At 61.3% G+C, this 88,990-nt stretch carries 92 protein-coding genes; 50 read left to right on the forward strand and 42 right to left on the reverse strand.

The annotated features are described in order from the left end of the window. Positions 1-234 precede the first annotated feature (234 nt). From AC1DYF_RS29250 to AC1DYF_RS29265, 4 genes are all read right to left on the reverse strand, one after another. On the reverse strand, positions 235-666 hold the full coding sequence (locus AC1DYF_RS29250) for an organic hydroperoxide resistance protein (RefSeq protein WP_477880967.1): 432 nt from the start codon (positions 664-666) through the stop codon (positions 235-237). Positions 667-827: 161 nt separating this feature from the next. Then, positions 828-2,150: an ATP-binding protein gene (locus AC1DYF_RS29255; RefSeq protein ID WP_477880968.1), complete on the reverse strand. Its 1,323-nt coding sequence runs from the start codon at positions 2,148-2,150 to the stop codon at positions 828-830. Next, positions 2,147-2,887, reverse strand: a complete 741-nt coding sequence (locus AC1DYF_RS29260; RefSeq protein WP_477880970.1) for a response regulator — start codon at positions 2,885-2,887, stop codon at positions 2,147-2,149. The genes AC1DYF_RS29255 and AC1DYF_RS29260 overlap by 4 nt, the downstream gene beginning before the upstream one ends. 115 nt (positions 2,888-3,002) lie before the next feature. After that, positions 3,003-4,055: an alpha/beta fold hydrolase gene (locus AC1DYF_RS29265; protein WP_477880971.1), complete on the reverse strand. Its 1,053-nt coding sequence runs from the start codon at positions 4,053-4,055 to the stop codon at positions 3,003-3,005. Positions 4,056-4,298: 243 nt separating this feature from the next. Between AC1DYF_RS29265 and AC1DYF_RS29270 the strand changes: the two genes are divergently transcribed. Continuing rightward, positions 4,299-6,065 carry a cytochrome c biogenesis protein DipZ gene (locus AC1DYF_RS29270; RefSeq protein ID WP_477880973.1) on the forward strand — a complete coding sequence of 589 codons (1,767 nt, stop codon included), beginning with the start codon at positions 4,299-4,301 and terminating at the stop codon, positions 6,063-6,065. Positions 6,066-6,121: 56 nt separating this feature from the next. Further along, the gene (locus tag AC1DYF_RS29275; protein WP_477880974.1) at positions 6,122-6,877 is read left to right on the forward strand and encodes an alpha/beta hydrolase; all 756 of its coding nucleotides are present in this window, start codon (positions 6,122-6,124) and stop codon (positions 6,875-6,877) included. An 89-nt stretch (positions 6,878-6,966) separates the two neighbouring features. Here AC1DYF_RS29275 and AC1DYF_RS29280 read toward each other — a convergent pair whose 3' ends face one another. The 3 genes from AC1DYF_RS29280 to AC1DYF_RS29290 are packed head-to-tail and all read right to left on the reverse strand — an operon-like array spanning position 6,967 to position 8,350. Then, positions 6,967-7,521 (reverse strand): DUF4865 family protein, encoded by a 555-nt coding sequence (locus AC1DYF_RS29280; RefSeq protein ID WP_477880975.1) that lies wholly within the window; start codon positions 7,519-7,521, stop codon positions 6,967-6,969. After that, a complete protein-coding gene (locus AC1DYF_RS29285; protein WP_477880977.1) occupies positions 7,518-7,952 on the reverse strand; it encodes a cupin domain-containing protein in 435 nt (144 codons plus the stop codon). Before AC1DYF_RS29285 ends, AC1DYF_RS29280 begins: the two co-directional genes overlap by 4 nt. Continuing rightward, positions 7,949-8,350: a tautomerase family protein gene (locus tag AC1DYF_RS29290; RefSeq protein WP_477880978.1), complete on the reverse strand. Its 402-nt coding sequence runs from the start codon at positions 8,348-8,350 to the stop codon at positions 7,949-7,951. The genes AC1DYF_RS29285 and AC1DYF_RS29290 overlap by 4 nt, the downstream gene beginning before the upstream one ends. Before the next feature lie 107 nt (positions 8,351-8,457). Here AC1DYF_RS29290 and AC1DYF_RS29295 point away from each other — a divergent pair, with 107 nt between their 5' ends. After that, a complete protein-coding gene (locus AC1DYF_RS29295) occupies positions 8,458-9,360 on the forward strand; it encodes a LysR substrate-binding domain-containing protein (protein WP_477880980.1) in 903 nt (300 codons plus the stop codon). A 72-nt stretch (positions 9,361-9,432) separates the two neighbouring features. Here the strand turns inward: AC1DYF_RS29295 and AC1DYF_RS29300 are convergent, their stop codons facing one another. Continuing rightward, the gene (locus AC1DYF_RS29300; RefSeq protein WP_477880982.1) at positions 9,433-10,017 is read right to left on the reverse strand and encodes a deoxynucleoside kinase; all 585 of its coding nucleotides are present in this window, start codon (positions 10,015-10,017) and stop codon (positions 9,433-9,435) included. A 340-nt stretch (positions 10,018-10,357) separates the two neighbouring features. Here AC1DYF_RS29300 and AC1DYF_RS29305 point away from each other — a divergent pair, with 340 nt between their 5' ends. From AC1DYF_RS29305 to AC1DYF_RS29335, 7 genes are all read left to right on the forward strand, one after another. Then, the gene (locus AC1DYF_RS29305) at positions 10,358-11,704 is read left to right on the forward strand and encodes an LLM class flavin-dependent oxidoreductase (protein ID WP_477880984.1); all 1,347 of its coding nucleotides are present in this window, start codon (positions 10,358-10,360) and stop codon (positions 11,702-11,704) included. Between the two features lie 27 nt (positions 11,705-11,731). Beyond that, positions 11,732-12,577 (forward strand): ABC transporter permease, encoded by an 846-nt coding sequence (locus tag AC1DYF_RS29310; protein ID WP_477880985.1) that lies wholly within the window; start codon positions 11,732-11,734, stop codon positions 12,575-12,577. Positions 12,578-12,630: 53 nt separating this feature from the next. Further along, positions 12,631-13,638, forward strand: coding sequence for an ABC transporter substrate-binding protein (locus AC1DYF_RS29315; RefSeq protein WP_477880987.1), 1,008 nt, complete (start codon positions 12,631-12,633; stop codon positions 13,636-13,638). An 11-nt stretch (positions 13,639-13,649) separates the two neighbouring features. After that, positions 13,650-14,420 carry an ABC transporter ATP-binding protein gene (locus AC1DYF_RS29320; protein ID WP_477880989.1) on the forward strand — a complete coding sequence of 257 codons (771 nt, stop codon included), beginning with the start codon at positions 13,650-13,652 and terminating at the stop codon, positions 14,418-14,420. Positions 14,421-14,451: 31 nt separating this feature from the next. Continuing rightward, positions 14,452-15,804 (forward strand): LLM class flavin-dependent oxidoreductase, encoded by a 1,353-nt coding sequence (locus AC1DYF_RS29325; protein ID WP_477880990.1) that lies wholly within the window; start codon positions 14,452-14,454, stop codon positions 15,802-15,804. Positions 15,805-15,871: 67 nt separating this feature from the next. After that, positions 15,872-16,690 carry a helix-turn-helix transcriptional regulator gene (locus AC1DYF_RS29330; protein ID WP_477880992.1) on the forward strand — a complete coding sequence of 273 codons (819 nt, stop codon included), beginning with the start codon at positions 15,872-15,874 and terminating at the stop codon, positions 16,688-16,690. Between the two features lie 13 nt (positions 16,691-16,703). Next, entirely contained in the window at positions 16,704-17,687 is a 984-nt protein-coding gene (locus AC1DYF_RS29335; RefSeq protein WP_477880994.1) for an NmrA family NAD(P)-binding protein, read from the forward strand. 221 nt (positions 17,688-17,908) lie between these two features. Here AC1DYF_RS29335 and AC1DYF_RS29340 read toward each other — a convergent pair whose 3' ends face one another. Then, complete coding sequence (locus tag AC1DYF_RS29340; protein ID WP_477880996.1) at positions 17,909-18,319, reverse strand: DoxX family protein; 411 nt, start codon at positions 18,317-18,319, stop codon at positions 17,909-17,911. Positions 18,320-18,932: 613 nt separating this feature from the next. On the opposite strand from AC1DYF_RS29340, the gene repA (AC1DYF_RS29345) reads away from it, so the two are divergent. From repA (AC1DYF_RS29345) to repC, 3 genes are all read left to right on the forward strand, one after another. Continuing rightward, a complete protein-coding gene (gene repA, locus AC1DYF_RS29345; RefSeq protein WP_477880998.1) occupies positions 18,933-20,177 on the forward strand; it encodes a plasmid partitioning protein RepA in 1,245 nt (414 codons plus the stop codon). Further along, the gene (gene repB / locus AC1DYF_RS29350) at positions 20,174-21,235 is read left to right on the forward strand and encodes a plasmid partitioning protein RepB (protein WP_477880999.1); all 1,062 of its coding nucleotides are present in this window, start codon (positions 20,174-20,176) and stop codon (positions 21,233-21,235) included. Before repA (AC1DYF_RS29345) ends, repB begins: the two co-directional genes overlap by 4 nt. A gap of 249 nt (positions 21,236-21,484) precedes the next feature. Continuing rightward, a complete protein-coding gene (repC, locus tag AC1DYF_RS29355) occupies positions 21,485-22,771 on the forward strand; it encodes a plasmid replication protein RepC (RefSeq protein WP_477881001.1) in 1,287 nt (428 codons plus the stop codon). 10 nt (positions 22,772-22,781) lie between these two features. Here the strand turns inward: repC and AC1DYF_RS29360 are convergent, their stop codons facing one another. The 7 genes from AC1DYF_RS29360 to pepT all read right to left on the reverse strand — a co-directional run bounded on the left by AC1DYF_RS29360 (position 22,782) and on the right by pepT (position 28,663). Beyond that, on the reverse strand, positions 22,782-23,186 hold the full coding sequence (locus AC1DYF_RS29360; RefSeq protein ID WP_477881003.1) for a type II toxin-antitoxin system VapC family toxin: 405 nt from the start codon (positions 23,184-23,186) through the stop codon (positions 22,782-22,784). After that, complete coding sequence (locus AC1DYF_RS29365) at positions 23,183-23,440, reverse strand: type II toxin-antitoxin system VapB family antitoxin (protein WP_477881005.1); 258 nt, start codon at positions 23,438-23,440, stop codon at positions 23,183-23,185. Before AC1DYF_RS29365 ends, AC1DYF_RS29360 begins: the two co-directional genes overlap by 4 nt. A 259-nt stretch (positions 23,441-23,699) precedes the next feature. Next, positions 23,700-24,299: a GNAT family N-acetyltransferase gene (locus AC1DYF_RS29370; protein WP_477881007.1), complete on the reverse strand. Its 600-nt coding sequence runs from the start codon at positions 24,297-24,299 to the stop codon at positions 23,700-23,702. Between the two features lie 131 nt (positions 24,300-24,430). Further along, positions 24,431-25,132 carry an SDR family NAD(P)-dependent oxidoreductase gene (locus AC1DYF_RS29375; RefSeq protein ID WP_477881009.1) on the reverse strand — a complete coding sequence of 234 codons (702 nt, stop codon included), beginning with the start codon at positions 25,130-25,132 and terminating at the stop codon, positions 24,431-24,433. Beyond that, the gene (locus AC1DYF_RS29380; protein ID WP_477881011.1) at positions 25,129-25,551 is read right to left on the reverse strand and encodes a DOPA 4,5-dioxygenase family protein; all 423 of its coding nucleotides are present in this window, start codon (positions 25,549-25,551) and stop codon (positions 25,129-25,131) included. The genes AC1DYF_RS29375 and AC1DYF_RS29380 overlap by 4 nt, the downstream gene beginning before the upstream one ends. A 115-nt stretch (positions 25,552-25,666) precedes the next feature. Beyond that, on the reverse strand, positions 25,667-27,352 hold the full coding sequence (locus AC1DYF_RS29385) for a hypothetical protein (protein ID WP_477881013.1): 1,686 nt from the start codon (positions 27,350-27,352) through the stop codon (positions 25,667-25,669). Between the two features lie 78 nt (positions 27,353-27,430). After that, positions 27,431-28,663 carry a peptidase T gene (gene pepT, locus AC1DYF_RS29390; protein WP_477881015.1) on the reverse strand — a complete coding sequence of 411 codons (1,233 nt, stop codon included), beginning with the start codon at positions 28,661-28,663 and terminating at the stop codon, positions 27,431-27,433. A gap of 218 nt (positions 28,664-28,881) precedes the next feature. On the opposite strand from pepT, the gene AC1DYF_RS29395 reads away from it, so the two are divergent. Further along, positions 28,882-29,061, forward strand: a complete 180-nt coding sequence (locus tag AC1DYF_RS29395) for an AbrB/MazE/SpoVT family DNA-binding domain-containing protein (protein WP_477881120.1) — start codon at positions 28,882-28,884, stop codon at positions 29,059-29,061. 69 nt (positions 29,062-29,130) lie between these two features. Here AC1DYF_RS29395 and AC1DYF_RS29400 read toward each other — a convergent pair whose 3' ends face one another. The 5 genes from AC1DYF_RS29400 to AC1DYF_RS29420 all read right to left on the reverse strand — a co-directional run bounded on the left by AC1DYF_RS29400 (position 29,131) and on the right by AC1DYF_RS29420 (position 33,076). Then, positions 29,131-29,772 (reverse strand): helix-turn-helix domain-containing protein, encoded by a 642-nt coding sequence (locus AC1DYF_RS29400; RefSeq protein ID WP_477881016.1) that lies wholly within the window; start codon positions 29,770-29,772, stop codon positions 29,131-29,133. 81 nt (positions 29,773-29,853) lie between these two features. After that, positions 29,854-30,285: a hypothetical protein gene (locus AC1DYF_RS29405; RefSeq protein ID WP_477881018.1), complete on the reverse strand. Its 432-nt coding sequence runs from the start codon at positions 30,283-30,285 to the stop codon at positions 29,854-29,856. Further along, complete coding sequence (fixJ, locus tag AC1DYF_RS29410; RefSeq protein WP_477881122.1) at positions 30,282-30,911, reverse strand: response regulator FixJ; 630 nt, start codon at positions 30,909-30,911, stop codon at positions 30,282-30,284. Before fixJ ends, AC1DYF_RS29405 begins: the two co-directional genes overlap by 4 nt. After that, positions 30,904-32,415 carry a PAS domain S-box protein gene (locus AC1DYF_RS29415; protein ID WP_477881020.1) on the reverse strand — a complete coding sequence of 504 codons (1,512 nt, stop codon included), beginning with the start codon at positions 32,413-32,415 and terminating at the stop codon, positions 30,904-30,906. The genes fixJ and AC1DYF_RS29415 overlap by 8 nt, the downstream gene beginning before the upstream one ends. Positions 32,416-32,629: 214 nt before the next feature. Next, positions 32,630-33,076, reverse strand: a complete 447-nt coding sequence (locus AC1DYF_RS29420) for a pseudoazurin (RefSeq protein WP_477881022.1) — start codon at positions 33,074-33,076, stop codon at positions 32,630-32,632. Between the two features lie 413 nt (positions 33,077-33,489). On the opposite strand from AC1DYF_RS29420, the gene AC1DYF_RS29425 reads away from it, so the two are divergent. The 4 genes from AC1DYF_RS29425 to AC1DYF_RS29440 all read left to right on the forward strand — a co-directional run bounded on the left by AC1DYF_RS29425 (position 33,490) and on the right by AC1DYF_RS29440 (position 36,581). Beyond that, positions 33,490-34,014 carry a YcnI family protein gene (locus AC1DYF_RS29425; RefSeq protein WP_477881023.1) on the forward strand — a complete coding sequence of 175 codons (525 nt, stop codon included), beginning with the start codon at positions 33,490-33,492 and terminating at the stop codon, positions 34,012-34,014. A gap of 21 nt (positions 34,015-34,035) precedes the next feature. Next, entirely contained in the window at positions 34,036-35,643 is a 1,608-nt protein-coding gene (locus AC1DYF_RS29430) for a copper resistance CopC/CopD family protein (protein WP_477881025.1), read from the forward strand. Positions 35,644-35,745: 102 nt separating this feature from the next. Further along, positions 35,746-36,291, forward strand: coding sequence for a cytochrome c oxidase subunit 3 (locus tag AC1DYF_RS29435; RefSeq protein ID WP_477881027.1), 546 nt, complete (start codon positions 35,746-35,748; stop codon positions 36,289-36,291). Between the two features lie 5 nt (positions 36,292-36,296). Then, positions 36,297-36,581 carry a cytochrome C oxidase subunit IV family protein gene (locus tag AC1DYF_RS29440; protein WP_477881029.1) on the forward strand — a complete coding sequence of 95 codons (285 nt, stop codon included), beginning with the start codon at positions 36,297-36,299 and terminating at the stop codon, positions 36,579-36,581. 58 nt (positions 36,582-36,639) lie between these two features. Here AC1DYF_RS29440 and AC1DYF_RS29445 read toward each other — a convergent pair whose 3' ends face one another. Next, complete coding sequence (locus tag AC1DYF_RS29445; protein ID WP_477881030.1) at positions 36,640-37,518, reverse strand: ferritin-like domain-containing protein; 879 nt, start codon at positions 37,516-37,518, stop codon at positions 36,640-36,642. A gap of 192 nt (positions 37,519-37,710) precedes the next feature. On the opposite strand from AC1DYF_RS29445, the gene AC1DYF_RS29450 reads away from it, so the two are divergent. The 7 genes from AC1DYF_RS29450 to AC1DYF_RS29480 are packed head-to-tail and all read left to right on the forward strand — an operon-like array spanning position 37,711 to position 46,548. Then, positions 37,711-39,918: a 4Fe-4S binding protein gene (locus AC1DYF_RS29450; protein ID WP_477881032.1), complete on the forward strand. Its 2,208-nt coding sequence runs from the start codon at positions 37,711-37,713 to the stop codon at positions 39,916-39,918. A gap of 45 nt (positions 39,919-39,963) precedes the next feature. Continuing rightward, complete coding sequence (nosZ, locus tag AC1DYF_RS29455) at positions 39,964-41,886, forward strand: TAT-dependent nitrous-oxide reductase (protein ID WP_477881034.1); 1,923 nt, start codon at positions 39,964-39,966, stop codon at positions 41,884-41,886. After that, entirely contained in the window at positions 41,886-43,256 is a 1,371-nt protein-coding gene (locus AC1DYF_RS29460) for a nitrous oxide reductase family maturation protein NosD (RefSeq protein ID WP_477881035.1), read from the forward strand. Before nosZ ends, AC1DYF_RS29460 begins: the two co-directional genes overlap by 1 nt. Further along, positions 43,253-44,173: an ABC transporter ATP-binding protein gene (locus AC1DYF_RS29465; protein WP_477881037.1), complete on the forward strand. Its 921-nt coding sequence runs from the start codon at positions 43,253-43,255 to the stop codon at positions 44,171-44,173. Before AC1DYF_RS29460 ends, AC1DYF_RS29465 begins: the two co-directional genes overlap by 4 nt. Beyond that, on the forward strand, positions 44,170-44,997 hold the full coding sequence (locus AC1DYF_RS29470; RefSeq protein WP_477881039.1) for an ABC transporter permease: 828 nt from the start codon (positions 44,170-44,172) through the stop codon (positions 44,995-44,997). Before AC1DYF_RS29465 ends, AC1DYF_RS29470 begins: the two co-directional genes overlap by 4 nt. Next, positions 44,994-45,557 carry a nitrous oxide reductase accessory protein NosL gene (locus tag AC1DYF_RS29475; RefSeq protein ID WP_477881041.1) on the forward strand — a complete coding sequence of 188 codons (564 nt, stop codon included), beginning with the start codon at positions 44,994-44,996 and terminating at the stop codon, positions 45,555-45,557. The genes AC1DYF_RS29470 and AC1DYF_RS29475 overlap by 4 nt, the downstream gene beginning before the upstream one ends. Next, complete coding sequence (locus AC1DYF_RS29480) at positions 45,550-46,548, forward strand: FAD:protein FMN transferase (RefSeq protein WP_477881043.1); 999 nt, start codon at positions 45,550-45,552, stop codon at positions 46,546-46,548. The genes AC1DYF_RS29475 and AC1DYF_RS29480 overlap by 8 nt, the downstream gene beginning before the upstream one ends. A gap of 27 nt (positions 46,549-46,575) precedes the next feature. On the opposite strand, the gene AC1DYF_RS29485 is transcribed toward AC1DYF_RS29480, so the two are convergent. After that, positions 46,576-46,965, reverse strand: a complete 390-nt coding sequence (locus tag AC1DYF_RS29485; protein ID WP_477881044.1) for a DoxX family protein — start codon at positions 46,963-46,965, stop codon at positions 46,576-46,578. Positions 46,966-47,079: 114 nt separating this feature from the next. Beyond that, positions 47,080-47,688, reverse strand: a complete 609-nt coding sequence (locus tag AC1DYF_RS29490) for an NAD(P)-dependent oxidoreductase (RefSeq protein ID WP_477881046.1) — start codon at positions 47,686-47,688, stop codon at positions 47,080-47,082. Between the two features lie 182 nt (positions 47,689-47,870). Here AC1DYF_RS29490 and AC1DYF_RS29495 point away from each other — a divergent pair, with 182 nt between their 5' ends. Then, entirely contained in the window at positions 47,871-48,467 is a 597-nt protein-coding gene (locus tag AC1DYF_RS29495) for a cupin domain-containing protein (protein ID WP_477881048.1), read from the forward strand. Continuing rightward, the gene (locus AC1DYF_RS29500; RefSeq protein ID WP_477881050.1) at positions 48,467-49,249 is read left to right on the forward strand and encodes an SDR family NAD(P)-dependent oxidoreductase; all 783 of its coding nucleotides are present in this window, start codon (positions 48,467-48,469) and stop codon (positions 49,247-49,249) included. The genes AC1DYF_RS29495 and AC1DYF_RS29500 overlap by 1 nt, the downstream gene beginning before the upstream one ends. On the opposite strand, the gene AC1DYF_RS29505 is transcribed toward AC1DYF_RS29500, so the two are convergent. Both AC1DYF_RS29505 and AC1DYF_RS29510 read right to left on the reverse strand, forming a co-directional pair. After that, positions 49,244-49,462 carry a hypothetical protein gene (locus AC1DYF_RS29505; RefSeq protein ID WP_477881051.1) on the reverse strand — a complete coding sequence of 73 codons (219 nt, stop codon included), beginning with the start codon at positions 49,460-49,462 and terminating at the stop codon, positions 49,244-49,246. The genes AC1DYF_RS29500 and AC1DYF_RS29505 overlap by 6 nt on opposite strands. A gap of 39 nt (positions 49,463-49,501) precedes the next feature. After that, on the reverse strand, positions 49,502-51,055 hold the full coding sequence (locus AC1DYF_RS29510) for a phytoene desaturase family protein (protein WP_477881053.1): 1,554 nt from the start codon (positions 51,053-51,055) through the stop codon (positions 49,502-49,504). 205 nt (positions 51,056-51,260) lie between these two features. On the opposite strand from AC1DYF_RS29510, the gene AC1DYF_RS29515 reads away from it, so the two are divergent. Beyond that, a complete protein-coding gene (locus AC1DYF_RS29515) occupies positions 51,261-52,271 on the forward strand; it encodes an SMP-30/gluconolactonase/LRE family protein (protein WP_477881055.1) in 1,011 nt (336 codons plus the stop codon). Between the two features lie 6 nt (positions 52,272-52,277). On the opposite strand, the gene AC1DYF_RS29520 is transcribed toward AC1DYF_RS29515, so the two are convergent. From AC1DYF_RS29520 to hisD, 5 genes are all read right to left on the reverse strand, one after another. Then, a complete protein-coding gene (locus tag AC1DYF_RS29520) occupies positions 52,278-52,775 on the reverse strand; it encodes an RES family NAD+ phosphorylase (RefSeq protein WP_477881056.1) in 498 nt (165 codons plus the stop codon). After that, a complete protein-coding gene (locus tag AC1DYF_RS29525) occupies positions 52,776-53,126 on the reverse strand; it encodes an antitoxin Xre/MbcA/ParS toxin-binding domain-containing protein (RefSeq protein WP_477881057.1) in 351 nt (116 codons plus the stop codon). Between the two features lie 74 nt (positions 53,127-53,200). After that, positions 53,201-54,361, reverse strand: coding sequence for an alpha/beta hydrolase family protein (locus tag AC1DYF_RS29530; RefSeq protein ID WP_477881059.1), 1,161 nt, complete (start codon positions 54,359-54,361; stop codon positions 53,201-53,203). A gap of 155 nt (positions 54,362-54,516) precedes the next feature. Beyond that, positions 54,517-55,287 (reverse strand): SDR family NAD(P)-dependent oxidoreductase, encoded by a 771-nt coding sequence (locus AC1DYF_RS29535; protein ID WP_477881061.1) that lies wholly within the window; start codon positions 55,285-55,287, stop codon positions 54,517-54,519. Then, entirely contained in the window at positions 55,284-56,603 is a 1,320-nt protein-coding gene (hisD, locus tag AC1DYF_RS29540; protein WP_477881063.1) for a histidinol dehydrogenase, read from the reverse strand. The genes AC1DYF_RS29535 and hisD overlap by 4 nt, the downstream gene beginning before the upstream one ends. A gap of 173 nt (positions 56,604-56,776) precedes the next feature. On the opposite strand from hisD, the gene AC1DYF_RS29545 reads away from it, so the two are divergent. After that, positions 56,777-57,700, forward strand: a complete 924-nt coding sequence (locus AC1DYF_RS29545; protein WP_477881065.1) for an NAD-dependent epimerase/dehydratase family protein — start codon at positions 56,777-56,779, stop codon at positions 57,698-57,700. A 22-nt stretch (positions 57,701-57,722) separates the two neighbouring features. Next, positions 57,723-58,694 (forward strand): fumarylacetoacetate hydrolase family protein, encoded by a 972-nt coding sequence (locus tag AC1DYF_RS29550; RefSeq protein ID WP_477881066.1) that lies wholly within the window; start codon positions 57,723-57,725, stop codon positions 58,692-58,694. Between the two features lie 389 nt (positions 58,695-59,083). Here AC1DYF_RS29550 and AC1DYF_RS29555 read toward each other — a convergent pair whose 3' ends face one another. The 7 genes from AC1DYF_RS29555 to AC1DYF_RS29585 all read right to left on the reverse strand — a co-directional run bounded on the left by AC1DYF_RS29555 (position 59,084) and on the right by AC1DYF_RS29585 (position 66,520). Further along, positions 59,084-59,965 (reverse strand): hypothetical protein, encoded by an 882-nt coding sequence (locus tag AC1DYF_RS29555; protein WP_477881068.1) that lies wholly within the window; start codon positions 59,963-59,965, stop codon positions 59,084-59,086. A 411-nt stretch (positions 59,966-60,376) separates the two neighbouring features. Next, positions 60,377-61,513 carry an FAD-dependent oxidoreductase gene (locus tag AC1DYF_RS29560; RefSeq protein ID WP_477881069.1) on the reverse strand — a complete coding sequence of 379 codons (1,137 nt, stop codon included), beginning with the start codon at positions 61,511-61,513 and terminating at the stop codon, positions 60,377-60,379. A gap of 72 nt (positions 61,514-61,585) precedes the next feature. Beyond that, the gene (locus AC1DYF_RS29565; protein WP_477881070.1) at positions 61,586-62,584 is read right to left on the reverse strand and encodes a hypothetical protein; all 999 of its coding nucleotides are present in this window, start codon (positions 62,582-62,584) and stop codon (positions 61,586-61,588) included. Between the two features lie 155 nt (positions 62,585-62,739). Continuing rightward, positions 62,740-63,534, reverse strand: coding sequence for an SDR family NAD(P)-dependent oxidoreductase (locus AC1DYF_RS29570; protein WP_477881071.1), 795 nt, complete (start codon positions 63,532-63,534; stop codon positions 62,740-62,742). Positions 63,535-63,548: 14 nt separating this feature from the next. Next, a complete protein-coding gene (locus AC1DYF_RS29575; protein ID WP_477881073.1) occupies positions 63,549-64,469 on the reverse strand; it encodes a fumarylacetoacetate hydrolase family protein in 921 nt (306 codons plus the stop codon). A gap of 73 nt (positions 64,470-64,542) precedes the next feature. Next, the gene (locus AC1DYF_RS29580; protein WP_477881075.1) at positions 64,543-65,493 is read right to left on the reverse strand and encodes a LysR family transcriptional regulator; all 951 of its coding nucleotides are present in this window, start codon (positions 65,491-65,493) and stop codon (positions 64,543-64,545) included. A gap of 364 nt (positions 65,494-65,857) precedes the next feature. Next, positions 65,858-66,520: a FadR/GntR family transcriptional regulator gene (locus tag AC1DYF_RS29585; protein WP_477881077.1), complete on the reverse strand. Its 663-nt coding sequence runs from the start codon at positions 66,518-66,520 to the stop codon at positions 65,858-65,860. Between the two features lie 140 nt (positions 66,521-66,660). Here AC1DYF_RS29585 and AC1DYF_RS29590 point away from each other — a divergent pair, with 140 nt between their 5' ends. From AC1DYF_RS29590 to AC1DYF_RS29600, 3 genes are read left to right on the forward strand one after another with little or no spacing between them, the layout of a single operon-like run. After that, positions 66,661-67,671 (forward strand): ornithine cyclodeaminase family protein, encoded by a 1,011-nt coding sequence (locus AC1DYF_RS29590; protein WP_477881079.1) that lies wholly within the window; start codon positions 66,661-66,663, stop codon positions 67,669-67,671. 2 nt (positions 67,672-67,673) lie between these two features. After that, positions 67,674-69,161 carry an NAD-dependent succinate-semialdehyde dehydrogenase gene (locus AC1DYF_RS29595; protein ID WP_477881080.1) on the forward strand — a complete coding sequence of 496 codons (1,488 nt, stop codon included), beginning with the start codon at positions 67,674-67,676 and terminating at the stop codon, positions 69,159-69,161. Positions 69,162-69,173: 12 nt separating this feature from the next. Further along, on the forward strand, positions 69,174-70,193 hold the full coding sequence (locus AC1DYF_RS29600; RefSeq protein WP_477881082.1) for a dihydrodipicolinate synthase family protein: 1,020 nt from the start codon (positions 69,174-69,176) through the stop codon (positions 70,191-70,193). A 12-nt stretch (positions 70,194-70,205) separates the two neighbouring features. Here AC1DYF_RS29600 and AC1DYF_RS29605 read toward each other — a convergent pair whose 3' ends face one another. Then, the gene (locus AC1DYF_RS29605) at positions 70,206-71,156 is read right to left on the reverse strand and encodes a LysR family transcriptional regulator (protein WP_477881084.1); all 951 of its coding nucleotides are present in this window, start codon (positions 71,154-71,156) and stop codon (positions 70,206-70,208) included. A gap of 154 nt (positions 71,157-71,310) precedes the next feature. Here AC1DYF_RS29605 and AC1DYF_RS29610 point away from each other — a divergent pair, with 154 nt between their 5' ends. Both AC1DYF_RS29610 and AC1DYF_RS29615 read left to right on the forward strand, forming a co-directional pair. Next, positions 71,311-71,790 (forward strand): VOC family protein, encoded by a 480-nt coding sequence (locus AC1DYF_RS29610; protein WP_477881086.1) that lies wholly within the window; start codon positions 71,311-71,313, stop codon positions 71,788-71,790. 132 nt (positions 71,791-71,922) lie between these two features. Further along, the gene (locus AC1DYF_RS29615; RefSeq protein ID WP_477881088.1) at positions 71,923-72,384 is read left to right on the forward strand and encodes a winged helix-turn-helix transcriptional regulator; all 462 of its coding nucleotides are present in this window, start codon (positions 71,923-71,925) and stop codon (positions 72,382-72,384) included. 6 nt (positions 72,385-72,390) lie between these two features. Here the strand turns inward: AC1DYF_RS29615 and AC1DYF_RS29620 are convergent, their stop codons facing one another. Further along, entirely contained in the window at positions 72,391-72,843 is a 453-nt protein-coding gene (locus AC1DYF_RS29620; protein ID WP_477881090.1) for a hypothetical protein, read from the reverse strand. A 331-nt stretch (positions 72,844-73,174) separates the two neighbouring features. Between AC1DYF_RS29620 and AC1DYF_RS29625 the strand changes: the two genes are divergently transcribed. The 7 genes from AC1DYF_RS29625 to AC1DYF_RS29655 all read left to right on the forward strand — a co-directional run bounded on the left by AC1DYF_RS29625 (position 73,175) and on the right by AC1DYF_RS29655 (position 79,133). Next, positions 73,175-74,491: an ABC transporter substrate-binding protein gene (locus AC1DYF_RS29625; protein WP_477881091.1), complete on the forward strand. Its 1,317-nt coding sequence runs from the start codon at positions 73,175-73,177 to the stop codon at positions 74,489-74,491. Between the two features lie 110 nt (positions 74,492-74,601). Beyond that, on the forward strand, positions 74,602-75,330 hold the full coding sequence (locus AC1DYF_RS29630; protein ID WP_477881093.1) for an ABC transporter ATP-binding protein: 729 nt from the start codon (positions 74,602-74,604) through the stop codon (positions 75,328-75,330). After that, positions 75,317-76,015 (forward strand): ABC transporter ATP-binding protein, encoded by a 699-nt coding sequence (locus AC1DYF_RS29635; protein WP_477881095.1) that lies wholly within the window; start codon positions 75,317-75,319, stop codon positions 76,013-76,015. Before AC1DYF_RS29630 ends, AC1DYF_RS29635 begins: the two co-directional genes overlap by 14 nt. Before the next feature lie 4 nt (positions 76,016-76,019). Further along, complete coding sequence (locus AC1DYF_RS29640; protein ID WP_477881097.1) at positions 76,020-76,886, forward strand: branched-chain amino acid ABC transporter permease; 867 nt, start codon at positions 76,020-76,022, stop codon at positions 76,884-76,886. Next, positions 76,883-77,848, forward strand: a complete 966-nt coding sequence (locus tag AC1DYF_RS29645) for a branched-chain amino acid ABC transporter permease (protein ID WP_477881098.1) — start codon at positions 76,883-76,885, stop codon at positions 77,846-77,848. Before AC1DYF_RS29640 ends, AC1DYF_RS29645 begins: the two co-directional genes overlap by 4 nt. A gap of 39 nt (positions 77,849-77,887) precedes the next feature. Then, the gene (locus AC1DYF_RS29650) at positions 77,888-78,688 is read left to right on the forward strand and encodes an SDR family NAD(P)-dependent oxidoreductase (RefSeq protein WP_477881100.1); all 801 of its coding nucleotides are present in this window, start codon (positions 77,888-77,890) and stop codon (positions 78,686-78,688) included. Positions 78,689-78,710: 22 nt separating this feature from the next. Continuing rightward, positions 78,711-79,133, forward strand: coding sequence for a nuclear transport factor 2 family protein (locus tag AC1DYF_RS29655; RefSeq protein ID WP_477881102.1), 423 nt, complete (start codon positions 78,711-78,713; stop codon positions 79,131-79,133). 95 nt (positions 79,134-79,228) lie between these two features. On the opposite strand, the gene hemN is transcribed toward AC1DYF_RS29655, so the two are convergent. Beyond that, positions 79,229-80,578 (reverse strand): oxygen-independent coproporphyrinogen III oxidase, encoded by a 1,350-nt coding sequence (gene hemN, locus AC1DYF_RS29660; protein WP_477881104.1) that lies wholly within the window; start codon positions 80,576-80,578, stop codon positions 79,229-79,231. 185 nt (positions 80,579-80,763) lie between these two features. Between hemN and AC1DYF_RS29665 the strand changes: the two genes are divergently transcribed. Genes AC1DYF_RS29665 through AC1DYF_RS29680 form a run of 4 tightly spaced genes read left to right on the forward strand, consistent with a single transcriptional unit; the run spans position 80,764 to position 83,209 of the window. After that, complete coding sequence (locus AC1DYF_RS29665; RefSeq protein WP_477881105.1) at positions 80,764-81,036, forward strand: DUF2249 domain-containing protein; 273 nt, start codon at positions 80,764-80,766, stop codon at positions 81,034-81,036. 11 nt (positions 81,037-81,047) lie between these two features. Beyond that, positions 81,048-82,403 (forward strand): hypothetical protein, encoded by a 1,356-nt coding sequence (locus AC1DYF_RS29670; RefSeq protein ID WP_477881106.1) that lies wholly within the window; start codon positions 81,048-81,050, stop codon positions 82,401-82,403. Between the two features lie 3 nt (positions 82,404-82,406). Next, positions 82,407-82,916 carry a DUF2249 domain-containing protein gene (locus tag AC1DYF_RS29675; RefSeq protein WP_477881108.1) on the forward strand — a complete coding sequence of 170 codons (510 nt, stop codon included), beginning with the start codon at positions 82,407-82,409 and terminating at the stop codon, positions 82,914-82,916. Then, a complete protein-coding gene (locus tag AC1DYF_RS29680) occupies positions 82,916-83,209 on the forward strand; it encodes a metal-sulfur cluster assembly factor (protein ID WP_477881110.1) in 294 nt (97 codons plus the stop codon). Before AC1DYF_RS29675 ends, AC1DYF_RS29680 begins: the two co-directional genes overlap by 1 nt. A gap of 77 nt (positions 83,210-83,286) precedes the next feature. On the opposite strand, the gene AC1DYF_RS29685 is transcribed toward AC1DYF_RS29680, so the two are convergent. Beyond that, positions 83,287-84,507, reverse strand: a complete 1,221-nt coding sequence (locus AC1DYF_RS29685; protein WP_477881112.1) for an NnrS family protein — start codon at positions 84,505-84,507, stop codon at positions 83,287-83,289. Between the two features lie 186 nt (positions 84,508-84,693). On the opposite strand from AC1DYF_RS29685, the gene nirK reads away from it, so the two are divergent. From nirK to repA (AC1DYF_RS29705), 4 genes are all read left to right on the forward strand, one after another. Continuing rightward, positions 84,694-85,830, forward strand: a complete 1,137-nt coding sequence (nirK, locus tag AC1DYF_RS29690) for a copper-containing nitrite reductase (protein ID WP_477881114.1) — start codon at positions 84,694-84,696, stop codon at positions 85,828-85,830. Between the two features lie 69 nt (positions 85,831-85,899). Next, positions 85,900-86,799, forward strand: coding sequence for an SUMF1/EgtB/PvdO family nonheme iron enzyme (locus tag AC1DYF_RS29695; RefSeq protein WP_477881115.1), 900 nt, complete (start codon positions 85,900-85,902; stop codon positions 86,797-86,799). A 72-nt stretch (positions 86,800-86,871) separates the two neighbouring features. Further along, positions 86,872-87,567, forward strand: coding sequence for a Crp/Fnr family transcriptional regulator (locus AC1DYF_RS29700; RefSeq protein ID WP_477881117.1), 696 nt, complete (start codon positions 86,872-86,874; stop codon positions 87,565-87,567). Positions 87,568-87,714: 147 nt separating this feature from the next. After that, the gene (gene repA / locus AC1DYF_RS29705) at positions 87,715-88,902 is read left to right on the forward strand and encodes a plasmid partitioning protein RepA (RefSeq protein WP_477881119.1); all 1,188 of its coding nucleotides are present in this window, start codon (positions 87,715-87,717) and stop codon (positions 88,900-88,902) included. Positions 88,903-88,990 lie beyond the last annotated feature (88 nt).

Genomic DNA, 88,990 nt, shown 5'->3' on the forward strand with positions numbered 1-88,990 from the left:
GGTTCTTGTCCATCGGCCCGCAGGTTCGATCCACGCTTCCTCCCCACGGTCAGTCGCCCTTCCGCAGTTGCGCTTCTCTTCGCTCGCCATGACCAGCTTACGGTGGGACTTCCACCCACAAGAATGCGCCCATGCTGGGCGCACAACGAAAGCGGCCTTGCGAACATTTTTCGCAAGGCCGCATCGTCATTAGCTTGGGAGCGGCGAGCCGACCCGAGGGGCAAACTCAGGTGTTCAGGCAGCGGCCAATTCGACAACGTTCAATTCGACATTGATATTGCCGCGCGTCGCCTTGGAATAGGGGCAGGTCTGGTGGGCTTCTTCGACCAGGGTCCGTGCCAGCTCGGATTCAATGCCGGGCATGCTGACATTGAGGCGCGCCTGGAGGAAATAGGCGCCGTCGGTCATGCCGAGATCCACTTCGGCATCGACGGCGAGATCGGCGGGCAGCTTGACCTTGCGCTTGGCGGCGGCCAGGCCGATGGCACCGATGAAGCAGGCCGACCAGCCGGCGGCGAACAGCTGTTCCGGATTGGTGCCGGCATGGGCGCTGCCGGGAGGCGAGAGCCTGACGTCGAGCTGGCCGTCGCTGCTCTGCGAGGCGCCGTCGCGACCGCCGGTGGTGTGGGTGTGAGCGGTGTAGAGAACCTTGTCGATCTTGGTCATGATAGTCACTCCGTTGTTTGTCGCAGTCGCGACGTGTTTGACGAGGTGGGTTTTGACGGATCGACGTATCCGGGATGTGTGCAAAAGCGGGAGAATTGTATCAGAGCGTAGCAGCGGCCGGATGCGACACGCGGCAATACAATTTGCCGCGTTTTATGAGCTCACGGGATGACGACTTCCGCCGCAAGGCCGCCACCCTCGCGATTGTACAGCCGCACAGAACCGCCGATGGCAGCGGCCAATTGCTGCGCGATCGCCAGGCCGAGGCCGCTGCCGCCGGTCTCGCGGTTGCGGGATTGTTCGACCCTGTAGAAGGGCTGCATGGCGGCCTCCAGCTGGTCGTCCGGAATGCCCGGCCCGCGATCCATCACCGTGATGACGACAGCGGTTTCGCCGCGGCGCTCCATGCTGATCTCGGCTGCGCCGGCAAATTTCAGCGCATTGTCGATGAAGTTCGTCAGGATGCGCCGCAAGGCATGCGGCTTAGTCTGCACCTTGCTCTCGACCGTGCCGATGACGCTGACGGCTTTGCCCATGTCCTGGTAGTCATAGGCCATGCTTTCGACGAAGGAGGCGATATCGATGCGCGACACCTTTTCGGCATTGCCATGGGCGCTACGGGCATAGGCGATGCCGTCCTGCACCAGCCGCTCGATCTCGCCGAGATCGTGGACGAGCTTGTCCTTTTCTGGCGAGTCGTCGGCCATGTCGGCGCGCAGCCGCATGCGGGTGATTGGCGTCTGCAGGTCATGCGAGATCGCGGCAAGGATCTGCACCCGCTCTTCGAGATAATGCGTGATCCGGTCGCGCATGGCGTTGAAGGCGCGGGCGGCATGCGCGACCTCGCTCGGCCCCTTTTCGCTCAGCGGCACCGTCTTCTTGTTGGGATCAAGCGCATCGGCGGCGGCGGCAAGATCGGCCAAGGGCCGGATCGCCTGGCGGACCGCGAACCAGGTGCAGAGCACCAGAAGCAGCATCTGGATCGCCAGCACGTAAGGCAGCCAGTCGGCGATCGGCATGACGCCGCGCGGCGTGACGTCGATGGTCAGCGGCGTGCCGTCGCTCAATTTCAGATGTGCCTGCATGCGCTTGCCGTCGCCGGGGATGGATTCGATCGTCAGCGGGAATTGATGTCCCGCCGCTTCCTCGATCTTGGCGGCAATCTCCCTGCCATGTGGCGAAAGGTCTGGGACGCCGGGCAGACCACTGCTGAGTTCCAGGTGATAATTGCCGCGGCTCAGCCGATCCAGCAGATCGGCGCGCTCAGTGGTCGGCAGCCGGTCCAGCACGGCAATCGAGGTGGCGACATCGGTCTCCAGCGTGTTGAGCATCACTTCCTTGGCCGACATGTAGCGTTCGGCAAGCAGCACGGTGAAGGACAGGCCGTAGGCGATCGCCAGCCCGACCAGCAGGATGATAAAAAGCCGAGCCCTGATTGTGCTCGGCCAAAGCGGCATGGGCGTGGGAAGAGTGGCGGCCGTCATTGCCTCGGCTCCGAGATTTCGACCGGCACGGCAAAGACATAGCCTTCGCTGCGCACCGTCTTGATATAGGCGGACTCGCGCGCGTCGTCGCCAAGCCGCTGCCGCAGCCGGCTGACCAGCAGGTCGATCGAGCGGTCGAAGATTTCGGCGTCGCGGCCCTGGGTCAGGTTGAGCAACTGATCGCGGTTGAGCACCCGCTGCGGATGATCGATGAAGACGCGCAGCAGCCGGTATTCGGCGCCGCTCAGGGCGACCTCGGTGCCCTCTTTGTCGAGCAGGTGGCGGCCAACCGTATCTAGGCGCCAATCGCCGAATGTCAGGATCTGGCCGGCTTCGGTGATCTGCAGGTTGGGCGGCAGCATGCGGGTGCGGCGAAGCACCGCCTTGATGCGCGCCAGCAGTTCGCGCGCGGCAAATGGTTTCGGCAGGTAATCGTCGGCGCCCATTTCGAGCCCGATGATCCGGTCCATCTCGTCGCTGCGGGCGGTCAGCATCAAGATCGGCGTCGTCTTGTGCTTGCCGGCGCGAAGTTCGCGGCAGAGCACCAGGCCGTCATCGCCCGGCATCATCACGTCGAGCACGATCAGGTCGACGCTGTTGGCTTCCAAAAATTTGCGCATCTGGCGGCCGTCAGCAGCGACGGTTGTCTTGAGCCCGTTCTTGGTCAGGTAAGTGGAGACCAGTTCGCGGATTTCGCGATCGTCGTCGACGATCAGGACATGGTCGACATGTTCCATTTTTCTGCTTTCGGTTCTGCTCTGTCTGACATGGGCGGGCGACCCGCATAGAGGTAATGCCGACGGCCGCGAAGCGCAAATCCGCTTCGCGGGGTCGCGCCGTTCGAGCTCTATCTTACATCCGATCAACGTCGATGATCGCCTGGGCAAAGGCCTCCGGCGCTTCCTGCGGCAGGTTGTGGCCGATGCCACCGGTGATGGTGCGGTGCTGGTACTTGCCGGAGAACTTGCCGGCATAGGCCTTGGGGTCCGGATGCGGGGCGCCGTTCTGGTCGCCTTCCATCGTGATCGTCGGGATCGAAATCAGCGGGCCCTTGGCGAGCTTTTCCTCGAACGCATCGAAGCGGGCTTCGCCTTCCACCAGACCGAGCCGCCAGCGATAGTTATGGATGGTGATGGCGACATGATCGGGATTGTCGAAGGCCGTGGCCGAACGCTGGAAGGTCGCGTCGTCGAAATGCCAGGTCGGCGAGGCCGTCTCCCAGATCAGGCGGGCGAAGTCGTGAGTATGTTCCTGGTAGCCCAGCCGGCCGCGCTCGGTGGCGAAATAGAACTGGTACCACCAGGCTTGTTCGGCCTTGGGCTGCAGCGGCTTCTTGTTGATCTCCTGGCTGCCGATCAGATAGCCGCTGACGGAAACCAGCGCCTTGCAGCGTTCCGGCCAGAGGGCCGCCATGATGTCGGCAGTACGCGCGCCCCAGTCATAACCGCCGATGACGGCCTTCTGGATGCCGAGCGCATCCATCAGCGCGATCATGTCGGCAGCGAGTGCCGATTGCTGGCCGTTGCGCGGTGTGCTGGCTGAGAGGAAGCTGGTGGTGCCGTAGCCGCGCAGATAGGGAACGATGACGCGATAGCCGGCAGAAGCAAGAATTGGGGCGACATCGACATAGCTATGGATGTCGTAGGGCCAGCCGTGCAGCAGCAGGACCACCGGCTTGTTGCCCGCGCCGGCCTCGGCATAGCCGATTTCGAGATCGCCGGCCTTGATGCTCTTCATCGATTCGAAGGAGGTGTGCCTGACGGCCTTTTTGGTCGGCGTGGCGTTTGCCGCGAGCTTCTGCGTTGCTGCGCGAACCGGGTCGGCAAAGCCGAACTCCACGGCGACGGCGGTCATTGCGGCCATGCCGAACAGGCGGCGGCGTCCGAGGTTGATTTCATCAGGCATTGGTCTCTCTCCAAATGGTGTTGATCATGGTGAGGAGAAAACAGCCGGCATGTATCGGCGATATTTCAGATGCGGGCTGAATTGTATCAGACTGTAGCCTCAGCCTCAGCCTGCTACATTCCCTTACATTTCCCCCTGTTGCCGGACACATCCGGGATACGCGGCGGCCGCCAAATGCATCTCGTTGATGGCGGTGATCGATCGCCGTCCAGAACCCGATCAACGGTTTCAGAGGAAACGATGATGACGCTCATTGTCATTGCCTATCTAGGCGGCGCGCTGACGATTTTCAGCCCTTGCATTCTTCCCATCCTTCCCTTCGTGTTTGCCCGGGCGGGGCAGCACTTTGCGAAAAGCACTCTGCCGATGCTGGTCGGCATGGCAATCACCTTTGCCGGGGTCGCCACCCTTGCTGCGGTCGGCGGCAGCTGGGCGTTGCATGCCAATGAATATGGCCGTTTCGCCGCACTTCTGCTGCTGGCGCTGTTCGGCCTCAGCCTGCTGTCGCCTCAGGTTTCGAGCTGGCTGTCGCGGCCGGTCGTCGAATTCGGCAACCGGCTGACCCGCGCCGCCGGCACTGCGGCAGCGCCCACTGTCGCGAGCTCGTTCATCCTTGGCGTGGCGACTGGCCTGCTCTGGGCGCCCTGCGCCGGCCCGATCCTCGGTCTGGTGCTGACGGGTGCTGCGCTGCAAGGCGCCAATCTGGGTACGACCTTGCTGCTGCTTGCCTATGCTGCCGGCGCGGCGAGTTCGCTCGCCATCGCCCTTCTCGTCGGCGGCAAGGTGTTTTCCGCTATGAAGCGCTCGCTCAATGTCAGTGAACGCATTCGCCAGGGCCTCGGTGTTGCGGTGCTGGCCGGCGTGGCGGTGGTCGCGACCGGTCTCGACACCGGCCTGCTCGCCCGGCTCTCCTACACCAGCACGTCGTCCTTCGAACAGGCGGTGCTCGACCGGTTCAATACCAGCCGCCCGCATGCTTCCGACGTTGCCAGCAATGACCGGATGATCGGCTCAACCGACCCGAAGGCTCCCTTCGTCAGTGAGCTGCCGGTGGAAGGCATCGCTCCTTCGCTCAATGGTGCCGTGACCTGGCTAAATTCCAAGCCCCTGACGCAGGCTCAATTGAAGGGCAAGGTCGTGCTCGTCGATTTCTGGACCTATTCCTGCATCAACTGCATCCGTACCATTCCCTATGTCAAAGCCTGGGCGGAAAAGTATGCGGATCAAGGCCTCGTCGTGATCGGCGTCCATGCCCCGGAATTCGCCTTCGAGAAGAATGTCGACAATGTTCGCAAGGCGATTGCCGATTTCAAAATCGGCTATCCGGTGGCCATCGACAACGATTACCGCATCTGGCGCGCCTTCGATAACAACTACTGGCCGGCGCATTATCTGATCGATGCCAAGGGTCGCATCCGCTACCACAATTTCGGCGAAGGCAATTATGCTGAGACAGAACAGGCGATCCAGGACCTGTTGCATGAATCCGGCGGCAAGATGCAGGTTAACGCCCCCGTCGACCCGAATGCCGGGGGCTTCGAAGCCGCGCCCGATTTCGCCGATGTCCGCTCCGGCGAGACCTATATCGGCTATGGCAAGGCGACGGGCTTTGCCTCGCCGGAAAACGTCCAGGCGGATGCAGCGCGCGATTATTCGATCGCCGAGCCGGGCTTGAACGAATGGGGCCTCTCCGGCACCTGGACGATCGGGGCGGAAAAAGCGGATCTCGACAAGGCCAATGGCGCGATCCGTTACCGCTTCAGCGCCCGCGACCTGCATCTGGTCCTCGGTCCGGGCTCGAACGGCAAGCCGATCCGCTTCCGGGTGACCATGGACGGCAAGGCGCCCGGCGAAAATCATGGCGCTGATACGGACGCCCAGGGTTTTGGCACGGTGACCGCGACACGGCTCTATCAGCTCGTCCGCCAAGCCGGTGACGTCCAGGCCCGCAATTTCGAAATCCAGTTCCTCGACCCCGGTGTCGAAGCCTACGCCTTCACCTTCGGCTGACAGATCGGTCAATACCGGCAGCAATCCAACTTAAATCCAAGCAAAGGAGCACGTCCATGTCCAAGATCCTCTCGACCTTCGCACTCGCCTTTTTCACCAGCGCCATCGCCTTTGCAGCCCAGGCGGCGGAGATCAAGAACATAGTCATCGTCCATGGTGCGCTGGCCGACGGTTCCGGCTGGCGCAAGGCGACCGAGATTCTCGAAAAGCGCGGCTATAACGTCACTGTCGTCCAGGAGCCGATCACGTCGCTGGCCGATGACGTTGCCGCGACCAAGCGCGTGCTCGACCTGCAGGATGGCCCGGCGCTGCTTGTCGGCCATAGCTATGGCGGCATGGTGATCACCGAGGCGGGCAAGGACCCCAAAGTAGCTGGCCTTGTCTATGTCGCGGCCTTCGAACCGGAGAAGGGTGAGAGCCTGGCCGCGCTTGCCGGCACCAAGCCGGCGGCCGGCAAGAGCATCAAGCAAACCAAGGACGGCAAATATCTCTATCTCGACCCCGCCGCCTTCGCCCAGGATTTTGCCGCCGACCTGCCCAAGGACGAGGCTGCCTTCCTGGCGAATTCACAGGTCTTCGCTTCGGTCGATGCCTTCTCGGCCAAGGTCGGCGATCCTGCCTGGCGGACGAAGAAGAGCTGGGCGATCGTGGCGACCGAGGACCGCTCGATCAATCCGGACCTCGAACGCACAATGGCCAAGCGCGCCGGCAGCAAAGTGACGGAGATCAAGGCTAGCCATGCCGTCTTCACGTCACAGCCGCAGAAGGTGGCGGATGTCATTGTTGAAGCAGCGAAGACCGCTGAAAAGTAAGCCGGCTACCCGCCGCTGTTCATGCACTGCCCCGGCGCCTCAATATTTGGGCCGCCGGGGCCGCTTCCATATTATTCAGTCGGCGCGGGTCAGGGCAGCGCGACATATCCCACGCAATAGCTTTGTGCGCTGCCCTCTGTCTTCGGCAGGGTCTGCCAAAGACGAAACTGCACCATTGTCCAAGCGGTAGGATCGAAGGCGGCGACCGCTGCTACGGCGCCCCGATCGGCAGCCTCCCGGGCTTCTCCCTCTGCTTGCTGTCGAAGTGCGGCCAGATCGGCATGTGGTTTTATCGGAATCTCCCGGCGGGTTGCGAATTTCGCCGCTCGCAAATCCGCGCCGAGTTCTGCACGCCAGACCGACCAGGTCCGCACGACCGGCCATCCGAAATCCCCCGACAGGACCGCAAAACCCGGCCCGCAAAGGAAATCGTTCATGCCTTCCGGCTGGTCCCAGAGATAGAACGGCGCATAAAGATTTTCAGAGCTGGCAAGAGCGCCGTCCCGCTTCCGGGCAGTGAGATAGGCCTTGAAGCGGAGATGCGGGAAACCATCGAGCGCCGGTCCCTTGTCACGGATGCGGCGGTCGATGATGGTCATGTCATAATCCGCGGGCAAGGCGATGCTGTATTGCATGGCAATCATGATTGTCCTCCGATCTCTTCGACGGGTTCCAGCCAATGGACCGCTGTCCCATCCTTTACGGGTTGGATGCTGACATAGCTGAACGGGCTTTTTGGGCTCGCGCCGTGCCAATGACGCTCTTCTGGCGCGAACCAGATGCTATCGCCGGCGTGCACCTCCGTCACCTCGCCGCCATCGCGCTGGACCAGGCCGATCCCGTCGAGCACGAACAGCAGCTGACCCCGCGGATGCGTGTGCCAATGGGTGATCGTACCCGGTTCGACAAAGGCGCGCATCGCCGTCATCTCCCCTTCCCTTCTGCTCGATAGCAGCATCTGGACGAGAAACGGTGCCGTTGCCACGCCATCCGGTGCGCGGACGATGTCACTGCCGGCGCGCTTGATTGTCATGGCCGGCGGGCAGGCATCCGCCATCTCGAACGGATTGCTCATGCGCCCCTCCCCTCCCCCGGTTGAGCAGCCGAGACGCCCGAGGCGAAGGACCAATCCTCGAAAGTCGAGTTGGCGATTATGACCATGACATCCTCCAGCCGAATGCCGGGCGCCGCGGCCAGAAGATCGACAAGCCGGCGATAAAAGCGGCGCTTGGTCTCGTCGGTCCGCGCTTTGCCGGTGGTGATGTGGAAAAGGATGAAATTGTCGGAACGGGGACCGCCGCGATAGTTGCGGTCGAAGATCAATTCCTCCGGCTGATGCTGGTGGATCGCAACAAAATGATCGTGCTCCGGCACGTCGAAGCATTCGACGAGCGCGCGATCAAGACTGTCGGTCACCGACTTGAGATAATCCCGGCTCTTGCCGGCCAGGAGCGAGATGCGGGCAAAGGGCATGGTTTTTCTCCCTTGAGCATGATTGACAGGCCCATTTTGACGCGACATGATCATTCTGAAAATCGGATAATTCAGGACTGTAAATCCTGATTTTCGGGATGAATATCATGCGCCTGACAAATCTCGATATGGATGCGCTGCGCAGCTTCGTGACCGGCATGGACACGGGTTCGTTCGCGCGGGCGGCGGATCGTCTCGGCCGGTCGACATCGGCTGTGAGTGCGCAACTCAAGAAACTGGAGATGCAGGCGGCTGTGTCGCTGGTTCGTAAATCCGGCCGCGGACTGGCGCTGACGGATGGCGGCGAGGTGCTGCTCGCCTATGCAAGGCGCATGCTCGACCTCAACGACCAGGCGATCAACGCCGTGCGCGGCGTCGAGCTGGAGGGCTGGATAAGGCTCGGCCTGCAGGAGGATTTCGGTGAAACCGTGCTGCCGCGCGTCCTCGGCCGTTTCGCCCGCGCCCACCCGAAGGTGAAGATCGAAGGCCGGATCGCCCGCAATGCCGAATTGATCGAGAAGATCGCATCCGGCCAGCTCGACCTCGCGCTGGCATGGGACGACGGAAGCCTATCGTCGACGGCGCAGCCCCTCGCGGCACTGCCGCTCGCTTGGCTGGGATCGGCCGACAACGACGTGGCGTGGAGCTGCGCAAGTGGGGAGCTATTGCCGCTCGTGGCATTGGAAGCGCCCTGCATGTTGCGCACCATTGCCTGCAACGTGCTCGACCGGGCGGGCATCCCCTGGCGCATCGCCTTCGTCAGTCCCAGTCTCGGCGGCCTATGGGCGGCGACCGCTGCGGGATTGGGCATCGCGCTCCGCACATCCGTCGGCAAGCCATCATCGGTGCGATTGCTCGAACCCGCTCTTCACGGCCTGCCGAAATTATCGTCGCTTGGATTGGTGCTTCACCGACCGAGCAAAGAGGTCAGCCCGATTGCCGAACATCTTGCTTCCATCATCCGCCAGTCGCTCAACGAGACGCTGCCGCAGGAATGGCTTCGGCACTGATTCCGAAGTGAGTGCCATTGCAAGTGTGGTGCCTGACGCAAAGTTGCATATCAAGGCCGCGTCAATGGATGTTCAGCGGAGAGGCTGTATCCGCGAGACGAGCTTGTCGACGCTTGCCTCTATGCCATCGGCGTTTTCAAACCGAACCACGCGGACTTTGCTGTCACGTTCCACGGATACGGCGATCTTTTCGAACCGTGAAGCCATCTCGTCGATCTGGTGTGGCGTGATTTCCTGCTCGTAGCTACGGCCCCGCCGCTTGATCCGTTCGAGAACGATGCCGTCGGGAGCCTCGACGATGATCAGCATGTCTGGCCGAGGTGTTTCGGCCCCTGCCAGGTGGGCGAATTCCCTCAGGATCTTGAAGTCGGACGCATTGAGATTGGCGCGGCCGAAATATTCTATCTTGTGCAAATCCCAGTCGGCGACGATGAGCTGGTTTGACTGTTCCAGCGCCCGTTTCATATCGCCAAGCTGGCGCAGGCGATGAAACAGGAATTCCATCTCTGTGGCCAGGGCATCCTTGCTCGCGACCGTCAGGAAGCGGCTGACCTTCTCGATCGGGTCGGCGAAAAAACGCGCACCGAGCCGATTCGAGAGCCCCTCCGCCAGGGTTGTCTTTCCTACGCCGATAGGACCTTCGAATGCGATGAACATGCCCGCCTAACATCGCCAGCAAAATGAATTGCATGAGGGGTTATCATTCCGGCCGATGCCCGGCAAGAGATGGGAGAGCCTGTCGATGTCCAGCGAGACCCTTGGAACCCCGCCTTGATGTGTAGGGGAAGGCCGCTTCCTCGTTTCGATTATGTCATTCGGTTTAGCCGCCCATGCCTCAATTCCGTAAATGATTAGAAAAACCTCCTGCAATTTTAAAAATCACTTAAAAAATAAAATCTATAAAATTAGTGTTTTATATGACAGTCTTCCTGTGTAGATTGCGAATGCCTGCTTCGATCGAGGCGGACGTCCAGTGGTCAGCATATGGAGGTCGTTGATGAAGAGACAGATCAAGCTCGGCGCATTCCTTCCCGGCGGCGGCCAGCATATTGCATCCTGGCGCCATCCCGACCAACCGGTCGATGGGGCGACGAATTTCAAATTCCATGTCGAACTGGCGCAGGCGGCAGAACGCGGTCTCTTCGACGCCTATTTCCTGGCCGATGGGCTGGCGGTCGCCTTCGGCGGCGGCATCGAGGGCGGCAATGCGCGGGTGGTGGGCTTCGAACCGGTCACGCTGTTTTCAGCGCTGGCGCCGTTCACCAAAAATCTCGGTTTCATCGCGACCTCGTCGACCACCTACGAGGAGCCCTATTCCGTCGCGCGCAAATTCGCCTCGCTCGACCTGATCTCCGGCGGTCGTGCCGGCTGGAATGTCGTCACCACGGCGACGGACTCTGCGGCGCGGAACTTCAATCGCGAACAGCAATTGCCGCATGCAGCCCGATACAGGCGGGCCGCCGAACATGTCGACGTCGTCAAGAAGCTCTGGGAAAGTTTCGAGGACGATGCATTCCTCCGCGATCGCGACAGCGGCGTCTATTTCGACGTGGACAAGGTGCATCGTACAGACCATCGCGGCGAGCATTTTTTCGTGGAAGGCCCGCTGAATGTGCCGCGTTCGCCGCAGGGCCATCCTGTCATCGTCCAAGCGGGACAATCGGACGATGGGCGCGGCCTCGCCGCGGCAACCGCCGAAGTGATCTTCACGGCGCATCAGAAGCTCGACACCGCGCGGGAATTCTATCGCGACATCAAGGCGCGTGCGCGCGGCCTCGGCCGCGATCCGTCGCATGTTCTGGTCATGCCTGGCGTCTCGCCATTCGTCGGGCGCACAACGGCGGAAGCGCGCGAGAAATATGAGCGCCTGACGAGCCTCATCATTGAGGAGGACGGACTGGCGCTGATCAATGGATTGAGCGGCGGTGAGCTCGATCTTGCCGGCGCCGATCTCGATGGCCCGTTGCCGCCCGCACCGCCGACGGAAGGTATGAAGAGCCGTCAGGAGCTGATCCGCCGCATCGCCGACGAAAACAATTTCTCCATCCGGCAGCTCTATCAGTGGATCGCCTCGGCGCGCGGCCATTTCACCATTGTCGGTTCTGCTGTGGAGATTGCCGACATGCTGCAGGAATGGTTCGAGAACGAGGGCGCCGACGGATTCAATATCCTGCCGCCCTGGCTCCCCACCGGTCTCAACGACTTCGTCGATCTGGTCATTCCCGAACTGCAGCGCCGCGGCCTGTTCCGCACCGCCTATGAGGGCACGACACTCAGGCAAAATCTTGGCCTGCCCTTTCCCGAGACCCGCTGGCGCACCGCCTATACTGAAGCTGCCGAGTAATCGACACCCTCAAACGGAGGAAAGTGCATGGCAATCGAGACCGAACAGCAAGTCATCCTGCCAGGCTATGGCGCAACGCCGTTCTGGTTCAGTGGCCTAGTCAGGAATGCGCTGGCGATCCTCGGCAATTTTTTGTCCCGCTATGGATTGCTCATCGCCTTTGCGCTGCTCTGGGAGGTGGCGCCTCTGCTTCGCTGGGTGAATCCGGCGGTGTTTTCGCCACTGCACGCCATCCTGATCGCACTTTGGAACGGCGTCACAACCGGCACCTTCGCCAGCGACATTGCGATCAGCTTGCAGCGGGCGGGGATCGCATATGGCGCTGCTATCGGGTTCGGCATCCCGCTCGGCCTGTTCATGGGGCAGATGCGGGTCATCGAGCGCAGCCTCGATCCGATCCTGCAACTTTTCCGCCAGACCTCGGCACTCGCGCTCTATCCGGTGTTCATCCTGTTCCTCGGCCTCGGCGAGACCTCGAAAATCTTCGTGATCTTCTGGGCGACGCTGTTTCCGATCCTTCTCTCCACCATTGGCGGGGTCAAGCAGGTCGATCCGAAGCTCATTGAAATGGCGCGTGTCTATGGTGCCCGGCGGCTCACCGTGTTCCGTCGCGTCGTGCTGCCCGCCGCGCTGCCGCAGATCTTCGTCGGCCTGCGGCTCAGCGCGACGACATCATTGCTCTTGCTGATCGCGGCGGAGATGATCGGTGCGAATTCCGGCGTCGGCTTCCAGGTGATGAACGCCCAATACAATTTCCAGATCCCGCTGATGTATGCGGCAATCCTGCTGCTGGCGCTTCTCGGACTGGCGGCCAATTTCGTCCTGCAGCGGCTCCAGGCCCGGCTCTGCCGCTGGTCGAGCGTCAAGGACTGAACGCCCGGCTCGTACCGAGGCGCAACTCAACCCATCAAACAACGGAGTTCAAGATGACGATTTCCCGCCGTACCTTCGGCCGCGCGGCCGCGCTCGCTGCCGGCCTCTTCCTGGCCGCTCCCGCCAGTCTCGCTTTTGCCGCCGAGCAGGAGCAGGTGACGATCCGCTATCTCGCCAGCCAGGGCGGTCTCTCTGCCCACGAACTCGCCGATGCACTCGGCTATTTCAAGGGCACGGGCATTACACTCAAGGATGTCGGCTATGCCCAGGGCGGCCCGGCATCGCTGTTTGCTCTGGCTTCGGGCGATGTCGAGCTTGGCGGTGCTGCAACGGCGGCCGTGCTGAATTCCATCGCCGGCGGTAATGATTTCGTCGCCGTCTATGCTTCAAACGGCATCAACAAGCAGACAGAGAGCATTTTCTACACGCTCCCGGGCAGCCCGATCAAATCGATCAAGGACATCGCCGGCAAGACGATCGCCGTCAACACGCTCGGCGCCCATCTCGACTATACAGTGCGTGAGGCGCTCCACTCGGTTGGCCTGCCGGAGAACGCCGCCAAGCTCGTCGTCGTGCCGGGTCCGCAGCTCGAACAGGTGTTGCGCTCGAAGCAGGTCGACATTTCCGCGTTCGGCTATTGGCAGAAGACGTTTGAGGGCGCGGCGCTGAAGAACGGGCCGATGCAGAAGATTTTTGGCGATACCGACGTGCTCGGCGAGATTGCCGGCGGTTTCACAGTCATGCGCCGTGACTGGATCAAGGAGCATCCGCAGGCAGCGAGGATCTTTGTCGAGAAGTCGCAGGCAGCGCTCGAATATGCCCGGCTCCATCCCGAAGAGACCAAGAAGGTAATCGCTAAGGTCCTTGCCTCTCGCAACGAGAATGCCGCTATTGCGCAATATTTCACCGGTTACGGCGTGCGTGAAGGCGGCAAGGCCGTGCCGCGCGATCTGCAGTTCTGGATCGACATTCTCGCGCGCGATGGCGTGCTGAAGCCCGGCCAGCTCAAGGCCGAGGATATTCTTTATGACCCGGCGAAATTCTCCACCGCGAGCAACTGAGGACGAGACCGATGGCTGTCGCTGAACTCACCACGCGCGGAGAGGTGACGATCCGCAATCTCTCGAAATCCTTTTCGATCAATGGCCGGCATCTGAGCGTGCTGCAGGCAGTCAGCAACCATATTCGCGCTGGCGAGAGCCTTGCGGTCGTGGGCGCCTCCGGCTCCGGCAAGACGACGCTGCTCAGGGTACTTGCCGGGCTCGAAGAGGCTGATCGGGGCGATGTGTTGATCGACGGCCAGCCTGTCCGCGGCGTGGGCACGGACCGCGCCGTGATTTTCCAGGAGCCGCGGCTGCTGCCGTGGCTCACTGTGCTCGACAATGTCGCCTTTCCGCTGCAGAATCGCGGGCTGGGCAAAGCGGAGGCGCGCAAGCGGGCGGAGCACTATGTCGAACTCGTCGGGCTCTCCGAGTTCACCGAAGCCCTGCCGTCACAGCTTTCGGGCGGCATGGCCCAGCGGGTCGGCATTGCCAGGGCGCTCGCGGTCAAGCCGGAAATCCTGCTTCTCGACGAGCCTTTCGGCGCGCTCGATGCCATGACCAAGATCACCATGCAGGAAGAGCTTTCCCGCATCTGGCGGGAGGAGAAGGTGACGATGATCCTCGTCACCCACGACCTCGAAGAAGCGGTCTTCCTCGCTGACCGGGTGCTGATCCTCTCCAAGGAGAAGGGCGGCCGGACCCGCGAAATCGACATCGACCTGCCGCGTCCGCGCAACCGCAGCGAGGCACGCTTCGTCAGGTTCCGCGAACAATTGTTGAACGAATTCGGGCTGCACTGACATCCAGCTGCAGAATGCAAAGGAGTAGAAAATGGCCAAGCGCGACGAACAGATGAGCCTCGGCGCCTTCCTCTTGTTTACCGGCCATCATGTCGCCGCATGGCGGCATCCCGGCGCCTCCGACAGCACGCGTTTCCAGGATTTCGCCCAGTTTGCCCGGATCGCGGAAGACGCCAAGTTCGACGCGGTGTTCTTGGCCGACGGGGTTAATGTCCGCGGGCAGAATATCGATGCCGCGAGCCGCAAGGCGCATTCGGGATTCTACCCATTCGAGCCGATCACGCTGCTGTCGGCGCTCTCTGCCGTGACCAGCCGCATCGGATTGGTTGCGACGGCATCGACCAGCTTCTCCGATCCCTACAATCTCGCCCGACAGTTCGCTTCGCTCGATCACCTCTCGGGTGGCCGGGCCGGCTGGAATCTCGTGACATCAGCCGATCCCGGTTCGGCATACAATTTCAGCCGTGATGCGATCATCGCCCATGCCGACCGCTATGAGCGTGCGGAAGAATTCGTCGACGTCGTGACCGGTCTCTGGGACACGACCGATGACGACACCTTTCTGCGCGACAGGGAAAGCGGCGTCTATTTCCATCCCGAGAAAGTGCGCCGCCTCGACCATCGCGGCGCCTTCTTCCAGGTGCGGGGACCGTTGAATATTGCTCGTGCGCCACAAGGTCATCCGGTCGTGGTGCAGGCCGGATCGTCCGAGCCGGGCAAGGAGCTTGCCGCGCGCACAGCCGAAGCGATCTTCACCGCTCAGCAGACGCTCGAAAGTTCGGTTGCCTTCTATGGCGACCTCAAGGGCCGGCTGGCAAAACACGGCCGGTCGACGGACGACGTCAAGATCCTGCCGGGTGTATTTCCCGTTGTCGGCCGGACGCGGCAGGAAGCTGACGACAAGTTCGAGTCGCTGCAGGCCTTGCTCGAGCCATCGGTAGGCCTCGACATGCTGGCGGAACTCGCCGGCGTCGAAGAAGTCCGCACGCTTCCTATCGATGCGCTGATTTCGCAGCTGCCCGAGACCGAGGGTGGCAAGAGCCGCCGAGCGCTTTTCCTTGAACTCGCCGCCCGAGAAAATCTGACTCTCCGGCAACTCTACCAGCGTGTCGCCGGAGCACGTGGCCACTGGCAGGTGGTTGGTACCGCGGAGGAGATTTCGGATCAACTCGAAGAGCGCTTCGTCAATTATGGTGCAGATGGCTTCAACATCATGTCGCCGGTTCTGCCTTGGGGACTCACTGACTTTGTCGAACTCGTCCTGSCGGAACTGCGTCGTCGCGGCCTGTTCCGCAGCGAATATCAGGGTTCGACACTGCGCGAGCATCTCGGCCTGAAGCGCCCCGCCCCCAAAATCCCTGCCCATGCCCTGGCGGCAGAATAGCAGCGCGCTTTTAGAACGACGATCTGATAGGCTGGGCGTCCGTAATGCCGGACGAACAGGTAATTTCATGTCGGATGCGTGGCTGGAAACGACAGGTATCAGAGTTCAGCGATGGACGATTGCGCCGGGCGCCCACTTTATTCCGGCGACGCCCTATCACCGCCTCGGCATTCATCTTGGCAGGCCAGTCAATGCCTCGTGCCGCTGCGATGACCAGCGGCATATCCGTGTCCAGTCGCATGGCGATATCGATATCGTGCCGGCAGGGTTGGACGGCGAATGGGAAGATGATGGCGAGTGCACGATCCTGCGGCTATGGCTGACCCCGGCACTCCTGCATCGGGCTGCGGAGGATCTGGATCTCGATCCGGCTCGCGTCAGGCTGAAACCGAAATTTCAGCACAGGAATGCCCGGATCGAGCACATTGCGCTTGCGCTCGAGGCACAGTCCGACCCGGCCGGACGCCACGACAATCTGATTGCGGAAAGCCTGGCCAGGGCCTTGGCGCTGCAGCTGATCGGAAGCGAAGCCATCACGGCGAACATCCCCGGCGGGCAGACGCTCACATCTGGGCAGCGGCGTCGAATGGTCGAGTTCGTCGAAAGCCATCTGGAACAGGATCTGTCGCTGGAGCAACTAGCACGCGTGGCAGGCGTCAGCGTCTCGCATCTCAAGGCGCTTTTCCCCCGGTCGTTCGGCCTTTCCGTGCATCAATATATCATCCGCCAGCGGGTCGAGCGGGCAAAGGCTTTGATCATTGCGGGACGGTTCCCCCTCAGCGAAATCGCGCTGATGGCGGGGTTTTCGCATCAAAGTCACATGGCGCGGATGATGAAGCGCGTTCTCGGCGTGACACCATCAGGGCTTTTGCGAGCGGTATCCTGATACTCACCCATCAATGATTTGGCTGTTTCTGCTATTGCCTGGCGGTTTCTGCGCGAAACCGACGGCGAAGCAGCGTTCATTGCGCGCTCTGGAAATATTGAGGAGAGCGACGATGTTCACCATTCTTGGGGCAACCGGCAAGATCGGCCGAAGCACGATCTACGCGCTGCGGAAAGCGGGAGCGCCTGTGAAGGCGGTTGTTCGAAACCGCGTCACTGCCGAAGATCTTCAGGCGATGGGCTGCGAGGTTGCTGTCGCGGATATCCGGGACAAAGGCGCTCTCACCGAAGCTCTGCGAGATTCCGAGGCGGTTCAAGTCATCTGCCCGGTAGATAGCCGTGCCGAACACGCCGAGGCCGAAATGCAGGCCGCCATCGTGGCTATCGCTGGGGCACTTGGCGCGGCTCGACCACGCTCTGTCCTGGCGGTTTCCGACTATGGTGCACATCTTGGGCAGGATACGGGCATCACAAGGCTGTTTCGCTACTTGGAGGATGATCTGGAAAAGATCGGTCTGCCGCTGACGATCCTGAGATCGGCAGAGCATATGGAAAATTGGGCACGCGTTGCAAAGCGCACCATCGACACTGGAATACTGCCCAGCCTGCACGATCCGGTGACGAAGAAATTTCCGACGATATCGGCATCCGATGTCGGCGTGATTGCTGCAGACCTGCTGCTGTCGGCGGATCGAGATCTGCCGCTTCGCATCGTTCACGCAGAAGGCCCGGCGCGCTACAGCGCCGAGGACGTTGCCAACATTCTGCAGGAGCTCGTCGGGCGTGCGATCACAGCTCGGTCGCTTTCTCCGGCGGAGCGGGTTCCCGCGCTCGTCGCTGGCGGGATCAGCGGCAGCTATGCCGAATTGGTCGCTACTATGTTCAAGGTCCACAATGCAGGTTTGATCGATGTCGAGGCCGGGGTCGGACAGACGCGGTTGGGCACAACGCCGATGAAGGAGGTGCTTACCCGCCTCACGCTTCCGGCCGGTGGGTGAGGGACTTCCAAATCTATATCGGCTTCGATGATGAGGCCGATCAGTACATCGGGAGCACCGGTGGCGAATGGCACTGGCACTCATGACTCTATTGCTCGCATCGAGACGCCGACTTAAGCCCCCTCCCCTTCCAAGGACGCAAGCCAAGTCGGAATTGCCACGGTCCTGCTGCGGCAGCTTTATGCTGATAGCCACCGCAGCTTGGCGTCCATTGACCCCGCTTAGGGGCGCGAACCCGCGCTGATCAGGCGCCAACCCACGGCGTAGCGGCCGGGGCCGCTGGCCGCGGCCAAAAGCAGACCGGCGAAGAAGGTGAAGTGATCGATGAAGAAGCCGAATTCCGTCTGGTTGCCGCTCCAGCGGTTCGGGCCATGAAAGGCGAAGGCCAGGAAGATGACGTAGACCGCAGCGAGCAGTGCCGCCTCGCTGAAGAAGGCGCCACTGAAGAAGGCGAGCACGAGCAAGGTTTCGAAGATGGCGGCGAGCCAGGCGAGCGGCAGCGACAGAGGGAAGCCGGCTGAGGCGATATAGCCTGCCGTCGCGTGTATATCCATGAATTTGAAGCTGACCGCCATGAGGAAGACGCCGCCGAAAATGAGGCGCGAGGCGATGATGGCAATGGTTTTCAGCATGGGATTTTCCTCTATTCGAGAATTGTTGATCGAGTGCCCGGGCGCTCTTGGCCGCGGCTTCCCTAAGAACGCCAGAGCAATTCCGATTCCGACAGGACGTGCGAAATAAATGGATTGAGTTTGTATTCGGCAGAGCCTCGGGAGTGGCGTCGCCCCCTTCCCCTCTTGCGCACGCTGCGTCGGCAGTAACGCGGATGCTATCTATCCGGTGGCGATTGCGCGGCGATTCGATTATTCGTCGGTCGTGCAGGCCCGCACCCCTACCCCGCCGCAAGCTGGTGAACCAGAATTGATTTCGCCATCCCGACACGCAGCGGACTGGTTGACACCTGTCAACGCCCGGAGCTTTCCCCGGCTTTGCTCCGTCTATTCGCGTTAAAGCTTCATTAACCAAAAACTGCTTGACGCGACTCGCAGATTACCGCAGCGTTATTACGGAAAACGGTGAATGCTGAGTGGTTTGCCGTAAGTAAGCGTCTTTCCTGTTAATAGATGGCCACGGCGTATGATGCGCGGTGAGAATCGGAGAGATATTGTTTATCACACGCTGGTGGCGCCGCCGAAGCTCATGATGTGAGTTGGCTAAGTGTCGGTCGGCAGATGGAGTAGAGGGATGGCACGTCCGTCCGGTACGAGGAAACCAGAGAGCCATGAGCTGACCGCCGACCAGGCGATCGCTGCCGATGCGCGGGCGCTGTCGGCGCAATTGCAGGCGATGCGCGAACGGCTGTTTCCGCCCGCCTCACAGAAGACGCTACGCTCCTTTACTTCGGGTGAAGCCGCGCGGCTGATCGGTGTGTCCGACGGTTACCTCCGGCAGCTGTCGCTCGCCGGTGAAGGACCCCAGCCGGCGGTTGGTCCGGGCGGCCGGCGCTACTATTCGCTGGCTAATATTGATGCATTGCGCAATTTCCTTGCCGAACAGGCGCTGGCGAAGGGAAACGATGCCAAAGCTCGCTCCTATGTGCGCTGGCGCGATCCTCGACGCAATGAACACCTGCAAGTGATCTCGGTCACCAATTTCAAAGGCGGTTCGGGCAAGACGACGACTGCGGTCCATCTTGCGCAACATCTAGCCATGACAGGCCATCGCGTGCTGGCGGTCGATCTCGATCCGCAGGCGTCGCTGTCATCGATCTTCGGCTACCAGCCGGAGCTCGATCTCTCCGGCAATGATACGCTCTACGGCGCAATCCGTTATGATGCCGATGCGCGGCCGCTCGTCGACATTATCCGCAAGACCTATTTCCATGGCCTCGATCTGGTGCCCGGCAATCTCGAACTGCAGGAATTCGAGCATGCCACGCCCGGAGCGCTTTCGATGCGGCAGACGGGCGACGACCTGTTCTTCAGCCGCGTGCAAGCCGCGTTGCAAAGCGTTGCCGAAAGCTACGACGTCGTCGTGCTCGATTGCCCGCCGCAACTTGGCTATCTGACGCTATCGGCGCTTTGTGCTTCGACCTCGGTGCTGGTGACGGTGCATCCGCAGATGCTCGACGTCGCCTCGATGAGCCAGTTCCTGTTCATGACCTCGGACCTGCTCAACGTCGTGCGCGAGGCGGGCGGCACGCTCAACTTCGATTTCCTGCGCTATCTGGTCACCCGCTTCGAGCCGCATGACGGGCCGCAGGCGCAGATCGTCGGCTTTCTCCGGTCGCTGTTCGGTGATCGCGTACTGACCGCGCCGATGCTGAAATCCACCGCGGTCTCGGATGCCGGATTGACCAAGCAGACGCTCTATGAGGTCGGGCGCGAAAATTTCAGCCGCGGCACCTATGACCGGGCGGTTGAAGCCCTCGACGCCGTGAATGCCGAAATCGAAAAGCTCATCCATGTCGCATGGGGACGTCCGGCATGAACAGTCGCGATCGCAAGAGCTCATTGAAAGCATTGTTCGGCGAGCCGCTGGTGTCGGACCCGAAGTCGGCGTTGACAGCTGTCAACAAGGACTCGACCGAAGGGGACAATCCGTCTGTCGACGCCSCCCAGCCAATACGGGCGGCGTCCGGTGCAGTCAAGGCTATGGGCTTGTCGCTATCGTCGATCACCCGCGAGGCCGAGGAAGCCAAATTGTTGCGGCAGGCGATCGAGGCGGGGGAACATGTCGTATCGCTCGACACGCGCCTGATCGATGTCTCCTTCATCAGCGACCGGCTGAGTGATGAAGAGCGGGATGATCCGGATTTCCTGGCGCTTGTGGAAAGCATGCGCGAAAGCGGCCAGCAGGCGCCTATCCTCGTCCGCCCGCATCCGTCCGAGGCCAATCGCTATCAGGTCGCCTATGGCCATCGCCGGCTCAAGGCGGCGCGACGGCTCGGCCAATCGGTCAAGGCACTTGTGCGGCCGCTCACCGACGAGGAACTGGTCGTCGCCCAGGGCAAGGAAAATGCCGAGCGGCGCAATCTGAGCTTCATCGAGCGTGCCGTGTTCGCCAATGCGCTGGTGGTGCGCGGCTTTGACCGCAGACTCGTGGGCGACGCACTGGCTGTGCAGAAGAGCGAATTGTCACGGCTTCTGCAGGTGGCCGACGCTGTACCCAATCAGATCGTCCGCGCCATCGGTCCGGCGCCCAAGGCGGGCCGTGAACGCTGGATGGCGCTGGCAGCTCTTTTCGGTAGTGATGCCGCCGCGAGGAAGGCGACCGACGAGATCGGTTCGGTGCGTTTTCGTGAGGCAGCGACCGACGAGCGATTCCGCATCCTGTTCGACCGGTTGATGCGAAAGGCCAAGCCGGAAAAAGCCTCGGCCGAGGATCTGAAAGGACCGGACGGCAAGGTTTTCGCGCGCGTCAGCCAGACAGGGAAGGGTGTCCGGATCGATTTCGCGTCGAGCGCCGATCCAACCTTCGCCGCAATGCTCGCCGAGCGCCTTGAGCACGACTATGCCCGTTTCCTGGCGGAAGCCGGGAACAACTGAGACATAGCTGCCGGAGAGCCATCAAGCCTTCGGCATAATGATTTGAACTAGGAAAGGAAGATCGAGACAAGAAAAAAGGCCCCCAAAATGTCGCCATTCCGGAAGCCCTCTTCAATGTAGCAATTCGAGAGAATCACTTCCAAGGCCTAAAGTCAAGAGTCGGCAGAGCAATTGCTTTGGCGAAAGGAGATATTTTGGCTGAGTGAGCCATCGCGGGGACTGTCTTGCCTCTTCGAAAAGGGGACCCGCATGATGGATCATACTGTGACGACGCCCTTTGGGCGGCGGCCGATGACGCTTGGCATGCTCGCTAGCCAGTTGGAGGTAAGCGAGATTCCACCCGAGGCGTCGGCCGACAAATGGAAATTGTTCCGCGCGCTTTGCGAAGCGCGAATTCGGTTCGGCGTTGGCGATCGGGCGCTCTCGGTGCTCAACGCGCTTCTGAGCTTCCATCCCGAGCCGCAGCTCGCGGAAGGGCAGGGACTTGTTGTCTTCCCCTCCAATGCGCAATTGTCGGTCCGTGCCCATGGCATGGCCCCAGCGACGTTGCGCCGCCACCTTGCCGATCTTGTCCATGCTGGATTGATCATCCGGCGCGACAGCCCGAATGGCAAGCGCTACGCCCGCAAGGGAGCTGAGGGTGGCATCGAGCAAGCCTTCGGTTTCAGCCTGGCGCCGTTGCTTGCCCGCGCCAGCGAGATCGAGACGGCTGCCGGAGAGGTCCGGGCGGCGCAGCAGACCGTGCGGATCACCAGGGAGCGGATTTCACTCTGCCGTCGCGATATTGCCAAGCTGATCGAGACCGGGCTCGAAACGGGGATTGCCGCCGATTGGGAGGGGTTCATGTTCCAGTCAAGATCGCTGGTCGCCGGTCTTGGACGCAAGGCAGGGCAGGAGGAGCTCGACGGGGCACTTGAAGACATGGAGACGTTGCGGGCCGGAATCCTCAACGAATTGGAAAGGCAGATAAAAATAAAGAAAATAAGCGCCAATGAGTCTCAAACTGAGCGACACATACATAATTCAAACCCAAAATCCATCAATGAACTTGAACCTCGCTTCGAAACGAAGCAGGGGGCGCCGTCTGCGATCCATCAGATGCCCTTGGCGGATGGGGAGGGGACTGTAGAAAGCCAGCCGAAAGGATGGCAGAGTGGGGCAGGTGAGCAGGATGGCGCGCCGGCCGAACGAATGCGGCCGTTCCCGCTCGGCATGGTGCTGCAGGCATGCCCGGAAGTCGTGATGTATGGGCCGGGCGGCGAAATTCGCCACTGGCGTGATCTCATGGCTGCCGCCGTCGTCGTCCGTTCGATGCTGAATGTCAGCCCGAGCGCTTATCAGGAAGCCTGCGAGGTGCTGGGACCTGAAAATGCCGCCACCGTGATCGCCTGCATTCTCGAACGCGCCGGCCATATCAATTCGGCCGGCGGTTATCTCAGGAACCTGACCGATCGAGCGCGGCGTGGTGAATTCTCGCTTGGACCGATGCTGATGGCGCGAGCCAAGGTGAACGGGCCGGCGCGGAAAGCGGGGTAGGGCCTCTTGGTCACAAGACTTTTGACGCCGAATGATATTTCACATCGGTTCTCGCGAAGTCGCCGCCCTTGAACAGCAGCGGAACGCCGGCGACACTCGCCACCGCATAGGAGAAGCAATCACCCATGTTCAGGCCCGCCGGATGCCGTCCTTTGCCGTAGCGCTCATAGGCACTCTCGGCAGCGCGAAAATGACTGCCGTCAAAGGCGACGGCAGTGACATTGGATGCTTCAGACAGACGCGAGACGATGTCACCGGCATTCGAAAAGCCTTTGACGGAGAGTACGATCCGTGTCTCGAAAAGTGTAGGCCAACCGATGAGGAGCATTTCCCGGCGCAGGACGTCCTTGAAAATCTCCGCTTCAGCCTCGTCGAGCGCAATCGCGAGAATAGCGGAAGTATCAATTGCGATCACCGTGGCAAACCATTGTCGTCATAGAGGTYGGCGTGATCGGAGACAGCGCCGGTCGGTACCCTGTGTCGTCCTTCGGACGCGATCTCCCAGACCGTATCGATGGAATGGCTATTGTCCCGCTGGCGTAGTTCGTCATCGTAGTGTTCGAGAGCTTGTTCGACGAGCTTGTTCACGGGCATGCCGGTGCGGTCGGCCAGAGCATGTGCGAGCGCCTTGGCCTTCGCGCTGCGTATGGAAAATTGCGGTTCGGACATGGATCGAGGTGCTCCCGATGGCGAGTTGCCCTAGAAGATAGCAATTGCAGATCGAGGCGGCAAGGAACCGGTGCGAGCGGTAATCGGGAGAGCCTCATCGATCCGGCTAGACGCCGGCTAGTCGAAATAGTTGTCGCGGCCATCATGTTGATCAGGCCGATGGTCAGTCCGGCAAACGCAATGTGCAGCGGATTCTCGAGAAAATTTGACAAAACAATAACTTAGAGCACTTCGCGTGAATCCTTGTTCGCCTGGCATGCTAAGACCTCGGCTTATCCAACTGCCATCGCAAGTTGGCTTTAACAGCGGGCCATTCTGAAGCGATGATGGAATAAACTGCCGTGTCCCGAATGGTGCCGTTTGCCATGATCATGTTGGAGCGAAGGATGCCGTCGAGTTTGGCCCCGAGCCGTTCGATTGCCCTCCTGCTTTGGAGGTTCATAAAATGCGTCCTGAATTCCACACAGATGCAATCGAGCTTTTCGAAAGCGTGTTGCAATAACAGCAATTTGCACTCGGTGTTCAGCGATGAACGCTGTGCGGACTGACGGTACCAGGTTGCACCGATTTCGAGCCTTCTGTTTGCAGCATCGATGTTCATATAGGTGGTCATGCCGACCGCTTTGCCGCTTGCTCTTTCGATGACGGCAAATGGCAGCATCGAGCCGACAGTCTGCAGCTCGAGCCGTCTCGCAATCTCCGCTCTGATATTTTCCGGCTCCGGCACTTTCGTGTACCAAAGCCGGTGCAACTCGCCATCGGCGGCCGCTTCTACCAGGTCATCATGATGCTCCATCGCAAGCGGGACGACGGAGACGTGGTCGCCTTCGACAGAAAATCGGCCTGGCCAAACTGACATTCGAATTCTCCGAAATATGGGTCTTGATCCATTCGTTTATCGCCCACTACGGAAGTGACGAGCGTCTCGAATTAGAGCCTTTAGTCTCCACCGCAAATATCTGATTCTACTCGTATTTCTGCGGCTGATTGTCAGAATCTCTCGACCCAGGGCCGGATCTCGATTTCCCAGGACCAGACGCTGCGATGTTGGCGAAGCAGGTCGACATAGCATTGTGCAATCGCATCGGGATCGAGCGTGCTGTCCGGCTTGTCCGCCGGATCAGGGCGGTTCTCCGAGCGCACGCCGCCATCGACGACGACATGGGCAACATGGATGCCCTGTGGCGCCAGTTCTCGCGCGGCGCTTTGCGCCAGGCCGCGCAGCGCAAACTTGCCCATGGCGAAAGGAGCGGAGAGGGCAAAGCCCTTGACGCCAGCGGTGGCGCCGGTCAGCAGGATCGCGCCCTTGCCGGCCGGCAGCATGCGTTTGGCCGCCTGCTGTACGGTGTAGAAGGCGCCGAGTGCCGAGACGGTGACGGCTTTTTGGACCGCCGCCGGGTCGAGCTCGGCTATCGGACCGCGCAGACGGCCGCTTGCGTTGTAAACGACGATTTCCGGAGCGCCGATCCGCGCTTCCGTCTCGCTGAAAAGGCGTTCGACCTCGGCAGGGCTGGCGGCATCGACCGGCAATGCGATGGCACCCGTGTCACTGACCAGTGATGCGAGCTTACCGACATTGCGGGCGGCGACCACGACGGGAATGTCGGCCCCGCGCAGCAGACGGGTGAGAGAGGCGCTGATGCCGGGGCCGGCGCCGATGATCAGCGCGCTGCGATAGGGAATGTCGGTCATGGCTTCACCGTGGGATGTGTGTTGGGGATGATTTCAGGCTCGGGTTCGGTCTCGTACTCGGGCAGGGGCTCGGCATTGATGCCGAGGATTTCGCCCAGCCACATGGCATGGTTCAGGTGATCGCTCCTGGGACGGCCGGTATTGGGATGGAGGAGCACCGCAAGGCCGCGGCGGTTGAGCATCAGCCAGGGCACGAACCGAACAAATTCGCCCGTCTGGAACGCCACCTGGTACATCGAGCGCATATGCGGCCCGACCGGTCGATCGTGCCAGCGGCCGAGAAGGACCGAAAAGCGCTCGCCAATCTCCTGGCGCAGGATTTCCGCCGCGGCGCGCTGCTCCGGCCCGTCGTCAAAGTAGATATGGGCGTGATAGTTCTGGATCGCATCGATTGGCTGCGTCGGATCACCTGCTGGCATAGATATATTCCCCCGATCATCGAAAGGCCGGCGCTGCCTTGTTGGCCGGCCATGGATTAAATCTATGGAAGCCAGTCGTTGTTTCAAGCCTTCTTCGGCCTCGGCGAAGACTATCTTAGTGGCAGCAGTGATGCCCAATTTGCGCGCTTGTCCTGCACAGGCAGGAAGACGTGATCAGCACATCGACCCTGGCCAGCGCCTTGGCAAGCCTCGTCTGCTGAGCCGGCAATTCTTCGACGTCGTTGCGCAGTTTCAGGCATTCCACCAGCCCATGCAGCGCCCAGACATTGTCGGGATGCTGTGCGCAGCGCTGCACGCGGCCGCTCAGGCCCAGATCGTCGCGGTAAACCTGTTCGGCTTCCACGCTATGTCCTTGATCGAGAAGCAGGGCGGCGAGGGCATGGCGCGGCGGATGCATCCAGGCCCAGGGTTCCGTGTAAGACAGATTGTCGTCGAGCTCGACGGCGTGCCGGAGATGACTATAGGCGTCGTCGTGCCGGCCCTGGTGATAGGCGAGCTCGCCGTCGAGAAGGGCTGCGCCGACGGCAAGCGAGGCGCGCGTCGGATTGCTGAGGAAACGCCGTTCGGGCGCAATGCCCTCCATATGCCGGTGGAATCGCGCGCGTTCCTGCTCCGCGGCAGCAAAATTGCCAAGCGTCGCATGCGCGATGCCCTTGGCGTAATGCTGCATCGCCGCCGTCACCACATAGAGCGCCGGCTCCTCGGCCAAGGGCTCGTCGATGATCTCCTGCCAGCGGCCGAAGCGCACCATCACATGCGATTTCATCGCGTGGTAACCTTCTACCGTCTGGGTCAGTTTTGGCCGATCCGGCAGGCTGACGACGTCCCGCGTCACCAGGCTGCGCACCTTGTCGGCTGCCCAGAGTGCCGGCCGGTACTGGCCGAGGAACATGGAGGTATACATCATCAGATGCAGGTCGTGGCAGCAGCCGAGCAGATAATAGGTCGGCTCGGCGGCATAGGCGAGATAGAGATCGTTGGCCCGAACCGCCTTCTCGCTGGCAAGCCGCGCCTTCTCATAGTCGCCGCAGAGCACATAGATATGCCCCGGCATATGGTTCATATGTCCGGCATCGGGGCACATTTCAGCGAGTTGGTCGGCCGAGCGGAGCCCACGCTCTGGCATGGCCGACATTTCAAGCAGGTGGATATGCAGGTGAAGGATGGCCGGGTGCTGCACCATCCCGGCCTCGTCCGCCAGCCGGATCGAGCGCTCGCAGACATCGAGCGCCTCCAGGACATCGGAATTCGGCGCCGGCTGCCCGGTTTTCAGGTTCCATAGGCGGCGCACGGTGCGCATCATCAGCGCCTCGACCAGCAGGGCCATCACATCGTGGTCATCGGGAAAGCTGGCATAGACCTGGCGCATCGCATCGGCGTAGGCGTCATCCCATTGCTCGAATTCCGGCGCCGTCACCCGATGCGGCTTCTGGAAGCGGCAGGCGAGGGCTTCGATCAATCGCTGTTCGACCGGACTGGCATGTGCGGCCCTGGCCCGGGCGAGCGCGACATGCTCGAAGCAGCGTTTGGCCGCGCTTTCTGCTTCGGCTGCGCCCTGTTCCTTCCAGGTCAGATTGTAGAAGGGGCCGGCGGCATAGGCGATACCCCAATGCACGAAGGCGCAGTCCGGATCGGTTTCGAGCGCCTTCTCGAAGCACTTGATGCCTTCCTCATGGTTGAAGCCGTAGCACCAGTTCAGGCCGATATCGAACCAGCGCTGCGTCTCCGCGGAGCGGGTGGAGATGGGGCGTCGATAGCTGCCGAGGTTGAAGCGATCCATTCTGCCTTCGTCTCGCATCATGTTTGCCAGCAAGCGCGTGAGGTCGCGGAACATTCTTGCGAGGAGAACTCGCCAAGATCAGCTTCGCTCTTCCCAGATCTTGACGAGCTCGATCAACGTCTCGACCGTTTTCTCCATGTCCTGCCGGCTGACCCATTCGAGTGGCGAATGGAACGCGTGGCCGCCATCAAAAATATTGGCGCAAGGCAGGCCCATGAACGACAGGCGCGAGCCGTCGGTGCCGCCACGGATACTGCCGCGCCGGGGTGTGAGCCCGCTGCGCCGGGTGGCTTCCATGGCATTTTCGACGATTTCGGGATGGCGGTCGAGCACCGATTTCATGTTGCGATATTGCTGCCGTACCGTGAATGTGTGCCGAGAGCCGGGATAGTCTTTCATCACGTCGCGGACGATCTGCTCCAGCATCGCTTCTTTCTCTGCCAGGCCTTCTTCGATGAAATCGCGGACGATCAGGCCGATATTGGCTTTTTCCATCGAACCCGATAGCGAGACCGGATGGACGAAGCCTTCGCGCCCCGATGTCGTCTCGGGAGCCGTGTCGCGCGGCAGCCGGTCGATAATGGCGCTGGCGATCTTGATGGCGTTTTCCATCCGATCCTTGGCAAAGCCGGGATGGATGGCGACGCCCTGGATGGCGATCTCGACACCGTCGGCCGAAAATGTCTCGTCCTCGATATCTCCAATCGTGCTGCCGTCGACAGTGTAGGCGAAGGCGGCACCCAGCTTGGCAATGTCGACCTTGTCGACGCCGCGGCCAATTTCTTCGTCGGGGGTGAACAGCACCTTGATCGTGCCATGCTTGACGCCGGGATTGCCGACGAGGAATTGCGCGAGCGTCATGATTGCCGCCACGCCCGCCTTGTCGTCGGCGCCGAGCAGGGTGGTGCCATCCGTGGTTATGATGTCGTTGCCGACCTGGTTGCTGAGCGCGGGATGCTCGGCCACGCGGATGACCTGCTGCGGATCACCGGTCAGCCGGATGTCGCCGCCATCGTAATTCCTGACGATCTGCGGCTTGACATTGGTGCCGGTGAAGTCCGGCGCGGTGTCGACATGTGAGCAGAAGCAGATGACCGGAACGGCCTTCGTGTTATTGGCAGGAATGGTCGCATAGACATAGCCGTGCGCGTCGAGATGCGCATCCTTGACGCCGATCCCGAGAAGCTCGTCCACGAGCAGGCGGCTGAGATTCTTCTGCTTTTCGGTGGATGGCTGCGTTGTCGAGGTTGGGTCTGACTGGGTGTCGATGGTGACATAACGGAGGAAACGATCGACTACGGTGTCTGCCATCACAAAATCCTGCCCATGCTGAAACGACTGGCCCGGTATACAGCCGAGCGTGGCGTTTGTACCAGTCATTTCCATCCATTGCTGGAGAGCGGGGGAGGGGGCAGGGCTGCAAAAGCACAATTCGTCTGCCGCCCTGCCGGCTCACTCTAAGCATTTGACATTGATCTGGGGCCACCAAATAATACCTTTCCGCGTGTAGAAACTATAAGGAGGTTGTCCTGGCGACGACCGTCACAGCGAAGGGCCGGGTTGCGATTCCGAAAACAGTTCGGGACTTACGCGGCATCGCGCCCACGGATAAGCAAAGGCCGGCAAGCCGCTTCCAGAAACTGCGCGGTCATGCTGGCGCAGGGCTCGGCACCGATGCGATCATGGCGCTGACGCGCGGCGAGGCGTGACCACCCTGTAGGATGTTGTCAGCGCATCCAGGACTTGGGTGCCTTTCTCAAAGCGGCTATTATGGCGTCTTACTGGCACAGCTTGCGCAGGTGCTCGGGCTTCAAAACCTCGACGCAGCGGCTCGAATGCAGCCGGAGGATGCCGGCGGAACGGAGCTTTGTCAGGTTCCGGGACACCGTCTCGATCGTCATGCCCAGATAATCGCCGATATCGTTGCGGGTCATCGGCAGATCGATCTGATCCAGGTCGCCCTGGCGTTCCATAAGGTCGACCAGGAAGACCGCGAGCTTCTCGACAGCGCTCTGGCGGCCGACGACGAGGAGATGTTCCTGCGCGCGCGCCATTCCGCGCAGCGCCGTCGCCATGAGTTCCGGCGAGCACGCGTCATATTCTCCGGCTTCCATGGTCCGCAGTCCGGTCTCCACTGTGGTTTCCGCGAAAAAGCCGCGGTTGCGGCCGGCCTCGAAGCCAAAGGTTTCGCCCGCCAGATGGAAGGCAACCACCTGCCGCCGGCCATCTGAGAGCAGCCGGAAGATCCGCACGGCGCCGAAGGCGATGTGGTAGAGCGTGCCCGAACGTTCGCCCTGGGCATAGATTTCGCTGTCGGCGGCGAAAAGCGCAATCCGGTGGGTGCGGGTCTGCGGCAGCCTCTCGGCAGTGGCGATGTGGCGTGCGATTGGGTGATAAGCCGTCTGGGCCGCTGCGTACATGGTTCAATCCCCTTCTTGATGGTGAGAGGAGGATGCCCGATGCGGGACCGGCGCGAAATTCGGTCGTTCCACTACGGGTTACTACGTAGCGCTGACCCTGAGGGTGGCGAGCGCCATCACGATATCGGGTCCTGCGAGCGGCTTATGCAGGATGAAGACGTTGTCGCGTTCGGGCGCCGGGGTTCCGTTGTCGGCAAGAAGGATGACCGGCACATCGGCGGCGATGCTTTGCAGGCAGGCTTCGCGATCCTTTTGGGCCAAGCAGCCGTCAAGGACCACACAGAGCGCCATCAACGCCCGCTCACGGGCGCTCCTCCAGGAACTGAACGTCTCGACAGGATGGCCATGTGCTTCGAGCGCGAACGCGAGCGACCGGAGCAGAGCCGGATCGCTGATGATGGCGACAATGGCAGGCTTGGTCGACAATCGGACACCGTGAGCATTGACCGCGAAAGCGCGGCGGAGCGTCCAATCAATCACCCGAAGGGCGGATGCCGCTTTGTCCTGCGTCAAGTCTTTCGATTGTTGGCGGAGTTGATCCCGATCGCCAGCGACATCCGCACCAGTTCAGGAAGGCTGCGCGCCTGCATCTTGGTCATGACATTGGCGCGGTGTACTTCGACGGTGCGAGGGCTGATATCGAGATTGAAGGCGATCGCCTTGTTTGGCTGGCCCGCCACGACGGCTTCGAGCACCTGCCGTTCGCGGTCGCTGAGCGCGGCGATCCGCGCGCGGATGTCGTCGGCGGATTCGGCAGGACTTGCATTTTCGGCCAGACGCTCGGCGGCGCGCCGTATCGCATCCATGATGACGACATCGTCGAACGGCTTCTCGATGAAATCCACGGCACCAGCCTTCATCGCCTCGACGGCGAGCGGCACATCGCCATGTCCTGTGATCACGATCGCCGGAATTTCCTTACCCACCGACGACAGCCTGCCGATCAGATCGATGCCGCTCATGTCAGGCATTCTGAGGTCAGTGACCAGCACGGCCTGCCGCAGGCCGGCGGCGAGAGCGACGAAAGCCGAGGCGGACTCATGCACCCTGACGGCGAAGCCGTTCATCGTCAGCATGAAGGCGAGGGATTTCCTGACCGCCTCTTCGTCATCGACAATATGTACGGTGAAATCATCGATCGGCATCTTCTTCCCCGTCATAAGCGGGCAGCGTGAAACTGAAGCGCGCGCCGCCCAGAACACTGCGGGAGACCGTCATCTGGCCCCCATGCGCCTCGATAATACGCTTCGAAATGGAAAGGCCGACGCCCATGCCCCCCGCCTTGGTCGTGGTGAAGGGTTTGAACAGTTCGGGCGCGATTTCGTCGGCAATGCCGGGACCCGAATCCTCCACGACCACCGCCACGTCACTCCCTTGGGGCTTGATCTGCACCCTGAGCTCCTTGCGCGGCGTGTCCTTCATCGCTTCGACGGCATTGCGCATCAGGTTGATCATGACCTGCTGGATCTGAACGCGATCGACGAGGACAAGATCCGCGCCGGGCGTGAATTCGAAGACGGAGCGGACACCCTTTTCGCGCGATCCGACCAGCGCCAAGGCGCCCGCTTCTTCGATCAGCTGCCTGAGGTTCTGCGGCGTCTTTTCGGTCTCCCCCTTGGTGACGAATTCGCGAAGATGCCTGATGATCTGGCCGGCTCTCAGGCTCTGTTGGCCCGCCTCTTTCAGCGCGTCGCGAAGCCGCTCGGCCTTTTCGCCCTCCCAGTCCTGCAGCAGCCGCGCGCTTCCATGGACGTAATTGGCGATGGCCGACAGGGGTTGATTGAGCTCGTGGGCGAGGGTGGAGGCCATTTCTCCCATTTCGTTGAGGCGCGCCAGCCGAGCCAACTCGGTTTGCACTTCCTGCAGCCGCGCGGCAGACTCTTCACGTTCGGTGAGGTCGCGGATAAAGCCGGTGAAATAGCTGCGGCCAGCGGTGCGCATTTCGCCGACGGCAAGTTTCATCGGAAAGGTCGAGCCGTCCTTTCTCTGGCCGACCACAACGCGGTCAGTGCCGATGATGCGTTTCTCACCCGTGGAGAGATAGCGTTGCAGGTAGCCGTCATGTTCCTGCCGGTATGGCTGAGGCATCAGCATTCGGAGGTTCTGGCCGATAGCCTCTTCCTCCGAGTAGCCGAACTGCCTGACGGCGGCGGCGTTGAAGGAAACGATCGTGCCGTCCTGTTCGCTGACGATCGTGGCGTCCAGCACGGTGTCGAGGATCGACCGGAGATGCGCTTCCCTGGTGTCGAGCGCCTCTTGCGCTTTGGCAATGCCCTTGCGGGTCGCGTGGAGCAGTTCGGCCAGGACCGCAATGGCAATGCCGACGAAAACGAAGACCAATAGTTCGGGGGTCTGAATGCCGCCCGGCGTCAGTGATCGAAGATAGGCCGCGGAAAGAGTGGACAGCGCCGCCGCCAGGCAACCGGGTCCGATGCCGCCGACGATCGAGGCGAGCAGGATAGGCGGCACGAAGAGGATGTAGATCGCGCGGTCGTCGAGCGCGCCCATAAGGAAATATCGGAGAAGAAAAGCAATCAGGACCGCCGTCACCGCGAGCGCGTAACCATAGCTCCGCGGCCAGTTGCTGCGCAGGACGAAGCTCGATAACGCGCGGGCAACACCGCTTTCACCGCTCGACATCATCCTTGGTATCCGCGATCCCCGCTCATGCCTGTCCGCATGCCATCGTCTACTTGATGAATATCATGCAGGGTGCGGGCAGTCTATGCAGGAAGAGGCGGCCCAACGCGGATTCGGAGGGGCGGGGAAGGGGCGATCATCATCTGCAGGCGATCGAACCAAAACAAATGCCCGCGCGGAAAAGGTCGCGCGGGCGCCGGATTGTGCCGGAATGCTGTTACTTCGCGGCGGCAGCGAGATCGGCGTCGAGACGCTTGCGGGCCACCGGCGGCAGCTTCGCGCTCGTGACAGCGTCGATATTGGACTTGGGATCGCCGACCACTATCAGGCCGACCATGCCCATCGGCATGTGCGGCGAGCACTTGACCACATAGGCGCCTTCGACGTCGAACGTGATCTTGAGGGTCTCGTTCATCTTGCCCTTGAAGGGCTTGGCGCCGGCCGGCAGGAGGTCCTTGTAGATCTCGACATTGTGGCCCTTGTCGGTCGGAATGAAGGTGACGGTATCGCCCTTGGCGATCTTTGACAGGCCGGGTTCGAACACCATCATGCCGTCCTTGCCCTTGTTCAGCAGATGGACCTCGAAATCCGCGGCGACGGCATAGGACGCCATCGTTGCCATTGCCATCGTCATTCCGATCACTGCGGTTGCCAGCTTTTTCATTTCAATGCTCCTGTTTGCGAAGATGTTTGACTTCGTGGCAGCCAATTTACCGTCCGCGCCGATGGGCTCTTTGACGTGAGACAAACATTTCAGCGATTGCCCGATGAGCTGCGGTCGATCGCGGGCAAAACATGTGAGGGAACGAGGGAGGGCCGTCCGCCGGTAGCCCACCCTCGTTTGCGCTTCTCCAGAAGTGCGTGCCCAAGATAGGGCGCCCGATCGCTCCTTCTTTGCTTTGGGGCAAGCAAGGCCATGAAAGGTTGAAACGGCAAAATCCAAGTAACTTGATGCGGGACAAAGTCTGGGTGGCCGACCGCGGCCTATCCAATGGATGTCGCGCCAAACAATGGCGTCATGCATCAACCGGACCGAACGCCTTCGAGGCAGAGGTCGTGACCGAAGGACCAGATCGAATGTCCGCTTTCAAGATTTCCCTGGCTGCCGCCATGTTCGGCGCAGTCGCTGCCCTGCCTGCGGCAGCGCATATTTCGCTCGAGATTCCGACAGCGAAGGCCAACGCGAATTACAAGGCAATTCTCCGCGTGCCGCACGGCTGTGACGGCAAGGCGACCGTGGCTATCAGGGTCCGTCTGCCCGAGGGCGTCATCTCCGTCAAGCCGATGCCGAAGCCCGGTTGGAAAATCGACAAGACGCTCGGCGAATACGCCAAGGCCTACGAGCATTATGGCGAGCAGGAAAAGAGCGGGGTGCGCGAATTGACCTGGTCCGGTGGCAATCTGCCTGACGACGAATATGACGAGTTCGTCTTCCGTGCCTATGTCACCGGCGCGTTCAAGCCCGGGCAGGCGATCACATTCCCGGTCGTGCAGGAATGCGAAGGCGGCGCCACCACGCGCTGGATCGAGGTGCCCGCACCGGGCAAGACGGCGGAGGACTATGAGCACCCGGCACCCGCGATAACCGTCATCGACAAGTAAGACAGGGATGGAGCGCAGGCGATGTTGCCGACGCAGCGAGTTTTTCGCGCCGCTTTCATCGCCTTGTTCACGGCGTTGGTGCTTCTCCTGCTGATTCCGCAGCAGGCGAGCGCCCACGCCGTCTTGTTGTGGTCCTCGCCGTCCCAAGGCGAGGTGCTCGCCGCCGCGCCGTCTCTGTTGACGTTGCGGTTCTCCGAACCCGTCAGTCATGTCGCTCTCACGCTGCTCGATCGCGGCGGCGGGTCCATCGATCTGGACGCCACGAGTTCGGGAAGCCAGATGACTGCGCGCGTGAAGCATCCGCTCGCCCCTGGCACCTATGCGCTCAATTGGCGCGCCGTCTCGGAGGACGGCCATCCGGTACGGGCGGCGGTGATTTTCTCCGTGGGCCGGCAAGGTGCCTTCGGAGATATGCGGGACATGCTCTCGGACCATGGCGACGCGATATCAATCCTCACCTGGGCGGCGAAATTCGGCTTTTATGGCTGCTGTCTTTTCGGCGTAGGCGGTGTCTTCTTCGCGTTCTGGATCGGTGGCACGCCGCTTGGCCGTGTCTCGACGGTGCTGCTTGGGGGAGGGGGCGTGTGCGCGGTCATTCTGGTCGGGTTTTTGGGCGTCGAGGAAACGGGATCGTCGCTCGCCGGACTGGCGGTGATGGGAACGTGGGCCGTGGCCCTCGACAGCAGCCTCTTCAGGTCGATGATGTTGGTGGCTGTGTCTTTGCTCCTCTCGTTTGCCGCGATCGGTCGCCCGGGTGCCGGGCGGAGCCTTTCGCTTGCCGCGCTCGTCCTTCTCGGACCTAGTTTCGCGCTGACGGGGCACGCCTCGGACGCCGGGATCAAGTGGCTTTCGTTCGCAGCATTGTCTGTCCATGTCGGCGCCGCCTGCTTCTGGGCTGGCGCCTTGCCCCGCCTGTGGCTTCTCCTCGGGCCGGGGCGTCTCGGCCAGGATGGCGCGTTGCGCCGGTTTTCGGCGGCCATTCCCTATTCCGTCGCCGCGATCGTCCTGGCAGGAACCTATCTCGCATCCGTTCAACTGGGTGCTCTGGAAGCTTTGTGGGGCACTGCCTATGGCAGGGTCCTCATAGGCAAGCTCGTTCTTGTCGTGTCCGCTTTGCTCCTCGGCGGCTTCAACCGCATCTGGCTCACGAATGAGGTTGTCGATGGAAACGCCAGCGCCGCGCGGTCGATGAAGCGGCTCGTGACGGTGGAAATCGCCCTGATCATCCTTGTCCTCGCCGTCACCTCACTCTGGAGGTTCACGCCGCCACCTCGCGCGCTTGCGTTGATGCCACCCATATCGACCTCGCTGCACCTGCATCAGCCTGCGGTTATGGCGACATTGTCGTTCCGGACGACGTCCGATCTGCGTTTCGATGTCGATGTGTCGCTGACGAAGGGGGAATTCTATCCGTTCGATCCGCACGAACTCACATTGAGGATGTCGTCGACCGACGGCGCTGTCGCTCCCTTCACAATCCCGCTGCGGAGAAAATCCAAAGGCCTCTGGGGCACGGAGCATGTCCAGGCGCCATGCGACTGCGAATGGAACCTCCGTCTGGAGGTCCTGATCTCCGACTTCGATATGGTCGACCTGGACGGCAAGATCAGATTGTTGCCGAGGCAGTAGCAACCGCCTGATTCGCGCGACCGATACGAACCTTCCTTGCGCTCGAACAAAGAAGCCTTTCACCGACGGTGATAAATGTCTCGGGAACGGAGATCATGAGACATGGCGGTTGTCGGAGACGTCGGCGAAAGCGCAGAGCCGGGCGGGGACCTGGTGCTCTGGGTTCTGGTGTGGTGCGAACTGGTCGCGTTCGGCGTCCTGCTCGGTGGCTTCATGGTGATGTCTTTCCTGCATCCGGAAAGCTTTGCTTTGGCAAAGCTGCATCTGAACGGCCGGCTGGCAAGCGTCAATACCCTTGTGCTGATCACCAGCGGTTGGCTTGCAGCGGAAGCAGCGCGTGCCAGGACCGAACGGATCATGCGGTTGGGGCTGCTTGGCGCGGCAGCACTGGGCTTCGTCTTCGCCAGCGTCAAGCTGGCCGAATATGGCGGCGAGCTGCGTTTTGTCGGAGACGCCACGTTCAATGCCTTCTTCGAACTCTATTTCATCATCACCGGCTTTCACCTCGCACATGTGGTGTTGCTCGGCCTTGTGATGCTGTTTGTTGTGCTCCGCCCGGAGCGTTCGAATGTCGCCCTGGTCGCCACCGTCTGGCACGTCGTTACCATCGTGTGGCTGGTCATTTTCCCCGTCGTCTATCTCGGATGAGCAAAATGCAGAACAACAACTCGACATGGCTGATGGGCAGCGCCACGGTATTGATGCTCGTCGCCGCGGTCGCCGCCCTGATTGCCGCGCAATGGAACCATGAGGCGCCTCCGTTCGCCGCACTGGGTGCGATCCTCGTCCTCTCGGTCGTGAAATCGCGCCTCGTGGTGATGGATTTCATGGGCCTGCGCGGCGTCCGTCCGACGCTGTCAGCCGCGCTCGTCGCCTGGCCGGCGTTCTTCGCTCTTGTCACCGCCGCAAAGGCCGCTTTCGCCGTCCTCGGCAATTGAAGAATAAGGGCGCTGTGGCGCTCGCTGTCTGTACCGGCGTAGTTGCAGCGGCTGGGTGTCAGCCGCTCATTTCATTCCGTGTCGGCAATCGACCCGCTTCTCTTAAACCGCGAAGCGTCCTCAGACAGGCGACCAATTGAGCGGCGAACAGGCGCCCGCGGCCGGCGTCCTCTTCATTTTTGGCGCGGTCGCCGATGTCGAGATACCAATCGAGCAGGTATTCGCTCAGTGGCAGTGCTTCGATGATCCTTGTGGGATCGATCTTGTAGGGCGGCCTGATGTTGAACGGATGCAGGGCGATGGATTCACCTCTTGCATGCGCCTCCCGCAGATGGTCTCGCAGAATCGTCGCCCCATTGGGCGAAATCGTCGCCACCATCGCCTTGATCTGACGGCGAAGCTCTTGCTCGAGGGCGTTCAGGGTCACCTTGGTGTCAGGACTGCCGGCTCTTTCGGCGTGAAAGGCCTTGCGGCGCTCTTTTCTGAGCGTCGAGACATGCCCCAATTCCTCCCTCGCCATTCGCTCGGCCGCGTCCTTGATCGCATCGGATTGAGCATGGGCCGAGACATAGGTCCAAAAGGCAAAGGCGCGTTCTTCATTGCGGACGGCTGTCGAAAAAGCGCGATAGGCGGACATCAATTCCGGCGCCACCGTTGCCGCACCTTCGTCCTGGAACAGGTCATGTGGAGCGGTGGCCGCGATGTCGATTTCCTCCCGGCCTGACGCGTGCCGCCATTCATCCACCTTGCTCAGATGTCCGGTTTCCTCCAGGACCAATGCATTGAATACCGCGGTGAGATCGGGCCGCCCCATCGCGCTCATGCGCCGGCTGAGCGCCTGATATCCTTCTATCGCCTCCCGCTCCATGGCGCGGGCGATGGCAAGCAATTGGTCGAGTGACGCAAGTTCCCAGGGATCGGGGTTTGTCGGCGACATCGCAATTCTCCCTTTGACATTCTTCGGCAGCGCCGCAGCGAGCGGCATGTCCATAGGTGTCGCAGAAGTTACGGTCGAAATATTTGTCTTGGGACAAAGACCGAATGCGCAAGTCGCCTAATTTCAAGCCCGACAGCGGGTCGAAATCGGGAGAAATGCAGGTCAATGCGGAATTCGGGAAAAACTTGGGCCATGAGGGTCGCGGGCATCCTGCTCGCCGCGGTCTGTGTTTCCCTCTTGATGTTATCATCGGCGTTCGCGGCGGGCCAACTGCCCGCCTATCTCGGCAAGGTTCAGCCGGCAGAACTGTTTCAGGGCGCCGATCGGTTCGGCGATGTCCGCGGCGAACCGCCCATTGCGCCGGTCTATCGCGGCCAGCAACTGGTCGGCTACGCCTATCTCAATTCCGACTTCACCAACTCGATCGGCTATTCTGGCAAGCCCATCCATATCGCCATCGGCATCGATCCAACGGGTGTCGTTCGCGGCTTCAAGCTCATCGATCATCACGAGCCGATCGTGCTGGTCGGCATACCCCAGGCCAAGGTGGTGGCCGCGGTGAACTCGATCGTCGGCAAGAACCTTGCAGGCGTCGCGGCGGGCACCGAGCATCCGCCGCAGGTCGACATCGTCAGCGGCGCCACCGTGACGGTGCTTGTCATGAGCGACAGCATCGTCCGGTCTGCGGTGTCGCTGATCCGGAGCGGCCGGCTGAACGAAAGCGGTGCGGTGACGGCCGTGGCCTCGCCGGATGTGCGGAAACTGGATCTGTCCAAGGACAAGGTGACCGACTGGCAGACTTTGCTGGGCGATGGTTCGATCCGCAGCCTGCATTTGACCGTCGGCGAAGTCTCGAAAGCCTTYCAGGACGCGAAGCACCCCGACGCAGCCACGCGCCCGGAAACGGCAAATCCCAACGACCATTTCATCGACCTCTATGTCGCGCCCGTCAGCGTTCCCGCGATCGGCAAGACGCTTCTCGGCGAAGACGCCTATCGGCGGCTGATGACAAACCTCAAGTCCGGCCAGTCGGCCATCCTCGTCGCCGGCGACGGAGCCTATTCGTTCAAAGGCTCGGCCTATGTCCGCGGCGGAATTTTCGATCGCATCGAGCTCCTGCAGAACGATCAGGGCGTGCGCTTCCGCGATCGCAATCACACGAGACTCGCAGGGCTCGCGCCTGCGGATGCCCCCCAATTGCGGGATGTCGACCTGTTCGTCGTGCCGGCCGAGTTTTCGCTCGACGTCACCGAGCCGTGGGAATTGCAGCTGCTCGTGCAGCGGAGCGTCGGCGCGCGCGACAAGCAATTCATCCCGTTCGACCTCGGATATACGCTTCCGGCAGCCTATTATACGGTGACGAAGGCGCCTGCGCCTGCGGTTCCGGTCGTAAAGCCTGCGGCCACCGATGCCATGCCGGATGAGCAGCCGCTGTGGATGCGCATCTGGAACATGGATCGCGTATCCGTCGCCATCACCGCCATTGCGCTCTTGATCCTCACCGCAATCTTCTTCTTCCAGGACTGGCTGGTCAAGCGGCCGCGGCTGTTCGCCTGGGTGCGCAACGGCTACTTGGTGTTCACCTTGGTCTGGCTTGGCTGGTATGCTGGCGCCCAGCTTTCGGTCGTCAATGTCCTGACATTCACCAACGCGCTGGTCACCAATTTCAGCTGGGAATTCTTTCTCGCTGCTCCTCTGATCTTCATCCTTTGGGCGGCGGTCGCGGCAGGCCTGTTGTTCTGGGGACGTGGGCCTTTCTGCGGCTGGCTTTGCCCGTTCGGCGCGCTGCAGGAGCTTCTCGGCAAGCTGGCCCAGCGCCTGAAAGTGCCTCAGGTCAAGCTGCCCTGGGGCCTGCACGAGCGGCTGTGGCCGATCAAGTACATCATCTTCCTCGGCCTGTTCGGCATGTCGTTCTACTCGATGTCCTATGCCGAGATGCTGTCCGAGGTGGAGCCGTTCAAGACCGCGATCGTGCTGAAATTCGTCCGCGACTGGCCGTTCGTCATATTCGCCGTCGCCCTCCTGATCGCCAGCCTGTTCATCGAGAGATTCTACTGCCGCTATCTCTGCCCTCTCGGCGCCGCACTCGCCATTCCCGGCCGCATCCGCATGTTCGAATGGCTGAAGCGCTATCCCGATTGCGGCTCGCCCTGCCAGCGCTGCTCGAAGGAATGCCCTGTCCAGGCGATCCATCCCGAGGGGCAGATCAATGTCAACGAGTGCATCTACTGCATGCATTGCCAGGAACTCTATCACGACGACCAGCGCTGCCCGCACATGATCCAGGTCCGGCTGAAACGCGAGAAATTCAAGGCGTTGTCGACCCCGGAATCGCGCGGCGAAAAGCCGACGCCACCAACCGTGATCACGCATAACGGCGAACCGATCACCCGCTCTTAAATCGGCGCCGGACATCGGGTCCGGGCCAAAATGAAGGAAGCAGGCATGTCAAACGAAGAGAAAGAACAACCAAAACTGAACAGACGGCAGCTGCTCGGCACGACCGCAGCCGCAGCCGCCGCTGGAGTCGCGACCGCAGGCGGTGCGCTGACGTTTTCGGGCGGCTTCGCGACACCCGTCAAGGCGGCGACCCGCTCCGGGCAGAGCGCCGAAGTCAAGCCGGGCGAACTGGACCAGTATTACACCTTCTTCTCGAGCGGCCAGTCAGGCGAGTTGCGTATCGTCGGTCTCCCGTCCATGCGGGAACTCATGCGCGTTCCGGTCTTCAACCGGTGCAGCGCCACGGGCTGGGGCCTGACCAATGAAAGCCGGAAGGTCCTGACCGAAGGCCTTCTGCCCCGCACGGTCGAACTCCTCAAAGATCGCGGCGGCGTCTATCACAACGGCGACCTTCACCACCCGCATCCGTCGTTCACCGACGGCACCTATGACGGCCGCTATCTGTTCGCCAACGACAAGGCCAATACGCGCGTCGCCCGCATTCGTCTCGACGTGATGAAATGCGACAAGATCATCGAACTGCCCAACCAGCACACCGTGCACGGTCTGCGCGTGCAGAAATATCCGCGGACCGGCTATGTGTTTGCCAACGGCGAAGACGGCGTGCCGCTGCCGAACGACGGCAAGGTGCTGGACGATCCCAAGCAGTACCGGGCGATCTTCAGCGCCATCGACGGCGATACGATGAAGATCGCCTGGCAGGTCATGGTCGACGGAAATCTCGACAATGTCGACGCCGACTACCAGGGCAAATACTGCTACGCCACCTGCTACAATTCCGAGAACGGCGTCAATCTGGCGGAGATGACGGCCAAGGACCAGGACTGGGTCGTGGTCTTCAACATCAAGCGGATCGAGGAAGCGGTCAAGAAGGGCGACTTCAAGGAGATGAACGGCGTGCCCGTCATCGACGGACGTCACGGCTCGCGCTACACCCGCTATATCCCGGTATCGAACGGTCCGCATGGCATGAACACCGCGCCGGATGGCATTCATGCCATGGCGGCGGGCAAGCTGTCGCCGACCGTCACGGTATTCGACCTGCGCAAGTTCGACGACCTGTTCGACGACAAGATCAAGCCGCGCGACACGGTCGTGGCCGAGCCGCAACTGGGTCTCGGACCGCTGCACACCGCTTTCGACGGCCGGGGCAATGCCTATACGACGCTCTTCCTCGATAGCCAGATCTGCAAGTGGAACATCGAGGACGCGATCCGCGCTTTCAACGGCGAAAAGGTCGATCCGATCCGCCAGAAGCTCGACGTCAGCTATCAGCCGGGCCACAATCACAGCTCGATGGGCCAGACCAAGGAAGCCGACGGCAAGTGGCTGCTGTCGCTCAACAAGTTCTCCAAGGACCGCTACCTCAATGTCGGCCCGCTCAAGCCGGAGAACGACCAGCTGATCGACATATCGGGCGATGAGATGGTGCTCGTGCACGACAGCCCGTCCTTCGCCGAGCCGCATGACGCCACGATCGTGCATGCCTCGAAGATCAACCCGATCAGCATCTGGAAGCGCGACGACCCGATGTTCGCCGACGCGGTCGAACAGGCCAAGAAGGACAAGATCGATCTGACGACGGATTCGGACGTCATCCGCGACGGCGACAAGGTCCGCGTCTACATGACGTCGTCGGCTCCCGCGTTTGGCCTCGAGTCCTTCAAGGTCAAGGAAGGCGACGAGGTTACCGTCTACGTCACCAATATCGACGAAGTCGAAGACCTGACTCACGGCTTTGCCATCATCAACTACGGCATCAACATGGAGGTCGCGCCGCAGGCCACGGCTTCGGTGACCTTCAAGGCGAGCAAGCCGGGCGTCTACTGGTACTATTGCAGCTGGTTCTGCCATGCCATGCACATGGAGATGAAGGGCCGGATGCTGGTCGAGCCGCAGTCGGCGTGATGGCGCGCGCGGCAATCATAACGATGGTGGCCCTCTGGGCCGCCGTCACCTCGTCCGCCGGAGCCGCGGACCGGATCGTCACGCCGTCGGATCGGCTGGCGCTGTCGGCCGTTGTCGAACAGGCGGCCGCTGGCGACCGCATCCTGCTCAGGCCGGGCAAGTATTGGGGCCGGATCGTCATCAAAAAGGCTCTGACCATCGAGGGCGACCCCGGCGCTGCAATCGTGGGCGACAATACCGGCACCGTGATCACCATTGACGCAGCCGGCGTCACCCTTCGCGGCCTCGACATCAGCGGTTCGGGCATGGACCTCGAAACTATGGATTCCGGCGTGTTTGCGACGCAGGCTGCGACAGGCGCGGTCATCGAGGACAATACCGTCACCGGCAATCTTTACGGCATTTATATCCACGGGGCGGCGAAGTCGTTTACCCGCCACAACAAGATCGTCGGTTTGAAGACGGCTCGCCTGAGCGAGTCGGGTAACGGCGTGGCCGTATGGAACGCTCCAGGAGCCGAGGTCGTCGACAACGACATCAGCTTCGGCCGCGACGGCGTCGCCACCAATGCCAGTAAGCACAATGTCTTCAGCGGCAACCGGTTCACCAATGTCCGCTTCGCCATTCATTACATGTACACCAACGACAGCGAGATCCGCGGCAACGTGTCGATCGGCAACCTGGTCGGCTACGCGATCATGTTCTCCAACCATCTCAAGATCGTCGGCAATCTGTCGGACGGCGACCGCGATCATGGACTGCTGCTGAATTTCGCCAACAACTCGCTCGTGACCGGCAATAGAATTCGGGGACACCTGCAGCCCGAAAGCCGCTGGGCGATGGCCGGCAACCGCGCCTCGCCGGATATGGTGACCGACAACACCTCGACGCAGAAAGAGGGGGACCAATCGGGTTTCCGCCCCGGCCCGGAAAAATGCGTCTTCATCTACAATGCCAACAAGAACCGCATCGTCGGCAACGAATTCAACGGCTGCGCCATCGGTATCCACTTCACGGCCGGTTCGGAAGGCAATGTCATCAGCGGCAACGCCTTCATCAACAACCGAACCCAGGTCAAATATGCCGGCACGCGCTATGTCGACTGGTCCGACAAGGGCAGGGGTAACTACTGGAGCGACGACCAGACCTTCGATCTGGACGGCGACGGCATCGGCGACAACCCCTATCGCCCGAACGATCTGGTGGACAAGGTGCTGTGGACGTCGCCGCAGGCCAAGGTGCTGACCACCAGTCCCGCGGTCCAGGTCATCCGGTGGGCGCAGGCGCAGTTCCCGGCCATCCTTCCCGGCGGCGTGACCGACAGCCACCCCTTGATGACACCTCCGGAAATCCAGGAGAAACAGCAATGACGAAACCCACGGTCGTCTTGTCCGGCGTGGCGAAGCGCTATGGAAATGTGGACGCGGTGAAGGATGTCTCCTTCACGCTCAACGAGGGCGAAACGGTGGCCCTTGTCGGCCATAACGGCGCGGGCAAGACCACGATCATCAAAATGCTGCTCGGGCTTATCCGTCCGTCCTCCGGCAGCGTCGAGGTGCTCGGAGAAGACCCCGCGAGAGGCGATTTCGCGGTGCGCCAGCGGCTCGGTTATCTGCCCGAAAGCGTGGCCTTCCATATGGCGTTGACCGGGCGCGAGACGCTGGCATTCTACGCTCGGCTCAAGCGGGTCGACATGGCCTACGCGCCGGAACTTCTTGACCGTGTCGGGCTTGCGCCTGAGGCGGCCGACCGCCCCGTGCGGACCTATTCGAAGGGCATGCGACAGCGATTGGGCCTCGCGCAGGCACTGCTCGGCCAACCGCGCATCCTGCTTCTGGACGAGCCGACGAGCGGCCTTGATCCTGCGCTGCGGCACAGGGTCTACGACGTTTTGGCGGAACTCCGCTCGACCGGGGCCACGATCCTGCTCTCCTCGCACGCTTTGTCGGAGCTCGAGGACCGCGCCGACCGTGTTGTGATCATCAACGAGGGCGTCAAGATTGCCGACGGCACATTGGATAGCCTGCGGGGCCTTGCCCGCCTGCCGACCCGCATCAGCCTGACATTGGCAGGCTGCGGTGCCGCCAGGAAACGGGAGTTTGGCGGCGTTGCCTGGACCGCCACGGGCGCCCACTCGATCGAGACCGAGGTGGCGATGGAAGACAAGATCGCGCTTCTGAAAGAGGTCACCGCCAACCCCGCCGATATCGCCGCCCTTCACGTGATGGAGCCGACATTGGACGACCTCTACGCGCATTTTCTGAACGCAAGGAAGGCCGCCCAATGATCAACATCCTCATCGTTGCCCGCAAGGAGATTCGCGAGGGTCTGCGCAATCGCTGGGTCGTCTCGACAACGCTGCTTCTCGCGGCGCTCGCGCTGACGCTCACCTTTCTCGGAAGCGCGCCGACGGGAAATGTCGGCGCCGACCCGCTCGACGTCGTCATTGTCAGCCTGTCGAGCCTGACGATCTTCCTCGTGCCGCTGATCGCGCTGCTCCTGTCGCATGACGCGATCGTCGGCGAGATGGAGCGGGGCACCATGCTGCTGCTCCTGAGTTATCCGGTCGGCAGGAACCAGGTCATCTTTGGAAAATTCCTCGGCCATGTCGCTATCCTGGGGTTTGCGACGCTTTTCGGTTACGGCGCTGCCGCAATTGCGCTGGTCGCGATGGGTGCGGATATCGATACCGGCAGTTGGACATCGTTCCTGTCCATGCTTGGCTCGTCCGTGCTGCTGGGTGCGGTCTTCCTGGCGGTTGGCTACCTCGTCAGCACGCTCGTCCGTGAACGCAGCACGGCGGGCGGCATTGCCATCGGCATATGGCTGGTCTTCGTCCTGATCTACGACATGGCGCTCCTGGGCGCGCTGGTTGCTGCGGGAGGTCATGCGCTTCCGGCAGGGCTTCTCGACGCGCTTCTGCTTCTCAATCCCGCCGATGCCTATCGCTTGCTGAACCTCGGGTCCGGCGGGGCGAGTGCGCTTTCGGGCATGGGCGGCATCGCCGAACATACCGGGCTTACAGCCACGGTTCTCATCGCTGCGCTCTGCCTGTGGACGGTTCTTCCGCTCGCGCTCGCCGCCGCGACCTTCTCAAGGAGAGAGCTATGAAATATTTCTGGATGCTGGCGCCGTTCCTGTCGGCGCTGCTGGTTGCCGGTTGCGACAATGAAGGGAAAGCCACGCCCCCGCCGCCCTTCGCCCTGACGGCCGATGCCGTCGGCCGATATTGCGGGATGAACGTGCTCGAACATGCCGGACCGAAGGGGCAGGTCATCCTCGATGCGAAAGTCGGGGAACCCATCTGGTTTTCGTCGGCGCGGGACACTTTGGCGTTCACCATGCTGCCGGAGGAACCGAAGGATTACGTCGCCATCTATGTCTCGGACATGGCCAAAGCGCCGAGCTGGGAAAAGCCGGGCACGACAAACTGGGTGGATGCGAGAAAGGCGTTCTACGTCATCGGCAGCACGATGCGCGGCAGCATGGGCAACGAAGAGACGGTGCCGTTCTCGATCCGCGATGCCGCGGCCAAGTTCGCGCTCAAGAATGGCGGGCGGGTCGTCACCTTCGACCAGGTGCCGCATGACTATGTCCTCGGCTCCGGCGCGGATACTCCCAAGGAAGATAACCCGGCCGCACCAGAGGTGAAGGGACAGAACAATGGCTAGAAACTTTAGCCGCCGCCGGGCGATCATGATCTTCGCGGCAATGGCCGGCTTGCCCTTGTTGTCCCGCGCACGGGCGGCGACGGCTCCGGCACCGGTCACATGGGCCGGGCAGGCGCTTGGCGCGCCGGCGACGTTGGTCTTGAACCACGTCGACAGAGTAGCGGGCAACCGGCTGATCGAGCGTGTCACCGCCGAAGTATCACGCCTGGAGGCGATCTTCAGCCTCTATCGAGAAGATTCGGCCATTTCCATCCTCAACAAGGCCGGTGTTCTGGTCGCCCCTACGCCGGAAATGGTCTCGCTGCTTCGTTCTTGCCGCCGCTTCTGGAACGAAAGCGCCGGCGCGTTCGACCCGACCGTCCAACCGCTCTGGACCCTTTACCGGGATCATTTCACCGCCCCGAACCCTGATCCTTCCGGACCGCTCGCATCGGAAATAGGCCGAGTGCTGACGCGCGTCGGTTTCGACGCCGTGGCGTTCGACAATGACCGTGTCGTCCTCCCTAAGGGAGCGGCGTTGACGCTTAACGGCGTCGCCCAAGGCTTCATAACCGACCGGATCGTCGATCTCTTGCGCGACGCCGGGGTGACGAGCAGCCTTGTGGATATGGGCGAGGACCGCGCCATCGGCGCCAAGGCGGATGGCAGCCCGTGGAGGGTCGGCCTCGCGGAACATGAAGACGATGCTCACCCCGACCAGATTCTCGACATTGTTGACCGGGCAGTCGCCACGTCCAGCGCCGAGGGTTTTCATTTTGACGACGCGGGGCGGTTCGGTCACATCCTCGATCCGCGTGACGGCAGCGCACCGACGCTCTACAGGCGGATGAGCGTCGTGGCCGACGATGCGACGACAGCCGACGCGATGTCGACTGCGTTCACCTTGATGGACGAAGATGCGATCGCGTCCGTGGTCGATGCCTCTCCCGCTCTCACGGCCGACTTCGTCAATGCCAGCGGTGTTCACAGGCGCTTGACGGCACGTGCCTGACGCCCGCCATGTCGCCCATAACTGTCGTCAGCTCTTCCTATTGTCGATGGCCAAGGCGCCGGGGCCGGCGATGAAAAGAAAAAGGAAGGTGAAGCAGAACAGGATAGCGGCATCGCCGCCGTTGTTGGCGGGGAAGAAGTTCTGCGGATTATGAACCATGAAATAGGCGACTGCCATATTGCCCGACAGGAGGAAGGCGGCGGGGCGGGTGAGAAGCCCAAGTGCGATCAAGAGACCGCCAACGGCTTCGAGTACACCCTGGACAAGAAACAAGGTTGGAAGCGGTCCGCCCTGGCCACCCACCGGAAAGCCGAACAGCTTTTGGGTGCCATGCTCGAGGTAAAGAAGTCCGGTCATGAGGCGGAGGGCTGTCAGGGCGTAGGGCCAATATACGCTGAGCCGGTCGAAAAGAAGCATGGAGGTCTCCTGGTTGGTATTCCGGGCGATGTTTCGGTCGCCCGGGGGGTTGACAAAGTCGATGCTCAAAATCCGCTATTGATCTCTGTGGGCTGACGTTGCTCGCCGAGCGTTTCAGTATCCCACCGTAATGCGTTCACGCAGATGCTGCCCGTGTTCGAGCTCATCCACGATGGCGACAGCCATGTCTTCGAAAGACAGACTGGTTGGCGCTCCGGCCACCATCAGCATGTGGTCCTTGCCTTGGCGGAACGTTCCGGTCCGCTCGCCGGCGGTGAAAAAGCGCGGCGGCGAGATGAAGGTCCAGTCGAGGTTGTCGGTCTTTCTCAAGCCTTCGAGCAGGTCTTTTCCCTTCAGCGAATTCGGCCGGGCAGCTTCTGGGAAGCCAGGCTGGTCGGTTTCCTCGATACCGTCTGGGTGGATGAGGCTGCCGGCCCCGCCAACGACGAGGTAGCGTCTGACGCCGGAATCGAGGATCGCCGGCAACAGGATATCCGGCGGCAGATCGAGAAATCGGACCGAACTGATGACGGCATCATGGCCACGGACGGCATCGGCAATCTGTTCCCGGCTGCCGTCGATGCCCTTGGCGGTGACGCCAGCCGATTGTGGAACGCGACCGGCGTTGCGCACGACCGCGGTGACCGTGTGGCCGCATGCGACCAATTCGGTCAGAACACGCGAGCCGGCTTTGCCGGTGGCGCCGATCAGGGCGACTTTCATGCAAACCTCCTCCTCATCGGTAGATCGCAAGCGGCATTATTGCTTGGTTGACCAACCAATAAACCAGAACGGCGGGAAATGCGAATTCGTAAAAGCGATACCGCCGATCCGAAAAATCGATTTCTGCACCTTCGCTTGGGCGCCTAGCTTGTGGCGGATCCATCTTTCACTGACGAGGCGCTATGCAAGTCGATTCAGAGCCGGCACTCCCCGACATCCGCCGGATCGTCACCGGTCATCGCCCGGACGGCGCTTCCTGCATTGCCTCGAATGGTCCGCTGTCCCTGGTGCAAAGGCTGGAGGCGATTCCGGGCACGGTCTTTCACGAAATATGGTCGACGGAAGGCATGCCGGCGCCGGTCGGCAATGGCGATGATCCGACGCTCGCCGGGCTCATGTTGCCGCCGCCACGGCATGGCACCCGTATCCGCATCGTCGATATTCCGCCAGACACCGAGGATTTTTTGAAAAACGGCGCCGCCCGAATGCAGGCGGCCTTTGCCTCTATCGGCGAGGCGAGTGCTTCGACGGTCAGGGCCGGATCGCCGCATCCGCTCATGCACCGCACGCAATCGATCGACTACGGCATCGTTCTGTCGGGCGAACTGGTTTTGGTTCTGGATGCGGAGGAGGTGACGCTCGGCATCGGCTCGGTCGTCGTCCAACGCGGAACCAATCATGCGTGGGCCAATCGATCGGACAGGGTCTGCCGGATGCTGTTCGTGCTGATCGACGGGGCCTATGCGCCCGAAATTGCTGCCAGCCTGGAGGGGCGCTGATGCCGGATCCAAACGAACTTTTCGGCCTTCACGGAAAGACGGCCCTGATCACCGGCGCCGGTGGAGGGCTCGGACAGGCGATCGCCGACCTCTTCGCCGGTGCCGGCGCTGAGCTGATCCTGACCGACCAGACGTTTGCGCATGCCGAGGCCGCGGCGTCATCGATCCGAGTCCGGGGTACCGCCATCAGGACTTTTGGACTGGATCTCGGCGATATTCCAGCACTGCGCTCTGCGGCGCTCGATATGGTCAATGAGGGCGATGTGCCCGATGTGCTGGTCCTGAATGCCGGCATGCAGGGACCGGCCGGCCCGATCAGCGACGTGACCGAGGCCGAATGGCATCGCGTGATGACCGTCAATCTCGCCAGTGCCCATGCGCTGACATCGGCTTTCGCCCCGGCCATGGCACGCCGCGGCGGCGGCAGCATCATCTTGATGGCCAGCATTGCGGCACTGCGCGGCAATAAGGCGATCGGCCTCTACGGGCTGTCGAAGGCAGCGCTGGCGCAGCTGGCGCGCAATCTCGCGGTCGAATGGGGACCGCTCAATATCCGTGCCAATGCCATCGCCCCAGGTCTGATCCGCACGCCGCTGGCGCGCGAACTGATGGCCAATTCGAGTTTCATGGTACGGCGGCTGTCGATGACGCCGCTCCGGCGTGTCGGCGAGCCGCATGAAATCGCCGGCGTTGCGCTCATGCTGGCCAGTGACGCCGGCGCCTTCATCACCGGCGAGACGCTGGTCGTGGATGGCGGAACCCTGATCTCCGACGGATCATGATTTCTTCGGCGAGCGGCGGAAGATGAAGGGGATGAGCTGAAAGAACATTTTCGGTCCAAGAAGCTTGAGGCCGGCGCGTGCCTCCTCCGGCGTCAGCTTCGCCACCATCGGCATGGCGCCAAAAATCTTGCCGCGGATCACCAGTTCGCCGTCCTCGATCGACACTTTGCGGACGGCCATCAGTTCCTTGTTCTGCGCGTCGAGAAACTTCATAGGCGTGCCCCCATGACCTTGTCGTAGTCGATATTCATATCATCCATCATCCATCATCCGGATGGCGGTGCCGCGGCCGGCGCCGAACACGCCGCCGCCTGGATGCATGAACGGGCCGACAAGGTAGAGACCTTCGACCCCCGGCACGGCATATTGGCCGTAATCCGGCGTCGGCCGGTGGCCGACTGTCTGGTACATATAGGGCGCGCAGCCATGGATATCGCCGCGCAGGAAGGAATTGGGGCTGTCGCGCTCCATGTCGAGCGGGCTCTTGACCACGCGCGCCAGGATATTGTCGCTGTCCATGCCATCGAAGAATTTGCGGTAATAAGCGAGACTCTTGTCGGCGACCTCTTCCTTGCGCTCGTCCCAGAGCGCTGGGTTGCCCTCGAGATCATAGGGCGCGAAAGTGACGCCGTAGAATGTGCCGGAGCCGGCCGGCGCGCGGCTGGGATCGCCGACCGCGATATCCGAGCCGGCGCAAAGCGGCACGGCCGGGATCTTGCCCTGCTTGAGCTGGTCGAAGGAGGTGCGCATATCGTTCATGCGGTCCGAGGTCAGGAGTTCGGTCATGACAGCCTGGTCGAGATCGCCGCCAGCTTTCAGCGTCGCCTGCTTCTTCAGCGCATAGTGGCTGAGCATGATGGAGAAATGCGACTGGGTGATGCGTTGGGCGCGCTCGTCCACGCGCGGCGGAATGCCATCGACGAATTTGCCCAGCACCTTTGGGTGGATGCCGGCGATTACCGCGTCCTTGGCTTCGAAGCGCTCGCCGGTGGTCAATTCGACGCCGGTAATGCGGCCCGATGATGTGAGGATGCGCCGCACTTCGGAATTGCAGCGCACTTCGCCGCCGAAATGCTCGATCGATTTGATCATCGCCTTGGTGAGTTCACCGGAGCCACCGACCGGACGGGCGACGCCGAATTTGTGGATGATGCCGGGCATCAGGAACACGCCCATGCCGGTGCCGAGATCGTCGGGCGCCTGCAGGTTTTCCGTCACCAGCCGCACGAGATGCACTTTCAGGCGTTCGCTCTCGAAGAACTGGTCGGCAAGATCGACGGAAGACCGGCTCATGAAGTCGAGGATTTCGCGGCCCTCATCCGTCTGGTCCATCATCGCCATGAAGGGGCCCATGGGGAAAGGTGGCGAATAGAGCCCTGACATGAACATCGGCAGGAAGGCCATGCTCTTCTGGGCAAAGCGGCGATAGGCCTCGGCGTCGCGCGGCGAGAATTCGGCGATGCCCTCGCAGGTTTTGTCCAGGTCCTTGTAGAGCTTCACCGCGGTGCCGTCGTCGAAGACGGTCGCCGAGGGCAAGGGCGAATAGTGGTATTTCAATCCGAATTTCGAGAACAGGCCAAGCTCGTCGTCGGTGATCATCGGATTGCCCTGCAGCATGATATGCACATTGGAGTGCTCGTCATGCCAGAAGCCTGGCAGGGTCAGTTCGCGGGTAGAGACGCCGCCGCCGGGATGGCCCTTGCGTTCGAGAACCAGCACCTTCTTGCCGGCCTTGGCCATATAGGCGGCAGCCGTCAGGCCGTTGTGCCCGCCGCCGACGGAAATGATGTCATATCGATTGGCCACKCGATCCTCCCCAAAGCGCCGATGCGGTCGTTTCGGGGCACGCTAGTCGAGCTCAATACGGCTGAGAAGAAGGAACATTTTTGTTCCCAGTCCGATCGCATCGTCGTCCACGTGCGGAAATTTGAACGAATTCAAGCAGCAAGCATTGACAATCGTTGTCGAAAATTATTTGGTTGGTCGAACAACTAAATAAGGAGATAGGCCGATGACCAATCCGCTTGTGGGATTTCAGGTGCGGCGTGAGGATATCCGTTTCATCGGTTCAGGCCTGGAGCGGCCGGAATGCATCCTGGCCGAACGCGACGGGACGCTCTGGTCGGCTGACGCGCGCGGCGGCGTGATGCGCATCGATCCGGATGGGAAACAGGAACTCATCCTGCAAAAGGGGCTGGAGAACCACGCGGCAGCCTCGTTCGAGGATCGCTATGTCAACACGATGGGCAGCCTGCCAAATGGCCTGGCCTTTGACGCCAATGGCGATTTCCTGATTGCCAATTTCGGCACCGACCGGCTGGAATTCATGCGGCGCAGCGGCGAGAGCCGGGTGCTGATCGACAACATCGATGGCAAGCCGGTCGGCAAGGCGAATTTCGTCACCCGCGACAGCAAGGGCAGGCTTTGGCTGACGGTCACGACCCAGATGGTGCCGTGGACCGATCACGTGAAGACTATGAGCCGCGACGGCTATATCGCGCTGATCGATGACAAGGGCGTGCGCATCGTCGCCGATAATCTCTGCGGTACCAACGAATTGCGGTTCGACGCCAAGGAAGAATGGCTCTACGTAGCGGAAACCACGTCGCGCAACATCACCCGCTTCCGCGTCCAGGCCGACGGCGCACTGACCAATCGCGAGATCTACGGCCCGTCCAATGTTGGCGGTTTCTGCGACGGTATTGCCTTCGACGCTTACGGCAATCTCTGGACGACGCTGATCATGGCCGACCGGCTGGTGGCAATCACGCCCGAGGGCGATCTGTTGACCATGCTCGACGACGGCAACCCGGAAAAGACCGCCGAACTCGACAAAGCCTGGGAAGAGGGCAGGGTGACGCCGGACCTGATGGCGGCTGCGACCGGAACGCTCTGCCCTTGGATGGCCTCGCTGACCTTCGGCGGCCCGGACCTGAAGACGGTCTATCTTGGTTCGCTCAGAGGCAATCGTATTCCGTATTTTCGGAGCCCGGTTGCAGGCCTGCCGTTGATTTACTGGTGACCTCGCTCAACGCGAAAGGCGGCCTTCGTCATCGATCAGCACGAAACGGGACGGGGCAGCATTGCTCCATGTCCAAAGGACGAGATTGAGATCATCCGGACCTGTGCCGGGGGCGAAACTTCTGACCAGCAGACCGTGAAAGCCCCTAGCGAAGAGGGTCCGGGCAAAGGTCTGCGTCCGCGCTTCGCCGTTCTTCTTCATCTGATCGCGCCATGTCGTGTCCGCGAGGCCAGCGGGGTCCATGCCCTCTGCCTTGAGGGCGGCCATATCCCGGCTGTCGAAAACCTGCTCGATATCCGCTTCATAAGAGACGAGCGTCGTCGGCTGCAGGTTGCCGACCTGGTTGGCCTCCCGAAGGGCGACGAGAACGGAGAGCGAGGTATAGAGCGCCAGCATGCCCTTGGGATTGAACCGGCCGCCATAGAGTTCCGCGCCGCGACCGGAGAGCGGCTCGCGCGCATAGACCGGGTTCAATGCCCGAAAAAGCTTTCCCCGGTGGCGCATTTACGCGTGAATGCCGGCATCGACCGCGTCGATATAGTCGAGCACTTCGGCGGCGCGCCCGCTTTGCACCAGTTGCATCGCCGTCTGGCCGGAAAATCCCGCCAGCGGTTCCGAACGGTACCAGGCATAGGCGATCAGCGCCGAGCCGAAACGCGGCTCGACCTTGTTGACGATCTCGATCATCTCCCGCAATCGCCGCTGCGTCTTGTCCGAAAGGACACGCTCTTTCCGCTGAATGGCGTCCCGGCCAAGACCGGCCGTGCGGGCGACTTCCTCGCTGGTGGTTCGGAATGCATCGGCAATCTTGCGCGGTGCGAAAAATCCATTATCCGCATATTGGGCGAGTGCCATAGGCTTGAACTCCATGCCATGAATTATGACGCAATATAGCGTCACAATTGCCGTTGTTCAAGCCTGATGGTTGCTCAGGCCATTTCGGCAAACGTCTCACCGACCCAGTCGGCGATATAGTCGCGCAGGATCGTGCCATTGTCGGCGCCACAATGCTCGACTTCGAAATCGTCGCCGGTGGTGATGAAGAGCGTGCGCTTGGGACTGTTGACGACCTGATCATAGCTCTGGTGGGCATATTCGACTGGGATCTGCCGGTCGCCGCCGCCATGGGTGATCAGGAAGGGCACTTTGATCTTCTCGACCACGCCATTCAGGTCCATGCTGGGCGCCCAGTCCATGAAGTCTTCGATCGTCTTCTTGCCGAACACCCACATCACATGGTCCCAATAGTGCGGCACGGGCCGGTCGCCCTCGCGCGCCATGCGCCGCTTCTGCATCTCGCCCCAATTATGGTTCGCACCCATGACGGCGCAGAGCGCGAAGCGCGGCTCCATGGCGGCGGCGCGCGGAGCGAAATAACCGCCCAACGACAGGCCGAACATGCCGATGCGGCTGGGATCGACATCATCGCGGGTCAGCAGGTAATCGAGCGCGGCCGAGGCCCAGGCTTCCGAGTCATGGCGCCCGACGAGGCCGAGATTGCGCAAGGCTTCGCCGGTGCCGGGCTGGTCGATGACCAGGGTGGACACGCCGCGCAGCCGAAACGCTTCCGGATTGCCGGCGCCAAAGATCTGCTCCTTCATCGAATCGAGGCCGTTGCAGGAAACGAGGCAAGGCGCCGGCCGGCCATCCGCACTAGGTGCCGCCTTGACGAACAGGCCTGTGAAGTACTTTCCCTCATAGGGGATCTGCACGAATTCGACGCCTTTGCCCTGTAGCTCCACGCCTTTGCGGAAATAGGCGAGACCGTCATTGTAAGCCTGCCAGCGCGGCGCATAGTCCCGGCTTTGCATGCGCTCGGCGGCGAGCAGATAGCCGGCGGCGCGCTGGTATTTGATGCCGGCCGACAGTTCGCGCCCTATGTCGAAATCGCGATCACCCATGGCGATCACCTTGCGGGCGACATTGACCCAGGAATCGAAGAAAAGTGCCGTGCCAGCATCCTCGCCACGCGCCGCCGCCTCGCGGATCGGCCGGCAGGCTTCATCAAGCTCGCCGTGATTGCCGCCGCACATCAGCGCCAGATTGGTGGAGAGGTTCCACACATAATTTCCGGGGAAGGGTTCGAACATCAGAGGTCTCCTCTCCTGCAAAATTGTATCGGATTGGCTCCTCCCTCTCCCCACGAGAAGGAGGGGCCAATCGTTGCCACCTGCACCCTATCGAACGGTCGCCGCTCATGGCACCGTTGCGTGTGGCAAAGCGGGTTGCCCAAGTTCTTCAAACGTCAATCCGCCGTCCAGCCGCCATCGACCACGAGTGACGTGCCAGTCACCAGGGCTGCCGCATCGGAAGCCAGGAAAACGATGGCGCCCATGACATCCTCGACCTGACCGAGCCGGCCGAACTTGATCTGGGCCAACACCGATGTCCGGAAGGCCTCATCCTCCAGAAACGGCCTGGTCATCGGCGTCTCGATGAAAGTTGGCGCGATCGTGTTGGAGCGAATGCCGTATGGGGCGAGATCGAGCGCCATAGCCTTGCTCAGGCCTTCGATGCCCCATTTGGAGGCGCAGTAAAGCGTGCGGTTCTGTCCGCCGACATGGCCCATCTGTGAGCTCATATGCACGATCGAGCCAGGGCGTTTGGAGTGGATCATGCCTTTCGCCACCGCTTGGGCAACAAAGAAGGCAGCCTTGAGATTGAGGTCGAGAACAGCATCGTAATCGGCCTCCGTCACCTCCGCGACCGGCTTGGGCCTGTTGGTTCCGGCATTGTTGAACAGGATGTCGAACGGGCCTTTTGCCGCGATCGTCTGCGCTGCCGATTCCGTGCTGGTCACGTCGAGGCACATGGCTTCCGCCGAGCCGCCGGCAGCCTTTATCGCTCCGGCGGCTTGCGCAATCTCGTCCTCCGAACGCGCGGCAAGCACGACATGCGCGCCGGCTTGAGCCAGTGCCGCTGCCGCTGCCAGTCCCAGTCCTCTGCCCGCCCCGGTGACAAGCGCGCGCTTGCCATCGAGGCGGAAAGAGGGCGTCCTTGGGAGGGCCGTCGTCATCGGGCAAGCTCTTCGGCACGGCCGGCATAGGGCACGTTGTCGCCGCCATAGCGCCGGACACGGATATTGGCCTGCTCGCCATGGCCGGAAAAACCTTCGAGATCGCAGAGGCGCGAGCAATAGCGGCCGACTTTTGCCGAGGCCTCGTCAGTCAAAACCTTCTGATAAGTGCAGGTCTTGAGGAATTTGCCGACCCAGAGCCCGCCGGTATAGCGCGCCGCCTTCTTTGTCGGCAGCGTGTGATTGGTGCCGATGACCTTGTCGCCATAGGCGACATTGGTGCGCGGCCCGAGGAACAGCGCGCCGTAATTGGTCATGTTGTCGAGGAAATAATCGGGATTGCGCGTCATCACCTGCACATGTTCGGAGGCGATGTCATCGGCGATCTCGACCATTTCCTCGTCGGAATCGGCGACGATCACCTGGCCGAACGTTGCCCAGGATCTGCGGGCGATTTCGGCCGTCGGCAGGATTTCCAGAAGCCGCTCGATTTCGGCCAGCGTGTCACGGGCCAGTTTTTCCGATGTGGTCAGCAGGATGGCCGGGCTGTCCGGGCCGTGCTCGGCCTGGCCCAAGAGGTCGGTGGCGCAGAGTTCGGCATCGACGCTGTCGTCGGCGATCACAAGCGTTTCGGTCGGACCGGCGAAAAGGTCGATGCCGACGCGGCCGAACAGCTGCCGCTTGGCCTCCGCGACAAAGGCATTGCCCGGACCGACCAGCATATCGACCGCCGCGATCGATGCTGTGCCGAGCGCCATGGCGCCCACCGCCTGGATGCCGCCGAGCGCATAGATCTCATCGGCGCCGGCGAGATATTGTGCCGCAACGATCGCCGGCGCGAGTTGGCCCTTATAAGGCGGGGCGCAGGTGATCACGCGCGGCACGCCGGCCACCTTGGCGGTGATGACAGACATATGCGCGGAGGCAAGGAGGGGGTATTTGCCGCCCGGCACGTAGCAGCCGGCCGCCTGTATCGGCAGGTTCTTGTGGCCCAGGATCACCCCCGGCAGGGTTTCCACCTCGACATCGCGGATCGCCTCGCGCTGGATCCTGGCGAAGTTGCGGACCTGCGTCTGGGCGAATTCGATATCGGCGATGTCGCGCTTAGAAAGTTTTGCCAGGCAGGCATCGATCTCGGCCTGGCTCAGGCGATAGTCGTCGCGATCCCAGCCATCGAACTTGATCGACAGGTCGCGAATGGCGGTGTCGCCGCGCGCTTCGATGTCGGCAAGCGTCGTTTCGACCACATCCCGCACCTTGCGATCCTGTTCGGCGACGCTTTGTGGTTCGGCACCGCGCTTCAACCAATGCGCCATGTCGGTCTCCTCCTCATGATTATCTCAGCGAGTTATAGAGTTATTTGGTCGTCTGTTCAAATAAGCGGTTTCGATAAGGACTATCGATAAAACGGATAGGTCACTCGATTGCTTTCTGTTTCAAAAAGACTAGTTTGTTGGTTGATCAACCAATTAATTAAACGGGAGGGTTCATGAAGGTCGTCGTCATCGGCGCGGGCGGCTTTGTCGGCCAGCGGCTTGCCAGCTTGTTGTCGGCCGAAGCGGATATTTCCGAACTCGTCCTCATCGATCAGGCGCCCATTGCCGCGCGGCGGACTGATGACCTGCGCCTCAGCATCGTGCGCGGCGATTTTGGCGATTCGTCGCTGCTGCAGAAACACGTTGCCGGGGCCGCGACCGTCTACCTGCTGGCCTCCATTCTCGGCGGCGCTGCGGAGGCCAATTATGCGCTGGCCCGCAAGGTCAATATTGACGCATCGCTCACCCTGATCGAGGCGCTGCGCGACGCCGATCCCAACACGCGGCTGGTCTTCGCCTCGACCATCGCCGTTTACGCCAAGCCGATGCCGGCCCTCGTCACCGATGAGACGCCGACCGGTCCAACCATGGTCTATGGCGCGCAGAAACTGATGATGGAAACGGCGATTTCCAATTTTGCCGCACGCGGCTGGCTGGACGGCGTCTCGCTGCGGCTCTCGGGTGTCATGGCCCGCGATGGCGCCGATGCGCGGCTGAAATCGGCTTTCATGAGCCGCGTCTTCTATGCCGTCATGCGCGGCGAGGATATCGTCTTGCCGGTCCATCCACATTCCACGACCTGGCTGACATCGGTGGAGACTGCAGCGCGTAATTTCCTGCACGCGGGCAGTCTGGAGAGAGCCCGGCTGGGCCGCGATCGTGCCTTCACCCTGCCGACCTTGTCCGTGACATTCGAGGAATTGGTCGAGGCTCTGCATCGCCGCTTTCCGCAAAGCCGCGCACGCGTGACTTACACACCGGACGACGAACTGGTGGCGCTGTTCGGCTCCTATCCGCAGATCGCCACCGACATCGCTGACGGGCTCGGTTTCAGTCGCGACACGAATGCGGATGCACTGGTGCGTGCGTCACTGTGAACAGGTTACGAGGAGGAAGATGATGAAACTTGCAAGCCTCAGAGACGGCACTCCGGACGGACGGCTCCATGTCGTTAGCCGCGATCTGAAACGCGCCGCACCCGCCCTCGGTGTCGAGACGATGCAGCGCCTTCTGGAGGACTGGGAAACACTGGCACCCCGGCTTCAATCCCAATATCAGGAGATGAATGCCGGTTCCGTGGCCGGAGAAATCACCTTCGACGCCGATCAGGCCATGGCGCCGCTGCCGCGCGCCTGGCAATGGCTTGACGGTTCGGCCTTCGAGAGCCATGGCGACTTGATGGATGCCGTCTTCGGCATCAAGAAGGAAAAGACCGGCAGGCCGCTGATGTATCAGGGTGTGTCGGACATGTTCTACGGCCCGCACGACAGGATACCATTTCCATCGGAGACCGACGACATTGATTTCGAGGGCGAGTTCGGCGTTATCACCGACCGGGTGCCCATCGGCACCACGCCTGAGGCGGCAATGGCGCATATCCGCCTTCTGGTGCAGATCAACGACTGGTCGCTCAGGCGGATCGCGCCGATCGAAATGAAGACCGGCTTCGGCTGGATACAGGCCAAGCCACCCTGCTCGATGGCCCCGGTCGCGGTCACGCCGGACGAAGCGGGCGAAGGCTGGCGCGATGGCCGGCTTGACCTGGAACTGCTGGTCGATTGGAACGGCAGGCGTTTTGGTGCCGCGAACGGCTTTGCCATGGGCTTTGGTTTCCACGAACTCGTCGCCCACGCCGCCTATTCGCGCAATCTCGTACCCGGCACGGTGATCGGATCGGGCACGGTTTCCAACCGGAATTTCCGCGAGGTCGGTTCAAGCTGCATCGCCGAGCGGCGCGGCATCGAAATCATCGATCTCGGCGGCGCGAAGACGCCCTTCATGCGCTATGGTGACACCGTGCGGATGGAAGCGCGCCGCAAGGATGGCGGCGTCCTGTTCGGGGCGATCGAGCAATCGGTCAGCGGCATCTGAAATATGTCGTGTCACTTGCGGAGGTCACTGTTAGCCACCGATTGAAAAGCGCATTATTTCATTGCAGCGGCTCGAACGAACCAGATTCCGCGAATCGTGGGGTCGGCTCTTGTTCATCGTCTAAGAGATGCTGTCCAGCCGGTGCGCGATGGTCCCAGCTCCCCATGGCGAACTTTCCTCAATGTAGGAAAAGATTTCGAACAGCCACAAGGCTCGCCGCATTTCACGAAGTCTCACCGCTTGAACTTCGCCTAAAGCGCGGCAACTTCCTCGTCGGTAGCAAACTCACCGCGCTCGGCTTTGGCTGTAGAGGCGTCAAGGCCTGCATTTTCCTCCGGACCAAGTATAAAATAAAGCTCCTGAACATTAAAGGGGCCTCCTTGGCCTGGTCAGTGGTCGCAGTCTTTGGCGGTTACCATTACCTCACCTATCTCACGCCCACTTTTCTCCACATAAACCTCTCGGAGCGATCCCCCTGCTCGAAAAATCGATACGAAAGAGCTAGCGCAAATTTGCTCCCGATGCCTTGAGCGAAGTGTCTCTGGCATTGCCATATTCTCGCCATCCACGGTGTAGGTGCGTTGCAATTGCATTCCTATAGCCTCAATCTTGGAGATTGATGTAATCTCATCAACCTTTATCGGGGTATTCGCCGCCGCAGCCATAGCTCGCAAAGCGCCTTCGAGACCTTTTGACCCGATCAATAAATCCACACCTGCTCTCTCTGCATCTGGATTATTTTGTGCCTGTTGCTGCGACATCGCCTGCGCTTGTTCTTGCAAAAATACAGTCACCCACACCGTCGCCGCAAGAAGGACAAAGCCTGTAACGACGCCTAAGCCCCCGGAAAAAATCGCTATTGTTGGCATTTTATTGGGCGATGCTGGTTGTTGCGACTCCTTAAACAAAAGCCACAAACTAGCGATCGGTATAAATGCAAGAAACGCTCTGCGGCCATGTCCAAAGGCATCTCGCGACCTTGCAATCGCCGCACGACACCCAAAAAAACCCGACACCAAATATGCCAAAAACGAAAGAGCCACAAAGACCCAGAGGTAGCCGCCGATAATTGCCGGTACACTAAAAAGCCAAACCAATTCCACGAAACTTGAGAGGAATAAAATGAGCATCCCATACGCGAAATAATGCGCACGCCCCATCTCCGCATTTGAACGGGTTACAATCCCTGCAATAATCGCCCCAACCACTATGAGAAGGTAAGCAATACCTTTAATGTTATCCTCACCCTGCCCGACATAGGCGATAGCCATATGCTCTAACAATTTCTTGACCTCACCGAAATAACCTCTGTTTCCAATAGATAATCTCAAAGTCTTCCTATTGTACAGCCGCTAAGGTTGTGAGGCCGCCGTGTTGGCGTGTCCGTTTAATGTTTGCACTCCATTTCAGTGTGAGATTGTCAAGCCATCACGCTTAACGCGCAAGAGTTGTCGTCTAAATGCTTCCCAAATGCGCGGAGGTCCGCAGGTTCGACGTCGCCATCCATTCGCCCGGCGAGTTCCAATAGCCCCGCCGAAAACACGGTCGCGCCTCGCCATCATCGGGCGGATGGCTTTGGGCTGAAAGTCATGGGGCGAAGCCTTAATAGAAGTAGCGTGTCTGCGGGAACGGACCTTGTTCTACCCCCATATAGCCGATTGCTTTTGCGAACCGAATTTCCCTCAGCGATAAGGTTCGGCGATCGCCTGCATCGAGGCGCCCATCAGCGCTGCCTGTTCCTGCATCGAGCCGCCATGCATTTCCAGTTCGCCGATCTTCAGTGAATTGTTGACCACGAGCGAAGCGCGCGGAATGCGTTTGCGGTTGAAATTGGCAAGCGCCTCGTCGACGGATTTTGCCTCGCCAAGTTCATCGCCAAGCACGATCGCATCTTCCACAGCAGCACCTGCACCCGAAGCCAGATGTGGTGTCGTCGCATGGGCCGCGTCGCCGAGCAGCACGACCCGGCCGCGGCTCCACGTGTCCGTCAACAAGACGCTTTCGAGCGGCCGGTAGACGATCGGCGTGTCGGCCTTGATCGTTTCCCTCAGCCTTGCAGCCTCGCCGCCGAAATTGGCCATCAAACCCCGCAGCAGTCCAGGCAGCTCGTCCTTCTCCCGCCAGGGATTTTCCGGCACGTGTTCCAGCAGATAGAGATACATCTTGTCCGGCGAGCAGAGCGTGAAGCCGAGCTTGATCTTCTCGCTCAGGAACATGCGGCCGCAGGTCCAGCCCTCGGGGATGTCGAACAGCGCCCTCCAGCAGGCCTGCCCGGTGAAATGCGGCTTCGGAGCGTCCGGCAAGATCGCATTGCGCACTTTGGAGAACAGGCCATCGGCGCCGATAACGAGATCGTAGCGACCGCTCGTACCGTCGGTAAAAGCGGCGTCCACGCCCTCGGCATCCTGCGAAAGGTTCGAGATCGTCACGCCGGTGCGGACATTGGCACCTGCCGCCAGGACCCGGCGTTTCATGATCGCGTGCAGGGCAGGCCGGAGAATGCCGCCTTCCGCCGGCACGTCGGGGGAATAGAGCCGTGGCGACTCAATCTGCCGCAGGATGTCGCCATCCTGGCCGCAGAGCGTGAAGCCGTCATAGCAATTGCCTTCGGCCATCACCTCGGCGGCGAGCCCGAGGTCGCAAAGCGCCCTGAGCGTCAGCACGGATAGGGTGATGCCCGTGCCGTAGACGCCCCAGTTGGGGTCGATATCGACCAGATCGACCTCGGTTCCCGCCTCGCGCAGCCGGATCGCCGCGGCCATGCCGCCGACGCCGCCACCGACGACCAGGACTTTCCGCACCAGTGGCTGATTGTTCATGCGACACACTCCTCCTCGCTGCCCCGGCCGCTCCGCGGCCCGGACCTGTGCGTTCCGATCGTTCGTTGCGCTCTATTCGGACCAGCCGGCGCTGCCCTTGCTGTCGTTCTGCGGCACGAATTCCGGATGCAGCCGGAATTCCCATTTCTGCGCTTCGCCGAGGAAAGCCGGGATTTTGTGCATCCAGGAATAAGTGCCGAACACCCGATTCCACTCTCTCGGAATCCAATTGTCGTCGAGATAGTCGCTGTCGGCGCCATATTCGGCCTCTCCGCCGGCCGGGCATTCCAGGTAGGAGAACAGTGCCGAGGCGATGCGGTGCCGGCCGCTGCCGAGCGGTCCGGTATTCCAACCCCTACGGGTCATATAATTGGTGCCGATCATCAGTTCGTCGATGTCTTCGACACCGAAATTGGTGTGATGATAGATCGGATGTCCTGGCAGTGCCGGGAACTTCATGTCGATCAGGAACAGGTTGTGGTGCTCATTGGCGCCGTCGCAGCGCAGATAGAAACCCATGCCGATCTGTTCCTCCGACATGCGGAAATTCAGGTTGTCGCGATACCACTCATATTCCTCGCGCGGATTGGGCACGGCAAAGACGGTATGGGTGATGGTCTTGGGCCGGGCGCGCGTCTTCCACTTGCGCTGGGTGTTCAGGCGATTGATATGGCCGGGTGCGTTGATCGGGTCCGGCGCATAGGTGACCTTCTTGCGGGTAAAGACCTTCAGCGCCGACGGCAGGCCGGCGCCGGCGATGAAATGCACGGTGCCGTCATTGTCGCGACGGATTTCCTGGTTCTTCGCCAGCTTCTCCGCCAGTTCGTCCAGGCTCTCCTGGCTGTCGACACCCCAGGTCACCTTCTTGACGCCCTTGCCCTGGTAGATCGACGTCGGCACGCTCGGATCGTCGATAGAGCGCAGGATGACGTTGGAGCCTTCGTCGAGCCGGTAATGGGTCTGGTGTTCGTCGGCGCCCTTCTGCACGAGGCCGAAATCGTCGAAGAACCGGGTGCTCTTCTCCAAGTCCTCGACGCCGAAAAGCAGCGTTTCAATGCCCGTGATAGCCATGTGGCCTCCCTGTCTGTGCTGGTGCGCCAGCGAAATCGTCGACATCCGCGAACGCTTTGCCGCCGATTTCCTCCATTTCGTTTACTTATACAGCCGACCAAACAATCTGAAAAATGGATTGCCGAGATAGGATTTATCGATGCCGCCGATGCATCTCACCAGCTTGTGGCGCCGCCATCGATGGAAAGATCGGCGCCAGTGACATAGCGGGATTCATCGGAGGCGAGGTAGACGGCCAGCCAGCCGGTATCCTCGGGCGTGCCGAGCTGAGCCAGCATCATCTTGCTCCAGACCGCCTTCATCATCCCCTCGTTGCCGAGATGGCGCTCCGTTTCCTCCGTCAGAATGAAGCCGGGGGCGATCGAGTTGGCGCGAATATTGAGCTTGCCGCCTTCCATCGCCATCTGCCGAGTCATGGCCAGCACGCCGCCCTTGCCGGCGCAATGGGCAAGCGCAGGCGAGGTGTCGAGCGCCACGTGGGCATTGGCGGAGGAGAAATTGATGATCGAGCCGCCCTTGGCCTTCATCAGCGGCCAGATGGCGCGCGTGACGAGGAAGACGGTGTCGAGTTCGCCCGAAATCGTCTTGCGCCAGTCGGCGAAACTCATGTCCTCGATCCAGGCGAAGGCGACGATGGCCGCCGCATTGACGAGCACCTGCACGTCGCCGAGATGTTGGCTTGCCGCGCTGCTCAGCTGAGCGGCGCCGTCTTCGGAGGTCAGGTCCGAGGCCGTGGTGAAGATCTCCGGCAGGCCAGCCGCTTCTGCTTCCGACTTGAGCTGTTCGAGTGCCGCCGCATTGATGTCGCAGGCGAGCACGCGCGCGCCCTGGGCAGCAAGCATCAGCGCAATGCCCTTGCCGATGCCGCGGCCCGCACCGGTGACGACGGCGTTCTTGCCGGCGACACGCGTTCCCGACCAGGCGGCGATGACATTGGGTGTGTAATCCATATTCGTCTCCTCGATCAGCCTTTGACCGCGTCGCTGGTGCGCATGGCATTGAGTGTCTGCTGGCCAAGTCCGTTCACGGCCGTTTCGACAATATCGCCATCGCCGAGCGCGGGCAGGTCCTTCAGGAGTGGCCCGCTGTCGACGCCGCAGCAGAGGATGTCGCCCGGAAACAGCTGGAAATCCTGGCTCAGCCGGGCGAGGCTCGCTTCGATCGTCTCAGCCCGGTCGCCGAACCGCGCCGGAAAGGACTTTTCGCCGTTGACGGCAATGTTGATGTCGGCCGTGGCGATATCGCCGGCAAAGGCGCGCGGCACGAAATAGGGGCCGGTCGGCAGGAAGGAAGGCTGCGACTTGCCCTCCAGCCAGGCGTCCTGGCGTGCATCGAGCATGGTCACATCGGTGACCGTGACATAGCCGGCGATCGCCGCGGCAGCCTCGTCGGCGTCGCAAAGATAGGCAGGCTGGCCGATGACAGCGCCGATCTTGGCTTCGGCGACCACCTTGCCGGGGCGCTTGGGCAGATGAATCTTGGCCTTGGGCCCGACCGCGGTGGAGGCGAGTTTTGTCGTGAATCTCGGCCCCTTCGATATGCCGATGCCGGTGAGCTGGCAAAGAATCTGGCGTGGCGCCTCGATCGGCGCGCAAGGCGTAAGAAACTCCACCGCCGTCAGTGCGCTACGGAAATATTTGCCGGCTGCGGCATCGTCGAGCGCCATGACGGTTGCCGAGAGGGCGCCGAAATTGTGCTCCCAATTCTGCAGCAGGCCGTAAATCGACTCGCGGTCGGTCAAGGCCATGCCGAGCCGTGCGGCCAGCGGCGCGACCGCCTCGATCGAAATCGCCGCCTCGTCGTCGAGCACCAGCGCCGGAAAGGCCGGGCTGCCGCTGACGGTGAACATTCCCAATATGAACGGGATCTGCGCTCCCTGGCTCATCGGCTTCCTCCCCTGACCGATACCGTCTTAGCCGCAGCCATCCCTTCGGAAAAATGGATTTCCGAGATAGAATCTATCGGTCCCGCGGATGGATGGCTCCGGGCGCCGCCGGCCTGCCCGAATTGGCCGAGAGCAGCTCGATCAACTGGCCGCGCAGCCAGATCAGGCACTCGTCGCTGTCGTTATAGACATGCCATTGCAGCGTCTCATGAATATGCGGGATTTCCACCGGCGGCTTGAGCAGCTTGAGCTGCATCATCCCGGCAAAGGTTTCCGCCAGCCGCCGTTGCATCAGCGCGACACGCTGGGTGCCGACGATCAGGAAGGGCACGGTCGAGAAGGAGGAGGTAGACACTTCCACCAGCCGGTCGGTGCCGAAGCGCTCGATGAACCAATCCTCGAAGGTCGGCATCGCCTGGGTGAAGCTGACGGTGACATGCCTCATCTTGAGGAAATCCGCCAGCGCAATGCTGTCGCCCTGGACCTGCTCGTTGCCCGACCAGACGACGGCACGGTAATCATCCGAGAACAGATGCGCGGTCGGGTGATCCGGCGAGAGATAGATATCCGGCATGGCCAGGAATTCGACTTCACCACGCTCTAGCATGCCGCGCGGGTCTTCGCCCGGCGAGATCAGTACGAAGCTCAGGTCGGGCGCTTTGCGCTCTATGGCGCGGAGCGCTTCCGAAAGTGCGGCGATGATCATGAAATCGGAGGCAATGATGCGGATTTCGCGCTTGGTGGTTCGCGGATCGAAGTCCGGCCGCTGGATGATCGTGCCTTCGACCTGTAGCAAGACGTTGCGCACGGCCGGCAGCAGTTCGGCAGCGCGCGGTGTCATCACCATGCTGCGGCCAAGCTGCACCAGCAGTTCGTCGTTGAAATATTCCCTCAGCCGCGTCAGCGCGCCCGATGTCGCCGATTGGCTTAGACACAATTTATCGGCCGCGCGCGAAACATTGCGCTCGGTGAGCAGGCAATCGAGCGTCACCAGAAGATTGAGATCAAGTCCCTTGAACCGCACGGCATCCTCCTAGAGTGTGCTGTTATGATTTGGAAGCATTCTGTTGGCTCAAACGGAGTCGAATATCAGGCCGGCAGGCGCGCGTCGTAGCCAAAGCATACGGCCAAGCCGGCCGGCCTGATAGGCGGCCCGTTTCAGCCAACCCGAAGGGCCGGGCATATTTTCGTCAGGAAAGGGATGATCGCCTCGAACGTACCTAAGGGTATGCCCATCGGCGATCATCCCTTTCCTGACGAAAACCTGCTCCGGCAGAATGTTTCCAAATCATAACAGCACACTCTAGCGGCTTGACCGATCGCTGGCTCCTCATCCGTCGATCGGCATCAGCACATACCCAGTCTTTAAATCCTTGTTTTCTTTAGCGCTACCGAATGCCGAACAATCGTTCCCGCACCTTGATCAGATGCGTGCGCATCTCCTTCTCCGCCCGGTCCGGATCTCCCGACTTGATGGCCGCAACAATAGCCGAATGCTGCTTGTCGGTCTCGGATGGCGCGCTTTGGCTGGCGAATACTTCGTTCAGCCGGGCATCGAGGCTGGCGCGGCCCTGCGTCCTGAGCGTGTCATAGAGCAGGAGCAGCAGGCTGTTGCGCGTCGCCTCGGCAATCAGCCGGTGGAGGCGTTCATCCAACCGTTTCCATTGCGGATAGGATGATGCCTCGGTCATTTCCGCGAGGCAGCGCTCGAGCGCCTGTATGTCGGCTGGGCGCGCGGCGATTGCCGCCTGTGCGGCAAGCTGGGGTTCGAGCGCCTTGCGCGCATCCATGATGTCGCCGAGGCTGATATCGTCGAGCCATTCCGGCGATGCCACGTCCAGGGCGCGCTGGCCGACGAATGTGCCCTTGCCGACATGCCGCCAGATCGCCCCTTCCTCCTCCAGCCGTTTCAGCAGCGTCCGGACGCGGCCCCGCGTAACCGCCAGTTCCTCGGCGAGCTTCGGCTCCGGCGGCAATTGCAGATCGCCGCTCGAAATCCTCTCGTCGATATAGGCGCGCAAGCGGGAAAGGTCGTCATTCGGCTCGGGCATTGTCCACTCCGGATCATCCAATGCGTTTGTAATGGGCGCTTGGAGAGAATTCAACATCAATCAATATTAGTATTGACATGCATCAATATGAATATTAATTAGACAGTAATCGAGAAATTGATTGATATAAGGAGTGTGCCTTGCCGGCCGTTGCAGACCTCACCAGCCCGACATTGTTCCTGGGCAGCGAAGACGTGGAGCGTGTCTTCTCCTGGAAAGACGCGATCGCGGCATTGAAGGCCGCCTATGGAGAGACGATCGGCGACGCCATGTTTCCGCCGCGAACGATGGCCAGGGGCGACGGCCTCTGGCTTCGCACGCTTTCCGGCGTTGCGCCCGACGGCAGCGTCATGGGCGCGAAACTGATTGCCGCGAACCACCGTCAAGGTCGAGCCAGCTACGTGATTCCGCTGTTCGACCAGTCGACGGTCGAGCTCGTGGCGTTGATCGACGGCAATCTGATCACTGGCTATCGGACGGCCGCGACCACCGCACTCGCCGTCGATGCATTGACCCGACCGGGCAGGATCGATGTCGGCGTGCTCGGCACCGGATTTGAGGCGCGCAACCATCTGCAGGCGCTCGCCGCCACCCGTGACATAGGAACGGTAAAGGTTTTCAGCCCCCGCGCCGAGAGCCGTAGCAGCTTCGTGCGCGACATGTCGGCGTCAGGCTTTGATATTGCCGATTTCGATTCCGCCCAGGCGGTTGTGGAAGCGGCGCCCGATGTCCTGCTCTGTGCCGCGCGTTCGCGTGGTGAAGTACCGCTTTTCCAGGGCGAGTGGCTGTCGCACGGAATGACCATCGCCTCGATCGGCTCGACGCTTCCGGAGCAGAGGGAGGTCGATCCTCTGACGATTTCCCGCGCCAGCCTCATCGTCGCCGACATGCCGGCTGAAGTCGGCGAAGATACCGGCGACATGCGGGCGGCCAAGCAGGCCGGCGTCGAATTTCACGGCAAGCTGATCGCGCTTGCCGATCTGATCGGCGGGCGCAGGGCGGGCCGGCAGGCGGATGACGAGATCCTACTCTATAAATCGGTCGGTGCAGCATTGCAGGATATTTCGGTTGCAGCCATGTGCCTGGCGCGCGCCAAGGCGCTCGGCATCGGAACGCCTCTTTCCCAAACGATCAGGCCGGTGCTGAAATGACGATGTCCGATCTTATTCCTACACCCTCTGTTCTCTCAGATCCCAGCCTGTGGAAGACCGCGGCCTATGTGAACGGGCAATGGCTGAATGCAGGCGACGGCGGAGGCTATGCGCTCTTCAACCCCTCGACCGGTGCCAAGCTGACAGACCTGCCGCGATTGAGCCGGGACCAGGTTTCCGCTGCGATCGACACCGCCCACGTCGCCTATGGCAAATGGCGAAAATTGACAGGCAAACAGCGCGCCATCCTGCTGCGCAAGTGGTACGAGCTGATCACCGCCCATTCCGAGGACCTGGCACGGATCATCGTGCTGGAGGAAGGCAAGCCGCTTCGTGAAGCCATAGGGGAGGTGGCCTATGCGGCCTCCTTCGTCGAATGGTTTTCCGAAGAAGCCAAGCGCGTTCGCGGCGATGTCATGGCGGCACCCGAGCCCGGGCGCCGGATTGTCGTGCTCAAGGAGCCCGTCGGTGTGTGCGCCGCGATCACGCCGTGGAATTTTCCGGCGGCAATGATCACCCGCAAGGCAGCGCCGGCGCTCGCCGCCGGCTGCACCATGGTGGTCAAGCCGGCCGAGCAGACGCCTTTGACGGCTCTGGCACTTGCCGAACTGGCCGAGCGTGCGGGCATTCCGGCCGGCGTCTTCAACGTCGTCCTCGGCAAGGCCCGCGACATCGGCCCGGAACTCACCGGCAATCCGCTCGTGCGCAAGATCACCTTCACCGGCTCGACCGAAGTCGGCCGCTTGCTGCTCGAACAATCGGCCGCGACGATCAAGAAGGCATCGATGGAGCTGGGCGGCAATGCGCCGCTATTGGTCTTCGACGATGCCGACCTGGACCAGGCCGTCGATGGCATGATCGCCACCAAATACCGCAATACCGGCCAGGCCTGCATCAGCGCCAACCGCGCCTATGTCCAGGCCGGCGTTTACGACCGTTTCGTCGAGATGCTGGCCGAGCGCGTAGCGAAGCTGAAAGTCGGTGATGGTTTCGAGCCAGATGTGCAGCAGGGGCCGCTGATCGACGAAAATGCCTTGACCAAGGTCGAGGCGCATATCGCGGATGCCGTGGCCAAGGGTGCGCGTGTCGTGGGCGGCGGCAGGCGGCATGCCCGCGGCGGACTGTTCTTCGAGCCGACCGTGCTTGCCGACGTGACCTCCGGCATGCTGGTCACGATTGAGGAAACCTTCGGGCCGGTGGCGCCGATCGTCCGCTTCGAGACGGAGGAAGAGGCCATAGCCCTTGCCAACGACACCGAGTTCGGTCTCGCCGCCTATCTCTTCTCCCGGGATGCAGCGCGGATCTGGCGCGTTGCTGCGGCGATCGAAGCGGGCATGGTCGGCATCAATACCGGCCTGATCTCCAATGAAGTGGCGCCCTTCGGCGGCGTGAAACAGTCCGGTATCGGCCGCGAAGGCTCGATCTACGGCATCGAGGAATTTCTGGAACTCAAATACCTCGCCTGGGAAGGCGCAGGTGAAGCGGCTTGAAGGGGAAACGATATGGCTGGTTATAAGCGGCATGAGGCGCGCCAATGGGCGCGCGAAAAGCTGGTCGGTGTCATCAACTGCACGATCCCGTCCTTTTCCAACGATCTCACCCGCCTGAACGAAAAGGCGATCCGGCACGACACCCGTCTGGCCATTGAACACGGCTTCATGGGGTCGTTGGGGGTTTCCGAGGTCGCAATCACCTTGCCGGAATATCTCGAATTCCTGCGCATCATGAAGGACGAAGCCGGCGACAGGCTGGTTATCGTGCATCACGCCAGCTGGAACACGCTGGAGCAGAATATCGAGGCGCTCAAGGGCGCGGAGGCCGCCGGCGCCGAATTCGTGCTTCTTTCCTATCCTCCGGCCTTCTATCCCGAGAGTGAAGACGATATCTATCATTATACCAAGGCTCTGTGTGACGCGACCAATCTCGCGGTCATGCTTTTCCCGATGTTCCTCTGGGGATTTGCGACCCGCATCCACCCCTCCGACATCCCCGTATCGGTGATCCGCCGGCTGATCGATGATTGCCCCAATATTGCGGCGATCAAGGCCGAAGGCGGTTTTCCTGGCATCCAGAGCGTGATCGAATGCGACCGCCTGTTCGGCAAGGAAGTGGTGATCTCGATGCCGATCGAGGGCGAGCTCATCCCGCTCGCACAGCTCATGCCGATCCAGCTTTCCGCGACCAGCGACCACGAATATTACGGTCCGATGATCCCCAGGGTCTTCAATCACCTGCGGGCCGGCGAATTCGATGAGGCGACCCGCATCTATTGGCAGCTTCACCCGGCGCGCAAGGTCAAGACGCAAGTGGCGCAGCAGATGCACGGCGGCCACTTCATCAACCGTTATGTCTGGAAATTCCAGGGATGGCTGCAGGGCTATAACGGCGGACCACTCAGGATGCCGACGCAGCGCATTCATGACCAGCAAATGCTGGCCCTGCGCAAGGGGCTGATCGATGCGCAGCTGCAGCCGAGCATGGAGCCGTTCCGGGAGTTCTTTGTCGGGCGCAATCCGATGTAACCCGCCGCGAAACTATCGGTCCTGCGGATCGGTTGCCGCAGTGCCGATCGGGCTGCCGAGATGGGCCGCGATCAGTTCGATGAACTGGCCGCGCAGCCAGATCAGGCACTCGTCGCTGTCGTTATAGACATGCCATTGCAATGTCTCATGGATTTGCGGGATTTCGACCGGCGGCTTGAGCAGCTTGAGCGGCATCATCTGCGAAAACACTTCTGCGAGCCGCCGGTGCATGAGCGCGATGCGCTCGGTGCCGACGATCAGGAAGGGCACGGTTGAATAGGATGAGGTGGAAACCTCCACCAGCCGGTCGTTGCCGAAGCGCTCGATGAACCAGCCTTCGAAGCTCGGCCCGGTCAGCGTGTAGCTCACCGTCACATGCCGCATTCTGAGGAAGTCCGCGAGCGAGATGCCGTCGCCCTGGATATGCGCATTGCTTGACCAGACGACTGCCCGATAGTCATCGGAAAACAGATGCGCGCTCGGATGATCCGGCGAGAGGTAGACATCCGGCATGGCCAGGAATTCGACTTCGCCGCGCTCCAGCATGCCGCGTGGGTCTTCGCCCGGCGAGATCAGCACAAAGCTCAGGTCGGGCGCCCTCTGCTTGATCGTCCGCAGGATATCGGCGAGCGCGGCGATCACCATGTAATCGGAAGCGACGATACGGATCTCGCGCTTGGCGGTCAGCGGATCGAATTCCGGGCGCTTGATGATCGTGCCTTCGACCTGCAGCAGCACATTGCGTACGGCCGGCAGCAGTTCGGCTGCGCGCGGCGTCATCACCATGCTGCGGCCGAGCTGCACGAGGAGCTCATCGTTGAAATATTCTCTCAGCCGCGTCAGCGCGCCCGACGTCGCCGATTGGCTCAGACACAATTTATCGGCCGCGCGCGAAACATTGCGCTCGGTGAGCAGGCAATCGAGCGTCACCAGCAGATTGAGATCGAGTCCCTTGAACCGCATCGCGTCCTCCCAGCGCTTCGCGGATCGATGGCCCCTCGTTCATCGATCCCTTCGATAGGCATATGGCGTACCGAGATGAGGATCGACATTGACCGGCGCGATTTCCGCAATTATTTAATTGGTCAACCAACTAATTTATGTCAAGAGGATCATCATGCAAGCGCCACTTCTGGACACTATCGTTCCGCATCACTTCTGCATCAGCGTCGGCGACCGCGATGCGGCGATCGAATGGTGGCGCGCGATGTTTGGTTTCGAACCGGAATTCAGCTTCGAGATCGCCCATATCAAGGCGCGCGGCGCGTTCGTCCGCAAAGGCGCGATGCGGATCGAGATTTTCGAGATTGCCGGTTCCGAGCCGACACCTGCCGGCCGCCTACGGCCCAATACCGACCTGCAGGTCCAGGGCATGAAGCATTTCTGCTTTGCCGTCGATGACGTGCAGGCGGCGCTGGAAAAGCTCCATGGGGCAGGCGCACGGATCGCCGGCGTGGCGCGCGGTGTGGGCACGCCCATGCGCGAGGAAGCCGACCCGAACTTGCGTGACGGCATGACGCCGGCCACTGCCTTCTTCATCACCGATCCCTGGGGAAGCCTGATAGAGATCCTCGGCCGGCGGGATTTCCCCGAATAGGGCTTTTCGTTACGGATGCGGGTGAACGCGGGCACGCTTTTCTTTCCCGCGGCATGGCTTATTGTTGGCGCGGATCGACCGTCAATCCGGCATCGATCCGCCGCACCGATTGCCAGCCTCGCCCGGAGCCCCATGTCGGCAGACCCGCTGAAAGACCTTGTCGCGCATTTGAAGAAGACGGATCCCGCCTTCGATGCCGCCGCACTCACTGCACTTGCTGATGATATCGCCGCGGCCGCGCATGAGCGCAACGATCCGGTGCGCGAAATCATGGCCCGGCTCGGCGACCGCTGGAGTGCACTGCTCTTGGCCGTGCTCGCCACCGGCAGCTACCGGCACGCAGCTTTGCGCCGGATCATCGCGGTGGTTTCGGCCGAGAAGGCGATATCGCAGCGCATGCTGACGCTCAGGCTCAGGGCGCTGGAAAGAGATGGACTGGTGGGACGCTCGGTCTTCCCCAGCGTGCCGCCAGCGGTCACCTATTCCCTGACGCCGTTGGGCCGGCAGTTGGCCGACAGGCTGGAGGACATGATCCGCTGGATCAAGGAAAACGAGCCGGTGATTGCCAAAGCAAGGGCCGAGTTCGTCGCCTGATGCTTGTCAATCCCGCAACGCATTCAGCCCCGCCAGACAGAATTTCAGCAGCAGCCGATAGGATGTGTCGAGATCGGAACTCGAATACCGTCCGTCTGACAGCGCATCGACGCGGCGGTTCTTGGAAACGGTCTGCAACATCAGCACCAGGATGAAGGAAAAGCCGCGCATCAATTCCTCTTCGCCCATGTCCGGAAGGAGCGCGCGCATGCGGGTGACGAAGAGATTGGCGGTCTCGTCGAAATTCTCCCTGATATGGCCCAGCCAGCGTTCATGGGCGCCGAGCTTGGCGAGCAGCAGCAGATAGGCCTGCCAGCCTTCGTCGTCGCTCTGCATCTGCTCGAAAAGGGGATGCATGAAGGCGTCGAGCAGGCTTTCGAGCGACACATTGCCGCTCGTATCGAGCGCGGTAAGCCGGTCGCGGCGCGTCTGGTTGAGAAAACAGGATTTCGGCGGCATTGATGATCTTTTCGCGGGTCTGGTCCCCGTTGGCGCGTGTGTTCGGGCTTGGGCCGCTCCGTTTCCCGGCGCTTCTCCTCATGTCCTTCATCGGCAGGTCTCCGCTTCGTTCGGCGGCATATCCGGACATGGAGCGCTTCGGCGATCGATCTCCTCGATGTATCGATGAAACCGATAGAGCGATCCGGATTTACCGTCTTTACCGTAATTGGTTGAGTGTATAAACAAGTACCGATCGAACGCAAGACCGAATGCTTAAGGGGGAGGGCCTGAAGCGTTCCGTGAGATCTTGCGGCAGCGGACATCGTCACGATTACCTTGGGAGGTTCTTATGAACGACGATCTTCTTACATCCATGGTGGGCGCCAAACTCAAGCGGCGCGACGTGCTGCGCGGCGCCGGCAAGCTCGCAGCGGCCACGACCGCGCTTTCCATGCCGGCTTTGCGCCCGGCGCTCGCTGCCGATGATACGCTGCGCATCGGCTTTGTCGTGCCGCTTTCCGGTATTCGTGCTTCTTTCGGCGCTTCGACCACTCACACGATCGAGGCGGTGAAAACGGCGCTCAAGGATGGGGTGAAAATCAACGGCAAGACCTATGCCGTCGAGATCATCGTCAAGGACAACCAGTCCAGTCCGACGCGCTCGCTGCAGGTGGGCAATGAGCTGATCCTCAACGATCAGCCCGATATCATCCTGGTTTCCGATGCCGAGGGCGGCACGGCGATCGCCAATCTGGCCGATGCGCGCGGCGTGCCGCAGATATCCTCCCAGGGTCCCTGGCAGGGCTGGGCCTTCCAGCGCAAATACAATGCGGAAAAGGGTTTTCCGTTCACCTTCCACTTCTTCTGGGGCGCTGACGAGCTTGGCGTCGCCTATGCCAAGATGTGGGATACGCTGCCGACCAACAAGAAGGTCGGCACGCTCTATGCCGACAATGACGGCGGCCGGGCAATGCATGATCCCACGCACGGCTTCCCGCCCGCTTTCAAGGCGGCTGGCTATGACGTGATCGACAGCGGCCTGTTCCGCATGGATACGGACGATTTCTCCACCCAGATCGCCGCCTTCAAAGAGGCCGGGGTCGAGATTGTCGCCGGTCATGCTTTCGAAAACCATCTTGCCACCTTCTGGAACCAGGCAATCCAGGTCGGCTTCAAGCCGAAGATCTGCACGATTGCCGCCGGTCTGCTCTTCCCGTCTTCGGTCGGCAATCTCGGCGACCGCGGCAATGGCATGTCGACGGAAGTCTGGTGGACGCCATCCTTCCCCTACAAGTCGTCGCTGACCGGTCAGAGTGCCCGTGAAATCGGCGATGCCTATACGGCTGCGACCGGTAACCAGTGGACCCAGCCGCTCGGCTACGACCACGCGCTGCTGGAAGTGGGACTGGCCGCGCTCAAGTCTGCGTCCGACCCGAAGGACAAGAAGGCGGTTCGCGATGCGATTGCGGCGCTGACCGTCGACACCGTCGTCGGCAAGGTGGACTTCAAAGGCTCGCCGCTCAAGAATATCGGCCTGACGCATATTGCCGCCGGTCAGTGGCAGAAGACGAATGGCGGCAAGTTCCCGTTCGATCTCAAAGTGGTCGATAATTCCACCAATCCGGCGCTTGCCGTCGAAAGCAAGCTGCAGCCGCTGGCGTTCTGATCCATGATAGATGGCCGGGCGCGAAAATTCGCCCGGCTTTCCCGGCTGAACCGATGCGTGTCGACATTTGTCGATGCGGCGGGGTCCGATGAAAACGATAAGGTGCGGTTTTGGCCCTTCTGGAAGTCAGGGATCTCAACAAGAGTTTTGGCGCGATCGTGGTTGCCGATCACGTCGATCTCAAGATCGATGTCGGCGAATGCACCGGCGTGATCGGCCCCAATGGTGCCGGCAAGAGTTCGCTGTTTTCGCTGATTTCGGGAAGCCTTGAGCCGGACAGCGGCTCGGTTTTCCTCGATGGGCAGGATATTACCCGCCTCCCGGCGCATAAGCGGGTGCATCGGGGTATCGGCCGCGCCTTCCAGATCCCGCAGCCGTTCAACGGGCTCTCGGTTTATGAGAATGTCTATTCGGCCGCCAGTTTCGGCGCGCGGCTTTCGGCCAAACGGGCGCGCGACGTGGCACGCGATGTGCTCGACCGGACCGGCCTCGCCGAGATGGGCAACAAGCAGGCGGGTTCACTGACATTGCTCAACCGCAAGCGCCTGGAACTCGCCAAGGCGCTCGCCGTCGGTGCCAAATTGCTGATGCTGGATGAAATCGGCGCCGGGCTGACCGAGCGCGAAGTCGACAGGCTGGTGCAGACCATAGCCGAACTCAAGAAGGACCACGCGATCATCTGGATCGAGCACATTGCCCATGCGCTCAAATCCGTGGCGGACCGGATCGCGGTCCTTCATTTCGGCCGCAAGCTGCTCGAGGGCGAGCCTGAGGACGTGATGTCGAGCGCAATCGTCAAGGAAATCTATATGGGGCTCGCCGTCGATGGCTCTCATTGAAGTGGAAGACCTCGAAGCGTTCTACGGCGACATGCAGGCCTTGTTCGGCGTGTCGCTGGCTTTGGCCGAAAAGGAATGCCTGGCTTTGGTCGGCGCCAATGGCGCGGGAAAATCGACCATCCTGCGCTGCCTGACGGGGCTCAACCGCAATATCAGCGGCCGGATTCGCTATGAGGGGACCGATATTGCCGGCAATCCCGCCGAGCGCATTGCCCGGGCCGGCATCGCCATGGTGCCGGAAGGGCGCATGCTGTTCGCCTCGCTGACCGTCGAGGAAAACCTGACCATGGGTGCGCTCACCAGGCGTTCCGGCGCCTGGACGCTTGCCCGCGTCTATGAACTCTTTCCGATCCTCGCGGAGCGGCGCGCGCAGATGGCGGTGACGCTGTCGGGCGGCCAGCAGCAGATGGTCGCCATCGGCCGGGCGCTGTTGTCCAATCCGCGCGTGATGCTGTGCGACGAGATTTCGCTCGGCCTGGCGCCGGTCGTGGTCGGGCAGATCTACGAATCCTTCAAGACCATCCGCGCCGAAGGCATGTCGCTGATCGTGGTGGAACAGGACATCAACCGCGCCCTTGCCGTCAGCGATCGGCTTCTGTGCCTGCTCAAAGGCCAGGTCACGCTCCAGCAACAGTCGGGCTCGGTGGATATCGAGCGGCTGACCTCCGCCTATTTCGGGGACTGACGGCATGATCTATCTCGAAACGCTCATCAACGGCATCCTGCTTGGCGGCCTCTACGGTATCCTCGGCCTCGGCCTGGCGCTCGTCTTCGGCGTGATGCGGGTGATCAATGTCGCTCATGGCGAATTCATCGTCGGCGCAGCCCTGCTCGCTTCTTCGATTCTCTCCGCCTTTCCCGGCCTCAATGCGCTTTTGGCGATCATTCCGGTGGCGATCATCGCCTTCGTCGTCGGCTATCTGTTCCAGCTTCTGTTGCTCAACAAGGTGGTCAAGAGCGGCGACATGCTGGCGCCGATGCTGGTGACGTTCGGCGTATCGATCATCATCCGCAACCTGATGCTGGCGGAGTTTGGCTCAAATCCGATGGCGATCAATGCCGGTCCGATCGCCCAGGCTTCCTTCGCCATCGGCAGCGTGCATATCGGTCTCCTGCCGCTGATCACGCTTGCCATCTCGGTCGCCCTGTTTGGCCTCCTGCAATACCTGATCAAACACACGACTTTCGGCAAGACCATCCGGGCGACGGCGGATAATCCCGATATCGTGCGGCTGATGGGGGTCAACCCGACCCGTGTCTATGCACTCGTTATGGGCATCGCCTTCGTGATGGCTGCCGTAGCCGGTGTGCTGCTTGCCCTGCGCACCTCGTTTTCCGCGACGTCGGGCGTCGACCGCATCCTGATCGCCTTCGAAGTCGTGGTGCTCGGCGGGCTCGGCTCGTTCTGGGGCGCGCTGATTGCCGGCGTGCTTCTGGGTGTCGTGCAATTGATGAGCTTCCAGTTCGATGCGAATTCGGGTCTGCTCTATGCCCATCTGCTGTTCTTCTTCTTCCTCATTCTGCGCCCGAACGGGCTTTTCGGAGCTAAAGCATGAATGCGCTGACCTTGCGCGCCATTCCGTTCGCGCTCTTCCTCGTCTTCATGGCTCTCGGTCCGATGCTGATGAGCGATGGTAATCTGCATCTCATGACCGAGATGTTCGTGGTCATCATCATTGCCTCGATGTGGAACCTGCTGGCCGGCTATGCCGGGCTGATGTCGCTGGGCCACCAGATGTATTTCGGCGCCGGCGGTTATGTGCTCTACCTCTTCGCCAATGCCACCGGCCTGCATCCCTATCTGGGGCTGATTGCCGCCTTCCTGTTCGGCGGTGCGGCGGCGGCCTTGATTGCACCGATGTTGTTCCGGCTGCGTGACGCTTATTTCGCCATTGCCAGCTGGGTGCTGGCGGAAATGGTGTCGATCGCCGTGCAGAAGACGGACGCGCTCGGCGGCATCACCGGTGTTTCGCTCACCGATATGTCGGTGATCGATTTTGCTCTGTTCGAGTCGCAGATGTTCGTGATCGGAGCGATCATGGTGCTGGCGGCGGTGCTGGGCAGCCTGTGGCTGCTGCGCTCCAAACCGGGTCTCGCCTTCATGTGCCTGCGCGACAATGAGCGCGCTGCCGCTGCGATCGGCATCGACGTCTGGCCCAACCGGCTGCTTGCCTATGTGCTGTCCGCCGCCGGCTGTGCGGCGGCAGGGGGGCTCAGCCTGCTCAGCGGCCTCGTCGTCCAGCCCGGCAATGCGCTGTCGCCGGAATGGACCGTGATCATGACCTTTGTCGTGGTTGTCGGCGGGATCGGTACATTGGAAGGCCCGATTCTCGGGACATTCATCTATTTCGGCCTGCGGCAATTGCTGACCGTCGTCCTGCCGCTCAGCGGCACCTGGTATCTGGTGGCGATGGGCGTGGTGGCGGTGGCGACCATGCTTTATGCGCCGCGCGGGCTCTGGCCGATCCTGCGTGACCGGCTCGGCATGGACTGGCTGTCGGTGCGGCGTGTCATGTGATTTGCAGGGGGCCTTGGGCACACCGCGAGGAAGAAACAAATGACGAAGTCTCTTGAAGGGCGCGTCGCGATCGTGACCGGTGGTGCGGGCGGCATCGGCTCGGCGACCTGCCGGGTCATGGCCGAGCGTGGCGCGCGCGTGGTCGTCGCCGACATCGACCGGCAACGGGCAGAAGCCGTGGCGGCGGCGCTGCCGGATGCGTTGGCGGTCAAAGTCGATTTGGCCAGCGAGGATGAAATCGCAGCGCTCTTCACCGCGACCGTGGAACGCTATGGCCGGCTTGACATACTCGACAACAATGCCGCGCTGCTTGGCCCCGACATTATCCGGCAGGACCATGACATCGCCTCGATGTCCACCAAGCTCTGGGATCGCACGTTTGCGGTCAATGTGCGCGGTACCATGCTCTGCTGCCGGCATGCTCTCAAGATCATGGAAGGCCAGCGGTCGGGGTCGATCATCAACACTGCTTCCAACTTGGCGCTGCAGGGCAATGTCATCCAGGCGGCCTACAGCGCCTCGAAGGCGGCGATCCTGCAGATGACGCGCTCGATCGCGACCTCGCATGGCAAGCGCGGCATCCGCTGCAACTCGGTCCTGCCCGGCTTGACCGGCTCCAGGGCGGCGCTCGAAGACCTGCCGCCGCGGCTCAGGCAAATCGTCGAGGAAGAGACGCTGACGCCCTATCTCGGCGATCCCATGGACATCGCCCATGCAGTCGCCTTCCTCGCTTCCGACGAGGCGCGTTACATTACCGGGCAGATGATCGTCGTCGACGGCGGCACGTCGATCCACATACCGGGCTTCGCGCGGCTTGGCGAAATGATCGCCGGCAATTGACCCGGCCGATGGGAAACGGCAAATGCAGAGAGCACGCTTCGACGACTATATCCGCCGCTTCAATGCGGAAGATCCGACCGCGTTTGAAGAATATCTCGCAGCCGATATGAAAATGCTGAACGGCGCGCTGGAATGCAGCGGCATCAAGGGCATGCGGCATCACTACGAAAAGCTGATCTGGCCGCATTTCTCCGAAAGGCTGAGTGTGCAGGGTTTCGTCAGCGACGAGAGCTCACTGGCAGTGAAGATGTGGACGCGGTTCACCGCGCGGGCGGATGCCGATACCCTGTTCGGGCCGGTAAAGCAGGGCGAGCTCTTCGATTATCGCGGCGTGATTTTCTATGAGATCCGGGAGGGTCGGTTCTTGAGCATTACCGTGGCCTATAACAGCTTCACCAACACGAAAGTGGACGGTGCCGTGATCGACATGGGCATGCCGCATTAGGTCTTGTCCGGAACGGACTTCAAGGAACAGCACGGGCATCGATCTTACCCAGAAGACGATATCACTTTTCGACCGCGCTTCCTCAGAGAGGGCGGTCATGCCGCCTTGCTGAACGTCCGTCCCGTCTCTCCGATATAGGCGTCGAAGGTGGAGGCGACGGCGCGGACGAGGAACCGTTGTTTGGCGTCAAGCCTGACCACGCCATTCTCGATCTCCACGATCCCGTCAGCGACCATGGCGCTGAGGCGTGCATTGCTTTCCAGAAGGAATTCGGGCGGAAAACCATGCACCAGGGAGATCGTGGAGACGTCGGCCGCGAAGTCGCACATCAGGCGCTCGATGACATCGGCGCGCAATCTGTCTTCCGCCGTCAGCCGATAGCCTTTGGCTGTCGCCAACGAGCCCGATGAAATCTGGCTTGAATAGAGGCCAGGCGGCACCTGGTTCTGGACATAACCGCCATTGATGCGGCCGATGGCCGACGCGCCGAACCCCAGGAGATTGTCGCATTGATCCGTGGTGTAGCCCTGGAAATTCCGGCGCAGTTTGCCGCTATCGGCGGCCAGCGTCAGGTCATCGCCGGGAAGCGCGAAATGGTCCAGGCCAATTTGACGATAACCGGCTGAAACCAGCGCTTCGGCGATGGCTTCGGCCTGTTCGTTCCGGGCCGCAGCACCCGGCAGTGCCTCCTCGTCGATCAGCCGCTGATGTTTCTTGAACGATGGGATATGGGCATATCCGAAGACGGAAAAGCGGTCGGGCCGCATCGCCAGCGATGCAAGCACGGTTTCGATGCAGCTCTCGACCGTCTGGTGCGGCAGACCGTAGATGAGATCGAAGTTGATGCGATCGATGCCATTGTGCCGGAGGCGATCGACAGCCCGCTCCGTCGTCTCCTCCGGCTGAATCCGGTTGATCGCCTTCTGAACGACCGGGTCGAAGCTTTGAACGCCCAGACTGGCACGCGTCACCCCGGACATTCCCAAAGCGTCGGCCATGTCGCCCGCGAGCGTCCTTGGGTCGATTTCCACCGACACATTCGCGCTCTGCTTGACGTTGAACGGAGCCCGAAGCCGCTGCATGAGCGAGATAAATTCCTCCGGCTTGATGATGGTCGGCGTCCCGCCGCCGAAATGCACTTCATGGACATCGAGCGGCGAAGTTGTTGCGCGCGCGACGAGCTCGATCTCGCTGTTGAGGACATTCAGATAGTCAAGGATGGGCCGGTCGCGTTCGGTGATGATCGTATGGCATCCGCAATACCAGCACATCGACCGACAGAAGGGGATGTGCAGGTAGAGCGACGTGGTTTGCCGGCCGATCGAACCGATCCATTCGCGGTAGTCCGACGCGCCCACATCCGCGGAGAATTTCGGGGCGGTGGGATAGCTCGTATAGCGCGGCAGGCGCGCGTCGCCATAGGTGGCGACCAGTCTCTCGGACATCATGATCTCCTTTGCTTCCAGCGTGGAAAATAGTGGGCTTTCGAATGCACACTTTGCTCTGGGACAATCCGGCGGCGAAAATTCCGGACTATCTTTGTCCCCCGACAAAGTAGGGGCGGGGGATCGCAGCTAGATTCGGGAGGCTAGGCGAACCCGCCGCACAAATTGAACGCTTAGGAGCCAACATGCTGAATTCCCGAGACATCCCTGAGATTGACGTCCGACAGATTCCGCCGAGCCAGCGTCATCCGACCATTTTCGGTGCATTGGCGGCGCTCGCGCCCGGCGGTGCGATGCATGTGACGAGCGATCACGATCCGTGGCCGCTTCGTCAACAAATCGAGGCGAGGTACGCCGGCGAATTCGGCTGGCGCGAACTCGAGCGGGGACCGGACATCTGGCGGGTGCAGATCAGCCGTGCCGAGAGCACCGGCTGCGACTGCTGCTGCGGGCACTGACGGAGGCGGCGATGCCGGGAGCGTCGATCTCGCGCTGGACGATGGCCTATTTCGCAGCGTCTCTCGTCTGCCTTGCGACCGCGCTCCTGCTGCTGGGCTCTGGCTTCGGCACTCCGTTGGCCGCGCCTGACGCACCGGACACGCTTGTCGTCGTTCATCTGGTGACGGTGGGATGGCTCGGCCTTCTGTTCAGCGGGGCGCTGCTTCAATTCGTTCCGGTTCTGGCCGCTACCTGGTTGCGGATGGCGGGCCTGGCACTGCCGGCGCTGCTCGCCATCTCCTGTGGGCTCATTTTGCTCGAGATCGGCTTTCTCAGCCTCGGAGGGCATCTCGACATCGGTGTCTTGGTCATGCCAGTCGGTGCACTGTTGCTTATGCTCGGCTTCGGCTGCGTGATCCTGATGGCGGCGGCAACGATCGTCTCGGAGGAGGCGTTCGATGTTTCAGGCATTCTCGTCCTCTTTGGGCTGGTCGCCCTGGCTGTGACGATCATCTTGGGCATAGTCTTCTCGGGCCTGATTTCGGGCATAATGGACATGCCGTCGTGGGCCGAACGGCTGTCCATCATGGTGCCCTACCACGCGGCTTCCGGGCTGCTCGGCTGGATGACGCTCACCGCCATCGGCGTGAGCTACCGCCTGTTTGCGATGTTCATGCTCTCCCCGGAGGGCAAAGGGTCCGGAAAGGTCCTTGTGCGGCTGGCAGTCTGTGCCTTGATCGCGCTCTATTCAGCGCTGGCACTGGCAATCGTCGACCTGAATGTGTTGAACGCTGCCTCAGTATCGGCACTCGGTCTGAGCATCGTCGTGGCGATGCTCTATTGCCGCGATGCCTGGCAGATGATCAAGGCGCGGCGGCGCAAGGTGCTCGAGCTCAATTCCATCGCCGGCCTCGTGTCTCTGGTCTTCCTGCCATCGGGCCTGCTTCTGCTCTCCTCTCGCTTGATCTTCGGTGGAAACCCGCGACTGGCCTTGGCCGCTTTCTATGTCCTCGGCCTCGGATGGCTTTCGGGCCTCGGACTGGCGCAGCTCTACAAGATCATTCCTTTCCTGACCTGGCTCGAAACGTATGGGGCGATCATGGGAAAGCACCGGGTTCCCAGGGTACAGGATCTTGTCGATGAGCGCACAGCGAAGGTCTGGTTCGTGGTCTTCTATTCTGCCGTCGGCATCGGCGCCGGCGCAATTCTCCTGAGCGCGGAGGCGACCTTCCGGGTGGCGAGTTGGGCGCAATGCGCGGCCGTCGTGGCCCTTGCGCTCGAATATATCCGCGCCCGGCGTCTCGCCTATGCGCCTGATCCATTGAGGCTGCCACCTGGCGCGGTGCGGCCGCATCTCATCCACGCGCCATCCAATTCCAGGGAGTGAATCATGCAGCCCAAATTCAGGGAACTCGACGTACGAACGATCCTCGCCAATGGCGGCGAACCTTTCCAGGCGATCATGGCGGCGGTCGAAAGCCTTTCGCCCGGCCAGGGCCTGACGCTGCTCGCGCCGTTCCGGCCGCAGCCCTTGTTTTCGGTCATGGAGCGCAAGGGTTTTGTCCACGAAGTATCGGCACTGGACGGCGGCGACTTCGAGGTGAAGTTCAGCCCGCGGGCGAGCGCAGTGCTGGCCTCGGAAAATGTCGAGGACGATGACAATTGGCCGGAGCCTGCGCGCTCGTTCGATTTCTCCGATCTCGATCCGCCGCAGCCCATGGTCCGCATCCTTTCCGAACTGGAGTCAATGGCTCCCGGCGAGGTGTTGTTTGCGGTTTTGGGCAGGGAGCCGCTCTTTCTGTTCGCCGAACTGACGAAGCGCGGCCACAAATGGGCCGGAAACTACGACCAGACGCGAACCCTGTTCCGGATCATGATCCGGCGGGGCGCGTCCGAGTGATGGGCGCCGCTCTGGACTTATCGAGCAAGGAGGCGGAAATCCGCTTCGCACTCCGTGGCGTTATCGATCCCGAGATCGGATTGAGCGTCGTCGATGTGGGCTTGATCTACGACATCCGCATCGAGGACGGGACGGCCGTCATCACCATGACGACCACCACCCGCGGCTGTCCCGCCACGCAGTTTCTGGTCGACGCGGTTCGCGAACGGGCGATGGACACTGCGGTGGCAGGCCAAGTCGCGGTAAGACTGACCTACGATCCGCCGTGGTCGCCGGATATGATGCAAGCGTGAATTGGGTAGAGGCCGGCATCAAGAAATGTTCGATGCCGGTCATCGGATGTCTGTAGGCGAAAGGCAGTTGCCAACTGCTATCGGGCAATTGGCGCGCGGCTCCGTGCAGCGAGCATGGGACCGTATTCGGCCAGGAAGATCGCGAATGCTCCGATCCACAGAGTTCCCGCCACGGCATAGATCATGCCGAGACGGTCCGGCAGTATCGAACTCATCGGGCGGACAAGCGCGCAGGCGAAAAGCGCCCCATAGGCGACTGAGGTCCATCCGGACGCCGTCAGCTCCCGTCCGGTATGGCCGCGCGTCGCACGCGTCATCACGGCAAGCATCATGGAGGCGACGGTTCCTACCGTCAGCACGTGCAGTGCGGCCGTGTAGTCGATTTGCCCCGCCGACGCCGCCGCGATTGCGAGGAATCCTGCCGACACGAATGCGTAGGCGAGATGCAGAACTAGGACCAGCGGTTCACGGGCCGTGGTCCAGCCGCGCCATCTCCAGAGACGCGCCGCATGTGCCGCTGCGGTAACAAGAGCCGCTGCCGCTGTGTAAGCGGAAAAGGGCAGGGCGATCCAAAGTGCGAGTGCGGCGGCAGCGACGAGGATCGTTGCGAGATCGAACTTGTTGTAAGGAATGGGAAAATCCGTCCTGCCCGATTTGTTGAGCCAGTTCCGGGTAAAGCTCGGCAGCATCCTTCCGCCGACAATCACGATCATCATCGTCAAGGCGGCGAGCGCCAGCCTCTCGGAATGGTCGGCACCTCCACCATAGATGGTCTCGTAATGGAAGCAGATATTGGCCAAAGCCAGCGCGCCAAGTCCGCCAATCACCTTGAGGTCGGCCCACTTTCGGCCTGCGATGATCTCCTTGACGCAGACCACGAGCATTGTCGGCAGGAAAGCACTGTCGATCGCGACAGAGGCGATAGTGCCCAATATGTCCGGAAACAGCAGCGCCGCTCGCCCCGCTACCCACAGCAGGAACAATAGCATGAGCGGTGGGCCGGACACGGGAAGCCGGCCCGTCCAGTTGGGCACCGCCGTCAGCAGGAAGCCGGCGACGACGGCTGATCCGAAGCCGAAAAGCATCTCGTGGGCGTGCCATGCGCGCGCGCCATAATCGCCGCCGACATCGACGATACCTTCGATCGCCATGATCCAGAGCACCATCGCCAAGCATGCCCACACCGCGCCTCCCAGAAAAAACGGGCGGAAGCCGTAGGAGAAGAGCACCGGGCCGGTGAGCGAAAGCCCGCGGGGAATGCCGCCGGTGCGGCGGCGTGGTTCTGTGACATCTGCCATAGCATGCTCCTTTTCGATGGAGCGGAGCCTAGGGCTAAGCCGACCGGCGCTCTTTGCGTAAAGGCAAGTCCGACGGAATTCGGAAATGTGGCGCGGGCTTGTCCTGGGACAAAGAGAAAAACGTCGCTGGGCGTACTGTCACTCTCGAAAGGACGGAATACCGCCGTCCGCACCAGGAGAAGAATGATGAGCAGTGAATTGCAGATGACAAGACGCTCGATTCTCGCTGGAGCCGCCTTCGCCGGAGCCGTGGCTCCCCTGATCGCGGCTTCGGTCGCCGGCGCCAATGAAGAGGTGGTGGAGGTGAAGGCAGCGCCTGTCGACATCTCGACTTTGGAGCGTGTCAAGGTCGAGTTGGTGAAGCCGCCCTTCGTCCACGCACACAGCCAGAAGGCCGAAGGCGGCCCGAAGATCGTCGAGTTTACATTGACCATCGAGGAAAAGAAGATCGTGCTGGATGAAGCGGGCACGGAATTCAACGCGCTGACATTCAACGGATCGGTCCCCGGCCYGCTGCTCGTCGTGCACCAGGATGACTATGTCGAGCTGACGCTGATCAACCCGGAAACCAACCAGTTGCAGCACAATATCGATTTCCACGCCGCGACGGGCGGCATGGGCGGTGGTGCGCTGACCGTCGTCAACCCCGGCGACAAGGCGGTGCTCAGATTCAAGGCGACGAGAGCCGGCGTCTTCGTCTATCATTGCGCCCCTCCCGGAATGGTGCCGTTTCACGTCACCTCGGGCATGAACGGTGCGATCATGGTCCTGCCCCGCAATGGCCTGAAGGACGGCAAGGGCAACGAGCTCCGCTATGACCGGGTCTACTATGTCGGCGAGCAGGACTTCTATGTTCCCACCGACGAGAAGGGCAATTACAAGAAATACGACAGTGCCGGTGAAGCCTACGAGGATGTTGTGAAAACCATGCGCGGCCTCATACCATCGCATGTCGTGTTCAACGGCGCGGTCGGGGCCTTGACCGGTGAAAACGCCCTCAAGGCGAAAGTCGGCGAGAAGGTGCTGATCGTCCATTCGCAGGCGAACCGCGACACCCGCCCGCATCTGATCGGCGGCCACGGCGATTATGTCTGGGCGACCGGCAAGTTCAACAACGCGCCGGACGTCGACCAGGAGACTTGGTTCATTCCGGGCGGCACAGCGGGTGCGGCCTTCTACACCTTCCGCCAGCCGGGCATCTATGCCTATGTGAACCACAATCTCATCGAAGCCTTCGAAAAGGGCGCTGCCGCCCATTTCAAGGTCGAAGGCGACTGGGACAACGATCTGATGATGGCGGTCTATTCGCCCAACAACGGATGACGCTCCCCTCCGCGCGGCGCCTTGCCGCGCGGATCCCCCTTCCACGATCCCGCGTCAGCGAGGATTATCATGGCCACCGTCAGAAATACCCGCAGCGTGTCGCTGTTCTCGATCGTCCTGCCCGCAGTCGTCGCCGCGGCATTCGCGGCGGGGATCGCCGGTCAACTCGGCTATTTCCAGCCGCGGATGATCTCGGAGGCCGGTGCGCCGGAGACGGTGACCATACCCGGCGGACCGTTCGAGTACCGGGACTATGGAGAGTTCTACAAGAACGGCTTTGCGGTCGACGCGCCGATGGTCAGAGCAAGGACCTCGGCTTCGTTGACCATCATGAAATACCAGGTCAGCGAGGGCGAATATGCGCGTTGCGTCGATGCCGGAAAATGCAAGGCGGTGGAAGCCGCACATGTCCATGGAGCCGGTTTCCCGGTCACGGGCATCGATTTCGATGATGCGCAGGCCTATGCACGCTGGCTGAGTTCCGCGACGGGAGAAGTCTGGAGATTGCCCTCGCAAGACCAGATGGCGTTTGCGGCGCGGTCGAAATTTCCCGACGACGGCCTCGGGGTCGATCCCAATAACCGCAATCCTGCTCTCCGCTGGCTCGCCGATTACGATCGCGAGACACGCCGCAAGGCTGTCCGCGACCGTGCCCCAAAGGAGCGCGGGCATTTCGGCGAAAACGAGTTCGGCCTGGCCGATTTTGCCGGCAATGTCTGGGAATGGACAACGACATGCCAGCGGCGCGTCGACCTCGCAAATACCAGGAGGACGACCGCCTCGACCTGCGGCATCTACGTCACGGTCGGGCAGCACCGGTCGCCGATGAGTTCCTTTGTCCGCGACCCGAAGACGGGCGGTTGTTCGGTGGGCGCTCCTCCGGCCAATCTCGGCTTCAGGCTGGTGAAAGACGAGCGTTGGTATGCCGGACTGCTGCGCAGGCTGCGTGAGCGCGGGATAATCTCCTGATGCCTTGTCCCACGTCAAATCGCCAATCTGCGTGATTGCTATTCTGTCGATGTTGGCGATCAGGAGGCATCATTGAAAATAGACAAGAGCGTCGTGAAGTCCTTCTCGATGTTCGAGCGCATGCCCGACAGCGACATCGAGGCATTGCTGGCGCAGGCGGTTTCGAAACGCATCGGTCCCGGCGAAGCCTTCTTTGAACAGGGCGCTCCGGCCACGCATTTTTTCCTCTTGATCAACGGACGCCTGAAAGTGACGCAGGTCACCGCCGATGGGCAGCAGATTATCGTGCGGGTCGTCCATCCCGGTGATCTCTTCGGTTTCGCCAGAGCGTTGAGACGGTCGGACTATCCGGGAACCGCGATCGGCGTCATCGAGAGCCTGGCAATATGCTGGCCCACCGACCTGTGGTCGCAATTCATCGACCGCAGCCCCTATGTTGCGGTCAGCGCCTTGACGACGATCGGCCAGCGGCTGGAGGAAGCGCATACCCGCATCCGGGAAATGTCTACCGAAGAAGTCGAACGTCGCGTCGCCCATACCGTCATCCGGCTCAGCAAGCAGGCGGGTCGTGCCGAGAACGGCGGCGTGCGGATCGACTTTCCGATTTCCCGACAGGATATCGCTGAGATGACGGGAACGACGCTTCATACCGTCTCGCGCATCTTGAGCGCCTGGGAAGCAAACGGCCTGGTCGAGGGCGGACGGCAGAAGCTGCTGGTCAAGGACCTGACAAGGCTGCAGGCCTTGGCCGACAGCGTCGCTTCCTGACCGTCGATCTGCTGCTTGCGGGCAGCTTCCACGGCCTATTCGTGGGCCGACTGGCTTATTTTCCTTGTCATTCAAAAGGAATCGCGTCACTGTCACGATAATTTCAGTCGAATTTCAAAATTATCGTGAATTGGGGCAGTTCCGAAAATGAACGTGAAAATGTCGACTTCCGAGAAAGTGTCGAGTTTCGCCGACACGATCCTCGATCAAGGCAACGATATCTCGTCCAAGCTCGACCTGCTGAGACAGGAAAAATTTCCGCCGAATGCGCAGAAGACGCTCCGCCGGTTCTCATTGGCCGAAGTCGCCGATTTCGTCGGCGTATCGCAAAGCTATCTGAAGAAGCTGCATCTGCAGGGCAAGGGTGTCGAACCCAGCACCACATCGACCGGCCGCCGCTATTACACGGCTGAGCAGATGAACGATCTCAGGGCACTTCTCGACCGCGTCCCCCAGAGGCAAGCCGGCGAGCGGATGCAAGTCATCGCCGTCGTGAACTTCAAAGGCGGTTCGGGAAAGACCACGACGGCCGCTCATCTGGCGCAGTATATGGCGCTAAGGGGCTACCGCGTCCTGGCCGTCGACCTCGACCCGCAGGCGTCACTCACCGCGCTCTACGGCATCCAGCCGGAACTCGACGAGAAGGCTTCGTTCTACGAGGCGCTTCGCTACGATGACAATCGCAAATCGATCCTCGATATTATCCAGCCGACGAACTTCCCGAACCTCGATGTGGTTCCGGCCAATCTCGAACTGCAGGAATATGAATATGAGACGCCGATCGCCATGCAGCGGAAAGACTCTGCCGCGGGCAAGCTGTTCTACACGCGCATCGGCGAGGCGCTGGGGGAGGTGGATGATCGCTATGATGTCATCGTTATCGATTGCCCGCCGCAGCTTGGCTATCTCACTCTGACCGCTCTGACTGCTGCGACATCCGTCCTGATCACCGTCCATCCCCAGATGCTCGATATCATGTCGATGTCGCAGTTCCTGCTGATGCTCGGCGACATCCTGAAGAGCGTCGAACGTGTCGGCGTGAATGTGTCACTCAACTGGTTCCGCTATCTGGTGACGCGCTACGAGCCGACCGACATTCCGCAGCAGCAGATGGTCGGATTCATGCAGTCGATGTTCGCCCAGCAGATGATGAAAAACCACATGGTGAAATCCACGGCGATCTCGGATGCCGGATTGACCAAGCAGAGCCTGTACGAGGTCGAGAGAGCACAATTTACCGCCTCGACCTATGACCGGGCGCGGGAGTGCATGGATGCGGTCAATGCCGAGGTGATCGGCCTGCTGCACAAAGCCTGGGGACGCCGCAGTGGGTAGAGCGTGCCGCACCTATTTGGAGCCATTCTGCCGGGACGGATTTTCGTCAGGACCAAGGCGATGGCCGAGCGGCGGTACACAGACGTAC

This window comes from Rhizobium sp. P2_G9, from assembly GCF_056403475.1.

Coding starts and splice junctions, on each gene's coding strand:
- AC1DYF_RS29250 (WP_477880967.1), bottom strand. CDS start 666: ATGACCAAGATCGACAAGGTTCTCTACACCGCTCACACCCACACCACC.
- AC1DYF_RS29255 (WP_477880968.1), bottom strand. CDS start 2,150: ATGACGGCCGCCACTCTTCCCACGCCCATGCCGCTTTGGCCGAGCACA.
- AC1DYF_RS29260 (WP_477880970.1), bottom strand. CDS start 2,887: ATGGAACATGTCGACCATGTCCTGATCGTCGACGACGATCGCGAAATC.
- AC1DYF_RS29265 (WP_477880971.1), bottom strand. CDS start 4,055: ATGCCTGATGAAATCAACCTCGGACGCCGCCGCCTGTTCGGCATGGCC.
- AC1DYF_RS29270 (WP_477880973.1), top strand. CDS start 4,299: ATGACGCTCATTGTCATTGCCTATCTAGGCGGCGCGCTGACGATTTTC.
- AC1DYF_RS29275 (WP_477880974.1), top strand. CDS start 6,122: ATGTCCAAGATCCTCTCGACCTTCGCACTCGCCTTTTTCACCAGCGCC.
- AC1DYF_RS29280 (WP_477880975.1), bottom strand. CDS start 7,521: ATGATTGCCATGCAATACAGCATCGCCTTGCCCGCGGATTATGACATG.
- AC1DYF_RS29285 (WP_477880977.1), bottom strand. CDS start 7,952: ATGAGCAATCCGTTCGAGATGGCGGATGCCTGCCCGCCGGCCATGACA.
- AC1DYF_RS29290 (WP_477880978.1), bottom strand. CDS start 8,350: ATGCCCTTTGCCCGCATCTCGCTCCTGGCCGGCAAGAGCCGGGATTAT.
- AC1DYF_RS29295 (WP_477880980.1), top strand. CDS start 8,458: ATGCGCCTGACAAATCTCGATATGGATGCGCTGCGCAGCTTCGTGACC.
- AC1DYF_RS29300 (WP_477880982.1), bottom strand. CDS start 10,017: ATGTTCATCGCATTCGAAGGTCCTATCGGCGTAGGAAAGACAACCCTG.
- AC1DYF_RS29305 (WP_477880984.1), top strand. CDS start 10,358: ATGAAGAGACAGATCAAGCTCGGCGCATTCCTTCCCGGCGGCGGCCAG.
- AC1DYF_RS29310 (WP_477880985.1), top strand. CDS start 11,732: ATGGCAATCGAGACCGAACAGCAAGTCATCCTGCCAGGCTATGGCGCA.
- AC1DYF_RS29315 (WP_477880987.1), top strand. CDS start 12,631: ATGACGATTTCCCGCCGTACCTTCGGCCGCGCGGCCGCGCTCGCTGCC.
- AC1DYF_RS29320 (WP_477880989.1), top strand. CDS start 13,650: ATGGCTGTCGCTGAACTCACCACGCGCGGAGAGGTGACGATCCGCAAT.
- AC1DYF_RS29330 (WP_477880992.1), top strand. CDS start 15,872: ATGTCGGATGCGTGGCTGGAAACGACAGGTATCAGAGTTCAGCGATGG.
- AC1DYF_RS29335 (WP_477880994.1), top strand. CDS start 16,704: ATGATTTGGCTGTTTCTGCTATTGCCTGGCGGTTTCTGCGCGAAACCG.
- AC1DYF_RS29340 (WP_477880996.1), bottom strand. CDS start 18,319: ATGCTGAAAACCATTGCCATCATCGCCTCGCGCCTCATTTTCGGCGGC.
- repA (WP_477880998.1), top strand. CDS start 18,933: ATGGCACGTCCGTCCGGTACGAGGAAACCAGAGAGCCATGAGCTGACC.
- repC (WP_477881001.1), top strand. CDS start 21,485: ATGATGGATCATACTGTGACGACGCCCTTTGGGCGGCGGCCGATGACG.
- AC1DYF_RS29370 (WP_477881007.1), bottom strand. CDS start 24,299: ATGTCAGTTTGGCCAGGCCGATTTTCTGTCGAAGGCGACCACGTCTCC.
- AC1DYF_RS29375 (WP_477881009.1), bottom strand. CDS start 25,132: ATGACCGACATTCCCTATCGCAGCGCGCTGATCATCGGCGCCGGCCCC.
- AC1DYF_RS29380 (WP_477881011.1), bottom strand. CDS start 25,551: ATGCCAGCAGGTGATCCGACGCAGCCAATCGATGCGATCCAGAACTAT.
- AC1DYF_RS29385 (WP_477881013.1), bottom strand. CDS start 27,352: ATGGATCGCTTCAACCTCGGCAGCTATCGACGCCCCATCTCCACCCGC.
- pepT (WP_477881015.1), bottom strand. CDS start 28,663: ATGGCAGACACCGTAGTCGATCGTTTCCTCCGTTATGTCACCATCGAC.
- AC1DYF_RS29400 (WP_477881016.1), bottom strand. CDS start 29,772: ATGTACGCAGCGGCCCAGACGGCTTATCACCCAATCGCACGCCACATC.
- AC1DYF_RS29415 (WP_477881020.1), bottom strand. CDS start 32,415: ATGATGTCGAGCGGTGAAAGCGGTGTTGCCCGCGCGTTATCGAGCTTC.
- AC1DYF_RS29420 (WP_477881022.1), bottom strand. CDS start 33,076: ATGAAAAAGCTGGCAACCGCAGTGATCGGAATGACGATGGCAATGGCA.
- AC1DYF_RS29425 (WP_477881023.1), top strand. CDS start 33,490: ATGTCCGCTTTCAAGATTTCCCTGGCTGCCGCCATGTTCGGCGCAGTC.
- AC1DYF_RS29430 (WP_477881025.1), top strand. CDS start 34,036: ATGTTGCCGACGCAGCGAGTTTTTCGCGCCGCTTTCATCGCCTTGTTC.
- AC1DYF_RS29435 (WP_477881027.1), top strand. CDS start 35,746: ATGGCGGTTGTCGGAGACGTCGGCGAAAGCGCAGAGCCGGGCGGGGAC.
- AC1DYF_RS29440 (WP_477881029.1), top strand. CDS start 36,297: ATGCAGAACAACAACTCGACATGGCTGATGGGCAGCGCCACGGTATTG.
- AC1DYF_RS29445 (WP_477881030.1), bottom strand. CDS start 37,518: ATGTCGCCGACAAACCCCGATCCCTGGGAACTTGCGTCACTCGACCAA.
- nosZ (WP_477881034.1), top strand. CDS start 39,964: ATGTCAAACGAAGAGAAAGAACAACCAAAACTGAACAGACGGCAGCTG.
- AC1DYF_RS29460 (WP_477881035.1), top strand. CDS start 41,886: ATGGCGCGCGCGGCAATCATAACGATGGTGGCCCTCTGGGCCGCCGTC.
- AC1DYF_RS29465 (WP_477881037.1), top strand. CDS start 43,253: ATGACGAAACCCACGGTCGTCTTGTCCGGCGTGGCGAAGCGCTATGGA.
- AC1DYF_RS29470 (WP_477881039.1), top strand. CDS start 44,170: ATGATCAACATCCTCATCGTTGCCCGCAAGGAGATTCGCGAGGGTCTG.
- AC1DYF_RS29475 (WP_477881041.1), top strand. CDS start 44,994: ATGAAATATTTCTGGATGCTGGCGCCGTTCCTGTCGGCGCTGCTGGTT.
- AC1DYF_RS29480 (WP_477881043.1), top strand. CDS start 45,550: ATGGCTAGAAACTTTAGCCGCCGCCGGGCGATCATGATCTTCGCGGCA.
- AC1DYF_RS29485 (WP_477881044.1), bottom strand. CDS start 46,965: ATGCTTCTTTTCGACCGGCTCAGCGTATATTGGCCCTACGCCCTGACA.
- AC1DYF_RS29490 (WP_477881046.1), bottom strand. CDS start 47,688: ATGAAAGTCGCCCTGATCGGCGCCACCGGCAAAGCCGGCTCGCGTGTT.
- AC1DYF_RS29495 (WP_477881048.1), top strand. CDS start 47,871: ATGCAAGTCGATTCAGAGCCGGCACTCCCCGACATCCGCCGGATCGTC.
- AC1DYF_RS29500 (WP_477881050.1), top strand. CDS start 48,467: ATGCCGGATCCAAACGAACTTTTCGGCCTTCACGGAAAGACGGCCCTG.
- AC1DYF_RS29505 (WP_477881051.1), bottom strand. CDS start 49,462: ATGAAGTTTCTCGACGCGCAGAACAAGGAACTGATGGCCGTCCGCAAA.
- AC1DYF_RS29515 (WP_477881055.1), top strand. CDS start 51,261: ATGACCAATCCGCTTGTGGGATTTCAGGTGCGGCGTGAGGATATCCGT.
- AC1DYF_RS29520 (WP_477881056.1), bottom strand. CDS start 52,775: ATGCGCCACCGGGGAAAGCTTTTTCGGGCATTGAACCCGGTCTATGCG.
- AC1DYF_RS29525 (WP_477881057.1), bottom strand. CDS start 53,126: ATGGCACTCGCCCAATATGCGGATAATGGATTTTTCGCACCGCGCAAG.
- AC1DYF_RS29530 (WP_477881059.1), bottom strand. CDS start 54,361: ATGTTCGAACCCTTCCCCGGAAATTATGTGTGGAACCTCTCCACCAAT.
- AC1DYF_RS29535 (WP_477881061.1), bottom strand. CDS start 55,287: ATGACGACGGCCCTCCCAAGGACGCCCTCTTTCCGCCTCGATGGCAAG.
- hisD (WP_477881063.1), bottom strand. CDS start 56,603: ATGGCGCATTGGTTGAAGCGCGGTGCCGAACCACAAAGCGTCGCCGAA.
- AC1DYF_RS29545 (WP_477881065.1), top strand. CDS start 56,777: ATGAAGGTCGTCGTCATCGGCGCGGGCGGCTTTGTCGGCCAGCGGCTT.
- AC1DYF_RS29550 (WP_477881066.1), top strand. CDS start 57,723: ATGAAACTTGCAAGCCTCAGAGACGGCACTCCGGACGGACGGCTCCAT.
- AC1DYF_RS29555 (WP_477881068.1), bottom strand. CDS start 59,965: ATGGCTATCGCCTATGTCGGGCAGGGTGAGGATAACATTAAAGGTATT.
- AC1DYF_RS29560 (WP_477881069.1), bottom strand. CDS start 61,513: ATGAACAATCAGCCACTGGTGCGGAAAGTCCTGGTCGTCGGTGGCGGC.
- AC1DYF_RS29565 (WP_477881070.1), bottom strand. CDS start 62,584: ATGGCTATCACGGGCATTGAAACGCTGCTTTTCGGCGTCGAGGACTTG.
- AC1DYF_RS29570 (WP_477881071.1), bottom strand. CDS start 63,534: ATGGATTACACACCCAATGTCATCGCCGCCTGGTCGGGAACGCGTGTC.
- AC1DYF_RS29575 (WP_477881073.1), bottom strand. CDS start 64,469: ATGAGCCAGGGAGCGCAGATCCCGTTCATATTGGGAATGTTCACCGTC.
- AC1DYF_RS29585 (WP_477881077.1), bottom strand. CDS start 66,520: ATGCCCGAGCCGAATGACGACCTTTCCCGCTTGCGCGCCTATATCGAC.
- AC1DYF_RS29595 (WP_477881080.1), top strand. CDS start 67,674: ATGTCCGATCTTATTCCTACACCCTCTGTTCTCTCAGATCCCAGCCTG.
- AC1DYF_RS29600 (WP_477881082.1), top strand. CDS start 69,174: ATGGCTGGTTATAAGCGGCATGAGGCGCGCCAATGGGCGCGCGAAAAG.
- AC1DYF_RS29605 (WP_477881084.1), bottom strand. CDS start 71,156: ATGCGGTTCAAGGGACTCGATCTCAATCTGCTGGTGACGCTCGATTGC.
- AC1DYF_RS29610 (WP_477881086.1), top strand. CDS start 71,311: ATGCAAGCGCCACTTCTGGACACTATCGTTCCGCATCACTTCTGCATC.
- AC1DYF_RS29615 (WP_477881088.1), top strand. CDS start 71,923: ATGTCGGCAGACCCGCTGAAAGACCTTGTCGCGCATTTGAAGAAGACG.
- AC1DYF_RS29620 (WP_477881090.1), bottom strand. CDS start 72,843: ATGCCGCCGAAATCCTGTTTTCTCAACCAGACGCGCCGCGACCGGCTT.
- AC1DYF_RS29625 (WP_477881091.1), top strand. CDS start 73,175: ATGAACGACGATCTTCTTACATCCATGGTGGGCGCCAAACTCAAGCGG.
- AC1DYF_RS29635 (WP_477881095.1), top strand. CDS start 75,317: ATGGCTCTCATTGAAGTGGAAGACCTCGAAGCGTTCTACGGCGACATG.
- AC1DYF_RS29640 (WP_477881097.1), top strand. CDS start 76,020: ATGATCTATCTCGAAACGCTCATCAACGGCATCCTGCTTGGCGGCCTC.
- AC1DYF_RS29645 (WP_477881098.1), top strand. CDS start 76,883: ATGAATGCGCTGACCTTGCGCGCCATTCCGTTCGCGCTCTTCCTCGTC.
- AC1DYF_RS29650 (WP_477881100.1), top strand. CDS start 77,888: ATGACGAAGTCTCTTGAAGGGCGCGTCGCGATCGTGACCGGTGGTGCG.
- AC1DYF_RS29655 (WP_477881102.1), top strand. CDS start 78,711: ATGCAGAGAGCACGCTTCGACGACTATATCCGCCGCTTCAATGCGGAA.
- hemN (WP_477881104.1), bottom strand. CDS start 80,578: ATGTCCGAGAGACTGGTCGCCACCTATGGCGACGCGCGCCTGCCGCGC.
- AC1DYF_RS29665 (WP_477881105.1), top strand. CDS start 80,764: ATGCTGAATTCCCGAGACATCCCTGAGATTGACGTCCGACAGATTCCG.
- AC1DYF_RS29670 (WP_477881106.1), top strand. CDS start 81,048: ATGCCGGGAGCGTCGATCTCGCGCTGGACGATGGCCTATTTCGCAGCG.
- AC1DYF_RS29675 (WP_477881108.1), top strand. CDS start 82,407: ATGCAGCCCAAATTCAGGGAACTCGACGTACGAACGATCCTCGCCAAT.
- AC1DYF_RS29680 (WP_477881110.1), top strand. CDS start 82,916: ATGGGCGCCGCTCTGGACTTATCGAGCAAGGAGGCGGAAATCCGCTTC.
- AC1DYF_RS29685 (WP_477881112.1), bottom strand. CDS start 84,507: ATGGCAGATGTCACAGAACCACGCCGCCGCACCGGCGGCATTCCCCGC.
- AC1DYF_RS29695 (WP_477881115.1), top strand. CDS start 85,900: ATGGCCACCGTCAGAAATACCCGCAGCGTGTCGCTGTTCTCGATCGTC.
- repA (WP_477881119.1), top strand. CDS start 87,715: ATGAACGTGAAAATGTCGACTTCCGAGAAAGTGTCGAGTTTCGCCGAC.